The following is a 115,343-nucleotide window of genomic DNA, read 5'->3' as shown; positions in this document are numbered from 1 at the left end:
GGCTACGCGTACTGGGCCAACGGCTATTTGAAAAAACATATAGATAGAAATGTATACGCCAGTTTGTACTTGATATTGAAGCATCAGGGGAACAACACGCAGGCCGAAAAGCTACGGCGGCAAGCAATAGCCTTTTTCCCAGATGATCCGCGGTTTATGTAAACAGGAGCGTCATTTAAAAGGAGGGAAATAGAGATGTCAGTGAAAATATCTATCATAGATAATAATCTATTTTTTGCAGAGGGGTTGAAATATGCGTTATCAGAATACTTCACCCTGAGGGGAAAAACCGTTGAGTTTTTAGCAGAAGAAAACAGTAACGCCGCCGTCGATCTAATTTTTATTTCGCAGTCTGAATCAGGAAGTGTGACCTATTGCGACAGAGGTGCGCACGAGACGGCCGTTTCCCCGTTGTATATCGCTATACGTAAAATAAAACCTGCCAAAACGACGAAGGAGAATACATGCTCTCGTGAATTAGGGGTCTTAGATTGTCATGGCGGTCTTGAGGCTTTGTTTCATCTGTTGGATGACAAAATTTGGCGAATGAGCATAATTAGTGCTGCAGCAACGCCCTGTTTTTTTTGCTTAAGCAGAAGGCTCAGTGGTAGAGAGAAGGAGGTTGTCTCTTATCTCCGTTTAGGGGTTAATCAAACGCAAGCGGCAAAGTATATGCACTTGAGTGTGAAAACCGTGCATACATATAAACAGTCTGTGATGCGCAAGCTTAATTTCAGAAAGAGGAATGACCTGTTTAATTGGTTGTTGAGGGAGTGAAGTGATATGTTTATTTTGAAAGGGAATTCTGTTTTGTTGATTGCTGTTGTTTTTTTATTGGCCTTAAGTGTCTTTTCTTTTTACAAGCATCTGTCTTTGGCTAAAAAAAGAAGGGTTATTTTCCCGCGCAGAAAAACAAACTAACTTGATGTTTTTTTAATTATATAGCTATCATTTTTTGGGGTGATTATGCGTATGCATAATAGGGTGTTTATTTCTTGAAACCCCGATCACCCCCCATTTAATTTATCGCGTTACTTATCTTTTCGTTTGTACATGGTATCGGCCCCCTTATTGGCATTGCGCTATATCGATATTGGGCTGAAGATTGCCTGTGGCTCACTGGGTCGTTTTCCTGCCATTGTGAAGCTGGTGCATGCGGTACTGGCCGCCGCGTTTGCGGTTCCCGCTGTGGGTTCATACCCGAAGGGCTGCTATCCGAGCCGTGCAGGGCTTATTCCAGGCAATTAGAAGTGCCAGGAAGTCTGCAACCAAATGCGGGGGGTTTGTGTTGGTGTGGCGATACTGTTGCTCTGCGCAATAGGCCATGCCGCCACTATGTTGACTTCGATACCGGGGATATCGCTTAACGGCAATACATCTCTTTCGAGAACGGTGTCTGAAATCACTTGTCCGTTTTTCATCCCTGCGACCGATTTTTGCAACAGCTTCGAAATTACGCGGGTGTGGTTATTCAGACGCAGCTGGCCAAAGTTACCCTCGGCGATGGTTATACGCACCCAACCCCCTGTTACGTCTTGTTTAGGTAAATAGGCTTTGGCCAGGACGTAACCTTTCTCTTGGTAATAGTGAGTAATGATCTGAGCGGCGTTTTGCAGATCCTTTAGCGCAAGTTTTTTTTCGCTAAAACCCTTCAGTTTTTTTAGCAGGTCTGGCGTTTTTAATGCCCCGTTGTCCTCGATGATAAACCCATGCACTAAAATTCTGGGGGCGTCATTCTTCTACGTTATTATTGATTTTTTTGGTGTTTTTTATTTCAGTCGCTGAATCTGAGGGCGGCGGTAGTGTTTGGCGTTCCTGTTCGACGTCACGCATGACCTGGCCGGCATTAGGAATAGCCGCTAAAGGTTTTGAAAAAGTTAAGGTTATTGCCACGGCCAAATAAATTTTTCATAGGTGATTAGTGGTTGTTATGAGCGGGGGAGATTCGTTCTTGTTTTGATCTGCAAATAGGCAATAAAAACCGGCAGACAAACTGTCTGCCGGTTGATGCTTACTTAATTGAACCTGGGCGCATATTGATGCCTGCCAAAGGCAGCTTTTCAGACTCGCCCGAGACTTTATTGCCGGTTAGGTAGCCGAAATTAACGCCCGCCAGGCTGCCGACGTGTTGGCCCGCCGCTGGCGTTAACGGCTTAATGTTACCATTAAACATCGAGCTATTTATTTTGCCGCCGTTCTTGCCGGCGAGGCCGCCGAAGAAGGTACCGTTTCCGCCGCTGAGCTGCCCGGCAGCCGAAGAGTTTTCAATCAACGCTTCATTTTGTCCCGCTAATCCCCCCACGTTGCTGTCTCTGCCGGCGGTGACTTTCCCCGAAGCCTTGGCTTGCGAAATACGGTTGGATGTACCCACGGCATGGATACCGACCACCCCACCGACATAGCTTTCCGCCCCGCCGATAACATCGCCCGTTGCAGAGACCTGAGACAATGTACCGTTGTTATACCCCACTAAACCGCCGCTGTAGCTCTTATCTCCGCTAGTGACGCTAACAAGCGCTTGTGTATTGGTGAGGGTCCCGCGGTCGTTATTGCCCACCAACCCGCCAATACGGCTGTTACTGCCTGTACTCACGGTGCCTTGGGCGCTGGCGTTATCAATGTTACCGCCAATATTATTGCCCACCAGACCGCCGACGTTTTGGCCACCGGTGACAGAGCCGGATGCCTTGACGTTTCTCAGTGTCATCCCGTTGTTTTCGCCCACCAGACCACCGGCAGATGCGCTGTTATAACCTGTGACGTTACTGTTGGCTTGTGCCGCAGCAATCGTCCCCGCCGTATGCAAGCCAATCAAACCGCCAACCAGACTGTTTTTTCCTGCATAGACGTTCCCGTAGTAAGCCACGTTCGATAATTCGCCGTGATTGTGGCCGACTAAACCGCCGATATTGGCGTTGGCACCGCCAGTCACAGTGCTTCTGGCTTCGGATTGTTGCACTTTGCCAGAGTAGTTATTGCCGATCAGCCCCCCCACATTGGCCGAGGCAAGATCCGACACGTTACCGCTAGCCTTGGTGCCAGTGATTGTGCCGTGCAGATTCCAACCTACCAGCCCACCGATGGCGTCAGAACCCGAGCCATTGACCTGGCCGCTAGCGGCGGAGTTATTAATCGCGCCGTTGTTCAGGCCGATCAAGCCGCCAACATAACTGCCTTTTCCTGCGCTTACGCTGCCGGTAGCAACAGAATTGGCGATGTACCCTGGTGCAGTGCTAAAGCCTGCCAGTCCGCCAACGCTAAGATCAGAACCTTTAGCCGTGACATTTCCGTGGCTGGACGAATTATCGATTATTCCGTCAAAATTCACGCCAACCAGTCCGCCAGCGCCGCCTTCGAACTTACTGTTTTGCATGGTTCCAGATACTTCAACATTTGCCTGGCTGTTGCGTATGAACGCTTTGTTGCCAAAGTTCACGCCCACCAGGCCGCCGATCGATGTTGTTTCGCCATTGCCGATTACCTTGCCAGTAGCGGAAGAATTGACGATCGCACCCTCGTTCCTGCCGGCTAATCCGCCTAGCTCACTACCTTTGCTGACAGACACATTGACGGCTTTAACGTTGATAATCTCACCTTCATTGCGGCCCACTAATGCCCCAACTGAAGAGCCTGTGTCCTTGCCGGCCACGGTCAATGAATCCAGCGTCAGATTGCTGATTTTGCCGGTAGAAGCACTGAACAGCCCGCTGTGAGGCCCTTTGCTGTCAATCGTCAACCCTTTAACGGTATGGCCAAGGCCGTCGAAAACGCCGCTAAAGGCGGCTGAACTGCCGATGGCTTGTACCTTGCCGTCGTGGGTGATATTAGTGCCCAACACGTAACGGCCGCCCAGTCGGCTGTCGATATCCAACAGTTGCTTCAGACTTTGTACTACTTGATAATTTTCGCCATTGGCACTGAATGCCGCGCCGGAGCCGGACAGGGTGATTGCTGCGTCGTTATTCAGCGCATAACCCGTTTTGTGGTTCAGTTCCAATGCTGCACCGGCACCCGTGGCGTCGAGTGGGGCATTGAACTGGATGCCTGCACGTTCGGCGGTCAGCGACAATGTATTGCCGTTCGACCAGTTCACTGGCGCAGAGACGGAGACATTTCCCTCGGTACTGGTCAGGGCCACATTATTGTTTGCCAGGCTGGTTCCCAGGGTTGCGCCATTCAGCGTGCCGTTATCGGCGACGTTGACCTGGGCTGTGGTCACCTTCCAACTGCCGGTTTTTCCGTTGGCCGCTCGGGTGGTCACCTGTACGGCGGGTTGAATCATCACGTGTGCGCCCCGGGTTTCAATCATGCCGCCATTGCCTGCGGCCGCGCTGGCATCCAGACGACCTCCGACGCTCAGGGTGCCCGTATCGCCGCCATCCAGCATAATGCGACCGGTTTGATTGTTGAGGGTGGTTGCTTCGATAGTCCCTTGGTTGTTCACCACATTTTGCAGCATGCTGCTGGCCGTTTTAGCTGTCATCAGCACCTGGCCGCCCTCGGCCTTCAGCAAGCCGCCGTTTTGCACCAGTGCATTCACCGCCGTGCCGTCTACCTGCAGGTTCAACAGTTTGTCGCCGTCAAAGTTCAGCGTGATGTCATCACCCGCGCCCAGCGCGATGCTGCCCATCTGCGCCTGAATAACGCCCTGGTTGCTGACGCGGGCGCCCAATAGCGCCACGCTGCCTGACTGGGCGGCGGTCAGAGTACCCTCGTTACGCACTTCCGCCTGGGATTGGCCGACAAAGTGATTCTTTCCGGCCAGGAAATCGGCATTGCTGATGTCACGCGTCGAGGCCACCAGCCCACCCACGTTCACCTGGGCGTTCTTGCCGAACACCACGCCGTTCGGGTTCACCAGGAACACTTTGCCGTTGGCGTCGATTTTTCCCTGGATATCGCTGCCGTTGACACCCATCACGCGGTTCAGCGCCACCGAGTTGCTGCCCGGCTGGTTGAACTTCACGCCTTCATTGGCGCCGACGCTGAAACCGTCCCACTGCGTGATCAGCTTGTCGCTTTGCTGATTGATGGTCATCTGCTGGCCGTTAGTAGAGACAGCGCCCTGACCGGCAACGATATTCTGCCCGGTCGGCAAGGCGTAAGCCGGCTCCAGCGCCACCAGGCCCAGCAGCGACAGCGCCACCGCCAGCCGGCGCTTGCTGCTGCGCTTGCCGCGGCGGCTGTTGTTTTCGCTGACCACGTTCCAGCACTCTTGCGCGGGGTTCCATACCAATGCGTAGATTTTATTCATTATGATTTCCTTGTTTTATAAAGTGCTGCTTCCCGAGCAGTGCGGGTTTCATTCCAGACAATCAAAAATTCCAGGATGTCTGGAGCCAAACTCTGGGTGTATGTGTAGGGGGGGCGGCCGTGTTTTCTTGTGCTATTGGCCATGCCGTGGTGAGGTTGACTTGCTGTTGGCGGCCAAACCACGCGATGCCGGCCCCGACGGAGGTCAGGCGGGCGGTGTTATTCTCGGACGACCAGGGCTGTTTATTGATCCTGACGGCACCCTGATCGAAAAAGGTGCTCAATTGCCAGCCGGGCATTAAGGCGTAGCGAAGTTCTGTACTGAGCTGTATGCCTTCATCACCGTTACCGCTGCCGGCGTCATAGGCTCGGACGCCATAAGGGCCGCCCAGGCTGAATTTTTCCGAGGAGTCCAAATTGCCTGATGCCCATTGCGCATTGATTTGCGTCACCCACTGGAAACGATCTCCGAGGTTTTGCAGGCGAAGCGCATTAATATTGACTTTGCTAAAGCGCCCCAAAGTCTTGGCGCCGTATTCATCCCAGAGGCGATCCTGCTCATCGCCGATATTTAATCTTCCTAACCCATAGCTGATAGACAGTGCGCTTTGTCCACCGCCTAACCAGCGATCCTGATTATTGAGGTTCAGGGTTAATGTCGATAAACCGACATCTTTCTTACTGCGTTTTTCAAACAGATCGATATCGTCGCGGAGCGTCTTGTCTTCATACTGCAATTGCATCGACAGGTTAAACAGGCGCGCGCGAATGACCGGATAGGAGGCATATACACTGGTAATCCCTGCTCGCCCATGTGCGTCAAGCACGGCAAAATCTTCCCCCAGGCGATAGCTCATCTGCGAATAGGCGGCACCAACGCGAACCGGGCCGGCATTCACCGGAAGGTCGTAGGTTGCTCGGTAATATTGTTGATGCTTATTACTGCCTAACAGACGCAAGCTTGCCTGGTCACCGAGGCCAAGCGGGTTATTAAGATAGATATTGCCCCCGAGCCGATATTCCCCGGTATAACGATCGCCGAAGTTGTCGGCCGTAAGAGTGCCGTTGAATAAGGGGGCTGGGGTGGCCTCAACCAGCAAGTCAGCCGTTCCGGGTTGGCCGCCGGGGCGCAAGGTGTTGTTAACCTCAATGCCGGGAATGTCGCTTAACAGCAGTAACCCGCGCTCAAGTGCGGCATCCGAGATCACCTCACCGCTTTTTATTCCTGCGAAAGCGTTTTGCAGCAGGTTTGCGCTAACGCGCGTGCGGTTATTCAGGTGCAGTTTGCCAAAGTGCCCCTCGACAATATGGATACGGACCCACCCCTCAGTGACGTCTTGCTTGGGCAAGTAAGCCTTGGTCAAGACGTAGCCCTTTTCCTGGTAATAGCGCGTGATCACCTGAGCGGCATCCTGCAGATCCTGCAGCGAGAGTTTTTTGTCGTTAAAATTCTTCAGCTTATTAAGCAAGTCTGATGTTTTTAAAACGCTATTTCCCTCAATATAAAATCCATGAACGAGTATTTTAGGTGCATTATTTTCTTCATGATTTATGTTTCCCCCACGCGCACTCCTTAATTTTGGCGTTAACTCTGCCGGTGCAGGTAAGGTTGGGCGCTCATGTTCAATATCGCGCATAACCTGGCCGGCAGTAGGAATGGCCGATAAAGATTCGTGCGAGGTTAAAATTATCGCCAAGGCTAAATAAGCTTTTTTCATAGTGTAGGGACTTATTTTAATGGTGAATGCTAATAACGTAATCATTCCGATTAATTGCAATGATGGCCTATATAAAATATCAGTAATCTATTCATTTAAGAATGTCAGGTTAAAAAATTGGCAATAATGGGAGTTAAGGTCTGGAAATGGGGCGGCTGCAGACTTTTATACTGAAAAACGATTGGGGATGAGGTTTTTAGTTGATGGGATATATAAAGCGTGTATTTTAAATTTGATATGGATGATATATATATACAGTTGAAGTGAGGTTATTTAACGTTATTCAGTGATATTGCCATTTTCAGCCGCTATTTTTAATTTCCCCGAGGTCATAAGCACGCTGTTAAGCGAGAGAGGATGTCTCTGCGTCCGCACCTGAGTCACCATCGGGAGTACCCGAAAATCAATACAGAGGTGTTATCTCGATAATCGTCAAATATAAAAAGGTCAGGGCCCTGAGGCACCTGACCTTTTTGTTGCCGTTTACCCAGCGGCATAGGCCACCGGGCAGGCACATCAACGCATGGTAACGAACTCTTCCGCTGCGGTCGGGTGGATCGCCACGGTGTTGTCGAAGTCTTTCTTGGTGGCGCCCATCTTGATGGCGACGGCGAAGCCCTGCAGGATCTCGTCCATACCCAAGCCGATGCCGTGCAGGCCGACAATCTTCTCTTCTTTGCCCACGCAGACCAGCTTCATGCGGCACGGTTGGCGGTGCTGCGTCACTGCGCTGTACATGGCGGTGAAGGACGATTTATACACTTTCACGCTGTCGGCGCCGAATTTCTCGATAGCTTCCGGCTCGGTCAGCCCGATAGTGCCGATCGGCGGATGGCTGAACACTACGGTGGCGATGTTGCTGTAATCCAGGTGCTCTTCCGGCTTGTTGTTGAACAGGCGTTCGGACAGGCGACGGCCGGCGGCGACCGCGACCGGGGTCAGTTCGACCGCGCCGGTGTTGTCGCCCACCGCGTAAATGCCTTTTACGCTGGTGTTCTGGTATTTATCGACGTCGATATAGCCATGTTCGTTGGTTTTCACCCCGGTAACGTTCAGGTTCAGGTTATCGGTCGCCGGTTCGCGGCCAATCGCCCACACCAGGCTGTCGACGGTGAATTCCTTGCCGTTTTCCAGTTGCAGCGTCAGGCTGCCGTCGGCGTTCTTGACGATGGCTTTCGGCACCGATTCGGTGTGCAGGCTTGGCCCTTCGGTGTTCATCACTTCCACCAGGGTCTCGACAATCATCGGATCGAAGGTACGCAGCGGCGCGTGTTTACGCACGAACAGGTGGGTTTCGGCCCCCAGCGCGTTCATCACGCCGGCGATCTCCACCGCGATATAGCCCGCGCCGACCACGGCAACGCGTTTTGGCATCGCATCCAGCTCGAAGAAACCGTCTGAGTCGATGCCGTATTCGGCGCCTGGAATGTCAGGGTGGCTCGGGCGGCCGCCGGTGGCGATCAGGATATGGTCGGCGGTGATCTTCTCGCCGTTCACTTCCACCGTGTGGGCGTCGATAAAGCGCGCGAAACCTTTGATCACGTCGACTTTGTTTTTGCCCAGCACGTTGTCGTAGGAATTATGGATACGGTCGATATAAGCGGTGCGGTTGGCGACCAGCTTCTTCCAGTCAAAGGCGCTGACGGTGGTATCGAAGCCGTAATCCGGGCCGTACAGGTGGATGGCCTCGGCGATCTGCGCCGCGTGCCACATGACTTTTTTCGGTACACAACCCACGTTCACGCAGGTGCCGCCCAGTTCCTTGGCTTCAATCAGTGCGCATTTCTGGCCATACATGGCTGCCCGGTTGATCGATGCGATGCCGCCGCTGCCGCCGCCAATTGCTAGATAATCGTAATGTTTGGTCATCTGGGATTTCCATGAATTGTGTGAATCGAAGAGGGTAAGAGTTTAACGCCTGATACGGGTTTGTCGCAAAGATTGCGTCGATGGCTGCGATAGGTGGGGTGAAGGCGCGGCGTACCGCGCCCGGGGGGCTTATTCCGGCACCACCCAGTTCACCAAATGGTGGCCATTGCCCGACGGCACCAGCGTCTTGTGCAGCCACGGCAGCACGTTTTTCATCTGCTGTTCCAACTTCCACGGCGGGTTAATCACGATCATACCGGAGGCGGTCATGCCGCGTTGATCGCTGTCGGGTTTTACCGCCAGTTCGATCTGCAGAATATTGCGGATACCGGTGGCTTCCAGCTCTTTGAGCATGCGTTTGATCTGCTGGCGCATCACCACCGGATACCACAGCGCGTAAGTGCCGGTGGCAAAGCGTTTATAGCCTTCCTGCAAGCCTTTGATCACGTCCTGATAATCGGTTTTCATCTCGTACGGCGGGTCCATCAGGATCAACCCGCGGCGCGACAGTGGTGGCAACTGGGATTTCAGTTGCTGGTAGCCGTCGGCACGTTGCACCTTGGCGCGTTCGTCTTTCTGGAACTCGTTGCGCAGCAGCGGGAAATCGCTCGGGTGCAGCTCGGTCAGGTGGATTTTATCCTGCGGGCGCAGCAACTGACGGGCAATCAGTGGGGAGCCAGGGTAGTAACGCAGCCTGTCGGTGCGATTAAAGTTGCGAATCACGCTCATGTAAGCCGCCAGCTCTTCCGGCAGATCGTCACGTTGCCACAGCAGGCCGATGCCTTCCAGGTATTCCCCGGTACGTTCGGCGTGCTCACCGCTCAGCTGATAGCGTCCTGCGCCGGAGTGGGTATCCAGGTACAGGAAAGGTTTTTCTTTTTCTTTCAGCGATTCAATGATCAGGCTCTGAACGGTGTGCTTGAGCACGTCGGCGTGGTTGCCGGCGTGAAAACTGTGGCGGTAACTTAACATGGCTGGTGGTAATTCCTTGTGCTCCTGCGGAGCGTGCTGAAGAAAATGAAGGCTTATAATCTGCACAGTATAAACTGTCTGGCAGGGAAAAACTGAACTGCGTTGCCGCAGGTCATTAAAGGGAGCGATAAGACGATGAGTGAAAACGCGATTTTGGACCGTTACCCCGAGGCTGCGCGTTGGGCATTCGGCGATGGGCCCGAATTGGCCAATGAACTGCTGCAGCTGGTGCTGAGCGGGGATAAAACGGCGACCTGCGGTTCTTATGCCAGTTACCGGCAAGAGCAGTCGCCTCTGCTGGGCGATTATAGCGTCATCCTTGATGCGCGCGGGGAACCCGCCTGCGTGATCAGAACGCTCTCCCTGCGGCTGATCCGCTACTGTGACGTCAGCGCCGAGATGGCGGCCAAAGAGGGGGAGGGGGATAAAAGCCTGGCGTTCTGGCAGCAGGGGCACCGGGCTTTTTTCAGCCGTGAAGGCAGCTTTTCGCCGGATATGTGGCTGGTGTTCGAAGAGTTTGAGCTGGTAGAGGCGATTTGATCAGATAAGGAGCGACGATGAGCTGCCTATTTTGCGATATGGTGGCGGGCAAAGTGCCGTGCCATAAAATCTGGGAGGACGACGCACATATGGCGTTTCTCTCCATTTACCCGAATACCGAAGGTTTCAGCGTGGTGATCCCCAAGGCGCACTTTGACAGCTACGCCTTTGCGCTGCCGGACGAGGCGCTCAGCGAACTGATGCTGGCGACCAAGCGGGTGGCGCAATTGCTCGACCGGGCGTTTGACGACGTGGGCCGCTGCGGCATGGTGTTCGAAGGCTTTGGCGTCGATCACGTGCATGCCAAACTGATCCCGATGCACGGCACTGCCGGGCTGGAGCACTGGCAGCCGATAGAGTCCAAATCGACCAAGTTTTTCGAGCGTTACGAGGGGTATCTTTCCTCGCACGACGCTGCTCGCGCCGACGATGAGCATCTGGCCGCGCTGGCGGCGAAAATCCGCCAGAGCGCCGTTTAAGGCACTATCTATCAACGCCCGGCCATTGATTTTCCCGCTGCTTGGCTCCATGTTAGATATTCATTCGCATTTTAAGGCCTGCCCGCTGCGGCGGGCCCCAACGCTAATCAGGACTGCCCTATGACAAATCCGTTGCTGACACCGTTTTCCCTGCCACCGTTTTCCGCCATTCGCCCTGAAGATATCGTGCCTGCGGTGCAATCCGCCCTGGCCGATTGCCGTGCTGCAGTAGAGCGCGTGGTCGCGCAGCCGGGGCCGTTCACCTGGGATAACCTGTGTCAGCCGCTGGCGGAGTCGGACGATCGCCTGTCGCGCATCTGGTCGCCGGTCGGGCACCTGAATTCGGTCAAAAACAGCCCGGAGCTGCGCGCCGCCTACGAGCAGGCGCTGCCGCTGCTGTCTGAATACGGCACCTGGGTGGGCCAGCATGAGGGGTTGTACCAGGCGTATCGCAGCCTGAAAGAGGGCGAAGCGTTTAACCAACTGAGCGCGCCACAGCGCAAGTCGGTGGAAAACGCGCTGCGTGATTTCGAACTGTCGGGCATTGGCCTGTCGCCGGAAAAACAGGCGCGCTACGGCGAGATCGTCGCGCGCCTGTCCGAGCTGGGTTCCACCTACAGCAACAATGTGCTCGACGCCACCATGGGCTGGAGCAAACTGATTACCGACGAAGCCGAGCTGAGCGGCCTGCCGGAAAGCGCCTTGGCACAGGCCCAGGCGATGGCGCAGGCCAAAGAGCAGGACGGCTGGCTGCTGACGCTGGATATGCCGAGCTACCTGCCGGTGCTGACCTACGGCGACAACCGTGCGCTGCGTGAAGAAATGTACCGCGCCTTCGCTACCCGCGCTTCCGATCAGGGGCCGAACGCCGGCAAATGGGACAACAGCGAAGTGATGGCGGAAACGCTGGCGCTGCGCCACGAACTGGCCGAACTGCTGGGCTTCGCCAGCTACGCCGACAAATCGCTGGCGACCAAAATGGCGGAAAACCCGGAGCAAGTGCTCGGTTTCCTGAACGATCTGGCCAAGCGCGCCCGCCCGCAGGCCGAGAAAGAGCTGGCGCAGCTGCGCGCCTTCGCCAAACAGCATTACGGCGTGGATGAGCTGGAAGCCTGGGACATCACCTATTACGGCGAAAAACAAAAACAGCACCTGTTCTCCATCAGCGACGAACAGCTGCGCCCATACTTCCCTGAACAGCGCGTAGTAGAAGGGCTGTTCGAAGTGGTGAAGCGCATTTACGGCATCACCGCCAAAGAGCGCAAGGATGTGGATACCTGGCATCCTGAAGTGCGCTTCTTCGACCTGTTCGATATCAACGGCGAACTGCGCGGCAGCTTCTACCTTGACCTGTACGCGCGTGAAAACAAACGCGGCGGGGCGTGGATGGACGACTGCGTCGGCAGCCTGCGCAAGGCCGACGGCTCGCTGCAAAAACCGGTCGCCTACCTGACCTGCAACTTCAACCGCCCATTGGGCGACAAACCGGCGCTGTTCACCCATAACGAAGTGACTACGCTGTTCCACGAGTTCGGCCACGGTCTGCACCATATGCTGACCCAAATCGATACCGCCGGCGTCTCCGGCATCAGCGGCGTGCCATGGGATGCGGTCGAGCTGCCGAGCCAGTTTATGGAAAACTGGTGCTGGGAGCCGGAAGCGCTGGCCTTTATCTCCGGCCATTATCAGAGCGGCGAGCCGCTGCCGAAAGAGATGCTCGACAAGCTGCTGGCGGCCAAAAACTACCAGGCGGCGCTGTTTATCCTGCGCCAGCTGGAGTTCGGCCTGTTCGACTTCCGCATGCACGCCGAGTACAGCCCGGAAAAAGGCGCGCAAATCCTGCCGACGCTGGCGGAAGTGAAGAAAATGGTGGCGGTGGTGCCTTCACCGAGCTGGGGCCGCTTCCCGCATGCCTTCAGCCATATCTTTGCCGGCGGCTATGCGGCGGGTTATTACAGCTATCTGTGGGCAGAAGTGCTGTCTGCCGATGCCTACTCGCGCTTTGAAGAAGAGGGGATTTTCAACGCCGAAACCGGCAAATCCTTCCTCGACAACATCCTGTCGCGCGGCGGTTCGGAAGAGCCGATGGAACTGTTCAAACGCTTCCGTGGCCGTGAGCCGCAGCTGGATGCTATGCTGCGCCATTACGGTATTAAAGGATAACCCACCGGTGAGCGTGTGTTTATTGTGTGAAGAAGGCGCCGATCCCGGCGCCTTGTCTATTCTGGCGGAGCGCTGGCAGTTAACCTCGGACGACGACGCGTTGATGGCACTGGTGCTGACGCCGCAGCGGCTGGAGCTGCGCAAACGCGACGAACCCAAGCTGGGCGCGATTTACGTCGATTTCGTTTCCGGCACTCTGGCGCATCGGCGCCGCTTCGGCGGCGGGCGCGGCGAAGCGGTGGCCAAGGCGGTCGGCATCAAGGGCAGTTACCTGCCGGAGGTGGTGGACGCGACGGCCGGGCTGGGGCGTGATGCCTTTGTGCTGGCTTCGCTGGGCTGCAAGGTGCGGATGCTGGAACGCAATCCGGTGGTGGCGGCGCTGTTGGATGATGGGCTGCAACGCGGCTATCAGGATGCGGAAATCGGCCCGTGGCTGCGTGAGCGTTTGACGCTGCTGCACGCCTCCAGCCTGACCGCGCTGACCGGCCTAGATCCACGGCCCGAAGTGGTGTATCTCGATCCGATGTATCCGCACAAGCAAAAAAGCGCGCTGGTGAAGAAAGAGATGCGGGTATTTCAGTCGCTGGTGGGCAGCGATGACGACGCCGACGGCCTGCTGGAACCTGCGCGTCGGCTGGCGACCAAACGCGTGGTGGTGAAGCGGCCGGATTACGCCCCGCCGTTGGCCAACGTGCCTGCGCACGCGGCCAGCCTGACCAAGAGCCACCGCTTCGATATTTATATGCCGTTGTAAGCTATTTATTCCCAGGGGGCGAAAATCTTCGCCCCGTCGTTATTCCTGTTCGCGCAGACTTTTCCCGACGTCACCGCCCGGATGCACCGCCAGCAGGGTTTCTTTGCTGTAGCCGCTGCGTTCCATCAGGCAGGCGCAGGCGGCATCGAAAATCGCCAATACCAGCACGATAGAGGTAGTTGCCAGCATATTCAGCGGATCTATCTCGTTTTCCACCCCGGTGCGGATCACCAGCTGCGCCGCATGAGCGATCGCCGAATCCGGGTTCTCCGTCACGCCAATCAAGGGTACGCCTTTAGCCTGCAGCGTCGGCAGCAGGCGGGTCAGCTCATCGGAATTGCCGCCGCGCGAAATCAGTATCATCAGATCATCGCCGCGCAGAAAGCCCAAATCGCCGTGCGCCGCGTCGGTGGCGTTCAGGTAGATGGCCGGCCGTTCCACGCAGGCCAGCATATGGGCAATCTTGCGCGCCGCGATGCCGGAGGTGCCGACGCCGGTGACCACAATCTTGCCCTTGCACGCCGCCAGCAGCGTCAGCAGCCGTTGCCAGGTGGGTGCGTCGATACGTTGGCTGAGTTGCGCCAGTTCGCGGCTATAGACGGCCCAGGCCTCCGCCGCACGCTGCCATTCCTGCTGCATCAGGCTTCCTCCTGCATCAGCCGGCGGTATTTCATATGGTCGTTATACAGCTCATGGAACACGCGGTATTTGCGGTCGTAATAGCTTTTGATTTTGTTGGTCTGCGGCGTGACGGTTTTACCGATGCGGCTCATGGCGCTCATCGCTTCCGGCAGCGTGTCGAACACGCCCGCCGCCACTGTGCCCATCATCGCGCCGCCCAGCAGCATCGCTTCGCTCTCCTCCGGCAGCAGCATGGCGCAGCCGGTGGCGTTGGCGTGCTCCTGCACGAACAGCGGGTTCTTGGTGCCGCCGCCGCTGGCCATAATGGTGTCGATGCTGTAGCCGCTTTGGTTCATGGTTTCGATAATATGGCGAGTGCCGAGCGCGATCGCCTGGAGGGTCGCCAGATAATGCAGCGCCATGTCCTCCGGGGTGCGCGACAGCTTCAGCCCGGTCAGGGTGCCGGTCAGCGTCGGGTTGGCGCGCGGCGAACGGTTGCCGTGGAAATACGGCAGCATGTGAATATCCTGGGTCAGGAAGGCGATGTCTTCCGGTTCGCCGGCCATGCGGCGCAGCAGGGCGTTCAACACCTCATAGATGGTCTGCCCCTGGGTTTTCGCCTGCGCCAGCAGATCCTGATAGCACGGATGAGACTGGATCACATGGTCAATCAACGCGCCGGTAGCGGACTGGCCGCCTTCGTTCAGCCAGTATTCCGGCAGAATTGCCGAGTAATAGGGCCCCCAAACGCCGCCGATAAAGCGCGCGGTACGCGACATCGCCATATGGCCGGTAGAAGTACCGCCGATCAGCGCGATGCGGCGGTTAAAATCCGCCACTTCGCCGGAAACCCCGGTGGCGCCCAGCGTGCCGAGAGTGCCGGCATGAGCGTCGATGATCGACACGCTGACCGCCGTACCGGCAATCAGGCCCATCTCGCCGGCGGCGCGCTGCGTCAGGCCGTGGCCCAGCGGTTCGCCCATCATTTTTACGTCGCTGCCGATCTTGGCGGCGTCGTGTTCCAGCACGTCTTCCAGCCCAATCTGTTTGAAATAGCTCTTGTCCCAGCGCTGTTCATGGCCGAGGTAAGTCCATTTGCACACCGTCGAACACAGCGAACGGGTGGCGTCCTGGGTGGCGCGCCAGGTGAGAAAATCCGGCAGGTCAAACAGGTAGCCGGCATTGGCCCAGGTGGTCGGCATATGCTGCTTCAGCCACAGCATCTTGGGGGTTTGCATCTCCGGCGAGATGATCCCGCCGACGAAGTCCAGCACCCGGTGTTTGGTGGCGTTGATGCGCTCGGCCTGAACGATCGCCCGGTGATCCATCCACACGATGATGTTCTGCTCGGTGCGGCCGGATGGGCTGACGGTCAGCGGCTGGCCTTCTTTATCCAGCACCACCAGCGAACAGGTGGCGTCGAACCCCAGCCCTTTGACCTGAATCGGGTTGATGTCGGCCTGGTTGACCGCATCGCGTACCGCGCTGCACACCGCTTGCCAGATATTGTCCGAAGACTGTTCGACAAAGTCCGCCCTCGGGCGGTACAAATCGATGGGCCGACTGGCCTGCCCGACCATGCGGCCGTTGAGATCGAATACCCCTGCGCGTGCGCTTCCGGTGCCTACATCTACGCCAATAAAATAACTCGCCATTGTTCTTCTCCAGTCAGGCTTTTCGATTCTGTAATGCGATAAACAGGATCAGCACACCGCCCCACAGGGCCATGGTCAGATAACTGCTGACGCCCAGCAGGTTGAGGCCGCTTTCCAGCATTTGCAGCACAATCAGTGCCAGCACCAGGCCAAGTACCCGGCCAAAGCCGCCGTCCGGATTAATGCCGCCCAGCACCGAGGCCAGAATGGTCACCAGCAGGTAGGATTCGCCGTAACCCGCCTTGGCCGAGTTGAACTTGGCCATCATCAATAGGGCTGCGCCCCAGCCGAGCAAGGCTGACAGGATATACACCGCGATCTGCACCCGGGCGGTATTCACCCCGCTAAAACGGGTGGCCTGTTCGTTGGAGCCGATCAGGTACAAACTGCGGCCCAGCGTGGTGTGCTCCAGCAGCAGCCACAGGCCGACGGCCACCAGCAGAAACAGCAGCAGCGCCACCGGAATGCCGAGCAGGCTGCCGTTGCCGAAGTACTGAATCACCGCCGGGAAGCCGGAGATCACCGCGCCGTTGGACAGCAGGATATTCAGGCCGGTGATCAGCGTCATGGTGCCGAGCGAGGCCAGAATCGGCGAAACGCCGATCCAGGCGATCAGCACGCCGTTAAGCGCGCCGATGGCGACCGCGACCAGTAACCCGGCCAGCAGCGCCAGCGCTAAAAACAGCGGTTGATCCGGATGGCTGACGATAATTGCCGCCATCACCAGCGAGCAGGCGTTGGCACCGGCGATGATCGACAGATTAATGCCGCCGGTCAGCATGGTAATGCCCATTCCGAGCGCCAGCATGCCAAGGATCGGCAGTTGCGAGGCGATCGACTGGAAGTTGCCGACGCTGAAGAAACGCGATCCGAGCAGCCCGGCAAACAGCAGCGCCACGGCAATGATGATCGCGCTTTGCAGGCGGATGATCCGATCGTTCGGGATCAGGCGGGTTAACGAATTCATGTCATAGTTCCTTGGCCAGCTTGCGTTTTTCATTCCAGGCGGTGCTGCTGATGCTGATCAAAATGATCGCGCCGCTGAACACCTGGTGCCAATAAGCCGACACGCTGAGCAGCGTCAGGCCGTTTTGCAGGAAGGCCAGCAACACTACGCCAAGCAGCGTGCCGGTCAGCGATCCGCGGCCGCCGGTCATGCTGGTGCCGCCGAGCACCACCGCCGCCAGCACCGTCAGCTCAAAGCCGAGCAACGAGTTGGGGGCGACCGACTGGGTGATTTGCGCCTGAACCACCGCAGCGATACCGGCCAGAATGCCCATGTAGCCATAAACGTAGAAGTGCAGCCGCAGCAGGTTCAATCCCAGGCGCGACGCCGCATCGCGGTTGCCGCCCATGGCGAAGATCTGGCGGCCGAGGCGGGTGAAGTTCATCAGCACGCCGGTGACGATCACTACCCCCAGTAGGCACAGCAGCGGCAGCGTCAGGCCGTAGTCGTAGCCATCGGCGCCCTGGAACGAGAACCAGTTGATGCCGTCCATAAACCAGTCCGGGAAGCCGTACAGCCAGGTGCCGTTGGTGGCGTACACCAGCAGGCCGTAGAACAGATTCAGGGTGGCGATGGTGATGATGATGGCCGGCACCTTCAGCCAGTACACCAGAAAACCGTTCACCAGCCCGAGCAACAGGCCGACGCCCATCGCCAGCACGAATGCCAAAGGGAAGCCGCCGCCGTGCTGAATAACCCAGGTAGCCATCACGTACTGGGCGATGGCGGTGATAGCCGGGAACGAAATGTCGATGCCACCGGCAATCAGCACCACGAACAGGCCGCAGGCGAGAATGCCGAGAATGGCGTAGCTGGTGGCGACGTCGGTCAGGTTGCCGAGCGTCAGAAATTCGCTGGTGCCGACGCTCAGGCCAATGGCCAGCAGCAACACCAGCAGGCCCAGGTAAAACTCGTGCCGGCCGGCCAGGCGGGCCAGTAATGACTTATCCATTCACCACCTCGGCGATCTGTTGTTCGGTGCTGTGGTGCGGCGAAAACTCGGCGATCAGTTCGCCTTTGCGCATCACCATCACCCGATGGCTGTTGTAATAGGCTTCCGGGATCTCGTCGCAGATCATCAACACTGCCATGCCGAGCTCGGCCAGATCTTTGGCGATCTGGTAGATCCCCTCTTTGTTGGCGATATCCACCCCGACGGTGGGCGAGTCGAGGATCAGGATCTTCGGCTGGGTCGCTACCCACTTGGCGATGGCGATGCGCTGGGCGTTGCCGCCGGACAGGGTTTTGACCGGCAACGCGCTGTCGGACACCTTGATGTTCAGGTCACGGATCAGCCGGTTGACCAGCTCGGTCGCCTTGGCGTGATCCAGCAACCCAAGCGGGGTATGCAGTTGATCAAACACCGTGACGATGGTGTTGTCGTAGATCGACTGCTCCATGATCAACCCCTGGGTCAGACGATCTTCCGACACGTAGCCGATGCCGTGGCGCACCGCGTCGCGGTTGTTGTGCAGCCGCACCGGTTGGCCGTCGATTTTGATTTCACCGCTGTCCGGGCGCGTCATACCGAACAGGCTGAGGCACAGTTCGGTGCGGCCTGCGCCGAGCAGCCCGACGATCGAGACTATTTCGCCGCCGCGCAGCGAAAGATTGATGTCCCGGTATTTGCCGCGCCGGCTGAGGTTGCAGACTTCGAGCAGCGGGGCGGTATCGGCTGGCGGGCGTGCCGGCAGTTGGCTGTAGTGGAAGCGTTGGCCGGTCATCAGGAACGCCAGTTCGTGGCTGTCGAGCTGGCTTGCCGGGTAGGTGCCGACCAGCTTGCCGTCGCGCATTACGCTGATACGGTCGGCGACTTCCATCACCTCATCCAGGCGATGGCTGACGAATACCACGCAGATGCCCGCCGCTTTCAGCTCATTGACCACCCGCAGCAGGCCGTTGACCTCCTGGCGCGTCAGCGATGCGGTAGGCTCGTCCATAATCACCAGCCGCGCTTCGGCGGCTATGGCGCGGCAAATCGCCACCAGTTGGCGATCGGCAATCGACAGTTTTTCGACTTTTTTATCGGGATCGATATGCACCCCGATGCGGGCCATGGCGTCCAGCGCGGTCTGGCGCATCACCTGCTTGCGCACCCAGAAATGGCCGCCGGGCAGATAGCGATGAATGGCGATATTTTCCGCCACCGTCAGATTGGGGAATAACGACAGATCCTGATAAATCACCTGAATACCGTAATAGCCGGAGAGCTGCGGCGTCAGGGAATGAAAGAGTTTGCCTTCCAGCGAAATATTGGCGCCTTTTTCCGGCTGATAAACCCCGGAAATAATTTTAATAATGGTGCTTTTGCCGCAGCCATTTTGTCCGGCCAGGCAATGCACTTCGCCAATATTCAGCGTCAGGTTGATCTGGTCCAGTGCCAGCACGCCTGGGAATCTTTTACTGATATTCTCCAGGGTGATAAATGCGGTGGATGCTGCCATAGCGTTAACCCGTGCAGGTTTTTATACCCGTCATCTTTCAAGTTGCAGCGTTGTTATCTGCACTTGCGCACCCCAGTTACTTGACTTTAGTAAGTGCCTGGGGATGAGCAAGCTGGGCGCCTAGCTGCAAGTTAAAAGCTATAGGGTATATTATAATAGTGGCTGAAATTCGGTGCGCGGTGGGTTGCGCGCCGACGTTATTGAATAACTTTCCCGGTGTGGCGAATATTAATTAAGGTTAAAATCCTAGCGATTTGGCATTATCTTTGGTGACTTCAAGAATTTTATTAAACCGAATCACTTTTTTATCCATATCGACGTCGGCTTTACCCAGCCCTTCGATCGACAAATCTTTGGTTACTTCCTTGCCCTGCAACAATTGGTCGGCCACCGTCACCAGCGCATAGCCGGCGTCTTTCGGATCCCACAGCAGCACTTTCTTGATATCGCCGCGCATCAGGTAAGGGGCGGCCTGCGCCGGCATGGCGATGCCCACCACGGCGATTTTGTCCTTGGCGCGCTTCTTGGCGACCGCCTGGCCGGCACCGATCGGGCCGAGGGAACCAAAACCGATAATGCCTTTCATCTGCGGGTAGGTTTTCATCAAATCCAGCGTGGTGGCGTAGGATTTATCGATGCTTTCCGCCACCGGCAGGCGCGAAGTGACTTCGAACATGTCCGGGTATTTGGCTTTCTGGTATTTGATGGCGGAATCGGCCCAGGCGTTGTGTAGTGGCACGGTCAGCGAGCCGACGTAAATGGCGTAACCGCCTTTGCCGCCCATGTCTTTCGCCAGCTCATCAACGTTGGCCTGCGCATATTTCTCGCTGTCGATGGTTTCGATGTCCCACTGGCCGATCTGCTGATCCGGGGATTCATGGGTCAGTACCACGATGCCTTTCTCGCGCGCTTTTTTCAGCACCGGTTCCAGCACCTTGGCGTCGTTTGGCACCACGATGATGGCGTTAACGTTTTTGGCGATCAGGTCTTCAATCACTTTGACCTGTGCGGCCGGGTCTGGGGTGGAAGGCCCGGTTTGGTAAGCGTTGACGTCGAGCTTTTTGGCTGCGTCGTTTACGCCCACTTCCATACGGTTGAACCAGGGAATGCCGGTCACTTTGGCAACCACGGCGATCTCGTACTTTTCAGCCGCAAAAACAGGTGTTGTCGATAACATGCACGCAGAAACCACACATGCATTTAATAATGCGAGGTTAAATTTCATTCGCTGTACCTTTTTTATCTGTAGGGGTGGATGTTTTTCCACCAGTGCAGATTACAAAGGAATGGAAGAGGGGGCGTAACCGAAGTTGAGGAAATGTGATCTGCGCACATTGAGGTAAAATTATGGCAGTTTTAATGTTAATTAAATGTTTAATAATTTAGTGGTGGTAATTTTACTACGGAAAATCATCATTTATTTAACAAGATAAACCATTTTTGTTTACATTGTCGCAACTATCTAAGGGTGGGAATGGCGTTTTGGGGCGGTAAAAATGCCGGCAGGAGAGCCGGCATTGAAGCATTTAACGGATGTGTGATCAATGTCACCTTAAGTATGGGTTACAGCACGCCCTGTGCCAGCATGGCATCGGCAACCTTGACGAATCCGGCGATATTGGCGCCATGCACATAGTGAGTTTGCTTTCCTTCACCGCCGTATTCGACACAGGCTTGATGAATATCCGCCATGATATGTTGTAAACGTACATCCACTTTTTCTGCCCGCCAGCTGATGCGCGCGGCATTCTGCGCCATCTCCAGCCCGGAAGTGGCTACGCCGCCGGCGTTGGCGGCCTTGCCCGGTGCAAACAGCACGCCGGCGTCCAGGAACGCATCGGTAGCCTGAATGGTAGTGGGCATATTGGCGCCCTCGGCCACGGCTTTGACCCCGTTGCGGATCAGCAACTGTGCGGCTTCCAGATCCAGTTCGTTTTGGGTTGCGCACGGCAGAGCGATATCCACCGGCACGCTCCAGGGTTGCTGGCCGGCCAGGTAGACCAGGCCGCGCTCACGGGCGTAGTCTTCCACCCGGCCATAACGCTGATTCTTGATTTCCGCCAGATGGGCCAGCTTCTCGGTGGTGAAACCGGCCTCATCGACCACGGTGCCGCCCGAGTCAGACGCGGTGATCACCCGCGCGTCCAGTTCCAGCGCCTTCTCGATGGCGTACTGCGCCACATTGCCTGAGCCGGAAACGGCGACCCGCATCCCTTCAAAGCCCAGCCCGTGGCGTTGCAGCATGGCGTCGGTGAAATAGACCAGCCCATAACCTGTGGCCTCGGGCCGGATCAGGCTGCCGCCGAACGACAGCCCTTTGCCGGTAAATACGCAGGCGGTGTTGTTGGACAATTTTTTCATCATGCCGGTCATAAAGCCGACTTCACGGCCGCCAACGCCGATATCCCCGGCGGGCACATCGGTATCTGGGCCAAGATGGCGGTACAGCTCCGTCATCAGCGACTGGCAGAAACGCATGATCTCCGCCTGGCTTTTGCCTTTCGGATCGAAATCTGACCCGCCTTTACCGCCACCCATGGGCAAGGTGGTCAGCGCATTTTTGAAGGTCTGCTCGAAGCCGAGGAATTTCAGAATCGATAAATTCACCGACGGATGAAAACGCATACCGCCTTTATACGGCCCGATGGCGGAATTGAACTGCACGCGCCAGGCGCGGTTAACCTGCACCTGGCCGCGATCGTCCACCCAACTGACGCGGAACTGGATGGCACGCTCCGGTTCCACCAACCGCTCCAGCAACGCGTGCTCGCGATAGCGCGGATTGCGTTCGATAAACGGCCACAGCGAAGTAAACACTTCTCTTACCGCTTGCAAATATTCAGGCTGGTGGGGATTGTGGCGTTGTAGTGAGGACAAAAACGACTCTACCGATACGGTATTTTCCATGGATAACTCCTTTTGGCATTAATTTCCCCCACTATTTTTATAAATATAGGTATGGATAAAGTGTGGGGGATGATGTTGTGTCTTTAGCGACTATATCACTGGAGGGCGGTTGATTAACAAGCGATTAATGATCGCGGTATAACGAAAAACGCCCGCAAGAGGCGGGCGTTGGCAGGCTAAGTTTGCGAGTGCTTACTTAATCTTCGGCGCTGTCTTCTTCGTCACGCAGCGGCACAATCAGCATATCGATATGCACGGTGTTGATCAGTTGGCGCGCAGAGGACATCAGCTTGCTCCAGAAATCCTGGTGGTGACCGCACAGCACCAGGTCCATATCGTATTTCTTGATGGCATCGACCAGCACCTGTGCCAAATCGCCGCTGCCGCTCAGGGTTTCGGTAATCGGATAACCGGCATTTTGCGAAAGCTCGGTCAGCGCGTGGTGGGTTTCCTCGGAAATACGCTTTTGCATATCGCCGAGATTAACGTCGATCAGGCCGGTATACAGGTCGGAATAGTTAACATCTACGTGGATCAGGGAAACTTTGGCGTTGTACGGTCGCGCCATAGATACGGCTTTTTCCACCAGAATTTTGCTCTCCGGGGACAGGTCTACCGCAATCAGAATGTGTTTGTAAGCCATGAGAATACTCCTTCCATATAATGCCGATTAAAGGGTTAGCAGGCATTTCAGCGTACCAGCCTGGCGCTTTAGGTTTACCTGCATTTTATCATTCAGATAACACAATGATATGTTGGGGCGATCACAGTGTGTTGCATCAAAAAATCTCTTCATCTCTACTCCCGTCAGTTTTACACCCGCCGGGTTGAAAATCCTATCATTACTGGGGTTATTGGCGGTTTGACCGCTTGAAACATAAGCATTCTTAAACAGAGTATAGTCCCAAACGCCCATCTGGCCGTGGAAAATACCGGGAATGGCGGGCAGGGCGGTTATCACTTATAACCCATCGATGGATGACAAATGGGCAGGTTGCGGTAAATTTTATCGACTGCTCAGGCCAGTTTGCGTTTCATTCACCTACAATAATGAATATGGGCCTCACCCTTTCTCTTCTGAGTCAGTCCGCGCTACCGGTACCTTGCCTGGCGGCGGCTTGTTTCAGAGGCTGTGGGTTATGCGCGGCCCGAGCGGTAAAAAGGGGATCGGAGCGGTAGGCTCCCGCAGTAATGGGCATCGAGGTAGGGCAGTTGGACCCGGCGGAGCGCCGCGGATAACAACGCCTTGAGGGGGCAATCATGATCAGTACCGTCGCGCTGTTTTGGGCTTTGTGTGTGGTGTGTGTGGTAAACATGGTGCGGTATTACTCTTCTCTGCGTGCGCTGCTGGTGGTGTTGCGCGGCTGCGATCCGCTGTTGTACCAATACGTCGACGGCGGCGGTTTCTTTACTGCCCACGGTCAGCCGAGCAAGCAGTTGCGGCTGGTGCGCTACATCTTCTCGCAGCGTTACGTCGAGCATCACGACCCGGAGTTTATCCGCCGTTGTGAGCGGGTGCGCGGCCAGTTTATGCTGACTTCCGCCCTGTGCGGGCTGGTGGTGGTGAGCCTGCTGGCGCTGATGATTTGGTATTAAAACCGGGCGGTTTCCCTGGTTACGAGCAAAAAAAAGGCGGCCACATCGGGCCGCCTTTCTCATGGAACAAGCTGCTTAGATAACCTTAAGCGCCAGCCAGTACAGTGAACCGGAAAGCAGAATCGAAATCGGCAGGGTCAGTAACCAGGCCAACAGGATGTTCTTCACGGTTTTACTTTGTACACCGCCGCCGTCCACGATCATCGTCCCGGCTACCGCCGAAGAGAGCACGTGGGTGGTGGAAACCGGCATACCGGTGTAGCTGGCCACGCCGATCGACAAGGCTGCGGTCATCTGAGCCGACACGCCCTGAGCGTAGGTCATGCCCTTCTTACCGATTTTCTCGCCGATGGTGGTGGCAACGCGCTTCCAGCCAACCATGGTGCCGAGTGACAGCGCCAGAGCAACCGCAACGATGATCCACAGCGGTGCATACTCAACGGTTTGCAGCAGATCCTGACGCAGGTTCTTCAGGAAACGCTGGTCCGCGGCGGAGGTTTCCGGCAGTTTGGCGACCTTGTCTGCGGTATCCGTTACGCACATCAGCAGGCGGCGCAGATGGCTGCGCTGTTCTACCGTCAGTTGATCGTAACTTTGCAGATTGTTCAGCAAGCCCTGCGTCAGCTCAATCGCCGGCATGGCGCGGGAGCTGTCGCAGTGGAACTCGGTCGGCTTATTCGGCGAAACCTCATCTTCCGGGCTTGGCACCAGCGGCGTCAGGGACACCACGTGTGACAGGGCATCGCCGTGCTGCTGGTAATATTGCTGCAGGTGGGTCACGGCATCACGCGTACGGGTGATGTCATAGCCGGTTGCATTCATATTGACCACGAAGCCGGCCGGAGCAACGCCGATCAGCACCAGCATGATAAGGCCGATGCCTTTCTGGCCGTCGTTGGCGCCGTGCGAGAAGCTGACGCCGATAGCCGACAGGATCAGTGCGATACGGGTCCAGAACGGCGGCTTGCGTTTGCCGTCGACCTTTTCACGTTCCGCAGGGGTCATGTGGATACGCTGGCGTTTCTTGTTGCCGCTCCAATAGCGGCGCAAGGCAAACACCATCAGCCCGGCGACCATCATGCCGACCAGCGGCGAGATGAGCAATGACAGGAAAATACCGATCATTTTCGGGACGTTAAGCGCATCCACCACCGAAGTGTGAGTCATCAGTGCGTTGGTTAAACCAACACCGATAATTGCGCCAATCAGCGTGTGGGAGCTGGAGGCCGGCAGACCGAAATACCAGGTGCCGAGATTCCAGATAATCGCCGCCAGCAGCATGGAGAAGACCATGGCTAATCCGTGCGCTGAACTGACGTTCAACAACAGATCGGTAGGCAACAGGTGAACAATGGCGTAAGCAACACTCAAACCACCGAGCATAACGCCAAGAAAGTTGAACAAGCCCGCCATCACGACCGCAAGTTGCGAGCGCATGGCACGGGTATAGATTACTGTAGCGACCGCATTGGCCGTATCATGAAAGCCGTTGATGGCTTCATAAAACAACACGAACAACAATGCGAGAATTAACATCAGGCCGGTATGGAAATCCAGGCCTGCGAACAAATGCAGCATAAGCGTTACGCCAGTTTGTGGACATGAACGCCGCGCATTATCCGTGACAACCGGGGCCGGGGAAAAGGAAAATATGACGTTTTTTTGATTTGAACATGACGAAACGATGGCGCTGGCATGACAAAGATATGAAATATCATAACCTTATGATGATAAGCGTACTGTAATATTTTCTTACTATGGCGCTGGCGGCGGCATGGCTTTACAATCTGCCGCCGTAAAGTTGTCGGTTACCGGTAGCGAAACGGCGTAATATGGCGGCCTTTTGTCGCGATTGTGGTTTTTATTCAGAGAGGCGCAGGTGGAACAGTTTGATGTCGTGGTAATAGGTGCGGGCGCAGCGGGCATGTTTTGCGCGGCACAGGCGGGGCAACTCGGTTGCCGAGTGCTGCTGCTCGATAACGGCAAAAAACCGGGACGCAAAATCCTGATGTCCGGCGGCGGACGCTGTAACTTTACTAATATGTACACCGAACCGGCCGCCTACCTGTCGAACAACCCGCATTTCTGTAAATCGGCGCTGGCGCGATATACCCAGTGGGATTTTATCGATCTGATTAACCGCTACGGCATCGCCTACCACGAGAAAACGCTGGGGCAGCTGTTTTGCGATGACTCGGCGCAGCAGGTGGTCGAACTGCTGGTTAAAGAGTGCGAACTGGGCCAGGTGACGACGCGCCTGCGCAGTGAAGTGCTGGGCGTGGAAAAAACCGAAGCCGGTTTCGAACTGGCGTTGAATGGCGAGAAAGTGAGTGCTCGCTCACTTGTGGTGGCCAGCGGCGGGCTTTCCATGCCGGGGTTGGGCGCTTCACCGTTCGGCTACAAGCTGGCGGAGCAGTTTGGTCTTAAGGTGTTGCCGACCCGCGCCGCGCTGGTGCCTTTTACCCTGCATAAACCGTTGCTGGAACACCTGCAAACGCTGTCCGGTGTCTCGGTGCCGGCGGTGATCACCGCCGAAAACGGCGTCAGCTTCCGCGAAAGCCTGCTTTTCACCCACCGTGGTCTTTCCGGCCCGGCGGTATTGCAGCTTTCCAGCTACTGGCAGCCTGGTGAGTTTGTGAGCGTTAACTTACTTCCTGCACTCGATCTGGCGGGCTTCCTTAATGAGCAACGTCAGGCGCACCCCAACCAAAGCCTGAAAAACACCCTAGCGCTGCACCTGCCAAAACGCCTGGTGGAGTGCCTGCAAACGCTGGGGCAGTTGCCGGAGGCCACGCTGAAGCAACTGAACGCCACGCAACAGGCCGCGCTGGTCGAAACCTTACAGAATTGGCGCGTACAGCCGAACGGCACCGAAGGCTACCGCACCGCGGAAGTGACGCTCGGCGGCGTGGACACCAAAGAGCTGTCTTCCAAAACGATGGAAGCCGGCAAGGTGCCCGGCCTGTACTTTATCGGCGAAGTGGTGGATGTGACAGGGTGGCTGGGCGGTTATAACTTCCAGTGGGCCTGGAGCTCGGCCTGGGCTTGCGCTCAGGCGCTGGCGGCTGCGAATTGATAAAAAAGTTGTGTCGCTAATCGATTTTTTACAATTAAAGTGGCGTCACTAAATCTTGTTATTTGTTGTTGTTTTAAAGATATTTAATCTGCACTGGGCGTCCGGTTTCGGGGATTGCCATCATAAGATGGACAAATTACATCATGCTTTGCCCGTGGAGAGTACTTTGGAAAGAGGACATAGTAGCCACCTAAAGGAAAAATGGGCGGGATCTTCAGAGAAGAGGCTAAGCGCCAATGCTGTGCTTAAGCAAATGCAACTACAGATCGATAACCTTACGCGTCAAAAACTTTTGCTTACTAGCCTTCTTTCCGTCGGAAGAAATGGCAAGGTTTTTAGCGCTTCTTAAAAAACCATACCGGTCATCCTGGTTTATAACGGCAAGGCGCATTCAGTAGGTTTAAGCCATTGTAAAATTATCTGGATATTGGTTTAGTTGAACCTAGTGGAAAGATAACGAGGCTCTATGAAAGATAACGAACTTTTTATTTCAGTAGATGTTGAATCATCGGGGCCAATTCCTGGCGAGTACAGTCTTTTGTCGATCGGCGCCTGTCTGCTTTCCGATCCAGAGATATCGTTCTACACAGAGTTTAAGCCCGACAGTCAAAAGCATGACCCGGAGGCTGTAGCGGTTACAGGTTTGGATCTCACATCACTCGCCCTGAAGGGGTTGCCTCCCCTCGAGGCAATGGTGCAATTCAATGCCTGGATCGATTCAGTATCTAGGCCAGGGAAAAAGGTCGTTTTTGTCGGTCTTAATACGCCATTTGACTGGTCATTCATCAATTACTATTTCCATAAATACACTGGAGGCAACCCGTTTGGCTTTACTGCAATTGATATTAAAGCTTACTACATGGGGCTTAAGGGATGTTCTTGGGAAGAGACGAAATCATCAAGAATGGTTGAAACGCTGTGCCCCCGACTTCGGGCCAGCCACAACGCACTGGAAGATGCCAAATTTCAGGCAGAACTGTTCTCATTGATGCTTGCAGAATGACGAATGTTTTATTATGGACTTATAAACCGTGTGAAACGCTTACAATTCTACTGAAAAAGATAGATTTTAAGGGGAGGGAACACAGTCATGCAGATGTTATCGGACGCCAACAAGTCGCGAAGTTCTTAACAATTAAAAGGCGTGGGCCTCAACTACTGCTGAGGCCCACGTGCGAACAGGAAAGGGAATACTAATGACTACATTTCGTCGCTGCATGAAATAAAACCACTGTTTTCACGTCCGTGGGATAGCGCATAGATCCCCCATGGATATGGTGTTTTATTGGTTTGCTCATACTGATAAACGATGAGCTCTGACATATTTCTACTGTCATAACGTCGCCCTAAATTCAGTACTACACTGCTCTGTGCAGCCAGTATCAGGTGTATTGTCCTGAATCCTTCGTCGGACAATGATTTTATCTTCTCTGCAAACTGAAGTGAAAGACGGCGTTGCTTCATTAGCGACCAGTGGTTATCAAAAGCAATTGTTTCTAACTTGAGATGCTCAATTCCCAGTCCCTCAAAGCTATCCGTAACCAGTGGCATTTTTACCCTGTAAGAGCATGAGACTACGAGTACAATCTCATCCAAGTCTCCTATGCGAACCGTTTCGCTACTGAAGCTCTCCCCGTCATCACTGTTCTTCTCTGAAATATGCTCCCAGCGTTCATGCTCCCGATCCCAGTCAAAAACATTCACGTCGCTTTTGTCATCAAGCATGTTGCCGATAAAAAAGGTAAACGGAACGGGCAGAAATCCGCCATAGGCAACCTGTGTGGTATCAGAAGTTCCTTTAGCAAGGAGCTGGGCCAGGTTATCCTTTGCAGGCAATATTTTTCGCGTGAAAGTCAGCTTTGGCTCAAAAACATACCCGTCTCTCAATTGCTGAGTAATATCGATATCAAGCGGATAAACCGTTCCTTTCAGGATAGATTTTACTTTCCTACCCAACCCTGTTTCTGATGTGGTTCGGAGTCCATTTCCTGCCACAAGGATGATACGCTTACGTGAGTTTTGTTTGATTGACTGACACTCATTTACAGTTATCAGCACCATGCCCGTTGCTATAAGTGCAATCGCAATTGCGGGGACGAGGTAATCACTGATGAAATTCCCCTCTGCTGTACCTACGCTAAGAGAGCCCCAGCTAAATGTGCCTGTAATAGCAAAACTGATAGCTCTCTGGCCTGCCAGAATGGCAGCTCCTGTAGCAATCAATACGAAACCCGGTTTTTTTTGCCGGGTGAGGTAATCAATAACCTTGGAAAGTTGCTGTTTCCAGTAGTCGCTCATTTTTATTCCTGTTAGCCTGGTCCATTGTTAGCGAAGGGAAATACCGTTATTGTCCATGTGGAAAGCGGGATGCGGGCATAGGTGATTGCTGATATAAGAAAACGCTAGTCCTCATAATAGATACCTGCATCATCTTCATTCGGATGCGCTCCACCGCCTTCCCACTTTTCGGAAAATAACCACTGTTCAAAATAAAAAAGCCATAACGATGCCCAAGGAAGTACGGTATCGCTCAACTGAAGTTGCGGCCTCCACTCAGCATATTTCGCCGGATGCCTCTGCTTAGGTAGATAAAGGCAGAGTTGTGTTTTATCTGAATCAGATGAGGTTGCGTATGTGTGGGGGATCCTTTTGCCCTGAGCCAATTTTTTAAGCTTCGGAGATATCACATAACAGTCCGGCGTAGCAGGGGGATTGTACTCAATTCGAACGAGATACTCACGGCTGAAGGGTCCCGGTGAGAGGTGCCCTTCCCAGACAAGTTTCTTATTATTACCGGTTAAGTAGCAACGTGCACTAGGAAAGCGGGCACGAAGCCCGTGATACTGTTCGGCAAGCGTAAGGCGCCGGTTAGGTAAAAATACATTCATGGCTGGTTAGTCCCCAAAAAATGTATTTTTCTGCACTGTAGCTGCTGACAGTGAATTTCCGCCATAAAACGTGTTAGCTGGCACTGTCCGGGCTGCTGCAGAGGTACTTACCGCACCTGCAGATAGTGCCCCTGTGATAGCTGAAACCCGCAAGTCATTGCTACCTCGGGCAGCGTTTACGCCTCCGAGCATTGCGGCACGTACAGCCTTGACCGGTCTTTCACCAAAGTATTTGCTAAGATTGTCCAGCAACTGGTCTTCACCCACCGAGGATGCAATCTCAATTATGTTGTCAGTTACTGCCTGATGCCATAACTCAAAGTTTCTTTTGAGTTTCTCGCCTTTTCTTGCCTCTCCAACGTTCCATTTTTCAGCAAAATTCTCTGCAGGCATACTAGGGTTAGCCACGAAATACAGACCGAAACTGTGTCTGATGTAGTGAGGCATCAGCTCAAGCACATCCAGTAGCACATCAAAATCAGTGGAATAGCCTCTCTTTTCGTCACAAATGTGTTCATAGGCATGCCCAGCAAGCGTTGTGATGATTGCTGAGATTGGCTTCAGGTCAACACGTTCCTTTCCTCCTTCAGCTGCCCATACATCCCGATGGCGTTTAAAAATCTGCACAATTCGGTTCAGGAGTTTCTTCTGGGTATGGTCGGGCAACGGCCTGACTGCTGCCGATTTGACGAAACTTTCACATGAGACTTCTAGCATGAAGAATCGTGGTGTTTTTTCAGTGATCTTATCAAACCATGTCGCATAGCCCGCCGGGTTTGACTCCTTCCAGTCTCTGAGGCGTGAGTCAGGAACCAGAAGTGGATGATTTTCCTCTGAATAATTATTACTCAAGTCGATCCCCGGGGTGATGTCCAGATGGTATTCACCTGCGTACATAATGCGGTGCCCTCTTGGCAGGGGGCTAAGCATTTCGCTATAGGTACCGTGGCTGGCGAGTCGTACGCGAACGGCTTCAAGTACTTCAGCCCAACCTGAAGCGATATTCGCATTCGGCAGATAGCAAAGCAGATCAACGTCATACTGATCGCTTCCTTTAGGTTTAACAGTTGTATTTAGCCTTACACTGCCCTGCGAATAAATCTCTGCACCGACAAGGATAGGATCATCTCCTCCAGCAAGATAAGATCCTACAGACTCATAGGCCCTTTTGATTAGGCCATATTGTGTCTCCGACAAGTCCAGGGTTTCCACGATGCAATCCAAGAAATCCCCGACATACTGCTTTTTTTCTGTGCTCAGCGCTAAAACTGATACTGAATTGCTCATTGATCTATCCTTAATATGACAACAACATAATGTGTATACATGATGATCAGTATGCCACATCTTGTGTTTTACATTGTTATTGTGGATATCATAGTAGGGAAAATTTACAGATCAAGGGTTGATATTTACAACTATCTGAGATGACGATTTTACCTTTCGCACTTGGCCGTATCCGGTAAGCCCTGGAAGGTATGTCAATGCAAAAGAAATTTTTTTCAAGTTCCTAAATAAGATGATTATTGGAGAATAATATCAGTCTGTAAGTGGATTACTGTCAGGGTTTTACCTGTTGTGATGGCGAGTCTAGGGCTGTAAGTAATGCGATTAAATTTTAAACTGATGGGATACAGTCGCGATCAACCGCGGATGCTAGTCAAATTAAGGGTCTTTTTATGGTAAGGGGCAAGTAAGGCCATGAACCATCGCATTACAAAAAAATTTACTAGGCCTATGTCATTGCAAATGCTCTGCGAGCAAACTGGCGTTCCTGCACTTTGACGTCGATACGCGGCAGCCGTAGGCAAAACTCAGGCCCGGTGCAGCCGGATAGGCTAAGCTGATTTTTAGAGGGCTTATCCGGGGTATTCACCATGCATATCATTCTTGCACCTACCAATCTGGGGCTGAGCCCCTTGCGACCGGGCCATGTTCCCGGCACCTGGCGAGCGCCGCAGGCGCTGATGGCATATAGCTTGGCGCAAAGGTTGGGAGCGGGGGCCGTCACCGAGTTGCCGCAACCGACTTATTCGCCGGCAGCGCAGCCCGGCACCCGCATACGCAATGGTCATGCGATTCGCGCTTTCACTCTCGCGTTGGCCGCAGAAGTTGCTGCGGTGCAGGCGCGCGGCGACTTCCCGCTGGTGGTCGGCGGCGACTGTTCGATTCTGCTGGGGGCGTTGGCCGGTTCACGCAGTGCGGGGCCGCTTTCGCTGGTACACATCGACGGGCACAGCGATTTCCGTCATCCCGGCAACTATGATCCGCAGCAGATGTTGGGCGCGGTGGCGGGGATGGATTTGGCGTTGGCGACCGGGCGCGGGGAACCGCTGCTGGCCGAATGGCCTGGCGTAACGGGGCCGCTGGTGCCGGAACGGCAGGTTTTACAACTGGGCGAGCGTGAGTGTCGGGATGCGGATTTTGCCTGGCCGGATATCAATCAAACGGCAATTGCGCGCATTGACGTCTTCGCTGCCAACCGGATGGGCAAAGCGGAAATTGTGCGGCAAATCGAACAGATGCTGGCCACCGAGCCGGAATGGCGCTTTTGGCTGCATCTGGATGTGGACGTGCTCGACCAAACCATTATGCCGGCGGTGGATTCCCCCGGTAGCCCCGGTATCGATCGCCTCTGGCTGGAAAATATCGTGGCGCGGTTGCTGCAAAACCCCATGTGTTGCGGCATGACGCTGTCGGTATTCGACCCCGAGCTCGATCCCGACGGCCGGTACGCGGCGCTGATAGTGGAAATGCTGGAGGCGATGTTCCGCTCCCGCTGACGGCGTTATGCCTTGTGCGTCGACAGCTGGATGCTGGTTTCGGTGTTGGAAATGCCGGCGATGCGCCGGATGCGCCCCAGAATTTTATCGAAACTCTCCAGGCTGTCGGTGCGAATCTCCAGCAGAATGTCCCACTTGCCGTTGGTGGTGTGCAGGGTGAACACCGCCGGTTCGCCGCGCAGCTGTTGCAACACGCTTTGCGCCTTGGTGCCTTCCACCGCCACGCACATCCAGGCGCGAATGCGGTTATGTTCCACGCCCGGCTTCACGCGAACGGTGTAGCCGGTAATGATCCCCTGCGTTTCCAGCGCCTCAATTCTTTTTTGCACCGTAGCGCGCGAAACCCGGACCTTGTTGGCTATCTCGGTCACCGAGCTGCGGGCGTTTTCGCGCAGCAGCGCGAGGATGTGGCGATCGGTATCATTCATGGTGGCAAAGTGTCGGCTGGCGGTGGCGATTTGTAAAAATATAGAGCAATTTAGTCATTTTTCACACTGCCTGGTGCCAAATTGATTTTCCATAATAGGGTCGCGTTATTCCCCCGATCCCTGTGAGAAATATCATGCAAACCACCCAATCCGTTTTTATGATCCGGCCTTCCGGCTTTGCCGCGAATAAACAGACCCAGCACAGCAATTTTTTTCAGAAGGTCACGCAGCACCATGAACACCACGCGGCCAGGGCATTAATCGCCTTTAACGGTTACGTTGACGCCCTGCAACAGGCCGGTGTCGACGTGAGGGTGATGGATGATATCGACGGGCAGGAAACGCCGGACGCATTATTCCCGAATAACTGGATTGCGCTGCTGGGCGACGGCAGCCTGTTCACTTTCCCGATGGAAGCGGAAAACCGACGACGGGAACGCCGCCAGGATATTATCGCGCAGCTCGCCAATGATTTCGTGATTGAACGGCGTATCGATCTTTCCGCCCACGAACTGGCCGGGCGTTTTCTGGAAGGTACAGGTTCGCTGATCCTGGATCATCCGAACAAGTTGGCTTACTCCTGCCTGTCGTCACGCAGCTCTCCAGAAGTGGGGCGCGAATTTGAGCGCCATTCCGGCTATAAAATTATCTGGTTCGACGCCGTAGATCGCCATAATCAGCCGATTTATCACACCAACGTGATGATGAGCGTCGGCGCGCGCTACGCCATTCTCTGCCTGGAAAGCCTGCGCAACCCGGAGCAAAAGCGCACGGTGATCGCCAGGTTGCAAGGTAGCGGCAAAACCCTGATTGACGTCAGCTACGCTCAGATGGAGGCGTTCGCCTGCAACGTGCTGGAACTGCGCGCCAAAGACGGCAGCCCGGTTTACGCCATGTCGACCCGCGCCTGGGCCAGTTTTACGCCGCCGCAGCAGGCGCTGATTGGCGGCTACGCCCGGCTGGCGCTGGGGCCGATTGACATTATCGAAGACCTCGGCGGCGGGGGGGCGCGCTGCATGCTGGCGGAGATCTTTCTGCCAAAGAAAGGCGTGCTGGCCTGATCCCGCGCCTTTTCAGTTCAGTCCCATCTGATTGAGCAGCATTTTGTTCAGCTCGGTGCTTTTGCGCACGTCCAGTTTACGCATCGCCGAGCGCTTATGGGCGCTGATGGTCTTCTGGCTGCGGTGCAGCATTCCGGCGATGGTGCAGGCGGACATGCCGGTGCTCATCAGCTTCAGCACCTTTTTTTCGCAACTGCTCAGGGCGGCGATGCGGCACTGCCGGCATTTCCAGAGGGTGCTGGCGTGCAGCGCCACCCAGGGTTGCTGGCAAAAACGTTCCAGCGCCATGTGGAGCTTGTGGCGAACGGTAGTGGCATCGTCGCGCCGGTTAATGCTGAACAACGCCGGGTGGGCGTGCAGATAACGGGTGTCGCGATCGTCGAGGATCAGCACGATCATTTGCCGGTGGCGCGGCGTCTGGTACGGGCTTTGATAGCAACTGGCGCAGCCGCATGGGTCTTCCAGAGTGCGGAACACGATCTCGATCGGCTCCAGATTGCGCAGCTCGTGCAGATGCCCGCGGCGGCTCTGATTCAGGTCATGCAGATACTCTTCCAGCAGCCGCCGTAACCCCTGTTGATAAAAGTTATCGCTGCACAGCAGGGTGAACCGAATATTAAGCATAGTTACTCCTTAAAACGCGCATCGTGCGGGAACAGTCGGCGCGCCTGACGGTGCAGATCCTCCGCCCGCTGCGGCTGTTGCAGCAACCGGCTGGTCACCATCAGGTTGACGTAGATATTGGCGTCCGGCCGCACGCGGATTTCATTTTCCGCCCAACGCTGGTAGCTCAGCAGCGTAGCCGGATCGCGGGTGTGCGGGTATTGCAGCAGCCGTTGCAACTGGACGTCGTAGTCGTAACGCACCTGCCAGGGCGTCGGCGTCATCACCCGGCTCATGGCGGCAAATTGTTGCAGACCGGTTTTTTCCACGGCGGTCACGATCAGGGCGCTGTGCAGGCCGTTAAGCAGGTACGGCAGCGCCAGCGCGGCCAAACCGGCGGCGAGCAGCCGCAGGGTGAGTTGCGGGCGCGGTGACAGGCGCAGGCGGCAACGCACATCGCCGGCGCGCAGAATCGCCAGCAGCAGTACGCCGTGTGCCGCGGAGAGATAAAGCGGGTACTCCACCATCATGTGCAGCAGGATCGGCAGCGCTGCCAGCCAGGGGGCAGGCCGCAGCGGCAGGGCGCGGGTGCGTCGCAACAGGCGCCATAACCCCCAGCAAATGAAGGCAATACCGCTCAGACTCAGCAGGCCGCCTTCGATACCCCACAGCAAAATTTCGTTGTGCGGATGGCTGATGCTGACGCTTTCCATGCCGCTGCTGTGGGTAGTGTAGAAGTGATGCAGGAAATCGTGCTGAAAGTGGCCGTAACCCCAGCCGAGCCACGGGCGTTCGGCGATCATGCGCAGCGCTTCCTGCCAGTAGGCCAGCCGGTAGAAAATCGGCTCCGCCACGGTGAGCGCCCGCGTTGCGCCGTTGAGCATGACCAGCAGCAGACCGGCGGCTATCCCGGCAAGCAGCAGCAGCAGGGCGGCGGTAGCGCGGCGACGATTAAGGCGATACAACATAAACAGTTGCAGCGGCGAAAGCAGAGCGGCCGCCAGCAGGCCAACGCGTGAGGCGATCACGATCAACAACAGCGGTGCCAAAACCAGCATACCGCCCGTCAGCCATTGCACGCCCCGGTGCAGCGGGCGCCGGTTGCTCAGCAGATACAGCGCCAGTGCCAGCCCGGTAGCCATAAAGCTGGCCATCAGGTTCCACTGCTGGAAGATGCCGTAAGGGCGGTTTTTCAGGGTGTTGTAGCCCATGGCGTTACCCGGCGCCAACAGGCCGTACTGCACCAGGCCCAGCAGCGCCTCGATCACCGTCGCCGCCAGCAGTAGAATCAGCAGTCTGCGCCGCCGCAGCCGGTCGAGCGGTATCTGCAACAGCGCGAAATAGGCGGCGACGCCCAGCGTCAGCCCCAACAGGCGCGGCAGAGCTTCACCTAGCCAGGGGTTTTTCGTCCACAGCAGCGGCAATAATAAAATCAGAGCGCCCGGCGCCAGCCGGTTAAAAAAGCCGGATACGGCCAACGGCGGGCGGCTCAATAGCATCGCGCCGAGAATAAACAGGGCGATAAATAGGCCGCCGACCAGATTCCACGGCAAATAAAAACCGCTGCCGCCGCGATTGGGCCAGTAAATATGCATGGCGATCAGGCAATAGCATGCCGCCAGCCCGAATAACCCGGCCGTTTTGTTGTTGGATATCATCACTGCTTCCTGAAGCGTCCGGTCTTATTGATAAGCCAGCACAAAATTGGCTACCGAGCTGAATTCACCCTCGGTAATGGTTTTATTCTGTATCGCGCGGGGTTGGCCCTGCACATAGGCGGTGAAATTCAACACAGTGGCGCCGTCCTGCAATGCCACTGCGCTGGTGGCCTGATTCAACGCAATATCGGCGCCCTTGCTGTCAAACAGCGCGATGGCGGCGCCGTTGGTGCCGTTATTGATCGCCAGTTTACCCGGCAGCTCGCGGTCTTCGGTGCCGCTGAAGGTGACATTGACGGATTTGAACACCGCCGTTTTGCAGTCGGTCAGCTTGATGTTGAACGGCACCGGATTGCTGTGGCCATAGCGGTACAGGGTTTTGACGATCACGGTATCCATCTCCACCACCTGATCGGCCGATTGCGGTTCAATATTGCACGGCCGGCTCACCACGGTACCGTGGAACTGCAGTGGTGAACCGACCAGTTCGGTATCCGCCAGAGCCGGCAACGCCGTAAACAATAAGGGCGAGCAACTGAGCATCGCTAAAGCGCGTAAACGCATGGTCTGTTTCTCCCTGGGTTACTCGAAGGCCGCCACAATGGTGGCCGAGGCGTTAAATTCCCCTTCCGCGATGTCCTTGCCGCCGTTGGCCAACGGTGCAGCAACCAGGTTCCAGCTGCCGCCGTTACCGATATTTGGCACCGGATAAAACTCATTCGGGACAACCAACTGACCGTTATGTTTGATCTCGATACCGAGATCGGTTTTATCGGTTTTAAACGCGTTATTGGTGAAGGGCGCCGGGGTGCCGGAGACCGCCAGTTTGATATTCAGGGTGCCGTCCTCAAAGCTGCCGCCTTCGCACTGGAAGCGTACCGGAATGCTTTGCGGATAGCTTGCGCCGTTCAGGTTGCTGCCGCTGATTTCCCCAAATTCGACGTTGATCAGTTGGCCTTCATTCACCACGCATTTATCCGGCACGTACAGAATGGCGGATTGAATAAACACCTGCGCCATAGGGTTGGGGCCGAAACCTGCGTCGGTCGAACCCAGGCGGCCATACATCTCGATGATTTGCCGGTCGTTAATCTGCACGCCATTGATGATTTTTTTGCGCACCCGGAAGGTGACTTTGCCCCGGGAGCCGCTTTCGTAGTTGTTGATTTGCACGTAGGGCGGGTTGCATGAATGTTGGCTCAACTCGTTGGATACATTGTAAAAAGGCACGGTGACGTAGGCCCTTTTATTGCCGGCGATCCAAACCTCGGCTTTTAAATCCAGGTAATCATTCAGTTTTAAATAACCGTTGCCGAACTCGGAGGGGGGCAGCGCCGAATCCGACTTATAAAAGTGCGGGCTGGTCGGAATACGGGTATCGCAATAGGCCTTGCCGGTATATTGGCCGCCTAACGAATAGGTAAATTCTTTGGTGAAGCCCACCTGATTGGTGATGTTGGTTTCATTCAGGTCGATATAAAATTGTTTTGCCCCGCCGTCCGGCGTCACGTAGCCATTTGCCCAGACGGCAGGCGCCGCCAGCGCGAACGCCAGCGGCAGATAATAGTTAACGTATTGGTTTTTCATTGCGTTTGTGAACCTCACAGGTAAATCACCTGAATGTGCGCCACGCCGGAAAACCCGGCCGCCATCACCGCTCGCTGCGTGGATTCCACGCTGGCGCTGAACCACAGCGTGTTGCTGCCGGGCTGCAGAATGTAGGGCCGGCTTTGCTGATTGAGCGACAGAGCGCGGCCCTGTTGGTCCTGCAAACGCAGGCCGATGCCTTGCACGCCGCCGTTGAGTTTCAGCAAGTCCGGATTATTCACATCGCTGTCGCCGAGAAACACCAGCGTCGCGGCCTGCTCGCCCTGTAAATAGAGCTGCCCGGCATCGCCGTTACGTTGGCCGGCGGGATTATCCGCCAGCGCTTTGGCCCCCAACAGGCAGTTGCGAAAGGAGAGACGAAAGCGCACCGGCGCGCTCCGATCGCCGGCATTCTGGAAGTCACGCGCGTTAACCTCGCCCAAATCGATGGCCTGATCCTGGCTGTCCGGCGTCAGGCTGCAAGGGGAACTGAGCAGGCCGCCGAAAAAGCTGACGGTGCCGGTAGTGCCTTCAATCACGTCAAGCGGCGTTGCCGCCGCCGCGCTGCCGCTAAACAGCAATGCGCCGAACAGCAAGGGCCGCAGGCGGCCGCCGGTGAATTCAGCCATGCGGTATCTCCTTATTTTTTGGTATCGGGCACGACATGGCAGACGCTGCCGTTGCAGGCGAAGCGCAGCTCGGGGTGGCCGCCGTAGTCATTGATGTAGGTGACGACAAAGCTGTTCAGGCCGTTGTCGCGCAGCTTCACGCTTTCGCTGGATTTCGGTTTCAGCATCACCGGCTGGAAGTCACCGAGCGCGCCGCCGCCCTGTTTCTGCGGCTGGCGGGTCATGCCGGTCAGGGTGATATAAAACGGCGTGGGGTTTTCGATGGTGAACCCGCCGGCGCTTTTACGGAACACCAGCTTCTCCTGCCACACCTCGCCTTTTGGCGCGACTATGGCTTTCGGCCGGTAAAACAGCTTGATCTGGGTCTGCAGCGCCAGCTGCATCACGTTGGTTTTACTGCTTTTCGGCGGGATTTCACGCAAGTTGAAATAGAACACCGATTCGCGATCCTGCGGCAGGCGGTCGGCCTCCGGGGTCTTGGTGATGCGCACTACGCTGCGTTCGCCGGCCTCTACCCGCTGCAACGGCGGCAGTACCACCAGCGGCGAGGTGATTTTCTGATGCTGTTCGTTTTCCAGCCAGGATTGCGCCAGGAAAGGCAGCTCCTTATTTTCGTTGACGATATTCAGGCTGATGGATTTCGCGTCGCTGAGGTAGACGGCGCGGGTACGATCCAGCGAGATCGCTGCGTTGACGGCCGGAGCCGCGCTGGCCAATACCAGGCCCAGCGCGGCCATTTTTGCTAGCGGATAGTTGTTCATAGTCATCAATTCTCTGTGTTGCGGATTACAGTTTGGCGCACGGCAGCAGCAGCTGGTCCAGCGGCTTGGCGGCGCCCGGTATCACGATGCGGCACTGGCGTTGGCCTTCCCAGGCGACATCCAGTTGTTCTTGCGGCTGGACGCCGGTCAGGTAGACCGATCCTCCGTCGTTCACCACCGCCACTTCGCGGCCTCGCTCACTCAGCACCGTAGCGCCAAACGGCGGTTCGCTGCCGTCGGCCAGCTTGATGGTGGCCAGCAGCTTGCTGCCTTTCACCACCTCAAAGTGGCGGTAGCCGATGGCGCCTTCGGTCAGCGTGCCTTGCACTACCGCGCGGGTGGCTTCGACGTCGTCCGCAAGTTGGTTGACGTCAATTCGGGTATCGGTGTTGTAGTAGCTGGTGATATCGGAAATCACCGCCAGGCCGAAGTGGTTGCTGTAGGTGCGGCCGTTGTTGATCGGCACCCCGGCGATGCCGTCGGTGTCGAGCATCATCCGGCTGCCGCCGTTGCTGGAGTTCTGGTGCGCGGCCACGCCGTATCGGGTGGCGGTAATGCCGCTGCGGAAAGTGCCGCCGATAGAGGAGTAGCTGTCTTGTTGGTAAGAGGCGCTGGCGTTGAGCGAGCCGAACGACGCGTTGCGGGTGTAGTAACCGCGAGCCAGCGATTTGCCGGCTTGGTTAAAGCCGCCGCTGACCTGCCAGGTATTGTTCGGATCGGTGTAGTCGTTGTAGGACGCCATCTGCGTGACGTCGCTGTTGCTGCTTTGCAGCGAGTAACCGATACGGCGACGATCGCCAATCGGCACGCTGAAGTTCAGCATCACGCTGTCGTCCGTGCGGCCGTGATAGGTAGTGCGGTAGGCCGACAGCGAGGCGGTGATGTTGCTGACGTTACCGACGTTGAACAATTTGCTGGCGGACAGTCCGTAGCGATCCTGTGCCTTGGCGTCCCAATAGGTCTGGTGGGAATAGGTCAGGTAGGCGGTGATCGCTTTGGCGCTGTCTTCCGCCATAAAGGTTTTGCTGGCGGTGATGGTGTACAGCTCTTTTTGACGCCCGTTGTAGTGTTCGTCGTAGTCGTTGTAACGCTCTTGCAGATACTGGGACATGTTCATGAACTTGCGCTGCGAAAAGCGATAACCGGCGAAGGTGATCTGGCTGTTCAGTTCATCGAAGCGTTTGGCGTAGTTGACCTTGAACGACATGCCGCTGGCGGTCGGTTCATTGGGCAAGCGCGCGATGGACTGCGTGACGTCCAGCGACATGGCGCCAAACACGTTCAGATCGCGGCCCAGGCCGAGCGCCCAGGCGTTGTAATCGCCGCCGAGCAGCGCGCCGCCGTACAGCGACCAGGCGCTGGTCAGCCCCCAAGAGAAATCGCTGGCAGAGAACAGCGGCCCCTGCGTGCGGTGATCGTAAGCCGAGGGTTTGCCAAGTGCGACGTTGTAGCGCACATAGCCGGGGCGGGTCAGATAAGGGATGGTGGCGGTATCGACCTGGAAGGTGGAGACGCTGCCGTCCTGTTCTTCTACCTTCACGTCCAGCCGGCCACGCACCGAACTGTTGAGATCCTGAATGGCGAACGGCCCGGCGGGCACCGTGGTTTCGTACAGCGTGCGGCCTTCCTGGGAAACGGTGATTTTGGCGTTGCTCTTGGCGATGCCGCGCACTTCCGGCGCATAGCCCTGCAGGTTCGGCGGCAGCATGCGCTCGTCACTGGCCAGATTGAGGCCGGTGAAGCGGTACGAATCGAACACCCCCGAGTCGAGAAAGATTTCGCCGAGGGTGAGCTTGGCGGCCTGCATTGGCAGTGCGCGATAGGCGTAGATCTGGTTCCAGTCAAAACCGCTGTCACGCTGGCCGGCCTGCTGATTGTAATTGGCCTGATAATCGGCTCGCAGGCGCCAGGCGCCCATATTGGCACCCAGCGTGCCGTAGCTGCTGAGGTTTTCTGAGGTGTTGTTATTGTGGCTTTGTTTGCCGACCTGGCCGCTGAGGTTGTAGTCCAGCAGCAGCCCCGGAATACCCTCGTCCCATTGTTCAGGTGGGGTCCAGTCCGGATCGGAATATTTCATCCATGCCTGCGGAATGGTGATCGCCAACACGCCGCCGCCGATACGATCGGAAAGGGTCGCCCCTTTGATCCCGCTGATATCGGCGCACTGGTTGTCGTGCCACAGGGTGATTTTTTTGGCGGCTTCCTCTTTCAGGGCCATTTTTTCCACCAGATCCGGCGGCAGACAGGCGCGGGATCGGTCCTTTTTATCCGCTGACGGATAATACTGGATGCGGCGCTGCGGCAGGGTTTTCTGGTTGATCTTGATATCCAGCAGATAGGTGCCGGGCATGACGTAATCGGCGTCGGAAAAACGCGATAAATCCACTTTGCTGCGATCGCCGATATCCAATACGTCAGTATTGAATTCCGTGGCGGAAAAAGCCGAATGCGCCCAGAGGAAAGATAGAATGACGATAAGGGGTCTTTTTTTCCGTGTCAGTAATGACGTCATAGAATAATCACTCATGGCAAATCCGCGCCCAATAGCAGGTCATCCTGTACGACCTGAATACGTAATACGTGATGTCATTCGGTACCTGATGCCGGTACCCGCCTAACGCGGCGTTACAGATAAGACAGGGTGAATTTCGCCAACGAGCTGAATCCGCCGGCTCGGGCCTTATCGGGGTGAATGCGTAATCGGGCACCGAAGCGCAGCGTATTGTCGCCGGCGACGATCTGGTAATCCGCCGTGGTGGTGCCCAGCGGGATAGGGGTACCGGCTGCGGTCAGCAGTTCAATGGCCACGCCTTGCGCTTCGCCGTAAACGCCCAATAGCGCGGGATCCCGGCTGTCTGCGGTGCCGTCGAAGGTGACGGTAGCCGCGCGATAAATAAAGTCGGGCTTCACGACGCTTGCCAGTTCACAGTTCACCAGCTTGATCTCAAAATTGCGGCGGCTGCCGATCAACACCGGCTGTTCGCCCAATGCCGCGTCGGTCATGGAGATCAGCCCGAAATCAATGCTTTGGTCGAGGCTTTCGCCGGCAATCCCACAGGGGGTCTCGACGATCTCGCCGCCCAGGCTGACCGTGCCGTGGCCCTGATTTTTCGCTGTCGCCTCTACGCTGCAAACGCTGAGCGCGATAAGCAGTGCGCCCCAAATCCGGGTTGTCATGCTGGCGTCTCCCTGTAGCCGTCTGTCTCGTTACCTAATATCCGTGCAGGTAAAAGCGGGGACGCCGACACGGCGCCCCCAAGGGGATTACAGGTAAGCCAGAGTGAAGTTCGCTACGCTGGTGAATTCGCCTGGGACCACGGCGCCAGACGCGCTGCTGCCTTGCAGGTAAGCGGCGAATTTCAGGGAATTGTTGCCTTCGTTCAGGCCCTGACCGTCAGTCGCGGTGCCCAGCTCAACGTCTTTGGAGTGCAGGTTGTCGTAGATCATGATGCCGGCGCCGGTCGCGGTGCCGCTCAATGCCAACAGCTTGCTGTTATCAGGATCCGGGGTGCCGGTGAAGGTCACCTGGACGTTCTTCATGGTCGTCAGAGAGCAGTCTTTCAACTCAATGCTGAATGGCTGAGAGCTGGATTTCCCTTCTTTGGCCAGAATACGGCTGCTGATTTGGCCCATCGGTACCGTCTGGTCAACGGACTCAGGCGCTACGCTGCATGGCGCATCGATGATTTCACCGGTAAAAGTCACTTTACCGCTGCCCTGGTTAGATGCGGCGTGAGCAACAGATGCGGAAGCGAAAGCAATCATGGTTGCCAGCATTAATTTATTCAGTTTCATTTCTCAAGTTCCTGTAGAGAGTATTTAAATAAAAAGAAAAGCACATCTAAATCCCCCACGACGCTGGCAACATCATGTCGCCAGCCTCGAAGTTGGAGCCAGATCCTTTTGCTCTGGGCAATACGCCACCCTCCGTTATTTTCTCAGCAATAACGAAAGTTTTTGGAAGGCGTAAAAACGCATTCCATTAAAATGAAAATATGAATATCACCCTGGCGTCTTGGTGAGAATATTCTTGCAAATAATAGGTGTTGTTGGAAATAGCTTTTATTAAGTTAGGTCAAATACAGAATATAAAACCAAAAGGAAAAAGAAATATATATAATTGAAAATCAATAGATCGTATACAATTATTATCCAGAATAAATGACTATATAATTGGCAATGTGCGAGATTTTAGATCGCCAGATATGCCGTTGACACTACAATTCACAATATTGTTTTGATAATATCGCTATCAGACAGCAGATGATGAATTGCGGCTGTTAATCGGCGGTGAAAAGTTAACTCATTGTTTTAAAAGACAGGTAAAACGATATCGCCGGCGTGAAACGCGGCTTTCAACATAACGGCGGCGGTAATTTCTTTCGTGGCGTTAACAAAAAAATAACAATATCGACGCGTGCCGGATTATTATCGGCACAGGCTGATATTGCGCGTTTTTTGTTATTTAACTCGTTCGGATTAATCCAAAACGGTGAGTTCTCGCTGAGCTTCACGACATAATAATGACCTAAGTGATAATTAAGGGGTGATAAACGGAATGATTACCATAATTAATGATTCGACTCGCCGCTCGGCCGTCGCTTTGGCAGCGCTGATAATGACAGGTTTAATGTTGTCGGGCTGTGCGGGGAAGAATGGCGCGGGCGTTAACGCCGTGAAAAAAGTCTCACAGAATAATCCTAATGAAAAGACTGATGAGCAGCGCATCGTACTTTGTCAGCAGCGGGTGAATTCACTTAAGAATATTAATCCACAAAGTTACCAGAAACGGATTGCTTATTTTAACGGACTGCTTGCCAACGCCTCCGGATATGCCGGTATTCGCAGTCATGTCGATGAAAGTACCCGTAAGGCTATAGACGCGCTTTATAAATATAAAACTGAAAAGTTCTGTGCCGACGTCGAGCATGAGCTGATGTCCGATCTGTCCAGCCGGGTGGAGAGCCTGTAGCCATGAAAAAGTGCGCGGAAGGAGCCGCAGCTTTGCTGTTGTTGCTGGTGGCAGGCAGCGTGTTGGCGGCGGGCAAAACGCCGGCCGATGACGGCATTCCCGCGTTGCTGAAATTTGCCGAGCAGCAGCAGGTGGCGGCCCCTTCAGTGGCAGAAAAGGCGCCGTCGGTTTCCTCGCCGGTTACCGTCAAACCCAAGCCCAGCACTGCGCCGCGAGGGGATAGCGCCCGGCTGACGGCGCTGAATCAGACCCTGCGTCAACAGGCTGAGGTGATTCAGCAGCAGGCCGAGACTGTCCGTCGGCTGGAGCGGCAGTTGGCGATTCAAGCCGCCGAGCCGGCGGTCAGTGTGCCTGAGGTTGTCGATATCCGGCCGCTGGCGGCAGCGCTGAAGGGGATCCGACGGGCCATCGCGCCGCCGCCGGATCTGCTCGCCATGGCGGCATCGTTGGCGCGGCAACAACGGATAGCCGGAGAACAAAAACAACGGCTACAGCAGCTCGGCCGACAGTTGGCGCAGTTGCAACAGCCGCCGGCGCTGGTCAGCGATGCGGATAAACAGGCTTATGCCGCCGGAGTTTCGCTGGGGCGCGACATCCTGCACCTGCAGGAACAAAACCAACAACTGGGTATTGAAGCCGATCGGCCGCGTTTGCTGGCGGGCATCGCCGATACGCTGAACGGCCGACCACGGTTGGACAACGCCGCCATCGACGGCGCGTTGCAAGCCGCAGACCGCGCTTTGCAACAGGCTCATCGGCAACGGCAGCAGACCTTGCAGCAGGACGGTAAAGCCTATCTTGCCGATTTTGCCACACGGCCGGGGGTTCATAAGGACGCGCTCGGGTTCTATTACCGCGTGGATTACGCCGGCAGTGGGCGGATAGGTGCGGGCGACAACGTCAGCATCGTGGTGCGTGAAAGCTTGCCCGACGGCACGGTGATTAAGGATATGGAGCCGGCCGGCACGACTATCACGTTACCGCTGGCGCAATATCCGCCGCTGTTTCGCGCAGCTATCGGCAAACTCGACAAGCACGGGTCCATTACTCTGGTGGTGCCACCGGAGCTGGCGTATGGCGAGAAGGGCAGCCCACCCGCCATTCCGCCAGGGGCCACCATGATTTACACCCTGCGCGTGGCCGACGTGCTGCCGCCGGATAAGGACAGGTAAAAGTAACCCCAGGAGGACGTGATGGCGAAGGCGCCGATAACCTATGAAATCAGGAAATCGCATATGCTAAACGTGTTACGAAAACTGTGTATGGAACGTGCGGCGGGAACAGAGAGGCACCACCCGCCACCGCCGGAACAGTGGCCTAAAACAAGGGAGCTGGCAGACCAATGCGGCGAGAATATTTACACCACACGCACGCTGTTATTGGCGTTGGAAAAAGAGGGAAAAGTTCGTTGTACCCACCGCAGCATCAATAATTCGTTACGCTGGTATATTTGTACGTCGTCCCAAAAAGCGTAATGCCCTTTCTGTCTGAAATGTTGGACTTTCTTTCACAGCGCATCATGATAAGGCTGAGGGATTACAACTCCCTCAGCCCTGTTGTTTGTCGCCGGGCGCATTGCCCTGATTGGGGATGAGCGAGCTGGCCGCCTGCTGCAACTTGAAATCCATAGGGTATACTTGCCGGCTGATTGAAACGCGTTTTATGGCGATGCGGATATATTATGAAGGAAAGCAAAGAAATACTTTTATTGGATGATATTCATTATCAAATAGACGATCAGGTTATTTTGGATTCCGTCTCTTTCGGTCTAAAACAGGGCGAATTCAAACTGATTACCGGGCCGTCCGGCTGCGGAAAAAGCACCTTGCTTAAAATTGTGTCTTCGCTGATCGATCCGACCCGCGGAAAAATTATCTTCGACGGTAAGCCCATCACCGATATGTCGCCGGAAGCATACCGTCAACAGGTCTCTTACTGCTTCCAGACTCCGGCGCTGTTTGGCGATACGGTCTATGACAATATTGCGCTGCCTTACCTGATCCGTAAGCAAAAACCGGACGAGCAAAAAATGAAAGCCGATCTGACGCGTTTCGGGCTGGCGGAAAATAAGTTGAAAAAAAGCGTTAACGAATTATCGGGCGGGGAGAAGCAGCGTATTTCCTTGATCCGCAACCTGCAGTTTATGCCCAAGGTGCTGCTGTTGGACGAAATCACCAGTGCGCTGGATGAAGAAAATAAGCGTAACGTCAACGAGATTATTCATCAGCTGGTATCGCAACATGGCGTAGCGGCGTTGTGGGTCACGCACGATAAAGATGAAATCAAACATGCGGACGATGTGATTACCCTGAGCGCCCACGGTGCACGGGCACAGGAGAAAACCGATGAACCAGCATAATATCACCAATGAATCTTTAGGGTTGTCGATGATACTGGTGGTTATCGCTATTTTGATCAGCCATAAAGAAAAGCTGGCGCTGGAAAAAGACATTATCTGGAGTATTTGCCGCGCGGTAGTGCAGCTGATTATTGTCGGCTACGTGTTGAAATACATTTTTGACGTGAACAACGCCATTCTGACGGTGTTGATGGTGCTGTTTATTTGTTTTAACGCCGCTTATAACGCGCAAAAGCGCAGTAAATATATTGAGCATGCGTTTATTACCTCATTTATCGCCATTACCACGGGCGCGGTACTGACGCTGGTGGTGTTGGTGCTGACCGGTTCGATAGAGTTTACGCCGATGCAGGTGATCCCGATTTCCGGCATGATCGCCGGCAATGCCATGGTGGCGGTTGGGCTGTGTTACAACAATCTGGGGCAGCGTTTCAAAGGCGATCAGCAGAAGATTCAGGAGATGCTCAGTTTGGGCGCGTCGCCGAAGTTTGCCTCGACGGCGTTGATCCGCGACAGCATTCGCGCGTCGTTGATTCCGACGGTCGATTCCGCCAAAACCGTCGGGTTGGTCAGCCTGCCGGGCATGATGTCCGGTTTGATCTTCGCGGGCATTGATCCGGTCAAGGCGATCAAGTACCAGATCATGGTCACCTTTATGCTGCTTTCCACCGCCGCCCTGTCGACCATTATTGCCTGCTATCTGGCCTACCGTAAGTTCTATAACGCCCGCCATCAATTGGTGGTCAGTAAGCTGAAGTAGCGCTAAAAAAACGGCCTCCGAAGAGGCCGTTAGTTTGATGACAAAGTTGTCTTTGAACCCGAGATACCCGGGCCTAGCGCACCGAGGGGCCATTATGGGACACATCCGTGTGTCCCACCCTGCGGGCCGACATGAAGTCGTTCCAATTTGCTCCCGGCAAATGGGTCGGCGGGCAAGCCGCTACGACCCCTTCGGCACGCTCTCCCTAATAACGGGCTTTGTCAGCAGTCTGACGGCCTCCGGGGAGGCCGTTATGCGCTCTGTTACTCTTGCAGCAGGGCGATGCTCTGGCGGATTTCACGTTCTATATCCGCCTCTGACCAGTTATCCAGTTGCGAAGAGAACGGCTCGAAGGCGTAAATGCCGGTATAACCGAGGCGTTCCAGATTCTGCACCTGCTTTTTGCTCTCCAGCCGATCTTTGCCACTCAGCATGATGCGTTCTTCGTCGCTTAACGCGCTTTTGCTTCGCGGGTCTTCCACCCCGGAAAGGTGCACCAGGCCAATGCCGCCGATGTCAATCTGCGCATCAAACTCGGGTTGCGCCACCTCGCTTAAATAATGGTGGAAGGTATCCAGCACGATTTTGTAGGGCGCGCCTGAATCCCCGATCAGCGACTGCGTCAGCAGTGACGAGCGCAGTGAACTGATGCCAAAGCCCAGCGGCTCAACATAGCCCTGCACGCCGTATTGTTTAAACAGCGGGGCCAGCAGTTTCAGGGCTGCCAACGTATCCGTCTTTTTCTGCTCTTCGCTGCGGCGATCGTCCGCGCTGCAATGCGGGCACAGTACCAGCGCCTTGCTATGGATGGCCTGGGCTTGCGACAGCAGCGCCTCGGCGTTTTTCAGCAGCGCGCGCTCGTCGTCCGGCAGGTTAAACCTGCCAAGGGCGTTGATAGTGATGATCTCGATGCCGTATTTTGCCGCCAGCGCAGTGAGTTGCTCATTGCTCAGGCTGTCGGTCACCTTGCCGCTCGGCATATCGTTGCGCAGCTCAACTTTGCTGAGCCCGCACTTTTTCACCAGGCGGAAAAAGGATTCCAAATCGAGATTCGGCGCGATCTTGCGGTTGATGCAAAAACGCTCTGGCGCAATGGTCATGATGCATGACTCCTGAAGGGGTTGAGAAAGCTTAGGGCTTGCCGTCGTGCAACGGCACCGGTTGTGTTTCGGACAAGGGCAGGCGATAGCGTTTCGCCATCACCACGTCTTCCATTTTCTCGAGGGAAACGCCCCGGGTTTCCGGGATATAACGGCTGACAAACCAGTAGCTGAACAGGCAGCACGCCGCAAAAATCCACATCGGGAAGGCGCCGTGGAACTGGGTGAACAGATACGGATTGTCGTTGATCATCGGGAAGGTTTGCGAAACCACAAAGTTGGCCAGCCACATGCAGCCGACGGCGATGCTCATGCCCTGCGAACGCATGCGGTTGGGGAAAATCTCCGACACCAGCACCCAGGCGCCGACGCCCCAGGACAACGCGTAAAACACCATGAAGAACAGCATGCCGAACAGCGCGAAATAGCCGGTAGCCTCGGTATACAACGCATAAGAGGTGATCAGCAACCCGGCGATGACCCCCAGCGTGCCCCAGCGCATCAACGGGATACGGCCCATGCGATCCATCAGCATGGCGCCAATCACCGAGCCGACCAACTGCATCACGCCAATCCAGATGGTTTGGAACAGCGCTTCCTGCGCATTCTCGGTGACGGTTTTCAACACCACCGGCGCGTAATACATCATGACGTTAACGCCGGTGACCTGTTGCAGCATGGCGATCATGCAGCCGACAAACAGAATGAAACGCACGCGTTTATCGGCGTAGCTGAATTTTTGCTTGCTGGATTGTTGATCCTGCCGTATCGAGTCCTTGATTTCCCGCAGGACGTTTTTGGCATGCTCGGCGTTAGAGACGCGGGTCAGCATCGCCAGCGCCTGATCGTCACGGCCGACCATCACGCTCCAGCGAGGGGATTCCGGAATGATGAACACCAGAATGCAAAACAGGATGCAGGGAAGCACGCCGGAGGCGAACATCCAGCGCCAGCCCATCTCCACCAACCAGGCTTCGCTGGCGATGCTGGCAATCTTGAAGTTAACGTAAAAGATCACGATCTGGCCGAACACGATGGCGAACTGCTGCATGCTGAGTGCGCGGCCGCGCATGTCTTTCGGTGACACTTCAGACATGTACATCGGTGAGACGGTGGCGGCGATGCCCACTGCCAACCCGCCGATAATGCGGTAAATGACAAACCAGGTGAAGGTCGGTGCCAATGAGGAACCTATGGCCGAGACGGTGAACAACAACGCCGCCAGCATCAGGGCCTTCTTGCGGCCATAACGCCCCGCCAGCGGCCCGGCGGCAAAGGCGCCAACCACGCAGCCGATCACCACGTTGGATACCGCCCAGCCGGTTTCGGCCGGGCTGAGGTTGAAATAGGTTTTCAGGGATTCGATCGCGCCGGAGATCACGGCGGTATCGTAGCCGAACAGCAGGCCGCCCAGAGCGGCGACCCCGCAAATTTTCATGATGTAGCCGGTATTGCGCTTACGCTGATATGACATTTATTGCTCCGATTTTTATCCTGGCTTCTGCCCGCATGTTGCGTTGTAGGTAGAGAGGGGGGCAGAAGAGTGAACCGTGCCTGTCATCAAGGCGGTGATATTTGTGCAGTTCTTCCTTAAACAAGAACATTTATTTCATAATTAGTGAATAATGAAATATTGATTTTTAGATCCAGTTCAAAAAAAACCGCAAACGGACAGCCGACGTTACCGAAAGATTTACGTGCGCCCGACGCCGTTGCGTTGACCGGTTGCCGCTATTTTTCTGTATAAAAGTCAGGGGGCATTGCCGCCCACCGCCGGGCAAGCCGGTGGCGCGTTTTTTTACCGCGATGCAATGACCCTGTATGACGACAGGGTAAAATTGCGACCTTCCGCACTAAAAACAAAATTTCTAAAATAATTTATTTGAAACTTTTTTTTCAATGAAATAGAGTTTGCTTTATCCGGTCAGGATTTAGCCTGCTTGCGGGCATGAGCTGGCAGTGTGATTCAAACGCCACGGCGTGCGGCAGCCCCGCATGCGGCCAGGCGACAGCGGACTTAAAAGAGGGTGAGACATGAAAACCGTGGGTAACTTTATTGGCGGGCAGGTGTGCCTGAGCAGCAGCAATCAAACCGTCGACGTGCATAACCCGGCTACCGGGCAGGTTGAACGTCGCGTCACGCAGAGCACCGCCGCCGAGGTGAAACAGGCCATCGATGTCGCCCATCAGGCGTTTACCGATTGGTCGCGCACCACGCCGCTGCGCCGTGCGCGCATCATGTTCAATTTTAAGGCGCTGCTGGAACAGCATCGCGAAGAACTGGCGCAGCTTATCGTCAGTGAACACGGCAAAGTCTATTCCGATGCGCTGGGCGAACTGACCCGCGGCCTGGAAGTGGTCGAGTTTGCCTGCGGCATTCCGCATTTGATCAAAGGCGAATATTCGCCGGACGTCGGCAGCGGTGTCGACAGCTTCTCGCTGATGCAACCGCTGGGCGTGGTAGCGGGCATCACCCCGTTCAACTTCCCGGCGATGGTGCCGATGTGGATGTTCCCTATCGCGCTCGCCTGCGGCAATACCTTCGTCCTCAAGCCGCCGGCGCTGGTGCCTTCGGCCTCGGTGCGGCTGGCGGAGCTGCTGAAAGAAGCCGGCCTGCCGGACGGCGTATTCAACGTGGTTCATTGTTCTAATGAAAACGCCGCCCAGCTGTGCACCGATCCGCACATTCAGGCGGTGAGTTTTGTCGGCTCGTCGGCGGTAGCGGAACACATCTACACGACCGCCAGCGCCCACGGCAAGCGGGTACAAGCCTTTGGCGCAGCGAAAAATCAGGCCATCATCATGCCGGACGCCGATCTGGACGCGACCGTAAATGCCCTGATGGGCGGCGCGTTCGGTTCTGCCGGCGAGCGTTGCATGGCACTGCCGGTGGCGGTGGTGGTGGGTGACGACACGGCCGACAAGCTGATCGCCAAGCTGAAACCGCTGATTGCCCAGCTGCGTGTTGGCCCTGGGATTCAGCAGGGCGGCGAAGAAAACGAAATGGGGCCGCTGGTGTCTTCGGCGCACCAGAAGAAAGTGTTGGGTTATATCGATCTGGGTGTGGAAGAGGGCGCAACGCTGGTGGCCGACGGCCGCAACTATCAGGTAGCGGGCTACCCGGATGGCTATTACGTTGGCGGCACCCTGTTTGACCATGTGACCTCCGACATGCGCATCTATCGTGAAGAGATCTTCGGACCGGTGTTGGGCATTGTCCGCGTACCGGATTACCGGACTGCCATCGACACGGTGAACAGCCATGAGTTTGGCAATGGCAGCGCTATCTTCACCAGTAACGGCCACTATGCACGCCAGTTCGTGCAGGAAGTGCAGGCCGGCATGGTGGGGGTTAACGTGCCGGTGCCGGTTCCGATGGCGTTTCACAGCTTCGGCGGTTGGAAGCGCTCGGTGTTCGGCGCCCTGAACGTGCACGGCACCGACGGCGTGCGATTCTACACCCGCATGAAAACCGCCACAGCGCGCTGGCCGACCGGGCAGCAGACGGTGTCGGAATACAGTATGCCGACGCTGGGCTAATCCCCGTACCGACAGACCAGGGCCGTTACTTTATTGGAGTGACGGCCGCTGCATTTGTAACGCTATAGGTTAACAGGAGAATAATCATGTCTTCATTGCTCGCCAAATGTCAGCAGCCGAACGCCGAGGGGCGCATCCAGCACGTCACCCCAGAGAATGCCGACTGGCGCTTTGTCGGGTTCGATGTCTATCGCCTCGCGGCCGGCCAGACGCTGCAATTGGAAAGCGGCGATAAAGAGCTGTGCCTGGTGCTGGTCGCCGGCATTGCCTCCGTCGCCACCCTGCGGGCGGAATATCCGCATATCGGCAAACGCATGAGCCCGTTTGAGCGCACGCCGCCTTATGCGGTCTACGTGCCGCATCACGACAAGATTAACGTGCGGGCGGAAAGCGATTTGGAGCTGGCGGTGTGCAGCGCACCGGGCAAAGGGCATCTGCCGTCGCGCCTGATTACGCCGGCGGATGTGGGCGTCGAGCGGCGCGGCAAGGGGCGCAATCAGCGTTTGGTGCACAACATTCTGCCGGACAGCGAACCCGCCGACAGCCTGCTGGTGGTGGAAGTGTACACCGATGAAGGCAATACCAGTTCATACCCCAGCCACAAGCACGACCAGGAGGATTCACCGGATGAAACCTATCTGGAAGAAACCTACTATCACCGCATTCAGCCTGAACAGGGCTTTTGCCTGCAGCGAGTCTATACCGACGATCGCGAACTCGATGAGTGCATGCCGGTGTATAACCGTGACGTGGTCAAGGTGCCGCGCGGTTACCACCCGGTGGCGACGCTGGCCGGTTACGACAGCTACTATCTCAACGTGATGGCCGGGCCGGTGCGGCTGTGGAAATTCACCTGGGAAAAAGACCACGCCTGGATTAACAGCGACGGTTACCCGGCGGCGAAATAAGCTTTAACAGGCCCGGCATGCCGGGCCTGTTATTATTCAGCGTTACTCGTCTTTAGCATTATTCAGCGCCAAGGATACCGCCAGGGTTTGCGCCAGACACATTGAGGCGACCTGCGAGCGGAAACCGTCCACCTGCGCTTCGCGCACCACAAAGCACACGTCGCTGAAGGCGGCCAGCGGGCTGACCTGGCTGTCGGTGATGGCGATCTGTTGCGCGCCGCGTTTGGCACCCAGTTCCACCAGCTCCAGCGCTTCTTGCGCATACGGCGAGTAGCTGATGGCAATCACCACGTCTTTGGGTTTCACCATGCTCAATTGCTCGGTGAACATGCCGCCCAACCCGTCGATCAGGAACGCCCGACGTTCAAGGTGGCGCAACGCATAGGTAAGGTAGGAGGCGACGCTGAAAGAACGGCGCAGGCCAATCACGTAGATGTTCTCGGCGTTGTTCAACAGTTCAACGGCACGGTCCAGCTGCTCTGAGCTGGTTTGCATCGCCAGCTGTTGCAGCGCCTGAGCGTTGACCATGGTGAACACGTTGAGAATTTCCGCCGGTTTTTCCGGTGCGACGTTGCCGTCGGTCGAGGTCTGGCGAAACAGGCGGGCGCGTTCGGTGTAGTTGACCGTTTCTTCCATCAGGTGCTGGCGAAAAACCTGTTTCATTTCGTTGAAACCGCTAAAGCCAAACGCGTTGGCGAAGCGGATCAGCGTGGAAGGCGGGACGCTGGCCTGGGCTGCAATGGAGGCAACGGTATCGAAAGCAATGCTGTTACTGTTATCCAAAATGTAACGCGCCACCTGTTTCAAGCGCTTGCTTAGCGTTTCATAACGGTGGCGAATCTCGTCCTGTAACAGCGAAAGTTGAGTTGGGTTGTTCATCCATTCGGCTCGCAGTGGGGGCTAAGGCGTATCGGCCTGACGCCTGAGTTGTTGACAGCCCATTCTAACAGATGGAGCGGAAATTTCATTTCATCTAAAAGCGATTTATTCGATTGCAAGTTGCGTTACTTCACAGAAAACCGGCAAAAAAATCCCCTTAAAGCGGCGAAAATCGCTGTAAGGGGAGCCTTTGTCGATTAATTTGCGTCGTGGCCGGGGCGATATTGGCGCCAGAAACCGATCAGCGTCAGGTATTTTTGTTTCACCTGTTCGATTAAGCCGGCGTCATCCAGTTCGCCCTGCAACCAGCGGCGTGAGGGTTGGCCGAAAATGGTGCGGCCAACGGCAAAGCCTTTCACCCAAGGCGCATCGGCAGCGGCGGCGAAGCCGGCCTTCAGCGTTTCCTCCGGGGAATCCAGCCCCAGGATCAATACGCCACGGCAGAAGGGATCGTTAGCCTCGATCAACGCGCCGACCTGCCGCCAGTTCTCGGCACTCAGCGGCGGCAGTTTCCACCAGTCTGGCTTCACGCCCAACCGGTAGAAATGTTGCAGCATGTCCAGATAGTAGCGCTCGTCTTTGTCGGCGTTGCTTTCCGGCAAAATCACCTCGAGCAGCAGCTCGTGGCCCGATTTACAGCAGCCGCGATAGACGTCGCCGATCAGTTCATCCTGTTCGCGGCGCAATTCGGCGGCGTCATGCGGATGGTAAAACACCAGGCATTTCACTACGTGTTCCTGTGGCCAGTCGATCAGTTGCGAGCCGATATTGCCGTGCTCCAGCCGCAGCGGGCGCGAGCTGGGCAGCTCGACCGGCCGGCCAATCCACCAGCCCTGGCCGGTGATTTCGTTCAGCGCCGCCTGGCCGTAAGTGGTGTCGGCCAGAATGCCGCTGTTGCCCTGCAGCCCGGCATCTTCTGCGGCCCGTTGCGCCGCCGCCAGCAGCAGGGTTTTCAATCGGGGGATACGTTCTTCACTGACGTTGGCTTCGCGCGCCATATCCGCCAGCTGCTTGCGGTGATCGAAGGCGAATACGCACAGTTCCGGCCACTGTTTTTTGCGGGTTGTCACCCGGTGCAGGTGATTGAGCCGCGGGTCGCGGTCCGGGCGTTTCACTTCCCGTTCGCGTTGCAAATAGTCATCCAGCTCCAGTTTGGTGGGCATCGCCGGCGCGCAACCGTGGCGCGAAACCACCAGCGCACCGCAGGCGTTGGCATAGCGGCAGGCCTGATCCCAGCCTTCATCGTTCAGGTAACCGCGCAGCAGGCCGGACATAAAGGCATCGCCGGCGCCCAGCACGTTCAGTACCTCGACCCGTACGCCGGAATGCAGTTTTACCTGCTGCCAGTCGGCGGCGATCTCGCCTTCGAAGACCGAGCAGCCCTGCGCACCGCGTTTGCAGACCAGCGTGGCCGGGGTGGCTTTGCGTACATTGCTCAGCGCGGTCAGCGTGTCGGTGCTGCCGCCGGCAATGTGAAACTCTTCTTCGGTACCGACGATTAAATCAAAGTGGTGCAGCACTTCCTGCAGTTCGCGGGTCACCTTCTCGGATTCGACAAAGCGGGTTTCACCGTCGCCCAACGAGGTCAGGCCCCACAATACCGGGCGGTAGTCGATATCCAGCGCGGTGCGCAGGCCGTGGCGGCGGGCGTACTCCAGCGCCTTCAGCACTGCAGCTCGGGTGTTAGGGTGCGACAAATGGGTGCCGGTAATGGCCAGCGCGCGTGACGACGCAATATAGGATTCGTCGATATCGTCCGGCGTCAGCGCCATGTCGGCGCAATTTTCACGGTAGAAAATCAGCGGGAAGGTTTCCTGATCCTTGATGCCGAGGATCACCAGGCCGGTCAGGCGCTCTGGGTCGACGATCAGGCTCCGGGTGTCGGCGCCGACGCGTTGCAGCTCTTCGCGCAGGAAGCGGCCCATATGCTCATCGCCGACGCGGGCCAGCATGCCGGACTTCAACCCCTGAATGGCGGTGCCGTAGGCTACGTTGCCGGAAGAGCCGCCGAGATACTTGGAGAATGTGCTGGCATCTTCCAGGCGTGCGCCGATCTGTTGTGCATAGAAATCGACGGCGATACGCCCGAGACAAATGACATCAAGTTGTTTTTCTTGTGTAGCCATACCCGTTTCCTTCTGTATTAAGCCAAACCCCGACTGCGAAGCATATTTTGGAGTATGAGGAATAAAAATTTCAATTTCAAGATTGAATGAAATTTACACCCCAAAAATGTGATGCATTTAAAAGCGCGATGAAAGCGGGGATGCAGGGGGCAAAAACCGCGCCCTGCCTGAGAGGAAAACGTGCTGCAACGGGGGGTGATGCTTGCGCGTCACAGGCCGATGGCATCGGGTGCACAGGCGGGTTTGGCGCGGTTGGGATGGGGCCGCGCCGGCGGGAAAGGGCGGCTAAGTCGGTGAATTCTAAAGGCATGGATGAAATGAGGTTTTCATCATTATGCGATCTTTATCGCAAAATGAAATGTTTCTTCTGTAATGTGATTTTATGGAAAATATATTTGTTTATAATCGCTTCACGTTTCACGTTGTCGGTTTAGTGAGCGGCACCGCTGGAAAGCCATAGGCATAATGTAGAGGGTGGAGAAATGGGCAAGATCAGATTAACCATGGCACAGGCGCTCGTCAGGTTCCTCGACAACCAGTATCTGCTGGTCGACGGCGTGGAAACCAAATTCGTAAAGGGTATCTTTGCGATTTTCGGTCACGGCAATGTCCTCGGCCTGGGGCAGGCGCTGGAACAAGACAGCGGCGAACTGGTGGTGCACCAGGGGCGCAATGAGCAGGGCATGGCCCATGCGGCGACCGGCTTCGCCAAGCAGAAGCTGCGTCAGCAGATCTACGCCTGCACCTCTTCCGTCGGCCCCGGTGCCGCCAATATGATCACCGCCGCCGCGACCGCCACCGCCAACCGCATTCCTTTATTGCTGCTGCCGGGCGACGTCTATGCGTCGCGCCAGCCGGACCCGGTGTTGCAGCAGATCGAACAGTCCTACGATCTCAGCATCAGCACCAATGACGCTTTCCGCGCGGTCAGCAAATACTGGGATCGCATCGTGCGGCCGGAACAGCTGATGAGCGCCTGCATCAATGCGATGCGCGTGCTGACCGATCCGGCGGAAACCGGCGCGGTCACGCTGTGCCTGCCGCAGGATGTGCAGGGCGAAGCCTATGACTACCCGGACTACTTTTTCCAAAAGCGCGTACATCGGCTCGATCGCCGCCCGGCGACCGAAGGCATGCTGGCGGATGCGCTGGCGCTGTTGACCGCCAAACGCAAACCGCTGCTGGTGTGCGGCGGCGGGGTGAAATATTCGCAGGCCGGGCAGGCGCTGCGCGAGTTTGCAGAACGCTTCCACATTCCGTTTGTGGAAACTCAGGCCGGTAAAGGCACCGTGCCTTCCAGCCATCCGTTTAACCTGGGCGGTATCGGCGAAACCGGTTGTCTGGCGGCCAATACGCTGGCCAAACAGGCCGACCTGGTGATTGGCGTGGGCACCCGTTACACCGACTTCACCACGTCGTCAAAATGGCTGTTCCAGCATTCGGATGTCGATTTCCTCAATATTAACGTCAGCGGTTTTGACGCCGGTAAACTCGACGGCGTACAGGTGCTGGCCGATGCCCGTGCGGCGCTGGTCGCCTTGAGCGCCCTGCTGGCGCAATCCGATTACCGCGCCGGTTGGGGCGATGCCATTACCGAGGCGCGCAGCGCGCAGCAGCAGGAAACCGCCCGCGTTTATGCGGTGGAATACACCGACGAAGGCTTTGTGCCGGAAATTGACGACTCTCTCGATCGCGAACGTGTCTTCGCCGAATTTATCGAACAGACCGACTCGCTGCTGACCCAAAGTCGGGTGCTGGGCGTGTTGAATCAGCACCTGCCGCAGGACAGTGTGATCGTCGCCGCCGCCGGCAGCCTGCCGGGCGATTTGCAGCGCGTGTGGCACAACCACGGCGAGCACGGTTATCACGTGGAATACGGCTATTCGTGCATGGGCTACGAGGTTAACGCGGCGTTGGGGGTCAAGCTGGCCGAACCGCAGCGCGAGGTGTATGTGATGGTCGGCGACGGCGCCTTTATGATGCTGCATTCCGAACTGGTCACCTCGATCCAGGAAGGCTGCAAAATCAACGTGGTGCTGTTCGACAACATGACCAACGGCTGTATCAACAACCTGCAGATGGAACACGGTATGGACAGTTACACCACCGAATTCCGCTTCCGTAACCCGCAGGGCGGCAAGCTCGACGGCAACTTTGTGCCGGTCAATTTTGCCATGCTGGCGGCGGCCTACGGTTGTAAAACCTACAGCGTCACCACCGAACAGCAACTGATCGACGCGCTGGCCGATGCGCGCCTGCAGAAAGTCTCCACCCTGCTGGACATCAAAGTGCTGCCAAAAACCATGGTGCACAAATATCTCAGCTGGTGGCGCGTGGGCGGCGCCCAGGTTGCCGACAGCGAAAAAATTGTCGCCGTGGCCCGCAAGCTGCAGGAAAACATCGATAAGGCCCGTGATTACTGATTATCCAGACCTGGCGTCTGCCGCAACTATTTGAAGAGGATAACGAAGATGACATTGAACATTGGGGTTATTGGCACCGGCGCAATCGGTCGGGATCATATTCGCCGCTGCAGTAAAGTGTTGCAGGGCAGCCGCATCGTGGCGGTCAACGACATCAACCGCGACAACGCCGCCAAGGTTGTGAGCGATCTGAAGCTGGACGCGAAGGTGTATGACAACGGCCAGGATCTGATCAAGGCGGCGGATGTGCAGGCGGTGCTGGTCACCTCCTGGGGCCCGAGCCACGAAGAATTTGTGCTGGCGGCCATCGCAGCCGGCAAGCCGGTGTTCTGCGAGAAGCCGCTGGCGGTCACCGCACAGGGCTGTAAAAACATCGTCGAAGCCGAAGCGAAGCACGGCAAACGCCTGGTGCAGGTGGGCTTTATGCGCCCTTACGATCGCGGCTACCGCGCGTTAAAACAGGTGCTGACCAGCGGCCAGATCGGCGAGCCGCTGATGCTGCACTGCGCGCACCGCAACCCGACCGTCGGCGAGGCCTATACCACCGATATGGCGATTACCGACACCTTGATTCACGAGATCGACGTGCTGCGCTGGCTGCTGGATGACGACTACGTCTCGGTGCAGGTGGTATTCCCGCGTAAAAGCCCCAAGGCGTTCCCGCACCTGAAAGATCCGCAGATTGTGCTGTTTGAAACTGCCAAGGGCACGCGCATTGACGTCGAAATCTTCGTTAACTGCCAGTACGGCTATGACATCCAGTGTGAAGTGGTGGGGGAAACCGGCATCGCCAAACTGCCGGAGCCTTCGTCGGTGCAGATGCGCAGCGGTGCCAAACTCTCTACCGAGATCCTGACCGACTGGAAAGACCGCTTTATCGACGCTTATGACGTTGAGCTGCAAGGCTTTATCAACGACGTGCTGGCCGGAAAGCTAACCGGGCCTTCCGCCTGGGACGGCTATGCGGCCTCTGTGACTGCCGATGCCTGTGTGGCCGCGCAGCTCAGCGGCGAGATTGTGCCGGTGACCCTGCCGCCGCGCCCGGCATTCTACAACCACTAATGGGCTGACCGCGGTACCCACGTTTAAGAGGAATGACCATGAAGATCGCTTTTGATGTTGATGTCATCAGGGACCTGGGCATCACCAAAATGGTTCAGCAGGTAGCGGACTGGGGCTATCGGTATATCGAACAGTCGCCGCACCCGCAGATCAATCCGTTCTATAAGCATCCGAAAGCCGGCCGTGAGGTGATGGCGGAATACAAGAACGCGCTGAAAGCGACCGGTGTGGAGATTTCCTCGTTTATTGTGGTGTACCGCTGGTCCGGCCCGGGTGAGGATCGTCGCCAGGCGGCAGTCAAAAACTGGCGCCGGATGATAGAGATTGCGGTGGAAATGGGCGTGCAGGTGATCAACACCGAGCTGGCCGGCAACCCTAATGAGCCGGAAATTTGCGAGGAGCTTTGGTATCGCTCAATGGAGGAGCTGCTGCCGATCATTGAGCGCGAAGGTATCCGCATGGAAATCCAGTCTCATCCGTGGGATTTCTGCGAACTGAGCAACGAAACCGCCGACATGGTGAAATCGCTGCGCAGCGACCACGTCAAGTACCTCTACAGCGTGCCGCACAGCTTCTATTACGACAAAGGCCAGGGCGACGTGGCCGGCATGCTGAAATATGCCGGAGACGATCTTTCCCACGTGCTGATCGCCGATACCATGAACCACACCAAACACTGCCGCTATATCGTCAACCCACCGGGGGTCGACGCTGCCGTGCACCAGCACGTGGGTATTGGCGAAGGCGAGGTGGATTTCGACGCCCTGTTCCAGACCCTGCGCGATATGGAGTTCGCCAACCGCAACTTTAAGGTCGGTGGCGAAGCGATCATCTGCACTTCGCTGTTCGGCTACCCGGAAAAAATGAAAAGCCAGGCAGTGGCGACCAGAGAGCGCATCGAGAAAGAGCTGCTGGGCAAATAACCTTTTTGGCGCGTCGGCGTTAATTCCGTTGGCGTGCATCCGATTATTGAGGCTGAACATGAACAAAGACAACGTGAAACTGGCCATCGCGCCGATCGGCTGGACCAATGACGACATGCCCGAACTGGGCAAAGAGAACACTTTCCAGCAGTGCGTCAGTGAAATGGCGCTGGCCGGCTTCACCGGCAGCGAAGTCGGGAGCAAGTACCCGCGCGATCCGGCGGTATTGAAGCCGATGCTGGATATTCGCGGTATCCAGATCTGCAACGCCTGGTTCAGCACCTTTTTTGCCGACGGCCAGAAAGAAAAAACCATCGATGAATTTATCAACCATATGAATTTCCTGCATGCGATGGGCGCCAGGGTGATCGGCTGCTCCGAGCAGAGCAAGAGCATTCAGGGCACCACCAAAGGGGTGTTCGAAGAGAAGCCGTATTTCAGCGACGAAGAGTGGCAGCGGGTGGCCGATGGCTACAATGAGCTGGCGAAAATTGCCGCTGACAAGGGGATGCAGGTTTGCCTGCACCACCACATGGGCACCGGCATCCAGACCACCGCGGAGATTGACCGCTACATGAGCATGGTGAATGACGACGTCTATCTGCTGTTTGATACCGGCCACGCTTACTACTCGGAAGGCAGCCAGCAGGCGATGATGGCGATACTGGAAAAGTATCTGCCGCGCATTAACCATGTGCATTTGAAAGACGTGCGTGACGAGGTGGTAGCGGAAGTGAAGGCCAATAAGCTGAGCTTCCTCGACGGCGTGAAGAAGGGCACTTTCACCGTGCCGGGTGATGGCGTGATCGACTTCCGTCCGGTGTTTAAACTGCTGGATGAGCGGGGCTACAAGGGCTGGATGGTGGTGGAGGCCGAACAGGATCCGGCGCTGGCCAACCCGTTTGAATATGCGGTGAAGGCGCGCCGTTATATCAAGGAGACCGCCGGCATTTAATCGAGCCGGGCAAGATACCCGTCATACTTGAAGCTGCCTCTGTGTTGGCTGCGCGTACTTACCCGAATCACTTACTTGAGTAAGCTCATCGGGATAAGTACCCTTGCCGCCTGGATGCAACTCCAATTATTTTGGGTATAAAAAAAGGTGCCTGAGTGATCAAGGCACCTTTTTTATTTGCCGGGATCAGGCGAGGGTTTTCCAGGTGGTGACCTGGCTGCCCGGCCATGGGGTGGCAGCGTAAACGCCACGGGCGATCGCCCGCGCCAGCGTATCTGCTGCCAAGGCGCCAATTTGCAGCACCGCCAGCTCGCGGCTGCCCTGAACCTCGCGCTTGCCGGTGGACAAGGCAAACACCACGTCGCCGTCGAACGGGCTGTGCAATGGGCGAATGGCGCGCGCCATGCCGTCTTGCGCCATGATCGCCACGCGTTTCAACTCCACCCGGGTCAGCGCCAGATCGGTGGCGATGCAGGCCAGGGTGGTGTTTTTCCTGCCGCCTGTCGGCTCGGTGGGCATCCAGTCTTCGCCCTGGCCATGCAACTGCGCCAGCGCGGCCGCGCCGCCGTTGCCAAATTCGCCGTTGATTTCATAAGGCGTGGCCCAGAAGGCACGGCTACCGGGCGCGACCACCGAACCCAGGCTGTTGACCGCTACCAGCGCGCCGACGGTAGCGCCGTTAGCCGCCACGATGGAAGCCGAGCCGAGGCCGCCCTTCAGCTTGCCCATGCCGGTCATGGCGCCATAGCCTGCGCCCACGGTGCCGAGCGGGAAGTCGTGGCCCGCTTTGCCGGCCGCTTCTATCCCCAGTTGGCGGTAAGGCGGCTCAAGCTGCCAGTTTTTATCGCCCGCGTTGTTCAGATCATACAGGCAGGCGGTAGGTACTATGGGGGACACCGGCACGCCGGGAGCCGGCCGCAGGGCATAGCCGCGGCCTTGTTGCCCCAGCCAGGCCGCGACGCCGTCCGCCGCTGCCAGCCCGTATACCGAGCCGCCGCTCAGCACCAGCGCATCGACGGTTTGCACCAGGTTATCTTCCCCCAGCGCGTCGGTTTCACGGGTGGCCGGGCCACCGCCGCGCACGTCGACGGCGGCGATCGCCGGGCTATCCGGCAGGATAACCGTGGTGCCGGTGCGTACCTGGCTGCTCTGGGCTACGCCGACCTGCAGGCCGGGCACGTCGGTAATCAGGTTGCGGGCGCCGGTCCGCACGGCGGGAGAGGTTGGCATGGCTGCCCCTAAAAAGGTGGTGGGAGAAAGGATGCCGATGGCACCCGTTACGCAGGCCAGCGTCTGCACAAAAGCGCGGCGGCTGACGTTTAAGGGCCGGTTAACCGGCCCTGATTCACTTTCGCTATCATTCATGATGCGCTTTTACCCGCTGCTCGCTGCGAAAGCGAGCCATATGATGAGAATCCACCAGCTCGCCATCGCGCATGGCGTAAGCGCGGCTGGTACCTTCAATTTCAAAGCCGAACTTGCGGTAGAGCGCAATGGCGGCCTGATTGTCGGTAAACACCGTCAGTTCGATGCGTTCGATGGCTGCCCAATTGTCGCAGAGGTCGATCATCGCCTTCATCAGGCTGCTGCCGACGCCTTTGCCGTGGTAGCGCGTATCCACGCCAATGCCGAAGGTCGCCACATGGCGGCGGCGCACGCGCTGGTTCAGCATCACGCTCAACTGGCCGACGAGCTGCCCGTCGATACAGGCCACCAGGTTGTGGGTGCCCGGCTCGAGGTTGGCGAGGCGCTTATGCCAGAGTTCGACTGAAGGTAGTGGAAGATGTAGCGTGTCACGGTAAGCCTTTGGCTGAGAATAAAGTTGATGCAGGGCCTGTGCATCTGCCGTTTCCACATGACGAACTACGATCTCACTCATTACGCTGCTCCTTTGGCTTACCGATTGAATAACCTTTGAATTTATCCGTTTATCCTGACGAGTCAATATTATTTCGGATGGGGAAAAATAACGCTTTACAGGTGCGAATGATAATGATTATTATTGCGATGCGTTCCGGGGAGAGCATCGCCTTTTTGATACTCTTCCTGCGAAGGCACGACATTGCTCACATTGCTTCCAGTGTTACTTAGCCAGCTCGGGTGCTGGCTTTTTTTTTGCCTGTTTTTACCCCCTTCACGCCTTCAACAACTCCGCTGAAAACAGCTTCGCCACTCCATCTAATTTTTTGAACAGAGGGATGAGTTTTTTACGCTTTCTTATTCTGCTGCCGGGACTAGACTGTAAAAAAACATTGAGGAGAGTTGAATATGATTTATTTACGTAAAGCAGAAGATCGCGGTCATGCCAATCATGGTTGGCTGGATAGCTGGCATACCTTCTCATTTGCCAACTACTACGATGCCGATTTTATGGGGTTCTCGGCGCTGCGGGTGATCAACGAAGACGTGATCGACGCGGGGCAGGGTTTTGGCACTCATCCGCATAAAGACATGGAGATCCTGACCTACGTGCTGAGCGGCACGGTAGAGCATCAGGACAGCATGGGCAACAAAGAGCAGATTCAAGCCGGCGAGTTCCAGATCATGAGTGCGGGCACCGGGGTGCGCCACTCGGAATACAACGGCAATAAGGATCGTCCGCTGCACCTGTACCAGATTTGGATTATTCCTGATCAGGTCGGGCTGGAGCCGCGTTATGAACAACGTATGTTCGATGCGCCGCAGGGCCGCCAGTTAGTGCTGTCGCCGGATGCGCGCGAGGGTTCGCTGAAGGTGTTCCAGGATATGACTTTGTCACGCTGGGCGCTGAACAAAGACGAGCAGTCGGCGTATCAGATTGAGGCCCAGCGCCGCGTTTGGATCCAGGTAGTCCGCGGCAAAGTGGTGATCAACGGTCAACAGGCCGGCACCAGCGATGCTTTCGCGGTGTGGGATGAAGCCGAGCTGTCGATTCAGGCGGATGAAGACAGTGAAATCCTGCTGTTCGATCTGCCGCCGGTGTGATTAAGCGGTAAATTGTGATTAAGCGGTAAATATCAAGGGCTCACGTGGTGAGCCCTTTTTGCATTTGGCCATCCGGCAACCAACAATATCGGCCCCGGTTTTTTTTTGCTAAAATGAACGCCCTTTCACGGTTAGCCAGTTCATTGATAATGAAGAAAAAACGGCCGGTACTTCAGGATGTTGCAGACAAGGTTGGCGTGACCAAGATGACGGTGAGCCGTTATCTGCGTAATCCCGATCAGGTTTCTGTCGCCTTGCAGCAAAAAATTGCCGTCGCGCTTGATGAGCTGGGCTACATTCCCAACCGTGCGCCGGATATCCTTTCCAACTCGACCAGCCGCGCCATTGGCGTACTGCTGCCGTCGTTAACCAACCAGGTGTTTGCCGAAGTCTTGCGCGGTATCGAGAGCGTGACCGATGCGCACAATTACCAGACCATGCTGGCGCACTACGGCTATTTGCCGGAGCGTGAAGAGCAGCGCCTGACCTCGCTGCTGTCTTACAATATCGACGGCCTGATCCTGTCCGAACGCCATCATACTCCGCGTACCTTGAAGATGATCGAGGTGGCGGGCATCCCGGTGGTGGAGCTGATGGACTGCGTGTCGCCGTGCATCGATCTGGCGGTGGGCTTCAATAACTTCGAAGCCGCGCGCCAGATGACCCAGCAAATCATCGCTCGCGGCCACCGTCACGTGGTGTATTTCGGCGCACGTCAGGATGAGCGCACCATTATCAAACAGCAGGGCTATGAGCAGGCAATGCGCGAGTCCGGTCTGGAGCCGTACAGCGTCATGACCGCGCGTTCGTCGTCCTATTCCGCCGGCGGCGAACTGCTGCGTCAGGCGCAGCGCGACTATCCGCAAATTGACAGTATCTTCTGCACCAACGATGACCTAGCGATTGGCGCCACCTTCGAGTGCCAGCGTCAAGGGTTGTCGATCCCCGATCAGATGGCGATTGCCGGTTTCCACGGCCACGATATCGGTCAGGTGATGGTGCCGAAACTGGCGAGCGTGCTGACGCCGCGTGAAAGGATGGGGCAAATCGGCGCCGAGCGTCTGCTGGCGCGGTTGCGGGGTGAAACCGTCTGTCCGCGCATGGTAGACGTGGGTTTTACCGTGATCCCCGGTGGCAGTATTTGATCGTTTTCAACTAACCGCATTTTGAACCCGCGCCGTTCGGCGCGTTTCACCTCCCACCTGTGCGCTTGCCGCTCGTTACCGCCGTAAGTTTGATCTCTATCCCAGAACGCGAATTTTAGTCGTTTACCCGATTCCGTCATTCGTGTTGTTACCGGTATCATGATACCGGTAACAATGAGGTCAGTGACCGCCTAGGGGCGCAGCACGCTGCGGCCGCACGGAGCGGGGTGAGTAATCGCCCCCTACGAGCAGGGACAGAACCTTTGACTCAGTACCACCTACAGCTCGCCTTCTGACACCGGGGAAGAGCCTGAAAATACAACAAGCGCACGCTTTACGGTCTAGGGTAAAGAGAGTCGCGATAAAAGGGTTGGAGAAAAATTATGCCATTAGTGATTGTTGCAGGCGGCGTGGCGTTACTGCTGCTGCTGATGATTCGCTTTAAGCTGAACGGCTTTATCTCTCTGGTTTTAGTCGCACTGGCGGTGGGTATCGCACAGGGCATGCCGGTAGATAAAGTGATCGGCTCCATCAAGGCCGGCGTTGGCGGCACGCTGGGCAGCCTGGCGTTGATCATGGGCTTTGGCGCCATGCTCGGCAAGTTGCTGGCGGACTGTGGCGGCGCTCAGCGCATCGCCACTACGCTGATCGACAAGTTCGGCAAAAAACACATTCAATGGGCGGTGGTGCTGACCGGTTTTACCGTCGGTTTCGCGCTGTTCTATGAGGTCGGCTTCGTGCTGCTGCTGCCGCTGGTATTCAGCATCGCCGCCTCCGCCCGCGTTCCGCTGCTGTACGTTGGCGTACCGATGGCGGCTGCGCTGTCGGTGACCCACGGTTTCCTGCCGCCGCACCCTGGCCCAACGGCGATCGCGACCATCTTCCATGCCGACATGGGGAAAACCCTGCTGTATGGCACGCTGCTGGCCATCCCGACGGTGATCCTGGCCGGCCCGGTCTACGCCCGCTTCCTGAAAGGCATCGACAAGCCGGTGCCGGAAGGCCTGTATAACCCGAAAATCTTCACCGAAGAAGAAATGCCAAGTTTTGGCATCAGCGTTGCCACTTCTCTGGTGCCGGTGATCCTGATGGCACTGCGTGCAGTGGCCGAAATGGTGCTGCCGAAGGGCCATACATTGCTGCGCTTTGCCGAGTTCTTCGGCGATCCGGTGATGGCGACGCTGATTGCGGTGTTGATCGCTATCTTCACCTTTGGTCTTAACCGTGGCCGCACCATGGATGAAGTGATGGGCACCATCACCGACTCGATCAAAATTATCGCCATGATGCTGTTGATCATCGGCGGTGGCGGCGCGTTCAAGCAGGTGCTGGTCGACAGCGGCGTAGAGAAATACATCGCTGGTCTGATGGAAGGCAGCAACGTATCGCCTATTCTTATGGCGTGGTCCATTGCCGCCGCGCTGCGTCTGGCGCTGGGTTCCGCCACCGTGGCGGCGATCACCGCCGGCGGCATCGTCGCCCCGCTGATTGCCACCACTGGCGTCAGCCCGGAGCTGATGGTGATCGCGGTCGGTTCGGGCAGCGTGATTTTCTCTCACGTCAACGATCCGGGGTTCTGGCTGTTCAAGGAGTATTTCAACCTGAGCATTATGGAAACCCTCAAATCCTGGTCGGTGCTGGAAACCATCATCTCGGTTTGCGGCCTGGTAGGCTGCCTGCTGCTGGCGACGGTCGTATAATTTAGCGGTTATCTTTCAAGCTGCGGCCGTCTGGCGGCAGCTTGAAATTCATAGGATATCCTGAGGCTATCGGGTGCCCTGCGCGGCACCGGGCATCATTTTGAGTTTGGGGCGCATTGGGCGGTGCAATCCACCGCACAAACCTGCGTGAGTCCCCATAAGGGCATGAGATTATGAGCAATCCGCAACACCACGTATTTATTTTGATGGGCGTTTCAGGCAGCGGTAAATCCGCCGTCGCCAGCGACGTTGCCCACCAGGCCCATGCCGCGATGCTGGATGGCGACTACCTGCACCCGCGCGCCAATATCAACAAAATGGCGTCCGGGCACGCGCTGGACGACAACGATCGCGCCCCGTGGCTGACGGCACTGAACGACGCCATTTTCGCTATGCAGCGCACCAATGACGTGTCGCTGCTGGTGTGTTCGGCGCTGAAAAAAAGCTATCGCGACCGGCTGCGCGAGGGTAACAGCAACCTGCATTTTATCTATCTGAAAGGGGATAAGGCGGTGATTGAAGAGCGTTTGAAACAGCGCAAGGGGCATTTCTTCAAGCCGCAGATGCTGGTTTCTCAGTTCGTGACGCTTGAAGAACCGGGAGCGCAGGAGCAGGACGTGTGGGCGATTGACATCAACCAGCCGTTGGATGGCGTGGTCGCCGATACTTTGGCTTATATTCGCAGCGTCGCAGCCCAGCAATAACCGGCTGCGTCATGATACCGGCGCCGCCCGGCGCCAGTATGTTCACTACAGCTTCATGTAAGCCCGCACGCCGTCCAGGAACATTTGGGTCGACAACATCACCAGAATCAACCCCATCAGCCTTTCCAGCGCGCTGACCCCTTTGCTGCCCAGCAGGCGCAGGAACAGGTTCGACATCAGCAATATCGCGGCGGAAATACCCCAGGCAATCAGCAGCGCCACCACCAGATGCGAAATCTGGTTCGGATACTGGTGCGAGAGCAGCATCAGTGCCGCCAAAATCGAAGGCCCTGCCACCAACGGGATCGCCAGCGGCACCAGGAAAGGCTCTTCACCGGCGGAAAGCCCGCTGCTGTTGCCTTCCTGCGAGGGGAAAATCATCTTGATGGCGATCAGGAACAGGATAATCCCGCCGGAAATGGACACGGTCTCGGTACGCAGGTTGAGGAACGCCAGAATTTTCTCGCCGGCAAACAGGAAAATCAGCATCAACAGCAGGGCGATCAACAGCTCGCGAATCAACACCATCCGCCGGCGGCGCGGTTCCAGGTGCTTGAGCACCGACATGAAAATCGGCAGGTTGCCCAGCGGATCCATGATTAAAAACAGCAATACCGTGACTGAAATCATCTCTGTCATTATTACCTCAGAATTAAAAAAACACGCCGCCCATCCCGACGGTGCACAGGCCATCCCCGAGGGCTTTCAAGCGCGGATAACAAAGCTGCGGCTTGAAAGATTGCGGGTATATAAGAAGGATTGCTGAGAATCGCTCACCCATCGAATAAATTCACTTTGCGCCTGCGCTGACATTTTGTAAGGTGGAGAGATATTGCACACAACTCTAAGCAGTCATCCTCCAAGGTAGGACAGTTATTATGAAAAACGTTGGTTTCATCGGTTGGCGCGGAATGGTCGGCTCCGTACTCATGCAGCGCATGACGGAAGAGCGCGATTTCGACGCCATTCGCCCGGTCTTTTTCTCCACTTCGCAGCACGGTTCTGCGGCGCCGGCATTCGGCGGCCAGCAGGGCACGCTGCAAGATGCTTACGATGTTGACGCGCTGAGCGCGCTCGACATTATTATTACCTGCCAGGGCGGCGATTATACCAATGAAATCTACCCTAAGCTGCGTGAAATCGGCTGGCAAGGGTACTGGATTGACGCGGCATCTTCTCTGCGCATGGGGGATGACGCGATTATCATCCTGGATCCGGTCAACCATGCGGTGATTCAGCAGGGGCTGGACAAAGGCATCAAGACCTTTGTTGGCGGTAACTGCACCGTCAGCCTTATGCTGATGTCGCTTGGCGGCCTGTTCGCCAACGATCTGGTGGAGTGGGCTTCCGTCTCCACCTATCAAGCGGCCTCCGGCGGCGGCGCGCGCCACATGCGCGAACTGCTGACCCAAATGGGCATGCTGCATGCCGACGTGGCGAAAGAGCTGCAGGACCCGGCTTCGGCCATTTTGGATATCGAACGTAAAGTCACTGCGGCTACCCGCAGCGGCAAACTGCCGACCGATAACTTCGGTGTGCCGCTGGCCGGTAGCCTGATCCCGTGGATCGACAAACAGCTCGATAACGGCCAGAGCCGCGAAGAGTGGAAAGGCCAGGCGGAAACCAACAAGATTCTGAACACCTCCAGCGTGATCCCGGTTGACGGTTTGTGCGTGCGCGTTGGCGCGCTACGTTGCCATAGCCAGGCGTTCACCCTGAAGCTGAAAAAAGACGTTTCGCTGCCGGAAATCGAACAGATGCTGGCGACCCACAATGACTGGGTGCGGGTGATCCCGAACGACCGTGAGCTGACCATGCGTGAGTTGACGCCGGCTGCGGTTACCGGGACGCTGAACACGCCGGTCGGTCGCTTGCGCAAGCTGAATATGGGGCCGGAATACCTGTCCGCGTTCACCGTGGGTGACCAACTGCTGTGGGGCGCGGCAGAGCCGCTGCGCCGTATGCTGCGCATCCTGCTGTAAACCTGAACTGAACTTCCCGGGGGCTGGCTTCTTTCAGCCCCCCAAAGCCTTATTTTCCGCTTTTCACCCTGTCTTGGCACGCTATGGACGAAGTTGCTGCCAAGGGAGATGTTCGTACCGATAACCGGCCTTCCTCCCGGCAGGCAGTAGCGCAACGGCGCTGCGGGCTGGCAGTTTTCTTAATGAATGATTTTCCATGCTAATACGGCACTGTTTTTGACAGACATTGGCTATGCTTAAAGCGTTGGCGAATACATTTTCACCAACGCTGAAAAGATGACTAAAAATAAGCATAAAGAGCGGAAATTCAGGTCGGCAAGCTGAAAATTGATCAATAACCGACCGCAATCACGCTTTAGATACCGAATGAATTGCATGATAACCAAAACGGCTATGGATTAATCATTTACCCAATGGATTTCAACTCGCGGCCTGCAAGACGGCGATCTGGACGGTGATGGGTAGACGCAGCCTCTTATAAATCATGCTCTTAATCTAAGGAAGAAGTCTATGCCTGTACTTCCCGATCGTGACGTGATTGATCAGCTTTTCTCCGGCAATTTTGCCGATCCTTTCTCCCTGCTGGGTATGCATGCGGTCGATAATGGCCTGCAGGTCCGTGCGCTGCTGCCTGATGCCAGCGAAGTCTGGTTGCTGGAGCAGCAAACCGGCAAGCGGGTGGTGCAGTTGGCCTGCGACGATGCCCGTGGCTTTTTCAGCGCTACCGTCCCGCGCCGGAAAAACCCCTTCCGTTATCAACTGGAGGTCCGCTGGCAAAATCACCAGCAGATCGTCGACGATCCCTACCGTTTTGGCACCTTGTTGCAGGATATCGACGGCTGGCTGCTGGCGGAGGGCACCCATCTACGGCCGTATGAGCGGCTGGGAGCGCATCTCGCTACGCTTGACGAGGTAGAAGGCGTCAGCTTTGCCGTCTGGGCGCCCAATGCTCAGCGCGTTTCGGTGGTGGGAGAGTTCAACTTCTGGGACGGTCGCCGCCATCCCATGCGCCTGCGCCGTGAAAACGGTATCTGGGAGCTGTTCCTGCCCGGGGTGAAAGCCGGGCAGCTGTACAAATACGAAATCATCGACTGCTATGGCAATACCCAACTGAAAGCCGACCCTTACGCCTTTGAAGCGCAGATGCGACCGGATACGGCATCCCTGGTGACGCCGTTGCCGGAGGTGGTGGAAAATACCCCGGAACGCCAACGCGCCAACGATTTTGATCGGCCGATCTCCATCTACGAAGTGCATCTGGGGTCGTGGCGGCGCCACACCGACGACAATTTCTGGCTCAGCTACGGCGAACTGGCTGTGCAGTTGATCGATTACGTCAAAGACATGGGATTCACCCATATCGAGCTGTTGCCGATTAACGAACACCCCTTCGACGGCAGTTGGGGTTATCAGCCGCTGGGGCTCTACGCCCCGACCCGGCGTTTCGGCACGCCCGCCGATTTCAAAGCCTTTGTGGCGGCGGCGCACCAGGCCGGCATCAATGTGATCCTGGACTGGGTGCCGGGGCATTTCCCCAGCGACGCCTACGGTTTGGCGAATTTCGACGGCACCGCGCTGTATGAATACGCTGACCCGCGCGAAGGCTTCCATCAGGACTGGAACACGCTGATCTACAACTATGGTCGCAATGAGGTACGCAACTACCTGGCGGGCAATGCCCTTTACTGGATGGAACGTTACGGTATCGACGCTCTGCGCGTCGATGCCGTGGCCTCGATGATCTACCGCGATTACAGCCGCGCCGAAGGCGAGTGGGTGCCGAATTATTACGGCGGCAACGAAAATCTGGAGGCCATCGCCTTCCTGCGTTACACCAACCATACCGTCGGCAAGGAGCGGCCCGGCGCGGTGACGCTGGCGGAAGAATCCACCGATTACCCGGGGGTCACGCTACCGCCGGACGCCAATGGGTTGGGGTTCCACTACAAATGGAATCTGGGCTGGATGCACGACACGCTCGACTACATGCAGTGCGATCCGGTACACCGCAAATATCATCACAATCAGATGACCTTCGGCATGCTGTACGCCTATACCGAGAACTTCGTGCTGCCGATTTCCCATGACGAAGTGGTGCACGGCAAAAAATCGATTCTCGACCGCATGCCCGGCGACGCCTGGCAGAAGTTCGCCAACCTGCGCGCCTATTACGGTTTTATGTGGGCGCATCCGGGCAAAAAACTGCTGTTTATGGGCTGTGAGTTTGCCCAGGGGCGCGAATGGAATTTCGATACCAGCCTCGACTGGCATCTGCTGGAGGGTCTGGACGGCTGGCATCACGGCGTGCAGCGGCTGGTGCGCGATCTCAACCACTGCTATCAGCAGCAGGCACCGTTGTATGAGCGTGACTACCGCCCGGACGGCTTCGAATGGCTGGTGGTGGACGACCACGACAACTCGGTGTTTGCCTTTGCCCGTTACGACTCGCAGGGCAACGAGCTGATCGCCGTCAGCAACTTTACTCCGGTGCCGCGCCACCACTACCGCATCGGTATCTCCCGCCCCGGCGAGTATCGGGAAATCCTTAATACCGACTCGCACCATTATCACGGCAGCAATACCGGCAATCAGGGCCGCGTGGTGTCGGAACCGATCGGCAATCACGGTCGCGAGCATTCGATTAGCGTGACCGTACCGCCACTGGCGACGATCTACCTGCTGCGGGAGGCGCAATGACTGAGCTGACGCCCGGCATCGCCGCACCTCTCGGGGCGCATTATGACGGTAACGGCATCAACTTTACCCTGTTTTCCGCCCACGCCACCGGCGTGGAGCTGTGCCTGTTTGACGGGCAACAGCGCGAGGTGCGTCTGCCGATGCCGGCGCGCAGCGGCGATATCTGGCACGGCTATCTGCCGGGCGGCAAACCGGGCCAGCGCTACGGTTACCGGGTGCACGGCCCGTTTGATCCCGCGCAGGGGCTGCGGTTTAACCCTAACAAACTGCTGCTGGATCCCGCCGCTCGCGCGGTCGAGGGGCCGGTGGCGGACGATCTGGAACTGCATGGCGGCTACGACCGGCCGGACCCGCAGGACAGCGCAGAGGTGATGCCGAAGTGCGTGGTCATCGACGAAGCCTACGATTGGCAGGATGACCGCCCGCCGGCCACGCCGTGGGGCAAAACGGTGATTTACGAAGCGCACGTGCGCGGCATGACTCTGCTGCACCCGGATATCCCGCCGGTGCTGCGCGGCAGTTTCGCAGCTCTCGGTCATCCGGTGATGATCGCCCATTTCAAGCGCCTCGGCATCACGGCGCTGGAACTGCTGCCGGTACAGCAGCATAGCTCCGAGCCGCGTCTGCAGCGTCTCGGGCTGATTAACTACTGGGGATATAACGTGCTGGCGCCCTATGCGCCGGATAACCGTTATTGCAGCCTGCGCACCGACATGACGCCGTTGCGTGAATTTCGCGATGCGGTGAAGGCGCTGCACAAGGCCGGGATTGAGGTGATCCTCGACGTGGTGTTCAACCACAGCGCCGAGCTGGACATGGACGGGCCGACGCTGTCGCAGCGCGGCATCGATAACCCGGGTTATTACTGGCTGACTCCCGACGGGGGATACGTTAACGACACCGGCTGCGGCAACACGCTGCGGTTGGATAAACCGCAGGGCGTGGCCTGGGTGATGGAGTGCCTGCGTTTCTGGGTGAGCGAATGTCATGTCGACGGTTTTCGCTTCGATCTGGGCAGCGTGCTGGGCCGTACCCCGGCGTTCGATCGCGATGCGCCGTTGTTCCAGGCGATGCTGGCGGACGATCTGCTGTCGCGCTGCAAGCTGATCGCCGAGCCGTGGGACATTGGCCCCGGCGGTTATCAGGTGGGCGCTTTTCCGGGGCGCTTCGCCGAGTGGAATGACCATTACCGGGATGATATGCGCCGCTTTTGGCTGCAGGGCGATTTGCCGCTTGGCCAGTTTGCCCAACGCTTTGCCGGCTCCAGCGATTTGTTCAACCAACGCGGGCGTGCGCCGTACGCCAGCATCAACATGCTGACCGCTCATGACGGGTTTACCCTGCAGGATCTGGTCAGTTTTAACCGTAAGCACAACCAGCTTAACGGTGAAGGCAACCGTGACGGCAGCGACCATAATTTCAGCTATAACCACGGTGTTGAAGGCCCGATTGCCGACGACGCCATTGTGCAACGCCGCAGGGCCAGCCGGCAGGCACTGCTTGCCACGTTGTTGCTGTCCCAGGGGACGCCGATGCTGCTGGCCGGCGATGAGCATGGACACAGCCAGCAGGGGAACAACAATGCCTACTGTCAGGACAACGCCATCACCTGGCTCGACTGGGCCAAGGCGGATGATTCGCTCACCGCTTATACCGCAGCGCTGATTCACCTGCGCCGGCAGATCCCCGCCCTGCAGCAAGACCGCTGGTGGCAGGAGGGCGACGGCAGCGTGCAGTGGCTGAACGCGCAAGGGCTGCCGCTTGCGGCGCAAGAATGGGAGCAGGGAAACTTGCAACTGCAGATCCGCCTGTCGCAGCGCTGGCTGGTGGTGGTTAACGCCACGCCGCAGCCGGTGGAGATGAGGTTGCCTGCGGGTGATTGGCAGGTTGTCGCCCCCTTTACTCAGGAAGGACCGCAGGCGGTTTTACCCGCCTGGAACCAGGCTGCGCACTCGATTTGCGTGCTGGTACAGAAATAATAAAAGGAGTCAGCTATGGTTAGGTTTGAAAATAAAGACCCCCTGATGTTGGCGCGCCAACTGCCGATTAAGTCCGTTGCTCTGATTCTGGCCGGCGGCCGCGGTTCGCGCTTGAAAGATTTAACCTCAACCCGTGCCAAGCCTGCCGTCCACTTTGGCGGTAAGTTCCGCATCATTGATTTTGCCCTGTCGAACTGCCTGAATTCGGGTATCCGCCGTATCGGCGTGATCACCCAGTATCAGTCCCATACCCTGGTGCAGCACATTCAGCGCGGCTGGTCGTTTCTCAATGAAGAGATGAACGAATTTGTCGATCTGCTGCCGGCCCAGCAACGCCTCAGTACCGAGCACTGGTACAAGGGCACGGCGGATGCGGTGTACCAGAACCTGGACATCATTCGCCGCTACGATGCCGAGTATGTGGTGATCCTGGCGGGCGATCACATCTACAAGATGGATTACTCGCGCATGTTGATCGACCACGTCGAAAAGGGCGCGCAATGCACGGTGGCCTGCTTGCCGGTACCGCGCGATGAGGCCAGCGAATTCGGCGTGATGGAAGTCGATGAGAACGATCTGATCCTCGAGTTCCTGGAAAAACCGAGCAATCCGCCGCCAATGCCGGGTAACCCGGAGATGTCGCTGGCCAGCATGGGGATCTACATCTTTAACGCCGACTATCTGTTCCAACTGCTGGAAGAAGATATGTCGACCCCCGGCTCCACCCACGATTTCGGCAAGGATCTGATCCCGAAAATCACCGCTCAGAAAGCGGCGTGGGCGCACCCGTTCACGTTGTCTTGCGTCACCTCCAACCCCGATCTGCCGCCGTACTGGCGCGATGTGGGCACGCTGGAAGCCTACTGGCGCGCCAACCTCGATCTGGCCTCGGTGACGCCGGAACTGGACATGTATGACCGCGCCTGGCCGATCCGCACCCATATGGAGCCGCTGCCGCCGGCCAAGTTCGTGCAGGACCGTTCCGGCAGCCACGGCATGACCATGAATTCGCTGGTGTCCGGCGGCTGCATCGTCTCAGGTTCGGTGGTGGTGCATTCGGTGCTGTTCCCGCGGGTACGGGTGAACTCGTTCTGCACCATCGACTCTACCGTATTGCTGCCGGACGTAAACGTCGGCCGTTCCTGCCGCCTGCGGCGCTGCATCATTGACCGCGCCTGCCATATTCCAGAGGGCATGGTGATTGGCGAAAACGCCGATGAAGACAGCAAACGCTTTTATCGCTCGGAAGGCGGCATTGTGCTGGTGACGCGCGAAATGCTGTCAAAGTTGTGAGTTAAGGTTGTCGGCGGAACGATGATACCGCCGCCTTGTGAATGGACTGATGGCTTGCAAAACGCGGAATTTACAACAGCGGCAAGCCTGCTTCTTTGCCGACTTCAGGAGTGATAATGCAGGTTTTACACGTATGTTCTGAAATGTTCCCTCTGTTGAAAACCGGGGGGCTCGCAGACGTGGTTGGCGCATTACCGGCGGCTCAAATTGCCGAGGGCGGCGACGTTCGGGTGCTATTGCCCGCTTTTCCTGACGTGCGTAATGGTATACCGGACTCCGTGCTGGTGGCGGAAATCGATTCGTTCGCCGGCCGGGTCGGCCTGCGCTACGGTACCTATCATGGCGTGGGCATCTACCTGATTGACGCCCCCTGGCTGTATGACCGGCCGGGCAGCCCCTATCATGACCAGTCGATGAATGCCTATTCCGACAACCATCGGCGGTTTGCCCTGTTGGGCTGGATCGCCTGCGAGTTGGCCAAAGGCTTGGACCGCTACTGGCGGCCGCAGGTAGTGCACGCCCATGACTGGCACGCCGGCCTGGCCTGTGCCTATCTGGCGGCCAACGGCCACCCGGCGCGTTCGATTTTCACCGTGCACAACCTGGCTTATCAGGGGCTGTTCTCCGCCCATCACGTGGCTGAACTGTGGCTGCCGCCTTCGTTTTACAACGTTTACGGCCTGGAGTTTTACGGCCAGATGTCGTTCCTGAAAGCCGGGCTGTATTACGCCGACCATATCACTGCCGTCAGCCCGACCTACGCGCGGGAAATCACCCGGCCGGAGTTCGGTTGCGGCATGGAAGGGTTGTTGCAGGAACGCCAGCGGCAGGGGCGGTTGAGCGGCATTCTTAATGGCGTGGACGACAATATTTGGGATCCGTCCCACGATCCGCGCTTGACCGCCCGCTACGATGCCGAAGATTTGAAGAACAAGACCAAGAACAAGCTGCACTTGCAAAAAGCGATGGGCCTGAAGGTGGACGAGTCGCTGCCGGTGTTTGCGGTGGTGAGTCGCCTGACTAACCAGAAAGGTCTGGATCTGGTATTGGAAGCGCTGCCGGCATTGCTTGAGCAGGGGGGCCAACTGGCGCTGTTAGGGGCCGGCGATGCGGTGTTGCAGCAGGCGTTTCTGGCCGCCGCCGCCGACTATCCGGAACAGGTCGGGGTACAGATTGGTTATCACGAGGCGTTCTCGCACCGGATTATCGGCGGAGCCGATGTGATCATGGTGCCGAGCCGCTTTGAACCCTGCGGACTGACTCAACTCTACGGCTTGAAATACGGCACGCTGCCCTTGGTGCGCCGCACCGGCGGGTTGGCGGACACGGTGGTGGACTGCGCGCTGGAGAATCTGGCCGACGGCACCGCCAGCGGATTTGTGTTTGATGATTGTGATGCCGCCGCACTGGGCAACGCCATCCGGCGCGCCATGGTGCTGTGGAGCAGGCCAAAGCATTGGCGTCACGTACAGCGCCACGCCATGAGCGTGGATTTTGGCTGGCAGATTGCGGCAAAGGATTATCTGTCGCTTTATCAACGGTTGTTATAGTCGTAATACGGGTGTCTGGTTAGCGTGCATGCAGCAAGCATCCGTAATTGTAGGTTGTAGGGGCGCAGCATGCTGTGCCCATATTCAGCGGGGCGTTGATATTCCGAAGAATAGGGCGCCCCCTTCAGGGGATAGAAAAGCTATGACTTCACCGATTAGTTACACCTCACCCACGGTCAGTGTTGAAGCGCTGAAACATTCCATCGCCTATAAGCTGATGTTTATTGTCGGCAAGGATCCGGCTATCGCCAACCAGCATGACTGGCTGAACGCCGTGCTGTTTGCGGTGCGCGATCGCATGGTGGAACGCTGGCTGCGTTCCAACCGCGCCCAGCTTTCCCAGGACGTGCGACAGGTCTATTACCTGTCGATGGAGTTCCTGCTCGGGCGCACGCTTTCCAACGCGCTGTTGTCGATGGGGATTTACCAGGATATCGATGACGCGTTGAATGAAATGGGGCTGAGCCTCGGTGAATTGCTGGAGGAAGAGAACGATCCGGGGCTGGGCAACGGGGGGCTGGGGCGGTTGGCGGCCTGTTTCCTCGATTCGCTGGCGACGCTGGCGCTGCCGGGGCGCGGCTACGGCATCCGCTACGAATACGGCATGTTCAAGCAGAACATCGTTAACGGCCAGCAGATGGAGTCACCGGACTACTGGCTGGAATACGGTAACCCGTGGGAGTTCCCGCGCCACAACACCCGATACAAGGTGCGCTTCGGCGGGCGAATTCAGCAGGAAGGCGCCAAGGCGCGCTGGCTGGAAACCGAAGAGGTGTTAGCCATCGCTTACGATCAGGTGATCCCCGGTTTTGATACCGACGCCACCAACACGCTGCGGTTGTGGAGCGCCCAGGCCAGTAACGAAATCAACCTCGGTAAATTCAATCAGGGGGATTATTTCGCGGCGGTTGAGGATAAAAACCACTCGGAGAACGTATCGCGCGTATTGTACCCGGACGACTCCACTTATTCCGGGCGCGAACTTCGGCTGCGGCAGGAGTATTTCCTGGTGTCGGCCACGGTGCAGGATATCCTCAACCGCCACTGGACGATGCATAAAACCTTCGACAATCTGGCGGACAAGATTGCCATTCACCTGAATGACACTCACCCGGTGTTGTCTATCCCCGAACTGATGCATCGGCTGATCGACGATCACAAGTTCAGTTGGCTCGACGCTTGGGCCGTCGTGGAACGGGTATTCTCCTACACCAACCACACGCTGATGAGCGAAGCGCTGGAGACCTGGCCGCTGGACATGATCGGCCGGATCCTGCCGCGTCACTTGCAGTTGATCTTCGAGATCAACGATCACTTCCTCAAGCACGTGCAGGAAGTGGTGCCGGGCGACAACGAGCTGTTGGCGCGGGTGTCGATCATTGACGAGACCAACGGTCGCAGGGTACGCATGGCGTGGCTGGCGGTGGTGGCCAGCCACAAAGTGAACGGGGTTTCCGCACTGCATTCCGAGCTGATGGTGCAATCGCTGTTTGCCGACTTTGCGCGCATTTTCCCCGATCGTTTCTGCAACAAAACCAACGGCGTCACGCCGCGCCGCTGGCTGGGGCTGGCCAACCGGCCGCTTTCCGCCGTGCTTGACGACAGCATTGGCCAGACCTGGCGCACCGATCTCAGCCAACTGAGCGAGCTCAAAGCCAACATCGATTTCCCCAGTTTCCTGCAGGCGGTTCAGGCTGCCAAACGGCAAAACAAAGAGCGGTTGGCGAAGTACATCGCCAAAACCCTGAATGTGGTGGTCAACCCGGATGCGTTGTTCGATGTGCAGATCAAACGCATTCATGAGTACAAACGGCAACTGCTCAATGTACTGCACGTGATCACGCTGTATAACCGCCTGTTGCAGGATCCGGAGACCGAGCGCGTGCCGAGGGTGGTGATCTTCGCCGGCAAAGCGGCCTCGGCCTATTATGCGGCGAAGCAGATCATTCGCCTGATCAACGATGTGGCGAAGGTGATCAATAACGATCCGCGCGTGCACACCCAGTTGAAAGTCGTATTTATTCCGAACTACAGCGTCAGTCTGGCGCAGTTGATCATTCCGGCGGCGGATCTTTCCGAGCAGATCTCGCTGGCGGGCACCGAGGCGTCGGGCACCAGCAACATGAAGTTCGCCCTTAACGGCGCGCTGACCATCGGCACGCTGGACGGTGCCAACGTAGAGATGCTGGAGCATGTGGGTGAAGAGAACATCTTTATCTTCGGCAATACCGCCGAGCAGGTGGAAGAGTTGCGCCGCAACGGCTACAACCCGCATCTGTACTATGAGCAAGATCCCGAACTGCATCAGGCGCTGACCCAGATCGCCACCGGCGTATTCAGCCCGGAGGAGCCAAAGCGCTACAGCAATCTGTTTGATTCGCTGGTGAATTTGGGCGATCACTACCAGTTGCTGGCCGATTACCGCAGCTATGTGGATACGCAGGATAAGGTGGATGAGGTGTACCGCAATCAGGATGACTGGACGCGGCGGGCCATCTTGAATATCGCCAACATGGGGTATTTTTCTTCCGACCGCACCATTCAGGAGTATGCGGACGAAATCTGGCACATCAAACCGATCAAGCTGTAATGCAAAAGGGCCGGATATCCGGCCCTTTGAGAATGTAGGCAAAGTTCTTTGCAGCTAAAGGGTCTACTTTGATGGCTAATGAAGCAAAGGATGAGATCTTCTGCTTTACCCCAAAGGTTCGAAAACCACGTTTTTCGGACCTTTGTCGCTAATCTGAAGGGCCGGATATCCGGCCCTTTTCACCTTCAATGGCTCAGGAAGCCAGAGAGAGCGTTTTCGTTTTCGTGTGTTGCGCCAGCCAGGCTTTCACCCGCGCCTGCTGCGTATCATCCAGCCACATGCCCAGCTTGGTACGGCGCCAGATGGCGTCTTCCAGCTCGACCACCCACTCTTTCTCTACCAGATAGCGCAGTTCGGCTTCATACAGGCCGTGGCCAAACTCTTCGCCCAGATCGCCAAGGCCATTGGCATTCGCCAGGATCAGCTCGCTGTGGCTGCCATAGGTGCGGGCGTAGCGGCGCGCCAGGGATTCCGGCAACCAGCCGTGTTCGCGGCGCAGTTTGGCGGCATAGCTGTCGCGATCGCCACCGATATCGCCGCCGGGCAGAGAGCCGTTTTTGGTCCATGCCGGGCCGCAGCCAGGATAATAATGCGCCAGTTTTTCCATCGCATGTTCAGCCAGCTTGCGATAGGTGGTCAGTTTACCGCCGAACACCGACAGCAGCGGCGCTTTGCCCTGCTCGTCATGCACGTCCAGCGTGTAGTCGCGGGTCACCGCCTGCGGCGAATCAGATTCGTCATCGCACAGCGGGCGCACACCGGAGTAGGTCCAGACGATGTCGTCACGGCCCAACTGCTTCTTGAAGTGGTCGTTGTACACTTTCAGCAGGTAGTCGATCTCGTTATCGTCGATCTTCACGTCTTTCGGATCGCCGTGGTATTCCACGTCGGTGGTGCCGATGATCGAGAATTCGTCATTCCACGGGATCACGAACACGATGCGGTGGTCTTCGTTTTGCAGAATATAGGACTGCGGCTGGTTGTGAGCGCGCGGCACCACAATGTGGCTGCCTTTGATCAGGCGGATGCCGTACGGGGATTTCAGCTTCAGGCCGTCGTCAAAGAAGTGTTTCACCCAAGGGCCGGTGGCGTTGACCAGGCCCTTGGCGCGCCAGGTAAAGGTTTTACCGCTGTCGACGTCAACCGCTTCCACCATCCACAGGCCGTTTTCACGCCATGCGCGGGTCACTTTGGTGCGGGTGCGCACTTCGCCGCCGCGTTTTTCCACTTCCTGCGCGTTCAGCACCACCAGGCGAGCGTCGTCGACCCAGCAGTCGGAATATTCGAAACCGCGCTTCAGTTCAGGCTTCAGTACCGATTCTGGTCCAAAGCGCAAACTCTTGCTGCCCGGCAGGCTGGTGCGTTTGCCCAGGTGATCGTACAGGAACAGGCCGATGCGGATCATCCAGGCCGGGCGCAGATGCGGCTGGTGCGGAAGGCGGAAACGCATGGGGAACGCGATGTGCGGCGCCAGCTTCAGCAACACTTCACGCTCGGCCAGCGCTTCGCTCACCAGGCGGAATTCGTAGTGTTCCAGGTAGCGCAGGCCGCCGTGGATCAGTTTGGAACTGGCGGAAGACGTAGCGCAGGCCAAGTCTTGCGCTTCCAGTAGCAGTACGGACAGCCCGCGCCCGGCAGCATCTGCTGCGATGCCGGCACCGTTGATGCCGCCACCGATAACGATCAAGTCTTTGGTTTCCACGTCAACTTCCTCCAGATGTTCGAAATAGCTCTTTCATGTTCGTTTTCGCTCATGATTGTAATCAAAAACCAACAAACAAGCCAAGACTTAACCAAACAAAAACATTTAGGCGTGATAGAGGTAACAGTTTGGTGATAGTAGTTATACAAAGAAAAGGGATATTCCGGCAGGCAATGCCGGGCTCAGCAGGCTGAGCCCGGGTAAAAACGGCGGGGTAACGGCGCGGCAGGCTGCGCCCATTGGGTTAGACGAGAAGGGCGGAGATCAGCACAGCTCCAGCTGCACGTCGTACTGTTCGATGATTTTCATCACGCTTGGCGGCGGTAACTGGTCGGTAAACAGGTAGTCGATCAGGTTCATATTGCCGAGGTTGACCATCGCATTGCGGCCGAATTTGGAATGGTCGGTCACCAGCATCACGCAGCGCGAGTTTTCGATAATTGCGCGTTTGGTGCGCACTTCATGGTAGTCGAATTCGAGCAGCGAGCCGTCCATGTCGATGCCGCTGATGCCGAGAATGCCGTAATCGAGCCGGAACTGGGAGATAAAGTCCAGCGTGGCCTCGCCCATGATGCCGCCGTCGCGGGTGCGCACTTCACCACCGGCCAGGATCAGACGGAAATCTTCCTTGGCGGTCAGCAGGGTGGCGACGTTCAGGTTATTGGTCACCACGCGCAGGTTTTTGTGGTTCATCAGCGCGTGAGCGACCGCTTCCGGCGTGGTGCCGATGTCGATAAACAGCGTGGCGCCGTCGGGGATCTGGCTGGCGACGCGCTGGGCGATACGCGCTTTCTCTTCCGACCACATCACTTTGCGATCGTTATAAGCGGCATTGACCGAGCTGGAAGGCAACGCAGCGCCGCCGTGATGGCGCTGAATTTTGTTCTGATCGGCAAGGTCATTCAAATCGCGGCGAATCGTTTGCGGACTGACGTCAAAATGTTCGACCAGTTCTTCCGTACTGACATAACCTTGCAGGCGCACCAGCTCGATAATTGCGTCATGACGCTGTGTTTGCTTCACGATAATCCCCTAAAACGCCTGGCTTGTACCTGGCTGTTATTGTTCGTTGTGCGCGCGATGACGCGTGTCCCAAAATGCCATCAATAACCCTAACACTAAACCGGCCACGTGTGCCGCGTTAGCGATCGACATTCCTAAAATATCGAAATACCCGGCCACCAGCCAGAGCACTGAAAATACCATCAGGCCGCGCGGCAGCATCAGGCCGCGTTCCGGTGCCCGTTCGCCGCTGAGCCAGCTGTAGCCCATCAGCGCATAGACCACGCCGGACAGGCCGCCGAACAACGCGCCGCTGAACAGTGACTGCGCCCAACCGCTGAAGAAGGCCGATACCACCGCCAGCACGAACAGCTTGCCGGTGCCGAGGCGTTTTTCCAGCGGGCCGCCGAGATACCACCACCACAGCAGGTTAAAGGTGATGTGCAGCAGCGAAAAATGCAAAAACGCGTGGCTGACCCAGCGCCACAGCTGCGGGTATTGGCTGCTGTCCTGCGGCCAGGAGAGCCAGTACATCACGGTGTCATCGCCCATCGCCTGCATCAGGATATACACCGCAATGCACAGCACCATCACGCCCAGCGTCAGCGGCCCGGCCTTGCTGCGCAGGGTGTGCAGATAGGAGTAGCCTGGGTAGTGCAGATCGGCGCCGGTGTTGCCGGCTTCCCAACTGGCGGCCTGATAGCGGCGGTTGAGCGGATCGACCAGGAACTGCTGCAACTCGTGCTGCACCTGATCCAGATGGCTGTCGTCAGCCAACCAGATTTCCGCCGCCTCGCCGGTATTGTGCACGCTAAGCTCGATGCCCTGTGTCGCCATGTAGTCGACAAAGGCCTGAGCCAGGCGGGGGTTGGATACGGCGATTACTCGAACCATAGATATTCCGTTTCATATACCCGTCGCCTTTCAAGCCTCTTGCCGCCTGGCCGCAGCTTGAAATTCATAGGGTAAAGATAAGTTGGACCGTCGGTTTGCCGCCGACGGCGTTGACGGCTGATTATACCGTTGAAATCTTGAACGCAGGCAAGGGATCTGCAAAAAACCAGTAAAAACACTCACTAACGGCCCTGTGACGGCTCATCAATCCCGCGGTTTTCCCGCCATGGGCCGGCGAATATTGCAGCGATTTTTGTTTACTTCCGTTTAGCCCTGCAACATATGATCACAGTCACTTTTTAACCACCGGGGGTCCCTTACTCTCAAAAACAGGTGCTGAGGTGACTATGTTTCTCGAAGAACGACGCAATAACATTCTGGATTATCTGGATAAATATGAACGCGTTAGCGTGGCGTACCTGGCCACGTCTTTTGCGGTGACCAAAGAAACCATCCGCAGCGATTTAAACGTGCTGGCGCAACTGGGGTTAGTGCAGCGCTGCCACGGCGGCGCGATCGTCATCCGCCGCAGCCTGCAGGCCAAATTAATTACCGAAACCGACGGCACGTTCGAAGTGCTGTTAAGGCGCCTGGAAAGCCAGAAAAGAAAGGTGCAGGAGCCGGAGAGAGGAAAAAACATGCGAGGCAAGGTCTGTATTCTGGGGTCATTCAATGTCGATATCGTCGCCAGAGTGGCGCGCTTTCCCAAAGGCGGCGAATCGCTGCTGGCGCTGGGCAGTACGCTCGGCCCCGGCGGCAAGGGGGCCAATCAGGCGATGGCCGCCAGCCGGGCCGGTGCTCAGGTGCATTTCGTGTCCAAAGTGGGCAAAGATCAGTTCAGCCAGTTCGCTTTCGACCATCTCTCTGCGTCGGAAATCCACTCGTTCACTTTATACCAATCGGAAACCGAGCCGACCGGCAACGCCATCATTTATGTTTCGCAGCAGGACGGCGAGAACATGATCGCCATTTATTCCGGCGCCAATAAAACCATCACCGACGAAGAAGTGGCGGCAATCGCCCCGGAGCTGGCCGGCGCAGAGGTTCTGCTGGTGCAGCTGGAGAATAACTTTAACGCCACGCTGAACGCGATGAAGCTGGCCAATGCGTTGGGGATCCGGGTGATCCTCAATCCTGCGCCTTACTCCGCCGACGCGCTGCAATGCCTGGAATATGTCGATGTGATTATCCCGAATGAAACCGAGGCCTCGCTGCTGTCCGGCGTAGAGGTCACGGATTTGAACAGCGCCAAAGAGGCGGCGCAGCGTATCGCCGCGCTGGGCGCCCGACGGGTCATCATCACCATGGGAGCGCGCGGAGCGATGATCCTCGAAGGTTCGCAGTTCCAGCATATTCCCGCATTCCCGGCGTTGAGCGTTGATACCACCGGTGCGGGAGATGCGTTCAACGGCGCCTTCGCCGCAGCTATCGCCACCGGGCAAACGATTGCCCAGGCGGCAACCTATGCCGCCGCCTTCGCGTCACTGGCGGTGGAAAGAGAAGGGGCGTCCAACATGCCGCAACATCAACAGGTGGTGGCTCGTCTGAGCCAGCGCTGATCCCTAATCAAACAACACCATTGTCTGCCGCGTCAGCGCGGTGTGAGGAGCAAAAATGAAGAACATCGAGGGCATTGTGCCGGTAATGCTAACGCCGTTTACCGCTCGCAACGAGATCGACTATCCGGGCCTGGCGCGCCTGATCGACTGGTATTTGCAGCGTGGCGTCGATGCGTTGTTCGCCGTTTGTCAGTCCAGCGAGATGCAGTTCCTCAGCCTGGCGGAACGGGTTGAGCTGGCGCGTTTTGTGGTGCAGCGGGTAGACGGCCGGGTGCCGGTTATCGCTTCCGGCCATATCAGCGACGCGCTGGAGCAGCAAATTGAAGAACTGCAGGCGATGGCGCAAACCGGCATCGACGCGCTGGTGCTGGTGACCAACCATCTTGACCCGCAACGCCAGGGCAGCGCGGCATTTTTCGCCACGCTGGACAGCCTGCTGGCGGCGTTGCCGGCTAGCATGCCGCTGGGCCTGTACGAATGCCCGGCACCTTACCGCCGTTTGCTGAGCGATGAAGAGCTGAGCTATTGCGCCAACAGCGGCCGTTTTGTCGTGCTGAAGGACGTCAGTTGCGATCTGCCGACCGTGACGCGTCGGGTGGCGTTAACCGCAGGGACGCCGCTGAATATCATCAATGCCAACGCCGCTATCGCCTGGCCGGCGATGCAGGCCGGATCCAAAGGGTTCAGCGGGGTGTTCACCAATTTCCACCCGGAGCTGTACCACTGGCTGTATCACCACGGCGCGCAGCGGCCTGAGCTGGCGCAGGAACTGGCGACTTTCCTGTCGCTGGCGGCGGTCACGGAGACGCTGGGTTACCCGAAAAACGCCAAGATCTATCACCAGCGTTTGGGCACTTTCGACAGCGAGCTGTGCCGGGTAAATCAGGACGACGTGCTGGAGAAATTCTGGGGGCTGGGCGTGCTGCTGGATCAAATCCGCAGCGGCACCGGGTTCTACCAGCAAAAAATTGCCGGTTAAGGCTGTGCGGGAAGATGGCGACATCCTCCCGCGGTTCAACAACACCGCTGTACCTACTACACCCGCTAAAACTATCACTACACGGGGAACACCATCATGATGCTTTGCGATCTGCAGGACTGGGCGCGGGAAAAACACGCGTTTCATCCGATTATTCACCAGGCCATCGCGTTTATCGAACGCACTGATTTTGCCACGCTGCAACCCGGTAAAATCGACATTATTCCCGGCAAGATGTTTTGTCTGTTGCAGGAAATGAGCACCGTGCCGGCGCAGCAAATGCGCCCTGAGTCGCACTTTGACCACGTTGACGTGCAGTACCTGTTGCAGGGGGAAGAAACCATCGGCGTGGCGCGCCGCCGGGGTGATGAACCCGTGGCGGAAGAGCGGCGCCACCACGACATCGTGTTTTACCAACAGGTGCAAAATGAAATGGCGGTCCCGCTGCTGCCAGGCACCTTTGCGGTATTTTTCCCGCACGATCTGCATCGCCCTTGCTGCCAAACCCACGGTGAGTGTTTTATCCGCAAAGCCGTGATCAAAATTCACCTCAGCCTGTTTACGGAGCCGCAATCATGAAAGAGGCGACTTCTGCGCTGCATGCATCGGCCGCCGCACCGGCGGCGCCGATCTCCCGTTTGCGCTGGGGCATTATCCTGATCCTGTTGATTGCCGCGGTGGTGAACTATCTCGATCGCGCCAACCTGAGCATCGCCAATACCACTATCGCCCGGGAGTTTGGCTTTTCCTCGACCGAAATGGGCCTGCTGCTGTCGGCGTTTTTGTGGCCTTACGCGCTCGCCAACCTGCCCGCCGGCTGGCTGGTGGACAAACTGGGGCCGAAAAAAATGTTTTCCTGGGCGCTGGGGTTGTGGTCGGCATTTACCGTGATGGCGGCGTTCGTCAACAGCTACTCGATGTTCTATGGCCTGCGGATGCTGCTGGGCGTATCGGAATCCCCGTTTTTCACGTCGGGGATCAAGATCACCCATCGCTGGTTCTCGGAGAAAGAGCGTGGCCTGCCTACGTCGATCATCAACACCGGTTCGCAGATTGCCAACGCCATCGCTCCGCCGATCCTCACCGTGCTGCTGCTGACCCTGGGCTGGCGCGGCATGTTTATCGCCATTGGCCTGGCGGGCATTCCGCTGATGCTGGCCTGGCTGAAGTTTTACCGTGATCCGACGGCGCGGGAAGAGGCGATGATCCACGCCGAAAAACGTGCGGCGGCAAAAGCCGTCAGCCAGGCGCAGGGGGGGAGCTGGGGTTCGCTGTTCCGCCATAGAACGACCTGGTTCATGATTTTGGGCAACTTTTCCATCATGTTCACCATCTGGGTTTACCTGACCTGGCTGCCGAGCTACCTGGAGAATTCGCTGGGCTTTAGCCTGAAGCAGACCGGTTGGATCGCCTCGATCCCGTTCTTTGCCGGCATTCTGGGGGTATTGTGCGGCGGGGCGATTTCCGATCGTTTGATTCGCCGCGGGGTGAAAGCGATCACCGCACGCAAGATCCCGATCGTTTGCGGTGCCGCGCTGGCGGCCTGCTGCGTGGCGCCGATCGCCTTTGTCGACAGTACGCCGCTGTGCATTTTATTGCTGTCGCTGGGGTATTTCTTCTCGCAGCTGCCTTCCGGCGTGATCTGGACGCTGGCGACGGATATCGCACCGAAACAGCAGGTGGCTTCGTTGGGGGCGATTCAGAACTTTGGCGGTTTCCTCGGTGCGGCGATGGCGCCGATTGTCACCGGGGTGATCCTCGATCTGACCGGGCAGTTCACCAACGTGTTCTTGCTGGGGGCGAGTTTGCTGATGCTGGGGGCGTTCAGCTACGGCCTGTTTGTCAAACGGCCGATGGCGGCGGCGGAGTAACAAGGGAAGAGGGCGCAGGATGCGCCCTGATTTTTACGCTGAGGTTTCAACGTCCTGCGGGTACTGGCGTGCCCAGGCTTCAAAGCCGCCATCAATGCTGTACACCGCATCAAACCCCTGATTCAGCAGGTATTGCGCCGCGCTGCGGCTGCTGTTGCCGTGGTAGCACATCACCATCACCGGCCGGTCAAAGTCGTTGTGCTGCATGAACGTTTGCAGGCTGGCGTTGGTAAGGTGAAAGGCGCCCGGCGTGTGCCCGGCTTCAAAACTCTGCGGATCGCGGATGTCGACCAGAGCGGCGCTGTCTTCTTTCCAACGCGCGTAGGCTTGTTCAACGTTGATCGCTTCAAACTGTTCCATGACTTCTGACTGCCTTGTAATGAGAATATGCCGCCATTGTAACCAACTCTGCGGCAATTAAGACCAGAGCAATACTGTGGTTTTTAGGCGCCGTAACCCATCATCTTCAGCAGTTGCTGCGCCTGCTGTACCGCTTCCTGACGGTGGGCCACGCCCAGCTTCTGATACAGATTGCGGATATGGGTTTTGATGGTGGTGGCCGCCACGTCCAGCTCGCCGGCGATCTGGTCGTTGCTGTAACCGGAATAAATCAGCCCCAGCACCTGCCATTCGCGCTGCGTCAGCGGGCTGGTACGGATCAGTTCCGGCACCTGCGGGTGCGTTAGCAGCTTATCGACGAAGTTCTCGTCAAAATGCGCGAATTTATGCCGATGATGCTGGTTGATGTCGCGCAGAATGCGCTGAGCGCGATGGTGCTCCAGCTCCGGCAGCGTATTGAGCTGAATCAGCTGACGCAGCTGCTGCGCCATCACTTCGCCCTCGATGACAAAGTGGCTGATAAATCCGGTGCGGCTGGCCAGGGACAGCGCCTCCATCAGGACCTTCTGCGCATCGCCTTTACGTTCCATTTGCCAGTAAAGCTGGTTGCTAAGCAGCAGGTTGCGGTTCAGATCGCTCACCAGCCGCAGGCGGCGGGCGTTTTCGTTCAGTTCATCCAGCACCACTTCGGCTTCTTCGTACTGGCCGAGCATGATTTGCACCCGGGCGATATTACGCCACTGGCCCTGCATAAAGTGGTTATCCGCCATGCCGGGTTTTTCGGTCTGGCGCAGCCATTGGGCGGCGGCGGCGGTATCGCCGGTCATCTGCCAGTGGATCACTCGCGGTTTGTCGGCGTTGGTCAGCCAGTCGCGATGGTACTGAGAGCCGTGCAACAGCGCTTCGCAACGCTGCAGATGCGCATGGGCGTTATCCAGATCGCCGCGTGCCAGCGAGCATTTGGCCAGCATGGCGATGCACTGCAGCTGCTGCTGAGGTTGGAAGTTGGCCAGAATTTTCAGGCCCTGACGCGCCGCGTCTTCCGCTTCGTCCAGCCGCGACCAGGACCACAGGATCTGCGAACGGATACGCAGCAGGAACTCATGCATCGGCAACTGTTCCAGATGCTGTTCGCGCACCAGCTCAAACGCCTTGTCCTGCGTCTCATAGGCGGCCTGCAGGAAACCCTGGGCAATCAGGATTTCGCTCTGTTGCAACAGCGCCCACAGCGCATAGTGATAAGCCTGATGGCGTCGCGCCATCTGCTCGGTTTGTTGCATCATCGGCAACGCGCGGGCCAGCTCGCCCTTGCAGTGATGGACTTCGCCGGTTACCGAGGTGGCGACGATGCGGCTGTAATAACTGGAAAGCGGCAGAAATTTCAGCGCCTCGGTGGCCAGGCGTTCGGCCTCTTCCGGCTTGCCGGCGTTGATCGCCACCTGTGCGCGCAGGGCGTCGAATTCGGCATGCAGGGTCCGATCGACGTCGATTTTTTGATCGCGCATCGCCTGTTCGGCGCGTTCCAACAGGGTATTCACTTCGATGTAGCGGTGTTGGCTCTGCGCCAGCCAGGCCTGCAACAGCGCCAGCTTGGGATTTTGGATCAAGCGTTCATACGGCAGCGCATTCAGGCACTCTTCCAGCAGGGCCAGCTCGCTGTGATGGAACAGCGACCAGGCGTGTTGCAGCAGGATATCGCGCAGCATGCTGACGTCGCTGGCCGCCAGCGCGTGGTGAATCGCCTCCGCCGGGTAACCCAATGCCAGCCAGCCTTCGGCGGCGGCGCGGTGCAGCCCCGGCAGCTCCAGCGCCAGCTCCCATTGGCAACGTTGGCGCAGGAAAGTGGCGAACAGCGGATGGAAGCAGAACCATTCGCCGGTGTCGTCCATGCGGTGGATAAACAGCCCCTGGCGCTCCAGCTCTTCCAGCCGTTGCTGGCCGTTATCTTCGCCGGTCAGGCGCACGATCAGCGCATCGTTCATTGAACGCAGCACCGAGCAGCGCAACAGGAAGGCGCGCGCCCCGGCATCGACGTGATCCAGCACTTCGTCCACCAGATAATCGGACAGATGGCTGGCGTTCAGACCGGCCAGACGTTTGGCGGATTGCTGTGCAGACGAGGTGGACTGCCGGGCAGACAGCGCAATCAGCTGCAACGCGGTGGCCCAACCTTCGACTTCATCGCACAGGCGGCTGCTGTCATGCTGTTCCATCGGCGCGGTCAGACGGCAGTCGAAGAATTGTTTGGCTTCCTGATGGGTAAACGCCAGTTGTTGCGTGCCCATCTCCAGCAGTTGATCGCGCACGCGCAGGTTGGCGATGCCCAGCGGCGGCAGGGTACGGGACAGCAGGATCAGCGTCAGGTTTTCCGGCTGGTGACGCAGGAAGAAGCGCATGGCTTCATGGATGACGTCATTGGTGATCAGGTGGTAATCGTCAATCACCAGGTACAGCGGCTGATGCCAGTCGGACAGCTCAATGAACAGCTGGGCGAACAGCGCCGACAGGCTGGCGTACTGATGTTTTTGGCTCAACGCTTCGCTCTTCACGCAGTGGCCGCCGCTGGCATGTTGCAAAGCGGCGATCAGGTAGCTGGCAAAGCGCTCGGGTTGGTTGTCGCTTTCATCCAGCGAGTACCAGCCCAAATCTGATTTGCCGGCTGCCCATTGTGCGACCAGCGTCGTTTTTCCGTATCCCGCCGGGCAATTAACCAATGTCAGGCGATAGTTTGCCGTGCCGGCTAATTTGGCCAGCAGGCGATCGCGGATCACGGTATTTTGCAGCCGTACCGGACGGCTCAGTTTTGATGGGATCAGCATAGTATTCCAGAGTGAAAATCGCGGCTCCCGTAGCCGTTGGCCTGCCCGAAGGGGTTCATTTCATCGCGACTCCTGCCGGGATCGGAGTAAAACTAATTATTTTATGGCTCGTAATTAATCACCCTCCTAACTTCTGACAACGTTAAACGTATTGCAACAAGGTTCATCTTCGGCTTGGAGTTAAATTGCTATTGATCACACTTTTTTACGTTTGCAGGCAAATCATTGCGCAATTGCGGCGTTGTGGGACGGTTGGGTAAGGCAGTTGAGGGAAAGCATTTCGATGCATGTACAAAACTTCATCAGCTGCATTAACTATGCTAATTTCATAGCGGGGATTTTCTGCTTATTCTCAGTGCTCGCGGCGTTCGTCTGCGGGCTTTTTTGCATCATGCAAGGGAGTCAAAAAGTGCCTGAGATCACAATTTTAGCTACGCCCCAATCCTCCTCCCCAGCTAATCCCCGGGCGGGATGATGCCTTCAACCTTTCTCCCCGGCACGATAACGGTAATTTGACCCACTTACTGGATAGAGAGTTTCCCTTATGTCACAGCCTATGCTTAAAAAGGATGCTTTTCTGGCGGCACTGACCCGTCAGTGGCAACGGTTTGGCCTCAGTTCTGCACAACAGATGACCCAGCACCAATGGTGGGAGGCGGTAAGCCGCGCGCTGGCCGAGCAATTGGCCGCACAACCGGCACCGCGCAAAAGCGCCAAGCCGTTGCGCCATGTGAACTATATTTCGATGGAGTTTCTGATTGGCCGCCTGACGGCGAATAACCTGATTAACCTGGGCTGGTACGACACCGTCGAACAGGCGCTGGCGGAGCAGGATATCAAGCTGGCGGATCTGCTCGAGCAGGAAACCGATCCGGCACTGGGCAACGGCGGGCTGGGGCGCCTGGCGGCCTGTTTCCTGGATTCGATGGCGACGGTGGAGCAACCGGCCACCGGTTATGGCCTCAATTACCAATACGGGCTGTTCCGCCAGTCGTTCAGCGAAGGTCAGCAGCAAGAAGCGCCGGATAACTGGCAGCGCGAAAGCTACCCGTGGTTCCAGCACAATGCCGCGCTGTCGGTGGATGTGGGTATCGGCGGGAAACTGGAAAAACTGGCCGATGGCCGCGAACTGTGGCGTCCGGCGTTTACCCTGCGTGGCGAAGCCTGGGATCTGCCGGTGCTGGGCTTCCGTAATGGCGTGACCCAACCTCTGCGCCTGTGGCAGGCGACCCATCAGCACCCGTTCGATCTGGGGGATTTCAACGACGGCAAATTCCTGCAGGCGGAGAAGCAGGGCGTAGAAGCCGCCAAGCTGACCAAGGTACTGTACCCGAACGACAACCATCAGGCGGGCAAGCGTCTGCGCCTGATGCAGCAATATTTCCAGTGCGCCTGTTCGGTGGCGGATATCCTGCGCAAACACCATCAGGCCGGCCGCAAGATCGAAGACCTGCCTAAGTATGAAGTGATTCAACTCAACGACACTCATCCCACCATCGCCATCCCGGAAATGCTGCGCATTCTGCTGGATGAGCATCAGTTGGAATGGGATGCGGCCTGGGCGATCACCAGCAACACCTTTGCCTACACCAACCACACCCTGATGCCTGAGGCGCTGGAGTGTTGGGATGAGAAGCTGGTACGCAGCCTGCTGCCGCGTCATTTCTCCATCATCAAGCAGATCAACGCCAACTTCAAAAAGCTGGTGGATAAACACTGGCCGGGCGACAAGGCGGTGTGGGCCAAGCTGGCGGTACACCATGACAAACAGGTGCGCATGGCTAACCTGTGCGTGGTCAGCGGCTTTGCGGTCAACGGCGTAGCGCAGCTGCACTCCGACCTGGTGGTGAAAGACCTGTTCCCGGAATATCACCAGCTGTGGCCGAACAAATTCCACAACGTCACCAACGGCATCACGCCGCGCCGCTGGCTGAAACAGTGTAACCCGGCGCTGTCGGGGCTGATTGACGAGACGCTGAAGGTCGAGTGGGCCAACGATCTCGACGCGCTGAAAGGGCTGGAAAAATATGCCGACGACGCAGTGTTCCGCCAGCGTTATCAGCAAATCAAACGCGATAACAAAGTCGCCTTGGCAAACTACGTGCACGGTGTAATGGGCCTGACGCTGAACCCGGACGCCATTTTTGATGTGCAGATCAAGCGCCTGCACGAATACAAACGCCAGCATTTGAACCTGTTGCACATTCTGTCGCTGTATCGCCAACTGCGTGACAACCCGAATCTGGACATCGTGCCTCGGGTATTCCTGTTCGGGGCCAAAGCGGCGCCGGGCTACTATCTGGCGAAGAACATCATTTATGCGATCAATCAGGCGGCTTCGGTGATCAACAACGATCCGCTGGTGAAGGATCGGCTGAAAGTGGCGTTTATTCCCGATTACCGCGTTTCCGTCGCTGAACTGATGATCCCGGCCGCGGATATCTCCGAACAGATCTCTACCGCCGGCAAAGAGGCGTCCGGCACCGGCAACATGAAGCTGGCGCTGAACGGCGCGCTGACCGTCGGTACGCTGGACGGAGCCAATGTGGAGATCGCCGAGCAGGTGGGCGAAGACAATATCTTTATCTTCGGCAATACCGTCGATCAGGTGAAGGCGCTGCTGGCCAAAGGCTACGACCCGCTCAGCTACCGCAAGAAGGACAAACACCTGAAGGCGATCCTCGACGAGTTGGCGAGCGGCGCCTTCAGCCATGGCGACAAGCATGCCTTCGACATGATGCTGCACAGCTTGCTGGAAGGCGGTGACCCTTATCTGGTGCTGGCCGACTTCGCTTCGTACTGCCAGGCTCAACGGCAGGTAGACGAGCTGTATCGTGACCAGGACGAATGGACACGCCGCACTATTCTTAACACCGCGCGGGTCGGTATGTTCAGTTCGGATCGTTCGATCCGCGACTACCAACAGCGTATCTGGCAAGCCAAGCGTTAAGGAGAGCGAATGGATCGCAAGCGCATCGATCAGGCGGCCGCTCAGGCGGGTATTGCCGCTGATTATATTAACGCTCATGGGAAACAGCAGGCGATCGCGCAGGACACCAAGCGCAAACTGCTGGATGCCATGGGGCGGACTGCCGCGCCGCTGGAGGCTGTGGTGACGCCGCTGCCGGCGGTCAAGGTGTTCTATCAGGGCGCGCCGGTGGCGTTGCCGCTTGCGGGCAGCGGCGAGTATCTCTGGACTCTGCTGCGTGAAGACGGTGGCCGGCAACAGGGGCGCGCCGGCGCGCGTAAAACCCTTACCCTGCCGGGCGAGTTGCCGGCGGGTTATCACCAACTGACGCTGACCCAGGACGAACGGCAGTGGCAGTGCCGGTTGATTGTTGCGCCGAAACGCTGCTTTGAGCCGGACGCGCTGCTGACCGGACAAAAGCTGTGGGGCGCTTGCGTCCAGCTTTACACCCTGCGCTCCGATCGTAACTGGGGTATCGGCGATTTTGGCGATCTGCGGCAAATGGTGGAGCAGGTTGGGGAACGGGGCGGCGCTTTTGTCGGGCTGAACCCGATCCACGCGCTGTATCCGGCGAACCCGGAAAGCGCCAGCCCGTACAGCCCGTCGTCGCGACGCTGGCTGAACGTGGTGTATATCGATGTGAACGCGGTGGAAGAGTTCCAGCGCAGCGATGCGGCGCAAAAATGGTGGCTGAAGCCGGCCACGCAAAAACAGCTGACCAAAGCACGCAGCAGCGAACTGGTGGATTACAGCACGGTGACGCAGCTCAAGCTGGCGGCGCTGAAGCTGGCGTTCCCGTTGTTCCAGGGGCGTAAAGCCGGTGACGAACAGCGTCAGGCGTTCGAGCAGTTTGTTGCCGACGGTGGCGACAGCCTGTATCAGCAGGCGGCGTTTGACGCATTGCATGCTCATCTTGCCGCCGCTGACGGCAGCCTGTGGGGTTGGCCGGCCTGGCCTGAGCAATATCGGCAGGGCGACAGCGCCGCAGTGAAGCAGTTTTGCCGGCAACAGCAGGATTCGGTGACTTTCTATCTGTGGTTGCAGTGGTTGGCCGCCAGCCAGTTCGCCGACTGTTTCCGCCGGAGCCAGCAACAGCAAATGCCGATTGGCCTGTACCGCGATTTAGCGGTAGGCGTGGCGGAGGGCGGTTCGGAAACCTGGTGCGAGCCGGATCTTTATTGCCTGAAAGCGTCGGTTGGCGCGCCGCCGGACATTCTGGGCCCGCTGGGGCAAAACTGGGGGCTGCCGCCGATGGATCCGCACGTGATGGCGGCGCGAGGTTACCAGCCGTTTATCGATCTGTTGCGCGCCAATATGACCAGCTGCGGTGCGCTGCGCATTGACCACGTAATGGCGCTGCTGCGCCTGTGGTGGATCCCCTACGGCGAAACCGCCGATCATGGCGCTTACGTGAAATACCCGGTGGATGACCTGTTGGCGGTGTTGGCGCTGGAGAGCCAGCGTCACCGCTGTATGGTGATTGGCGAAGACCTCGGGACCGTGCCGGTCGAGATTGTCGCCAAGCTGCGCGACAGCGGCGTCTATTCTTATAAGGTGCTGTATTTCGAGCGTGACGGCGAGAACCACTTCCGTGCGCCGCAGGCCTACCCGGTGCAGGCGATGGCGACCATCACCACGCATGACCTGCCGACGCTGCGCGGTTATTGGCAGAGCGGCGATCTGCAACTGGGCAACCAGCTGGGGCTGTATCCGGATGCGGAGATCCTGAAAGAATTGTTTGCCGATCGTGAGCGCGCCAAGCAGGGGTTGCTGGACGGATTGCATCATTATGGCTGCGTGCCGCAGAAGGTGGGCAAGAAGGCGGCGTTGCTGAACATGAGCCCGCTGCTCAACCGTGGTTTGCAGCGCTATGTTGCCGACAGCGCCAGCGCACTGCTGGGCCTGCAGCCGGAAGACTGGCTGGACATGGCCGAACCGGTCAATATTCCCGGCACCAGCGATCAGTACCCAAACTGGCGGCGTAAACTGAACAAAACCCTCGAGGAGATGTTTGCCGATCAGCAAGTTAACCGGTTGCTGAAGGATCTGGACAAGCGGCGGCGAACGGTGTCGGTGGGGTAATTGTCATAAAAATGCCGGAGTTGGCGAAGCCAATCCGGCATTTTTCTTTCCGTTTCCAGGCTATTGCCTGGAGAGCGGTATCAGTAGTAAGAGTGCTCGCCGCGCTGATGCTCGGTCAGATCGCGCACGCCTTTCAGCTCAGGGAACTTCTGCAGCAGCTCTTTCTCGATCCCTTCTTTCAGCGTTACGTCGACCATTGAACAGCCGTTACAGCCGCCGCCGAACTGCAGGATCGCCAAACTGTCGTCGGTGATTTCCATCAGCGTTACGCGGCCGCCGTGGCCTGCCAGCTGTGGGTTGATCTGCGATTGCAGCACGTATTCGACGCGCTCCATCAGCGGGGCGTTGTCGTCGACCTTGCGCATTTTGGCGTTTGGCGCTTTCAGCGTCAGCTGCGAACCCAACTGGTCGGTGACGAAGTCGATTTCGGCGTCTTCCAGATAAGGTTTGCTCAGCTCGTCAATATAGGCGGACAGCTTTTCGAATTTCAGCTCGGTGTCTGTCGCTTCCACGGCATCCGGCGGGCAATAAGAGACACCGCATTCGGCCGTAGGCGTACCCGGGTTGATCACGAATACGCGGATTTGGGTGCCTTCTTCTTGATTTGCCAGCAGTTTGGCAAAGTGTTCCTGTGCGGTATCTGTTATACGAATCATAGCATTAGCTCAGTAGTTGACTTCTATTGTCGGTTATAATACGCCCATTGCGGTGGCACTACAATGTGCGGCAAACGCACCAGATTTGTATCGATGCCGCCCCTTGCCGCAGCAAGAGCCTGGTGATTTCCGCCACCGTGCTGCCGGTCGTCACCACATCATCCAACAGGGCAACGTGTCGGCCTGCCAGCGGCTCATGGCAACGAAAGGCGCCACGCAGGTTGCGCCTGCGCATACGGGCAGGCAGCCGCTGCTGTGGAGCGGTTTTTCGTACCCGCCTCAGGGCGGCAGGGCGATAATCGCAACCCAGCCAGTGCGCCAGCGGCCGCGCCAGCAGATCGCTCTGGTTATAGCCGCGTCGCCAGCAGCGTTTAGCCTGCAAGGGTACCGCTAAAATCATATCGGGTCTGTTCAGATACTGCTCTCTGTGCGCCCGTTGCCAGTTTAGCAATATCAGCCGTGCCAGCAGCGGCGCCAGCTCCGGTGCGTGCTGAAACTTGAATTTTTTGATCAGTTGACGCAGCGGCGCGACGTAGTCGCCGACGAACACCAACGCCTGCCAGGGCGGTGGCCGTTGCAGGCAGCGGCCGCAGGGGTGTGCGGCGTCGCCGGCGGGCAGACCGCAGCAGGGGCAGCACAGCGGTTTGGCCGGCAGATGGCGCAGGCAGTAACTACAGATGCCGTGGCGGCTGAGGCATAATGGCTGCCGGCATAGCCAACAGCGGCTGTGGATTGATAGCATGGCCGTCCTCCCTGACGGATGAGAATGAAAGGACAATAACTGATGACAGCGCTGTACTGGCAAACAATAGGTGAAGGCGAACGCGATCTTGTGCTGCTGCACGGATGGGGACTGAATGCGGAGGTATGGGGTTGCACGCTTGAGCGGCTGACGCCGCATTTTCGCCTGCATCTGGTCGATCTGCCGGGCTATGGCCGCAGTCAGGGATTTGGCGGCATGTCGCTCGCGCAGATGGCGGAGATCGTGTTGGCCGCCGCACCGCCACAGGCATGGTGGTTGGGCTGGTCGCTCGGCGGGCTGGTGGCCGGCCAGATTGCGCTGACGCAGCCTCAGCGGGTACGCGGATTGATCACCGTGGCTTCCTCGCCGTGCTTTGCCGCGCAGGACGACTGGCCGGGGATTCGCCCAGAGGTGCTGAGCGGTTTTCAGCATCAGTTGAGTCAGGACTTCCAGCGCACCGTAGAACGCTTTCTGGCATTACAAACCCTGGGTACGGCAAGCGCACGGCAGGACGCACGCCTGCTGAAATCGGTGGTGTTGAATCAGCCGATGCCGAGCGTCGAGGTGCTGAACGGCGGCCTGGAGATGCTGCGCACCACGGATTTACGCCTGCCGATGGCGGAACTGACCCTGCCGCTGTTGCGTATATACGGTTATCTGGACGGGGTGGTGCCGCGCAAGGTCGCCGGGCTGCTGGATATCAGTTGGCCGCATTCATCGTCGGTGGTCATGGCGAAAGCCGCTCATGCGCCCTTCATTTCTCACCCTGATGAATTTGCCGAGATTATCCATACCTTTGTGACTGAAGGTGGCATTCCGCGCTAAAACGCACAATAAAGCGCTAAAGAAATGGCCGCTCAGTGGATAAAAAAGAAACCTGTTCGATACTTAGTGGGGTAGATGCGTTGGCTGAAAACTGAAAAACCGCTCGCGGATTTTTTCGCTTTGACGTTTCGTCTCTGGGAAAAGGATTCTCGTCAGGGAAAGCAACGAGGTCTGAAGATGTCACGGCAGCCGGTGTTATTACGCATGTACCCCTGGACGGCTTTCATAACAAATAAATGTTCCCTTGAGAGGTATGGTAATGAAATCTTTGAAAATGATTATTGCAGCGTTGGTCGTCGGTTCCGTGTCTTTCAGCTCCCTGGCGGCAACCTTGCTGACCAAAGAAGATCTGGACAAGAATCCGGGTAAATACGAGAAGATCGGTACGGTCACCACCACCGCGCAAACCACTTCACCGATGGATGCGAAAGAAGAACTGTCGAAGAAGGCCGATGAAAAAGGTGGTCAGTATTATGTGATTATCTCCGGTCGCGAACACGGTAAGTTCAGCGCGACAGCCGAAGTGTATAAAGACAAGTAATCATTCTTGATTAACAAGGGGCGCATAATGTGCGCCCCTGCTCCGATTATTTCAACCGATACACCACCGTATCGCACCCCTTGCCCTCTGGGCAGCTTTTGCAACTGCCGCTCAGGCAGGCGCTGTTATCCTGCTCAACCCGCTCCACTTTTCCCATCGCCGTTAAACGTTCCAGCATCGCCAGTACCAGCGGTAGTGGGGTCGCCAACTGTCGGCTGAGTTGTTGCGCCTGAGCGCTGCCATGCAGCGCCAACGCATCGCGGATCTGCAGCAGGCCGGCCATCAGTGGCAGTTACCCTGAGCACCCTGGCAACAGGCGGCAGGCGTCGCCTTGCCCAGACGTACCGTTACCCGGCTGCGCGCCCGGCGCAGGCAGAACAGGATCAGCAGATTAAACAGCGCCACGATGGCGATGGCCGTCAGGCTGTACCGCGGATGCTGGCTGAAGGTGGCGATCTGGTAAAACAGCGTGGCCAACGAGTAGGCCACGTTCAGCCCCCAGAGAATGGAGAAAGTCATCCAGCCGCGGCTGGATTCACGGGCGATTGCGCCCATCACCGAGACGCAGGGCACGTACAGCAGCACAAAGATCAGGTAACTGTAGGCGGAGATGCCGGAGCCGAATTTGCTGCTCATCATGCCCATGGAACTGACGCCCATTTCCCCGTCGCCCTTGCTGGCCTCGATGGGGTTGGACAGCACGCTCAGGCTGAAGGTGTCTTTCAGTCCTTGCCAGGTGGTCTCCACAGCACCGCTCAGTTCGCCCAAAAGGTTAAAGTTGGCGGCATCAAACTCGGTGTTATTGATGTGTTCAGCGGTGTACAGGGTGTTCAGCGTGCCGACCACCACTTCTTTCGCCATGGCCCCGGTCACCAGCCCGACGGTGGCTTGCCAGTTGTCGCTGTGCACGCCCATCGGTTGCAGCAGCGGCGTCAGCATTTTGGACACCGACGCCAGCGCGGAATCATTGATGTTATCGACCGGCTTGCCGCTGAACGTAAAACTGTTCAGGCCGCCGATGAAGATGCTGGCGATCACTATCACTTTCCCGGCGCGCAGCACAAAGCCTTTCAGCCGCTGCCAGGTTTGCAGCAGCAGGCTTTTCAGGTGCGGCACGTGATAAACCGGCAACTCCATGACGAACGGCGAGGCTTCGCCGCGCATGATGGTGTACTTCAGCACCAGCCCGGTGAGGATCGCCACCACGATGCCGAGCATATACAGCGAGAACACCACGCCCGCGCCGTCCTGGCCGAAAAAGGCGGCGGCAAAGACGGCGAAGATCGCCAACCGGGCACCGCAGGACATGAACGGCGCCATCATGATGGTAATCAAGCGTTCACGCGGGGCATCCAGCGTGCGGGCGCCCATGATGGAGGGTACGTTGCAGCCGAAGCCGACAATCAACGGCACGAAGGATTTACCGGGCAGTCCGAGCGCCTGCATCAGGCGGTCCATGACAAATGCCGCACGCGCCATGTAGCCGGAGTCTTCGAGAAAGGACAAAAACAGGTACATCATGCCGATTTGCGGCACCAGCGGCAGTACTGTGTTGATGCCGCCGCCGACGCCCTGCGCCAGGAAAATCGTCAGCCATTCAGGGAAGTGCAGGCTGTAGCCCAGCCATTGAATGCCCTGGATGAAGATCGCCGCCGAACCTATATCAAATATCGGTTGCAGCGCGCCACCGAGGTTGATCGCCAGCAAGAACATCAGGTACATCACCAGCAAAAAGATGGGCACCCCCAGCCAGCGGTTGAGGATCACCTTGTCCAGCGCTTCGGTCAGGCGGTTTGGCATCGCTTGCTGCGAGTTGCTGACCGCATCACACAGGGTGGCTATCGACTGATAGCGCGCATCGGCAATCACCAACGCAGGATCTTCTTGTTGCTGCTGTTGCAGCGCCAGCCTGGCGGCAGGCAGCAGGGCGGTAGCGTTGCCGGCCAATTGATGGCCGTAAATATCGCCTTCCAGCATTTGCAGCGCCAGCCAGCGGCGTTGTTCCGTCGGCAGCGCCTCCGGCATGGCATCGCTCAGGGTAGCCATTTCCTTCAACAGTAACGGTGGATAGTCCACCAGCGCTTTCAGATCGTTAAACCGGTGATGGTCGATTATTTGCTTCAACGCCCCGATACCGTCGGCCTTGGTGGAGACCAGAGGCACCACCGGGCAGCCGAGGCGTGCCGACAGCGCAGCGATATCAATGTCGATTTGCTGGCTTCTGGCGATATCCAGCATGTTCAGCGCGATGATGCAGGGGATACCCAGTTCCAGCAGTTGCAGCGTCAGGTACAGGTTGCGCTCAAGGTTGGAGGCGTCGACGACGTTGATCAGCAGATCGGCATCGCCGCTCAGGATGTAGTGGCAGGCGATTTGCTCGTCGAGCGAGGTTTGCTCCGAGATGGTGGTCAGCGAATAGGTGCCGGGCAGATCGACCAGTTTGACCTGGGATTGCGGCGTGGTGAACTGGCCTTCTTTACGCTCTACCGTCACGCCTGCCCAGTTGCCGACCCGCTGGCGAGCCCCGGTCAACTGATTGAACAGCGTGGTTTTACCGGAATTGGGGTTGCCTATTAAGCCAATAGTGAGTTTTTTCATCATTTCGCGTGATATCAGTCAATGGACATTGAGCCGGGCGGTGGGGCCGCGGCCGGGGCAAAAGGGCGCAGAGTCAGGATTGGCCGTCGAGCAGGATCAGGGCCAAATCTTTCCTGCGCAGCACCAGGCTGACGCGGCGGGTTTTTATTTCTATCGGGTCCCCCAGCGGCGCGACGCGCACCACTTCGAACGATGAGCCGGGCAGCATGCCGAGCGATAACAGTTTCTGGCGATAGGCCGGGCCGATGTCATTGGAGAAACCGGCAATTTTATAAGAGCGTTTAGGTTGAAGATGCATATAACCTTCTCAGAGCCCCTGGTTTTGGGCCGATGACGATAAAGAACGTTCCAGACGAAGCGCCGCGATGAGGATCGCAGGCTGCCGACGTTTTCAATCCATGAGGTAATGCAGTGAACACGCAACGCAATAATAGTGAGAATAGTTATCGTATTCAATACAAAAAGTAGGGGTATTGGTAACCAAAGGTTATGGCACCGACACTTAACGATCGGATTGCCTGATGCCTTATTTCTATCACCGGGTCTGCAGGGGTGCAAATGCGAATGGCGAGTTAAATCAGTTACGTAATTGCAGCGATTTTTTCCGATTTGCAAAACCTGGCGACAGATTGAGTGGTTTTTGGACGGTGTGGCGGCGAGCCGGCGTTTATTCGGTAACATCTTGTCTGCGGAATACGAGCGCTAACCATTTGTGTTTCGCCGGGAAATGCCAAAATGAAAACGCCATGTTAATAACGGTGTTAATGAACCGGGATTCGACGTTATTTTCAGGCTTAAAAACCGGGTGTTTATCGCTCAGGAAAAATAAGCGGGTTTATTGAGGCGGGTCAAAAAATAGCGACGCTATTTTTTGAGAAAGGGCGGAGCCGGCTCCGCCCTGTGTACCTTTGGCCTTTCAGTATGCAGCACTGCGCCAGTGGCCGGGGTGAATGTATTCGCCCCGGCCATGCCGCGCACCTGCTATTTCTTACCGAATGCCGCAGCCAGCGCATCACCCATGGCGCTGTTGCCGGCCGGTGAACTGTTGCGCGGTTTGGCCTTATTGGCCGGCGCGCGGGAGGGGGCATCCTTCGCCGGTGCATTGCCGCCGCCGCGACGTGGCGAACCTTCACCCGGTTGCTCGTCCAGACGCATGCTCAGTGCGATGCGCTTGCGCTGCAGATCCACTTCCATCACCTTCACTTTGACGATGTCGCCGGCTTTCACCACGGTGTGCGGATCTTCGACGAATTTGTCCGCCAGCGAGGAGATATGCACCAGGCCGTCCTGATGCACGCCGATATCCACAAAGGCGCCGAAGTTGGTGACGTTAGTGACCGAACCTTCCAAAATCATGCCCGGCTGCAGATCGTTGAGGGTTTCCACACCCTCGGCAAAGGTGGCGGTTTTGAATTCCGGACGTGGATCGCGGCCCGGTTTCTCCAGCTCTTTCAGGATGTCGGTAACCGTCGGTACACCGAATTTGTCGTCGGTGAAGTCGCTAGCCTTCAGGCTGCGCACCGCCGCCGGGTTGCCCATCAAATCCTGCAGCGCCTGCCGGGTGGCGGCCAGAATGCGTTCGACCACCGGGTAGGTTTCCGGGTGAACGGTTGAGGCATCCAGCGGGTTGTCGCCGTGGTTGATGCGCAGGAAGCCGGCGCACTGTTCAAAGGCTTTCGGCCCCAGGCGGCTGACTTTCAGCAGTTGTTCGCGGTTGCTGAAGCGCCCGTTTTCATCACGCCAGGTAACGATGTTCTGCGCCATCATGCGCGTCAGGCCGGCTACGCGGGTCAGCAACGGCACTGAGGCGGTGTTCAGATCGACGCCGACGGCGTTTACGCAGTCTTCCACCACCGAGTCCAGCTTCTTCGCCAGTTGGCTTTGGCTGACGTCGTGCTGGTACTGGCCGACGCCGATGGATTTCGGATCGATTTTGACCAGCTCGGCCAGCGGATCCTGCAAGCGGCGGGCGATGGAAACGGCCCCGCGCAGCGAAACGTCGAGGTTAGGGAATTCCAGCGCCGCCAGTTCGGAGGCGGAATACACCGAGGCGCCCGCTTCGCTGACGATCACCTTCTGTGCTTTGACGTCGCTGAACTGCTGCTGCAATTCAAGGTAAAAACGCTCCGTCTCACGCGACGCTGTGCCGTTGCCGATAGCGACCAGCTCCACTTTGTGTTTGATGCACAGCGCGGCGACGATGGCGGCGGCTTTCGCGGCCTGGCCGGTGTGCGGGTAGACGGTATCGGTGGCAACCAGCTTGCCGGTTGCATCCACCACCGCCACCTTTACCCCGGTGCGCAGACCGGGGTCCAGGCCCATGGTGGCGCGCATGCCGGCCGGTGCGGCCATCAGCAGATCCTGCATGTTACGGGCGAAAACGTTGATGGCTTCGTCTTCCGCGCGTTCGCGCACCGTGCCCATCAATTCGGTTTCCAGATGCAACAGCACCTTGATACGCCAGGTCCAGTTGACCACCGCTTTGCGCCAGGCGTCGGCCGGGGCGTTATTCAGGCGCAGGTCGAGGTGGCTGATGATGATTTGCTCCGCCTGGCTTTCGCGCGGGGCTTCTTCAAACTGCGGATCGGCGTTCAGCGCCAGCTGCAGCACGCCTTCGTTGCGGCCACGGAACATCGCCAACGCACGGTGTGAAGGCACCTGGGCAATAGGCTCATGGTGATCAAAGTAATCGCGGAACTTGGCGCCGGCTTCTTCTTTGCCTTCCACCACTTTGGACACCAGGTGGGCATGCTTCCACAGGTAGTTACGTACCTTGGCCAGCAGCGCGGCGTCTTCGGCGAAACGCTCCATCAGGATGTAACGCGCACCGTCGAGGGCGGCTTTGACATCTGCCACGCCCTTGTCGGCGTCAACGTAGCCTTCGGCCAGCTGTTCCGGCTGTTGCTGCGGATCCTGCCACAGGGTGTCGGCCAATGGTTCCAGACCGGCTTCGATAGCGATTTGGCCACGGGTACGACGTTTGGGTTTGTACGGCAGGTAGAGGTCTTCGAGCTCGGTTTTGCTTTGCGTGGCGTTGATCGCCCCCGCCAGCTGTTCGGTCAGTTTGCCCTGCTCGTCGATCGATTTGAGGATGGTCTGACGGCGGTCTTCCAGTTCACGCAGATAACCCAGGCGGGTTTCCAGCTGGCGCAGTTGGGTGTCGTCCAGGCCCCCGGTGACTTCCTTACGATAGCGTGCGATAAAAGGCACGGTATTACCTTCATCCAGCAGACGGATGGCGGAGTCAACTTGCTCCGGCCGGGCCTGCAGTTCTGTTGCAATAATGCGGCTCAGTGGGTCATTCATAGGTCTGGTATCTGTTGAGAACGGTTAGGAAACAGGGGGACAGTTATACGGATTGATCGGCAAAAATGCCAGTGGCGCTGCCCGTCTTTGCCCGATGCGCCGAGGTTACGCAGGTGGTTGTTGCCGCAAGCTCCGCGGGACAGCGGCCACCTGCGCGGACGCTCGGAAAAAACCGAATCTTACTTCACGTACTCGATCTCATTCACATACCACAGCGCATCGCCCACCGGGGTGTTGACGGTGGCGGCATCCCCCACCTCTTTTTTAAGCAGGGCGCGGGCCATCGGCGAATCGATGGAGATGTAGTCCCGGCGGCCAAAAATTTCGTCGTAGCCCACGATGCGGAAGCGCTTGCTCTCGCCATTCTCATTTTCCACTTCCACCCAGGCGCCGAAGAACACCTTGCCTTCCTGCTGCGGCGAATAGTCGACAATCTTCAACTGCTCGAGGCATTTGGTCAGGTAGCGGACGCGGCGATCGATTTCCCGCAATCGTTTTTTGTTGTACTGGTAATCGGCATTTTCACTTCTGTCGCCGAGACTGGCGGCCCAGGTCACTTTCTTGGTGACTTCCGGTCGTTCTTCACGCCAGAGAAAGTCCAGCTCTTGCTTGAGATTGTCGTAACCCTCGCGGGTTATCAGCTGCGTTCTCATTGTTTTCTGCCTTTATGGGGATATCAAAGGTTGCATGACGGTGCTTTGGCTTGGCGTTGCTGGATGCAATAAGCACTCAATAAAGCATTGGCTCGCAAAATTGCCGACCGCTGACGTTTTTTATCGCCTCGCCTGAGTTACACTGCCGAACCAGCCGCCCGGCCGCAACTTGAAATTCATGGGGCATCGCCCTTGGTCGATTAGCGGCGTTATCCCAAATTTAGTCTAAAAATATCGGGATTTTGACGAACCGTCGCCGGCATTTTGATGAAAATTGTTGATAAATGGGCAAAAGAATAAGCTTTGTAACAATTTCGTCTAGAATATATACCATTAAACGCTGTCCGAAATGACAGGGTTTTTTAACAATATTCACGTCAGGCAATAAAGCCTTTGGGAGTAATACAATGCAAGAGAATCATAAGATTCTGGTCGTCGATGATGACATGCGCCTGCGTGCGCTTTTAGAGCGTTATTTAACCGAACAGGGTTTTCAGGTTCGCAGCGTCGCCAACGCTGAGCAAATGGATCGCTTGCTGACTCGTGAATCTTTCCACCTGATGGTGTTGGACCTGATGTTGCCGGGTGAAGATGGGCTGTCCATCTGCCGCCGTCTGCGTAGCCAGAGCAACCCGATGCCGATCATCATGGTGACCGCCAAAGGCGAAGAAGTCGACCGTATCGTTGGGCTGGAAATCGGCGCCGACGACTACATCCCAAAACCTTTCAACCCGCGTGAACTGCTGGCCCGCATCCGTGCGGTATTGCGCCGCCAGGCCAACGAACTACCAGGCGCGCCTTCGCAGGAAGAAGCGGTGATTGCCTTCGGCAAATTCAAACTGAATCTGGGCACCCGTGAAATGTTCCGCGAAGATGAGCCTATGCCATTGACCAGCGGTGAGTTTGCGGTGCTGAAGGCGTTGGTGAGCCACCCGCGTGAACCGCTTTCGCGCGACAAGCTGATGAACCTGGCACGCGGCCGTGAATACAGCGCGATGGAACGCTCCATCGACGTGCAAATTTCCCGTCTTCGCCGCATGGTTGAAGAAGATCCGGCACATCCACGCTATATCCAGACCGTTTGGGGTCTTGGCTACGTCTTCGTCCCGGACGGCAGCAAGGCATGAGACGATTGCGCTTTTCACCGCGTAGCTCGTTTGCCCGAACCCTGCTGTTGATCGTCACCTTGCTGTTCGTCAGCCTGGTGACGACCTATCTGGTGGTGCTGAACTTCGCCATCCTGCCCAGTTTGCAGCAGTTCAACAAGGTATTGGCCTACGAAGTCCGTATGCTGATGACCGATCGGTTGCAGCTGGAAGATGGCACGTTGTTGGAAGTGCCGCCGGCGTTTCGCCGTGAAATTTACCGCGAGTTGGGGATTTCTCTGTACACCAACTCGGCGGCGGAGGAGAGCGGCCTGCGCTGGGCGCAGCACTACCAATTCCTCAGCCAACAGATGGCGCAGCAGCTCGGCGGGCCGACCGACGTTCGGGTGGAAGTGAACAAGAACTCACCGGTGGTGTGGCTGAAAACCTGGCTGCAACCTGATATCTGGGTGCGGGTTCCGCTAACTGAAATTCACCAGGGCGATTTCTCGCCGTTGTTCCGCTATACCCTGGCGATTATGCTGTTGGCTATCGGCGGCGCCTGGCTGTTTATCCGCATCCAGAACCGGCCGCTAGTGGAGCTGGAGCACGCGGCCTTGCAGGTCGGTAAAGGCATTATCCCGCCGCCGCTGCGTGAATACGGCGCTTCGGAAGTGCGTTCGGTGACGCGGGCCTTTAATCAGATGGCATCGGGCGTCAAGCAACTGGCCGACGACCGCACGCTGCTGATGGCCGGCGTTAGCCACGATCTTCGCACGCCGCTGACGCGTATCCGCTTGGCGACCGAGATGATGAGCGCCGAAGATGGCTATCTGGCGGAGTCGATCAATAAAGATATCGAAGAGTGCAACGCCATCATCGAGCAGTTTATCGACTATCTGCGCACCGGCCAGGAGATGCAAACCGAGCTCAGCGATCTGAACTCGATTCTGGGCGAAGTCGTGGCGGCCGAGAGCGGCTATGAGCGGGTGATCGAAACCGCCATTGCGCCGGGTGAACTGATGATGAATGTGCATCCGCTGTCGATTAAGCGTGCGGCGGTGAACATGGTAGTGAATGCGGCGCGTTACGGTAACGGCTGGATTAAGGTCAGTAGCGGGCGTGAACTGCAACGCGGCTGGTTCCAGGTGGAGGACGACGGCCCGGGCATCAAACCTGAAGAACTGAAACATCTGCTGCAGCCGTTTGTCCGCGGCGACAGCGCGCGCAGCACCAGCGGAACCGGGCTTGGCCTGGCTATCGTACAGCGCATTATCGACGGCCATCACGGCGCGTTGGATATCGGGACCAGCGAACGCGGCGGGCTGTTGATCAGGGCTTATATTCCGTTGCCGATGGAGAAAAAAGAGTCGGCCAATGGGCATCAGGCGGCGAAAGAGAACGCATGATATCTGCTGACAGAGGGCCGCCTCGCTGCGGCCTCGTCAGGGTTTTCTGCTCATCACGTAGTATTCTGCCGCTTCTTCATGCAGGCGTCGGGTATGCCCCATTAACCAGGGATCGGTGAGGGTGACACCGCTGTGTATAAAGTCCTTGGTGTTACGCGTGGCCAGGGTAGCGCCGTAATGCAGGCATGTTGCGGCTATCTGATTATCAAGAATGCTGACGGTCGTGCCCCGACGGCGATTGGCACCCATTAATTCCGCATGCCATATGGCGCACTCGGCGTCAAAAGGCAAAATCCTTTCTACGAACTCTTCTTGCAGCATTGTGCTGAGATTTTTTTGCAATTCAGTCTGCTTTTTACCCTCGGGCATACAGGCAACGCCGGTATAGAGTTCTGCAACCACGATCGCGCTGAGATAAAATTCGTAGGTATCCTGCTCATCCAGCCATTTTAAAACATTGTAATGAGGGGCTGGACGCAGTAGTTCAGAAACCACGTTAGTATCGAGAATGATCATACCTGGTCATCATCATCGTCAAAGGTGACAATGCGCGGCGGGGTTTTATCGCGCGGTGGGATCTCCAGCTCAACGCCACCCAACTCGGCAAAATGTTGATGGATACGCGTTCCCAGCCCATAGCGCGGCGGTTTTTTCACCAGAGCCTGTTTTAAAATCATGCGTGCTTCCTCCTCCATGGAGTGGCCGTTTTTCGCTGCCGAAATGCGCAGCAATTCCTTTATGTCATCGTCCAGATTTCTGACGGTTATGGTAGCCATTGAAATCTCCTTTGCTGTCAATGCTTGCACTGCATTATCATCTCGATTATCTGGCTAAAAAACAACCTTTAGAAATAAAAAAAGGCGTGGAATCCACGCCTTAGCTGAAGCTGTAAAAAGAGAAGGTTACAGTTTTGGACCGGCGCTGACCAGCGCTGCGCCCGCAGGCGTATCGGTATATTTGTCGAAGTTGGTGATAAAACGCTCGGCCAGATCCTGCGCTTTTTCCTGCCACTGCTCAGGGTTGGCGTAGGTAGCGCGTGGATCCAGAATAGCCGGGTTGACGCCCGGCAGTGAGGTCGGCATCGCCAGATCGAAGATTGGCAGAGTAATGGTTTCTGCTTTATCGATTTCACCGTTGAGGATGGCGTCAATAATGCCGCGGGTATCCTTGATGGAGATGCGTTTGCCGGTGCCGTTCCAGCCGGTGTTCACCAGGTAGGCTTGCGCGCCGGCGGCCAGCATGCGTTTTACCAGCACTTCAGCATACTGCGTTGGGTGCAGCGTCAGGAAAGCTGCGCCGAAGCAGGAGGAGAAGGTTGGGGTTGGCTCGGTCACGCCGCGCTCGGTACCGGCCAGCTTGGCGGTGAAACCGGACAGGAAGTGGTACTGAGTCTGGTTCGCGGTCAGGCGAGAGACCGGCGGCAACACGCCGAAGGCGTCCGCAGTCAGGAAGATCACCTTGGTGGCATGACCCGCTTTGGAAACCGGCTTGACGATGTTGTGGATGTGGTAGATCGGGTAGGAAACGCGGGTGTTCTCGGTTTTTGAACCGTCGTTGAAGTCTATGGTGCCGTCTGCCAGCACGGCAACGTTTTCCAGCAACGCATCGCGCTTGATGGCGTGATAGATTTCCGGCTCGGCTTCTTCAGACAGCTTGATGGTTTTGGCGTAGCAGCCACCTTCGAAGTTAAATACGCCGTCGTCATCCCAGCCGTGTTCGTCATCGCCAATCAACTGGCGTTTTGGATCGGTGGACAGGGTGGTTTTGCCGGTGCCGGACAGGCCGAAGAACACGGCCACGTCGCCTTTCTCGCCCACGTTGGCCGAGCAGTGCATGGAAGCGATGCCTTTCAACGGCAGCAGGTAGTTCATTATCGAGAACATACCCTTTTTCATTTCGCCGCCGTACCAGGTGCCGCCAATCAGCTGCATGCGTTCGGTCAGGTTGAACGCGACGAAGTTTTCCGAGTTCAGACCCTGCTGCTGCCAGTTCGGGTTGGTGCACTTGGCGCCGTTCATCACCACGAAGTCTGGCTCGAAATCCTGCAACTCTTCGTCAGACGGGCGGATGAACATGTTTTTCACGAAGTGTGCCTGCCAGGCTACTTCAGTGATAAAGCGTACTTTCAGGCGGGAGTCGGCGTTGGCGCCGCAGAAAGTATCTACAACAAACAGACGTTTGCCGGAGAGCTGCGTGGTGACCAGCTGTTTCAGGTCTGCCCAGATTTCAGGGCTGAGGGGTTTGTTGTCGTTTTTGCCTTTACCTTGATCGGCCCACCAGACGGTGTCGCGGGTGATGTCGTCACGGACGATGTATTTATCTTTCGGGGAACGGCCGGTAAAAATACCGGTGTCAACGGATACGGCGCCCAACTTGGTCACGACCCCACGTTCAAAACCTTCCAGAGACGGGTCTGTTTCTTCCTTGAACAGCAGTTCATAACTCGGGTTGTAAACGATTTCGCCGACGTTATGAATGCCATAAGCGGCCAGCTCCTGAGGGGTTATACCTTTAACACGCATGTCACTACTCCTTGGTCACAGAATTTCTGGCGCCAATTGTAGGGATTCAGCAGTGCGTAACCGCGATAGGTATCAAATAATTAACGTTTTAGGCGGTTTTTCGTTACGATCTGAGAGATAGTCCACGGAAAAAAGCAAGCGTGCAAACGGGCAAAACCGGCAGGTGCAGGGTGCACCCGCCGATACGAGGTGTTACTTAGTGCAACTGTTCGCTTTCGCCGGTGTTACCGGTGTACAGCGCTGCAACATCCACGGCGTCAAAGACATAGTGATTGCCGCAGTAGTCACAGTGCATATCGATATTGCCGTCCTGCTCCAGCATTTGAGCCACTTCTTCGGCCGGCAGCGTAATCAGGGCGTCAGCGCAGCGCTGGCGTGAACAGGTGCAACGGAAGATCACGTCCTGCGGTTCGTAGAGGGTGACTTCTTCCTGATGGTACAGGCGATACAGCACCTCATTGGCCGGCAGGCCGAACAGTTCTTCGCTTTTCACCGTGTTGGTCAGTTGCACCAGATGATCGAAATCATCGGCATTGCCGTCTTGCGCCGGCAGTACCTGCAACAGCATACCGCCCGCAGCCGGTTTGTCTTCTGACTCGCCGGTACGAATGAACAGGCGGGTTGGCAACTGTTCGGACTGGCGGAAGTAGGCTTCAAGGCATTCGGCCAGAGTTTCGCCTTCCAGCGCGACCACGCCCTGATAGCGTTCGCCTTCGGTAGGCGCGATGGTGATCACCATGACGCCGTTGCCAATCATCTGATGCAGCGTGCTGTCGTCGGCAATGTCGCTTTGCACGCGCGCCACGCCCCGCATTTCCTGGTGATTGTTGCCGTTAATCACCGCCAGCTTCAGTGGACCGTCGCCCTGCACTTGCACGGTGATGTCGCCGTCGAACTTCAGGGTTGCCGTCAGCAGGCTGGTGGCGACCAGCAGTTCACCCAACAGCTTTTGTACCGGTGCCGGGTAGTCGTGATTGTTCAGAACCTGCTGATAGGTTTCGCTGACGGTAACCAGCTCACCGCGCACCGCGTAGTTTTCAAACAGGTAACGGTGCAATTGGTCATGGTTGGACATAGTTTTCTCTCATTGCGGCGAGGGGTTATTCCTGCTCACCAAATTTAAATTTAATCAGGTCGCGCCGCTCCTTCTTGTCCGGACGGCGGTCCGGGTGCGGCATGGTCAACGCATTCATCTTGCGCGCGATCGCCATTTTCTCTCGGTTGGCGATACTGGCCTCGGTTTCCTGATACATTTGCTGCGCCTCGTCGGCGCCGCGCCGTTGGCCGGTGAGGGCCAGCACGATCACCGTGCGTTCTTCATTGCCCTGGCGCAGTCTGATCTCTGCATCGATCTCGACAATTTTGCTCGGCTTGCCGCGCTGTCCGTTGTAATGCACCTTGCCGCCGTCGATCATGTCCCGCGCCAGCGCGCGAGTCTTATAGAAACGAGCCGCCCAGAGCCATTTGTCCAGCCGGACCGCGTCGTCCCGCGTTGCTTTTTCTTTCATCGTTTGCCCTTTTCCAGCGCCGGTATCAACAGGCGGTAGTCGCGCATCGACGGATAGTGCCGGAAGGTTTTCTCCGCCATGCTGGAGTCCGGGTTCTGTACGCCCAGGCAGTAGCGAATGCCAAAACTGCGGGCGGCGTCCAAAATAGGCTCGCCGTCATCGATAAACAGCGTGCGCTGCGGATCAAAACCGGTGTGCTGCTGAACGGCCTGCCACAAACGCTGATCTTCTTTCGGATAACCAAATGTGTGGGTGGAAAGCAATAAATCAAGGTGCTTATCCAAACCGGTATGCTCGATTTTTACCGCCAGGCTGTGCGGATGGGCATTGGTCAGCAAAATAGTCTGATGGCCGGCCGCACGTAAGGCTTGTAAAAAGGGTTCGGTATCCTCGCGCAGACGAGCGCGGTTGCCCACTTCGCTGGTCATGCGATAAATGTCCAGATCGAGCCGTTCGCTCCAGTAATCGAAACAATACCAATTCATGGTGTGCTGCACCGCCACATATTCCTGATGAATAATCTGGCTTGCTTCGTCGAGCGGGATAGCGCGTTGTTCGCTTAATGCCTGTGGCACGAGACGCAACCAAAAATGGCTGTCGAACTCCAGATCGAGCAGGGTGCCGTCCATATCCAGCAGGACGGTGTCGATCTCATGCCAGTCAAACTCGGGAACCATGAAAACTCCATAGGCGAACCGTCGGCGGTCCGCAGGATAAGGATAATAGCGTTAGCGTAGCATAAGCTGATGACAGGGCCGAAATCGGCGAGTGACTCAGGCCATCGGCCGCAATGACATTGGGGTAAGCTGCGGGTTAAAGCAACTTTCGTAGTAGCGCTGGATATCGGCGATACGGTGCTGGTTGAGACGATAGCGCTGCGCAAACCGCCAGGCGTTGTAACCCAGAATGGCCGTGACCGCCAGCAACAGCAGGCTGGTGCCCAGATAGCGCCACAGGGTGATCATATCCGGTTCGCTATGCAGCGCGATGTGGCGGGTGCCGTTGGCGTCGACGCTGATGTTGGTGATGACGCCCTGGGCTTCGAATGGCGTATGCAACAACATGCCGGCAAGGCGTTGCAGTTCATTCCACTGCTCAAGCGCATTGTATTCGTTTAACGGCACTGCCGGCTGCGGGTGGTTCACCAACTGTTTGCCTTCATCGCTGCTGATCAGGAAACCGCCCGGTGGCGGGCTGTTAAGCGCCGCTGCGGCCTGCCGGGTTTCGTTGTACACGAACGAGGAGGCGGCAACTTTGGTCAGGCTTTCCAGCGATTCGGCGCTCACCGGCCGCAGCAGGACGTTAACCCCTTGCAGCGAGCCTGATTTGGCGCGCTTCACCAGGGTATTCCAGTTTTTGACGTTGCCCAGGTTCACCAGCGCATTCTTGAGCCGGACACAGTCATTTTCCGCTTGGCACAGATCCTGCGTTTTCAGCACGATACCGGAAAAATCATCCAGCAGTATCATGCCTGACTTTTCAATTGCGCTGGCCAGTTGCGGGTTGAGCTTCTGTTCGGCAACTTCAGGATGCAACTGGGTATTCACCGTCGCCAGCAACGCCGAGGCCTTGTCGATGACTTCCGACTCGGGTTGCGGCAGCGGTGCGGCGGTGTTCCAGTAAATTCCCGAGCAGTCGAAAGGCATGAAGTTGGAGGCGTTCGTGCCGTTGGCCTGCGGTGGAACATAGCACATACCGTTACCCTGGGCTTTCAACTGGTCCCCGATGCGCAAGGTTGTGCCTTCCAACGCTTGCACATTGGTCACCTCAATTTTTTGCGCGCCTTGCAGCCAGGCCGTACTCAGCTTCAGCGGCAGGCTCAGCGGGATGTAGGTCAGCAGTAACACCAGTATCAGCAATGAACTGGCCATCAGAACCGCGTTTTTCCCCCATTGCTGCAGCGGGAAGTTTTTCACTTCATCGTGCAACGAAAGGAACCGCCCCTGACGCACCACCTGACGGTTAAGATAGATATCTACGTCGGTGGTTTTCCCCAGATCCTGGGTGATGTAAGGCTGCCAGTGCGGCGGGTAAATCAAATCGATGATACCGAGCGAGATGTTGCTTATCTGCCCCTGATTGGATTCGCCAAACAGTCCCCAGCGTTTTGGGGTGCCGCGCAGGCAGTGCACTTCTTTCAGTTCACGCGCGGCCGGCTGGCGGAACAGGTTCCAGCAACCCCAGGCGATGGTCAGCACGGCGACGAAAATCATCCAGGGGATGACCAACACCGGGCTTATCAGGCTGAAAAACAGCAACAGCAGGGCGGCGGAGATGATGCCGGCTTCCTTGATGCCGTTCGGGCGATTCAGCGTGTGTTCTTCGGGGGTTTCCTTGCGGATGTTCACCAACTCGACGTGTTCGCTTTCTTCCTTGCGGATCGAGGCGTTTTTGGTTGGCGTTGCCGTCACTACCGGCGGTTGCGGCCGATCGTGGATATGATCTTTCAGCGAATGCCCATTGAGTGAAATGACCAGTGGCAGAGTCTGGGTTTTTATCACTTCCACGTGGTTATCGGCGCTGATGTATTGTTCCCAGAACGGCGGCAGATGCACTTCTTCGGCATCGAGATAATAGCGCCACTTATTGGGTTCATCGCTGGCCAGCCCATAGCGGGTAATGGCGTGGGTAACGGGATAAACGTTATCGCTCTGCGGGGTCAGCGCCAGTTTGGCGGACGGCAGCGACGGGCTGCTGCCGGGCAACAGCTTGTTGCTGAGCATATTCTGCAGGCTGAGGTAGTGCTCAACAGCCATGCGTTCTTCGCCGGACAGTTTGCGGTGCGTGGGTTTGATAAAGGGCAGGGCACGTGTCAGCATCGGCTGATTGCGGGCTTTAAACCAAAGATACAGGCCGGCGGCAATCAGGCAGGCAAGCACTAAGGCCAATATCAACACTATTGTGCTCATGCTATCCCCATCTTGCACCCGTGAACCTCACCAACCTGATGAAACGTTGAATATTATACGGAGTAAACGGCCGGCAGGCACTTAGAACAATGAGGGAGGAACAGATTTTCTGTCGCGATCTCATTTATCGATGCAATATATCTGCTCAGTTGCCGTGTCTCCTCTACGCGATGATAGCAACCGGGGGTAGCGGTCGATATCGGCATTATCCTATTTTAATGCTCTCTTTTTGCTGAATGGGTACAGAAAATCGGCGGGTAGCTGGCTAGGCTTGTTAAAAAAAAGTAAATTACAGCTTGTGCTCGTTGCGAC

At 57.0% G+C, this 115,343-nt stretch carries 96 protein-coding genes (1 of these 96 running past the window's edge); 42 read left to right on the top strand and 54 right to left on the bottom strand.

Annotation, left to right across the window (positions count from 1 at the left end):
• Both ACUTSW_RS22315 and ACUTSW_RS22310 read left to right on the top strand, forming a co-directional pair.
• A protein-coding gene (locus tag ACUTSW_RS22315) for a Wzy polymerase domain-containing protein (RefSeq protein WP_445585386.1) crosses the window boundary here: on the top strand, positions 1-162 show its 3' portion. It extends 1,536 nt beyond the left edge of the window; the window shows 162 of its 1,698 coding nt (coding positions 1,537-1,698); its start codon lies off the left edge, out of view; the stop codon is at positions 160-162.
• A 33-nt stretch (positions 163-195) separates the two neighbouring features.
• Complete coding sequence (locus tag ACUTSW_RS22310; RefSeq protein ID WP_445585385.1) at positions 196-777, top strand: response regulator transcription factor; 582 nt, start codon at positions 196-198, stop codon at positions 775-777.
• Positions 778-1,244: 467 nt separating this feature from the next.
• Here the strand turns inward: ACUTSW_RS22310 and ACUTSW_RS22305 are convergent, their stop codons facing one another.
• The 5 genes from ACUTSW_RS22305 to ACUTSW_RS22285 form a co-directional block, all read right to left on the bottom strand.
• Positions 1,245-1,715, bottom strand: coding sequence for a POTRA domain-containing protein (locus ACUTSW_RS22305; protein WP_445585384.1), 471 nt, complete (start codon positions 1,713-1,715; stop codon positions 1,245-1,247).
• A 296-nt stretch (positions 1,716-2,011) separates the two neighbouring features.
• The gene (locus ACUTSW_RS22300) at positions 2,012-5,254 is read right to left on the bottom strand and encodes a two-partner secretion domain-containing protein (RefSeq protein ID WP_445585383.1); all 3,243 of its coding nucleotides are present in this window, start codon (positions 5,252-5,254) and stop codon (positions 2,012-2,014) included.
• Positions 5,255-5,315: 61 nt separating this feature from the next.
• Positions 5,316-6,971, bottom strand: a complete 1,656-nt coding sequence (locus ACUTSW_RS22295; protein ID WP_445585382.1) for a ShlB/FhaC/HecB family hemolysin secretion/activation protein — start codon at positions 6,969-6,971, stop codon at positions 5,316-5,318.
• A gap of 516 nt (positions 6,972-7,487) precedes the next feature.
• Positions 7,488-8,840 (bottom strand): glutathione-disulfide reductase, encoded by a 1,353-nt coding sequence (gorA, locus tag ACUTSW_RS22290; protein ID WP_445585381.1) that lies wholly within the window; start codon positions 8,838-8,840, stop codon positions 7,488-7,490.
• Between the two features lie 129 nt (positions 8,841-8,969).
• Complete coding sequence (locus ACUTSW_RS22285) at positions 8,970-9,812, bottom strand: 23S rRNA (adenine(2030)-N(6))-methyltransferase RlmJ (RefSeq protein WP_004951595.1); 843 nt, start codon at positions 9,810-9,812, stop codon at positions 8,970-8,972.
• Between the two features lie 135 nt (positions 9,813-9,947).
• Here ACUTSW_RS22285 and ACUTSW_RS22280 point away from each other — a divergent pair, with 135 nt between their 5' ends.
• The 4 genes from ACUTSW_RS22280 (at position 9,948) to rsmJ (ending at position 13,748) form a co-directional block, all read left to right on the top strand.
• A complete protein-coding gene (locus ACUTSW_RS22280; protein WP_445585380.1) occupies positions 9,948-10,352 on the top strand; it encodes an ASCH domain-containing protein in 405 nt (134 codons plus the stop codon).
• Positions 10,353-10,369: 17 nt separating this feature from the next.
• Positions 10,370-10,831, top strand: a complete 462-nt coding sequence (locus tag ACUTSW_RS22275; RefSeq protein WP_445585379.1) for an HIT family protein — start codon at positions 10,370-10,372, stop codon at positions 10,829-10,831.
• A gap of 120 nt (positions 10,832-10,951) precedes the next feature.
• Entirely contained in the window at positions 10,952-12,994 is a 2,043-nt protein-coding gene (gene prlC / locus ACUTSW_RS22270; RefSeq protein WP_445585378.1) for an oligopeptidase A, read from the top strand.
• 7 nt (positions 12,995-13,001) lie between these two features.
• Positions 13,002-13,748: a 16S rRNA (guanine(1516)-N(2))-methyltransferase RsmJ gene (gene rsmJ / locus ACUTSW_RS22265; protein ID WP_062868993.1), complete on the top strand. Its 747-nt coding sequence runs from the start codon at positions 13,002-13,004 to the stop codon at positions 13,746-13,748.
• Positions 13,749-13,787: 39 nt separating this feature from the next.
• Here rsmJ and ACUTSW_RS22260 read toward each other — a convergent pair whose 3' ends face one another.
• From ACUTSW_RS22260 to ACUTSW_RS22220, 9 genes are all read right to left on the bottom strand, one after another.
• Positions 13,788-14,387, bottom strand: a complete 600-nt coding sequence (locus tag ACUTSW_RS22260; protein ID WP_311995106.1) for a KpsF/GutQ family sugar-phosphate isomerase — start codon at positions 14,385-14,387, stop codon at positions 13,788-13,790.
• A complete protein-coding gene (locus ACUTSW_RS22255) occupies positions 14,387-16,024 on the bottom strand; it encodes an FGGY-family carbohydrate kinase (protein WP_445585377.1) in 1,638 nt (545 codons plus the stop codon). The genes ACUTSW_RS22260 and ACUTSW_RS22255 overlap by 1 nt, the downstream gene beginning before the upstream one ends.
• Positions 16,025-16,037: 13 nt before the next feature.
• On the bottom strand, positions 16,038-16,991 hold the full coding sequence (locus ACUTSW_RS22250) for an ABC transporter permease (protein ID WP_434461819.1): 954 nt from the start codon (positions 16,989-16,991) through the stop codon (positions 16,038-16,040).
• Between the two features lies 1 nt (position 16,992).
• A complete protein-coding gene (locus tag ACUTSW_RS22245) occupies positions 16,993-17,982 on the bottom strand; it encodes an ABC transporter permease (RefSeq protein WP_445585376.1) in 990 nt (329 codons plus the stop codon).
• On the bottom strand, positions 17,975-19,474 hold the full coding sequence (locus tag ACUTSW_RS22240; RefSeq protein WP_445585375.1) for a sugar ABC transporter ATP-binding protein: 1,500 nt from the start codon (positions 19,472-19,474) through the stop codon (positions 17,975-17,977). Before ACUTSW_RS22240 ends, ACUTSW_RS22245 begins: the two co-directional genes overlap by 8 nt.
• Before the next feature lie 238 nt (positions 19,475-19,712).
• Positions 19,713-20,699 (bottom strand): autoinducer 2 ABC transporter substrate-binding protein, encoded by a 987-nt coding sequence (locus tag ACUTSW_RS22235; protein WP_062789808.1) that lies wholly within the window; start codon positions 20,697-20,699, stop codon positions 19,713-19,715.
• Positions 20,700-21,037: 338 nt separating this feature from the next.
• A complete protein-coding gene (gene gdhA / locus ACUTSW_RS22230; RefSeq protein WP_445585374.1) occupies positions 21,038-22,381 on the bottom strand; it encodes an NADP-specific glutamate dehydrogenase in 1,344 nt (447 codons plus the stop codon).
• A gap of 196 nt (positions 22,382-22,577) precedes the next feature.
• The gene (gene uspA, locus ACUTSW_RS22225; RefSeq protein ID WP_004951550.1) at positions 22,578-23,024 is read right to left on the bottom strand and encodes a universal stress protein UspA; all 447 of its coding nucleotides are present in this window, start codon (positions 23,022-23,024) and stop codon (positions 22,578-22,580) included.
• Positions 23,025-23,051: 27 nt separating this feature from the next.
• A complete protein-coding gene (locus ACUTSW_RS22220) occupies positions 23,052-23,342 on the bottom strand; it encodes a hypothetical protein (RefSeq protein ID WP_445585373.1) in 291 nt (96 codons plus the stop codon).
• A 299-nt stretch (positions 23,343-23,641) separates the two neighbouring features.
• On the opposite strand from ACUTSW_RS22220, the gene uspB reads away from it, so the two are divergent.
• Complete coding sequence (gene uspB, locus ACUTSW_RS22215) at positions 23,642-23,977, top strand: universal stress protein UspB (protein ID WP_004951547.1); 336 nt, start codon at positions 23,642-23,644, stop codon at positions 23,975-23,977.
• A gap of 75 nt (positions 23,978-24,052) precedes the next feature.
• Here uspB and pitA read toward each other — a convergent pair whose 3' ends face one another.
• Positions 24,053-25,555 carry an inorganic phosphate transporter PitA gene (pitA, locus tag ACUTSW_RS22210; protein ID WP_004951543.1) on the bottom strand — a complete coding sequence of 501 codons (1,503 nt, stop codon included), beginning with the start codon at positions 25,553-25,555 and terminating at the stop codon, positions 24,053-24,055.
• A gap of 301 nt (positions 25,556-25,856) precedes the next feature.
• On the opposite strand from pitA, the gene ACUTSW_RS22205 reads away from it, so the two are divergent.
• Positions 25,857-27,053, top strand: a complete 1,197-nt coding sequence (locus ACUTSW_RS22205; protein WP_445585372.1) for an NAD(P)/FAD-dependent oxidoreductase — start codon at positions 25,857-25,859, stop codon at positions 27,051-27,053.
• A 466-nt stretch (positions 27,054-27,519) separates the two neighbouring features.
• A complete protein-coding gene (locus tag ACUTSW_RS22200) occupies positions 27,520-28,056 on the top strand; it encodes a 3'-5' exonuclease (RefSeq protein ID WP_445585371.1) in 537 nt (178 codons plus the stop codon).
• Between the two features lie 197 nt (positions 28,057-28,253).
• On the opposite strand, the gene ACUTSW_RS22195 is transcribed toward ACUTSW_RS22200, so the two are convergent.
• From ACUTSW_RS22195 to ACUTSW_RS22185, 3 genes are all read right to left on the bottom strand, one after another.
• A complete protein-coding gene (locus ACUTSW_RS22195; protein WP_445585370.1) occupies positions 28,254-29,351 on the bottom strand; it encodes an SAVED domain-containing protein in 1,098 nt (365 codons plus the stop codon).
• Between the two features lie 104 nt (positions 29,352-29,455).
• Positions 29,456-29,941: a hypothetical protein gene (locus ACUTSW_RS22190; protein ID WP_445585369.1), complete on the bottom strand. Its 486-nt coding sequence runs from the start codon at positions 29,939-29,941 to the stop codon at positions 29,456-29,458.
• A 6-nt stretch (positions 29,942-29,947) separates the two neighbouring features.
• Positions 29,948-31,228: a nucleotidyltransferase domain-containing protein gene (locus ACUTSW_RS22185; RefSeq protein ID WP_445585368.1), complete on the bottom strand. Its 1,281-nt coding sequence runs from the start codon at positions 31,226-31,228 to the stop codon at positions 29,948-29,950.
• 590 nt (positions 31,229-31,818) lie between these two features.
• Here ACUTSW_RS22185 and ACUTSW_RS22180 point away from each other — a divergent pair.
• Positions 31,819-32,724, top strand: a complete 906-nt coding sequence (locus ACUTSW_RS22180; protein WP_445585367.1) for an arginase family protein — start codon at positions 31,819-31,821, stop codon at positions 32,722-32,724.
• A gap of 5 nt (positions 32,725-32,729) precedes the next feature.
• Here the strand turns inward: ACUTSW_RS22180 and ACUTSW_RS22175 are convergent, their stop codons facing one another.
• Complete coding sequence (locus tag ACUTSW_RS22175) at positions 32,730-33,152, bottom strand: Lrp/AsnC family transcriptional regulator (protein WP_063200717.1); 423 nt, start codon at positions 33,150-33,152, stop codon at positions 32,730-32,732.
• Between the two features lie 134 nt (positions 33,153-33,286).
• Here ACUTSW_RS22175 and ctlX point away from each other — a divergent pair, with 134 nt between their 5' ends.
• The gene (ctlX, locus tag ACUTSW_RS22170) at positions 33,287-34,213 is read left to right on the top strand and encodes a citrulline utilization hydrolase CtlX (protein WP_445585366.1); all 927 of its coding nucleotides are present in this window, start codon (positions 33,287-33,289) and stop codon (positions 34,211-34,213) included.
• A 12-nt stretch (positions 34,214-34,225) separates the two neighbouring features.
• Here ctlX and ACUTSW_RS22165 read toward each other — a convergent pair whose 3' ends face one another.
• The 9 genes from ACUTSW_RS22165 to ACUTSW_RS22125 all read right to left on the bottom strand — a co-directional run bounded on the left by ACUTSW_RS22165 (position 34,226) and on the right by ACUTSW_RS22125 (position 43,246).
• Positions 34,226-34,837, bottom strand: coding sequence for a helix-turn-helix transcriptional regulator (locus tag ACUTSW_RS22165; RefSeq protein ID WP_062868974.1), 612 nt, complete (start codon positions 34,835-34,837; stop codon positions 34,226-34,228).
• Between the two features lie 2 nt (positions 34,838-34,839).
• Positions 34,840-36,474: a Wzy polymerase domain-containing protein gene (locus tag ACUTSW_RS22160; protein WP_445585365.1), complete on the bottom strand. Its 1,635-nt coding sequence runs from the start codon at positions 36,472-36,474 to the stop codon at positions 34,840-34,842.
• Positions 36,475-36,498: 24 nt separating this feature from the next.
• Positions 36,499-37,038 (bottom strand): fimbrial protein, encoded by a 540-nt coding sequence (locus ACUTSW_RS22155; protein WP_445585364.1) that lies wholly within the window; start codon positions 37,036-37,038, stop codon positions 36,499-36,501.
• 18 nt (positions 37,039-37,056) lie between these two features.
• Positions 37,057-38,061, bottom strand: coding sequence for a fimbrial protein (locus tag ACUTSW_RS22150; protein ID WP_445585363.1), 1,005 nt, complete (start codon positions 38,059-38,061; stop codon positions 37,057-37,059).
• Between the two features lie 14 nt (positions 38,062-38,075).
• Positions 38,076-38,690, bottom strand: coding sequence for a fimbrial protein (locus tag ACUTSW_RS22145; protein ID WP_062868970.1), 615 nt, complete (start codon positions 38,688-38,690; stop codon positions 38,076-38,078).
• An 11-nt stretch (positions 38,691-38,701) separates the two neighbouring features.
• Entirely contained in the window at positions 38,702-39,451 is a 750-nt protein-coding gene (locus ACUTSW_RS22140) for a fimbrial biogenesis chaperone (protein ID WP_445585426.1), read from the bottom strand.
• 25 nt (positions 39,452-39,476) lie between these two features.
• Positions 39,477-41,978, bottom strand: coding sequence for a fimbria/pilus outer membrane usher protein (locus tag ACUTSW_RS22135; protein ID WP_062868968.1), 2,502 nt, complete (start codon positions 41,976-41,978; stop codon positions 39,477-39,479).
• A gap of 98 nt (positions 41,979-42,076) precedes the next feature.
• Entirely contained in the window at positions 42,077-42,628 is a 552-nt protein-coding gene (locus ACUTSW_RS22130; protein ID WP_445585362.1) for a fimbrial protein, read from the bottom strand.
• Between the two features lie 87 nt (positions 42,629-42,715).
• Complete coding sequence (locus tag ACUTSW_RS22125) at positions 42,716-43,246, bottom strand: fimbrial protein (RefSeq protein ID WP_013814891.1); 531 nt, start codon at positions 43,244-43,246, stop codon at positions 42,716-42,718.
• A gap of 763 nt (positions 43,247-44,009) precedes the next feature.
• Here ACUTSW_RS22125 and ACUTSW_RS22120 point away from each other — a divergent pair.
• The 5 genes from ACUTSW_RS22120 to fetB all read left to right on the top strand — a co-directional run bounded on the left by ACUTSW_RS22120 (position 44,010) and on the right by fetB (position 47,542).
• Positions 44,010-44,423 (top strand): hypothetical protein, encoded by a 414-nt coding sequence (locus ACUTSW_RS22120; RefSeq protein WP_445585361.1) that lies wholly within the window; start codon positions 44,010-44,012, stop codon positions 44,421-44,423.
• Between the two features lie 2 nt (positions 44,424-44,425).
• On the top strand, positions 44,426-45,595 hold the full coding sequence (locus ACUTSW_RS22115) for an FKBP-type peptidyl-prolyl cis-trans isomerase N-terminal domain-containing protein (protein WP_445585360.1): 1,170 nt from the start codon (positions 44,426-44,428) through the stop codon (positions 45,593-45,595).
• 21 nt (positions 45,596-45,616) lie between these two features.
• On the top strand, positions 45,617-45,898 hold the full coding sequence (locus ACUTSW_RS22110; RefSeq protein ID WP_020439943.1) for a FaeA/PapI family transcriptional regulator: 282 nt from the start codon (positions 45,617-45,619) through the stop codon (positions 45,896-45,898).
• A 206-nt stretch (positions 45,899-46,104) separates the two neighbouring features.
• On the top strand, positions 46,105-46,782 hold the full coding sequence (gene fetA, locus ACUTSW_RS22105; RefSeq protein WP_445585359.1) for an iron efflux ABC transporter ATP-binding subunit FetA: 678 nt from the start codon (positions 46,105-46,107) through the stop codon (positions 46,780-46,782).
• Complete coding sequence (gene fetB / locus ACUTSW_RS22100) at positions 46,769-47,542, top strand: iron efflux ABC transporter permease subunit FetB (protein WP_445585358.1); 774 nt, start codon at positions 46,769-46,771, stop codon at positions 47,540-47,542. The genes fetA and fetB overlap by 14 nt, the downstream gene beginning before the upstream one ends.
• Positions 47,543-47,805: 263 nt before the next feature.
• On the opposite strand, the gene ACUTSW_RS22095 is transcribed toward fetB, so the two are convergent.
• Both ACUTSW_RS22095 and ACUTSW_RS22090 read right to left on the bottom strand, forming a co-directional pair.
• Positions 47,806-48,642: a TIM barrel protein gene (locus tag ACUTSW_RS22095; protein WP_445585357.1), complete on the bottom strand. Its 837-nt coding sequence runs from the start codon at positions 48,640-48,642 to the stop codon at positions 47,806-47,808.
• 31 nt (positions 48,643-48,673) lie between these two features.
• Positions 48,674-50,116, bottom strand: coding sequence for a sugar porter family MFS transporter (locus tag ACUTSW_RS22090; protein ID WP_445585356.1), 1,443 nt, complete (start codon positions 50,114-50,116; stop codon positions 48,674-48,676).
• Positions 50,117-50,676: 560 nt separating this feature from the next.
• On the opposite strand from ACUTSW_RS22090, the gene ACUTSW_RS22085 reads away from it, so the two are divergent.
• A complete protein-coding gene (locus ACUTSW_RS22085) occupies positions 50,677-52,182 on the top strand; it encodes a CoA-acylating methylmalonate-semialdehyde dehydrogenase (protein ID WP_062868960.1) in 1,506 nt (501 codons plus the stop codon).
• An 86-nt stretch (positions 52,183-52,268) separates the two neighbouring features.
• Positions 52,269-53,090: a 5-deoxy-glucuronate isomerase gene (gene iolB, locus ACUTSW_RS22080; protein ID WP_006328613.1), complete on the top strand. Its 822-nt coding sequence runs from the start codon at positions 52,269-52,271 to the stop codon at positions 53,088-53,090.
• Positions 53,091-53,132: 42 nt separating this feature from the next.
• Here iolB and ACUTSW_RS22075 read toward each other — a convergent pair whose 3' ends face one another.
• Positions 53,133-53,969, bottom strand: coding sequence for a MurR/RpiR family transcriptional regulator (locus tag ACUTSW_RS22075; protein ID WP_004951463.1), 837 nt, complete (start codon positions 53,967-53,969; stop codon positions 53,133-53,135).
• 197 nt (positions 53,970-54,166) lie between these two features.
• Positions 54,167-56,095: a bifunctional 5-dehydro-2-deoxygluconokinase/5-dehydro-2-deoxyphosphogluconate aldolase gene (locus tag ACUTSW_RS22070; protein WP_445585355.1), complete on the bottom strand. Its 1,929-nt coding sequence runs from the start codon at positions 56,093-56,095 to the stop codon at positions 54,167-54,169.
• 482 nt (positions 56,096-56,577) lie between these two features.
• Between ACUTSW_RS22070 and iolD the strand changes: the two genes are divergently transcribed.
• From iolD to iolE, 4 genes are read left to right on the top strand one after another with little or no spacing between them, the layout of a single operon-like run.
• Positions 56,578-58,518, top strand: coding sequence for a 3D-(3,5/4)-trihydroxycyclohexane-1,2-dione acylhydrolase (decyclizing) (iolD, locus tag ACUTSW_RS22065; RefSeq protein WP_445585354.1), 1,941 nt, complete (start codon positions 56,578-56,580; stop codon positions 58,516-58,518).
• Positions 58,519-58,566: 48 nt separating this feature from the next.
• Complete coding sequence (locus ACUTSW_RS22060; protein ID WP_062868953.1) at positions 58,567-59,580, top strand: Gfo/Idh/MocA family protein; 1,014 nt, start codon at positions 58,567-58,569, stop codon at positions 59,578-59,580.
• A gap of 38 nt (positions 59,581-59,618) precedes the next feature.
• Entirely contained in the window at positions 59,619-60,503 is an 885-nt protein-coding gene (locus tag ACUTSW_RS22055) for a sugar phosphate isomerase/epimerase family protein (RefSeq protein WP_062868952.1), read from the top strand.
• A 58-nt stretch (positions 60,504-60,561) separates the two neighbouring features.
• Positions 60,562-61,458 carry a myo-inosose-2 dehydratase gene (gene iolE / locus ACUTSW_RS22050; RefSeq protein WP_006328609.1) on the top strand — a complete coding sequence of 299 codons (897 nt, stop codon included), beginning with the start codon at positions 60,562-60,564 and terminating at the stop codon, positions 61,456-61,458.
• A gap of 186 nt (positions 61,459-61,644) precedes the next feature.
• Here the strand turns inward: iolE and ACUTSW_RS22045 are convergent, their stop codons facing one another.
• Complete coding sequence (locus ACUTSW_RS22045) at positions 61,645-62,823, bottom strand: P1 family peptidase (RefSeq protein ID WP_445585353.1); 1,179 nt, start codon at positions 62,821-62,823, stop codon at positions 61,645-61,647.
• The gene (locus ACUTSW_RS22040) at positions 62,816-63,337 is read right to left on the bottom strand and encodes a GNAT family N-acetyltransferase (protein WP_445585352.1); all 522 of its coding nucleotides are present in this window, start codon (positions 63,335-63,337) and stop codon (positions 62,816-62,818) included. Before ACUTSW_RS22040 ends, ACUTSW_RS22045 begins: the two co-directional genes overlap by 8 nt.
• A 389-nt stretch (positions 63,338-63,726) precedes the next feature.
• Between ACUTSW_RS22040 and ACUTSW_RS22035 the strand changes: the two genes are divergently transcribed.
• From ACUTSW_RS22035 to gntK, 4 genes are all read left to right on the top strand, one after another.
• On the top strand, positions 63,727-64,422 hold the full coding sequence (locus ACUTSW_RS22035) for a pirin family protein (RefSeq protein ID WP_006328605.1): 696 nt from the start codon (positions 63,727-63,729) through the stop codon (positions 64,420-64,422).
• A gap of 149 nt (positions 64,423-64,571) precedes the next feature.
• Positions 64,572-65,567, top strand: coding sequence for a gluconate operon transcriptional repressor GntR (gntR, locus tag ACUTSW_RS22030; protein ID WP_006328604.1), 996 nt, complete (start codon positions 64,572-64,574; stop codon positions 65,565-65,567).
• A 383-nt stretch (positions 65,568-65,950) separates the two neighbouring features.
• A complete protein-coding gene (gene gntT, locus ACUTSW_RS22025; RefSeq protein ID WP_004951440.1) occupies positions 65,951-67,267 on the top strand; it encodes a gluconate transporter in 1,317 nt (438 codons plus the stop codon).
• Between the two features lie 173 nt (positions 67,268-67,440).
• On the top strand, positions 67,441-67,971 hold the full coding sequence (gene gntK / locus ACUTSW_RS22020) for a gluconokinase (RefSeq protein WP_445585351.1): 531 nt from the start codon (positions 67,441-67,443) through the stop codon (positions 67,969-67,971).
• Between the two features lie 45 nt (positions 67,972-68,016).
• Here gntK and ACUTSW_RS22015 read toward each other — a convergent pair whose 3' ends face one another.
• Positions 68,017-68,610, bottom strand: coding sequence for a YhgN family NAAT transporter (locus ACUTSW_RS22015; protein WP_004951434.1), 594 nt, complete (start codon positions 68,608-68,610; stop codon positions 68,017-68,019).
• Between the two features lie 239 nt (positions 68,611-68,849).
• Here ACUTSW_RS22015 and asd point away from each other — a divergent pair, with 239 nt between their 5' ends.
• The 6 genes from asd to glgP all read left to right on the top strand — a co-directional run bounded on the left by asd (position 68,850) and on the right by glgP (position 80,062).
• Positions 68,850-69,953, top strand: a complete 1,104-nt coding sequence (gene asd / locus ACUTSW_RS22010) for an aspartate-semialdehyde dehydrogenase (protein ID WP_004951431.1) — start codon at positions 68,850-68,852, stop codon at positions 69,951-69,953.
• A 510-nt stretch (positions 69,954-70,463) separates the two neighbouring features.
• Positions 70,464-72,650: a 1,4-alpha-glucan branching enzyme gene (gene glgB / locus ACUTSW_RS22005; RefSeq protein ID WP_445585350.1), complete on the top strand. Its 2,187-nt coding sequence runs from the start codon at positions 70,464-70,466 to the stop codon at positions 72,648-72,650.
• Positions 72,647-74,629, top strand: a complete 1,983-nt coding sequence (gene glgX / locus ACUTSW_RS22000; protein ID WP_445585349.1) for a glycogen debranching protein GlgX — start codon at positions 72,647-72,649, stop codon at positions 74,627-74,629. Before glgB ends, glgX begins: the two co-directional genes overlap by 4 nt.
• A gap of 15 nt (positions 74,630-74,644) precedes the next feature.
• Positions 74,645-75,922, top strand: coding sequence for a glucose-1-phosphate adenylyltransferase (gene glgC / locus ACUTSW_RS21995; RefSeq protein ID WP_004951423.1), 1,278 nt, complete (start codon positions 74,645-74,647; stop codon positions 75,920-75,922).
• Between the two features lie 116 nt (positions 75,923-76,038).
• Entirely contained in the window at positions 76,039-77,472 is a 1,434-nt protein-coding gene (gene glgA / locus ACUTSW_RS21990; RefSeq protein ID WP_006328588.1) for a glycogen synthase GlgA, read from the top strand.
• Positions 77,473-77,614: 142 nt separating this feature from the next.
• Positions 77,615-80,062 (top strand): glycogen phosphorylase, encoded by a 2,448-nt coding sequence (gene glgP, locus ACUTSW_RS21985; RefSeq protein WP_020439938.1) that lies wholly within the window; start codon positions 77,615-77,617, stop codon positions 80,060-80,062.
• Between the two features lie 193 nt (positions 80,063-80,255).
• Here glgP and glpD read toward each other — a convergent pair whose 3' ends face one another.
• From glpD to glpG, 3 genes are all read right to left on the bottom strand, one after another.
• A complete protein-coding gene (gene glpD, locus ACUTSW_RS21980) occupies positions 80,256-81,764 on the bottom strand; it encodes a glycerol-3-phosphate dehydrogenase (protein WP_445585348.1) in 1,509 nt (502 codons plus the stop codon).
• 264 nt (positions 81,765-82,028) lie between these two features.
• Positions 82,029-82,787 (bottom strand): DeoR/GlpR family transcriptional regulator, encoded by a 759-nt coding sequence (locus ACUTSW_RS21975; protein ID WP_004930797.1) that lies wholly within the window; start codon positions 82,785-82,787, stop codon positions 82,029-82,031.
• A 36-nt stretch (positions 82,788-82,823) separates the two neighbouring features.
• A complete protein-coding gene (glpG, locus tag ACUTSW_RS21970) occupies positions 82,824-83,660 on the bottom strand; it encodes a rhomboid family intramembrane serine protease GlpG (protein ID WP_445585347.1) in 837 nt (278 codons plus the stop codon).
• A 347-nt stretch (positions 83,661-84,007) separates the two neighbouring features.
• Between glpG and rbsK the strand changes: the two genes are divergently transcribed.
• The 4 genes from rbsK (at position 84,008) to ACUTSW_RS21950 (ending at position 88,069) form a co-directional block, all read left to right on the top strand.
• The gene (rbsK, locus tag ACUTSW_RS21965; RefSeq protein WP_445585425.1) at positions 84,008-85,219 is read left to right on the top strand and encodes a ribokinase; all 1,212 of its coding nucleotides are present in this window, start codon (positions 84,008-84,010) and stop codon (positions 85,217-85,219) included.
• 55 nt (positions 85,220-85,274) lie between these two features.
• Positions 85,275-86,198 carry a dihydrodipicolinate synthase family protein gene (locus tag ACUTSW_RS21960; RefSeq protein WP_006328578.1) on the top strand — a complete coding sequence of 308 codons (924 nt, stop codon included), beginning with the start codon at positions 85,275-85,277 and terminating at the stop codon, positions 86,196-86,198.
• A 96-nt stretch (positions 86,199-86,294) separates the two neighbouring features.
• Positions 86,295-86,777 carry a YhcH/YjgK/YiaL family protein gene (locus ACUTSW_RS21955; protein ID WP_062868940.1) on the top strand — a complete coding sequence of 161 codons (483 nt, stop codon included), beginning with the start codon at positions 86,295-86,297 and terminating at the stop codon, positions 86,775-86,777.
• Positions 86,774-88,069: an MFS transporter gene (locus tag ACUTSW_RS21950; protein WP_434461761.1), complete on the top strand. Its 1,296-nt coding sequence runs from the start codon at positions 86,774-86,776 to the stop codon at positions 88,067-88,069. The genes ACUTSW_RS21955 and ACUTSW_RS21950 overlap by 4 nt, the downstream gene beginning before the upstream one ends.
• A gap of 33 nt (positions 88,070-88,102) precedes the next feature.
• Here ACUTSW_RS21950 and glpE read toward each other — a convergent pair whose 3' ends face one another.
• Together glpE and malT are read right to left on the bottom strand one after the other, a co-directional pair.
• A complete protein-coding gene (glpE, locus tag ACUTSW_RS21945; protein ID WP_004951393.1) occupies positions 88,103-88,429 on the bottom strand; it encodes a thiosulfate sulfurtransferase GlpE in 327 nt (108 codons plus the stop codon).
• Between the two features lie 83 nt (positions 88,430-88,512).
• Positions 88,513-91,227, bottom strand: a complete 2,715-nt coding sequence (gene malT / locus ACUTSW_RS21940; RefSeq protein WP_004951391.1) for an HTH-type transcriptional regulator MalT — start codon at positions 91,225-91,227, stop codon at positions 88,513-88,515.
• A 544-nt stretch (positions 91,228-91,771) separates the two neighbouring features.
• Here malT and malP point away from each other — a divergent pair.
• On the top strand, positions 91,772-94,177 hold the full coding sequence (gene malP, locus ACUTSW_RS21935; protein WP_434461758.1) for a maltodextrin phosphorylase: 2,406 nt from the start codon (positions 91,772-91,774) through the stop codon (positions 94,175-94,177).
• Positions 94,178-94,186: 9 nt separating this feature from the next.
• Positions 94,187-96,277 carry a 4-alpha-glucanotransferase gene (gene malQ, locus ACUTSW_RS21930; protein WP_445585346.1) on the top strand — a complete coding sequence of 697 codons (2,091 nt, stop codon included), beginning with the start codon at positions 94,187-94,189 and terminating at the stop codon, positions 96,275-96,277.
• Positions 96,278-96,357: 80 nt separating this feature from the next.
• Here the strand turns inward: malQ and nfuA are convergent, their stop codons facing one another.
• Both nfuA and gntX read right to left on the bottom strand, forming a co-directional pair.
• Positions 96,358-96,933, bottom strand: coding sequence for a Fe-S biogenesis protein NfuA (gene nfuA, locus ACUTSW_RS21925; protein WP_006328556.1), 576 nt, complete (start codon positions 96,931-96,933; stop codon positions 96,358-96,360).
• A gap of 58 nt (positions 96,934-96,991) precedes the next feature.
• Positions 96,992-97,675, bottom strand: coding sequence for a DNA utilization protein GntX (gntX, locus tag ACUTSW_RS21920; protein WP_004951379.1), 684 nt, complete (start codon positions 97,673-97,675; stop codon positions 96,992-96,994).
• 42 nt (positions 97,676-97,717) lie between these two features.
• Between gntX and bioH the strand changes: the two genes are divergently transcribed.
• Positions 97,718-98,500 (top strand): pimeloyl-ACP methyl ester esterase BioH, encoded by a 783-nt coding sequence (gene bioH, locus ACUTSW_RS21915; protein WP_445585345.1) that lies wholly within the window; start codon positions 97,718-97,720, stop codon positions 98,498-98,500.
• Between the two features lie 259 nt (positions 98,501-98,759).
• A complete protein-coding gene (locus ACUTSW_RS21910; protein WP_004951376.1) occupies positions 98,760-99,041 on the top strand; it encodes a YdgH/BhsA/McbA-like domain containing protein in 282 nt (93 codons plus the stop codon).
• Positions 99,042-99,087: 46 nt separating this feature from the next.
• Here ACUTSW_RS21910 and ACUTSW_RS21905 read toward each other — a convergent pair whose 3' ends face one another.
• From ACUTSW_RS21905 to greB, 5 genes are all read right to left on the bottom strand, one after another.
• Positions 99,088-99,324, bottom strand: coding sequence for a FeoC-like transcriptional regulator (locus tag ACUTSW_RS21905; RefSeq protein ID WP_062868935.1), 237 nt, complete (start codon positions 99,322-99,324; stop codon positions 99,088-99,090).
• Positions 99,324-101,639 carry a Fe(2+) transporter permease subunit FeoB gene (feoB, locus tag ACUTSW_RS21900; protein ID WP_445585424.1) on the bottom strand — a complete coding sequence of 772 codons (2,316 nt, stop codon included), beginning with the start codon at positions 101,637-101,639 and terminating at the stop codon, positions 99,324-99,326. The genes ACUTSW_RS21905 and feoB overlap by 1 nt, the downstream gene beginning before the upstream one ends.
• Positions 101,640-101,712: 73 nt before the next feature.
• The gene (gene feoA, locus ACUTSW_RS21895) at positions 101,713-101,937 is read right to left on the bottom strand and encodes a ferrous iron transporter A (RefSeq protein ID WP_004951370.1); all 225 of its coding nucleotides are present in this window, start codon (positions 101,935-101,937) and stop codon (positions 101,713-101,715) included.
• A gap of 683 nt (positions 101,938-102,620) precedes the next feature.
• Positions 102,621-104,945 (bottom strand): Tex family protein, encoded by a 2,325-nt coding sequence (locus ACUTSW_RS21890; protein ID WP_062868934.1) that lies wholly within the window; start codon positions 104,943-104,945, stop codon positions 102,621-102,623.
• 179 nt (positions 104,946-105,124) lie between these two features.
• Positions 105,125-105,598, bottom strand: coding sequence for a transcription elongation factor GreB (gene greB / locus ACUTSW_RS21885; RefSeq protein ID WP_062868933.1), 474 nt, complete (start codon positions 105,596-105,598; stop codon positions 105,125-105,127).
• A 407-nt stretch (positions 105,599-106,005) separates the two neighbouring features.
• On the opposite strand from greB, the gene ompR reads away from it, so the two are divergent.
• Entirely contained in the window at positions 106,006-106,725 is a 720-nt protein-coding gene (ompR, locus tag ACUTSW_RS21880; RefSeq protein WP_004709363.1) for an osmolarity response regulator transcription factor OmpR, read from the top strand.
• The gene (gene envZ, locus ACUTSW_RS21875) at positions 106,722-108,092 is read left to right on the top strand and encodes a two-component system sensor histidine kinase EnvZ (RefSeq protein WP_004951358.1); all 1,371 of its coding nucleotides are present in this window, start codon (positions 106,722-106,724) and stop codon (positions 108,090-108,092) included. The genes ompR and envZ overlap by 4 nt, the downstream gene beginning before the upstream one ends.
• 36 nt (positions 108,093-108,128) lie before the next feature.
• Here the strand turns inward: envZ and ACUTSW_RS21870 are convergent, their stop codons facing one another.
• From ACUTSW_RS21870 to ACUTSW_RS21840, 7 genes are all read right to left on the bottom strand, one after another.
• Positions 108,129-108,608: a type II toxin-antitoxin system VapC family toxin gene (locus tag ACUTSW_RS21870; RefSeq protein WP_434461748.1), complete on the bottom strand. Its 480-nt coding sequence runs from the start codon at positions 108,606-108,608 to the stop codon at positions 108,129-108,131.
• The gene (locus ACUTSW_RS21865; protein ID WP_434461746.1) at positions 108,605-108,868 is read right to left on the bottom strand and encodes a FitA-like ribbon-helix-helix domain-containing protein; all 264 of its coding nucleotides are present in this window, start codon (positions 108,866-108,868) and stop codon (positions 108,605-108,607) included. Before ACUTSW_RS21865 ends, ACUTSW_RS21870 begins: the two co-directional genes overlap by 4 nt.
• A 126-nt stretch (positions 108,869-108,994) precedes the next feature.
• Positions 108,995-110,614 carry a phosphoenolpyruvate carboxykinase (ATP) gene (gene pckA, locus ACUTSW_RS21860; protein WP_006328546.1) on the bottom strand — a complete coding sequence of 540 codons (1,620 nt, stop codon included), beginning with the start codon at positions 110,612-110,614 and terminating at the stop codon, positions 108,995-108,997.
• Between the two features lie 196 nt (positions 110,615-110,810).
• Entirely contained in the window at positions 110,811-111,689 is an 879-nt protein-coding gene (gene hslO / locus ACUTSW_RS21855) for an Hsp33 family molecular chaperone HslO (RefSeq protein WP_445585344.1), read from the bottom strand.
• 25 nt (positions 111,690-111,714) lie between these two features.
• Positions 111,715-112,122 carry a ribosome-associated heat shock protein Hsp15 gene (gene hslR, locus ACUTSW_RS21850; RefSeq protein WP_004951342.1) on the bottom strand — a complete coding sequence of 136 codons (408 nt, stop codon included), beginning with the start codon at positions 112,120-112,122 and terminating at the stop codon, positions 111,715-111,717.
• Positions 112,119-112,799, bottom strand: a complete 681-nt coding sequence (gene yrfG, locus ACUTSW_RS21845) for a GMP/IMP nucleotidase (RefSeq protein WP_004951339.1) — start codon at positions 112,797-112,799, stop codon at positions 112,119-112,121. The genes hslR and yrfG overlap by 4 nt, the downstream gene beginning before the upstream one ends.
• Positions 112,800-112,895: 96 nt before the next feature.
• Positions 112,896-115,031, bottom strand: coding sequence for an intracellular growth attenuator family protein (locus ACUTSW_RS21840; RefSeq protein ID WP_445585343.1), 2,136 nt, complete (start codon positions 115,029-115,031; stop codon positions 112,896-112,898).
• Positions 115,032-115,343 lie beyond the last annotated feature (312 nt).

It is taken from the genome of Serratia sp. TSA_198.1, assembly GCF_052686505.1.
Note: the sequence above shows the minus strand (reverse complement) of the source record. Positions and strands in the feature narration are given on the sequence as shown.

Bases quoted from the DNA above. Each gene is read 5' to 3' on its own strand.
- ACUTSW_RS22310 (WP_445585385.1), top strand. From the start codon at position 196: ATGTCAGTGAAAATATCTATCATAGATAATAATCTATTTTTTGCAGAG.
- ACUTSW_RS22300 (WP_445585383.1), bottom strand. From the start codon at position 5,254: ATGAATAAAATCTACGCATTGGTATGGAACCCCGCGCAAGAGTGCTGG.
- ACUTSW_RS22295 (WP_445585382.1), bottom strand. From the start codon at position 6,971: ATGAAAAAAGCTTATTTAGCCTTGGCGATAATTTTAACCTCGCACGAA.
- gorA (WP_445585381.1), bottom strand. From the start codon at position 8,840: ATGACCAAACATTACGATTATCTAGCAATTGGCGGCGGCAGCGGCGGC.
- ACUTSW_RS22285 (WP_004951595.1), bottom strand. From the start codon at position 9,812: ATGTTAAGTTACCGCCACAGTTTTCACGCCGGCAACCACGCCGACGTG.
- ACUTSW_RS22280 (WP_445585380.1), top strand. From the start codon at position 9,948: ATGAGTGAAAACGCGATTTTGGACCGTTACCCCGAGGCTGCGCGTTGG.
- ACUTSW_RS22275 (WP_445585379.1), top strand. From the start codon at position 10,370: ATGAGCTGCCTATTTTGCGATATGGTGGCGGGCAAAGTGCCGTGCCAT.
- prlC (WP_445585378.1), top strand. From the start codon at position 10,952: ATGACAAATCCGTTGCTGACACCGTTTTCCCTGCCACCGTTTTCCGCC.
- ACUTSW_RS22260 (WP_311995106.1), bottom strand. From the start codon at position 14,387: ATGCAGCAGGAATGGCAGCGTGCGGCGGAGGCCTGGGCCGTCTATAGC.
- ACUTSW_RS22255 (WP_445585377.1), bottom strand. From the start codon at position 16,024: ATGGCGAGTTATTTTATTGGCGTAGATGTAGGCACCGGAAGCGCACGC.
- ACUTSW_RS22250 (WP_434461819.1), bottom strand. From the start codon at position 16,991: ATGAATTCGTTAACCCGCCTGATCCCGAACGATCGGATCATCCGCCTG.
- ACUTSW_RS22245 (WP_445585376.1), bottom strand. From the start codon at position 17,982: ATGGATAAGTCATTACTGGCCCGCCTGGCCGGCCGGCACGAGTTTTAC.
- ACUTSW_RS22240 (WP_445585375.1), bottom strand. From the start codon at position 19,474: ATGGCAGCATCCACCGCATTTATCACCCTGGAGAATATCAGTAAAAGA.
- ACUTSW_RS22235 (WP_062789808.1), bottom strand. From the start codon at position 20,699: ATGAAATTTAACCTCGCATTATTAAATGCATGTGTGGTTTCTGCGTGC.
- gdhA (WP_445585374.1), bottom strand. From the start codon at position 22,381: ATGGAAAATACCGTATCGGTAGAGTCGTTTTTGTCCTCACTACAACGC.
- uspA (WP_004951550.1), bottom strand. From the start codon at position 23,024: ATGGCTTACAAACACATTCTGATTGCGGTAGACCTGTCCCCGGAGAGC.
- uspB (WP_004951547.1), top strand. From the start codon at position 23,642: ATGATCAGTACCGTCGCGCTGTTTTGGGCTTTGTGTGTGGTGTGTGTG.
- pitA (WP_004951543.1), bottom strand. From the start codon at position 25,555: ATGCTGCATTTGTTCGCAGGCCTGGATTTCCATACCGGCCTGATGTTA.
- ACUTSW_RS22200 (WP_445585371.1), top strand. From the start codon at position 27,520: ATGAAAGATAACGAACTTTTTATTTCAGTAGATGTTGAATCATCGGGG.
- ACUTSW_RS22195 (WP_445585370.1), bottom strand. From the start codon at position 29,351: ATGAGCGACTACTGGAAACAGCAACTTTCCAAGGTTATTGATTACCTC.
- ACUTSW_RS22190 (WP_445585369.1), bottom strand. From the start codon at position 29,941: ATGAATGTATTTTTACCTAACCGGCGCCTTACGCTTGCCGAACAGTAT.
- ACUTSW_RS22185 (WP_445585368.1), bottom strand. From the start codon at position 31,228: ATGAGCAATTCAGTATCAGTTTTAGCGCTGAGCACAGAAAAAAAGCAG.
- ACUTSW_RS22180 (WP_445585367.1), top strand. From the start codon at position 31,819: ATGCATATCATTCTTGCACCTACCAATCTGGGGCTGAGCCCCTTGCGA.
- ACUTSW_RS22175 (WP_063200717.1), bottom strand. From the start codon at position 33,152: ATGAATGATACCGATCGCCACATCCTCGCGCTGCTGCGCGAAAACGCC.
- ctlX (WP_445585366.1), top strand. From the start codon at position 33,287: ATGCAAACCACCCAATCCGTTTTTATGATCCGGCCTTCCGGCTTTGCC.
- ACUTSW_RS22165 (WP_062868974.1), bottom strand. From the start codon at position 34,837: ATGCTTAATATTCGGTTCACCCTGCTGTGCAGCGATAACTTTTATCAA.
- ACUTSW_RS22160 (WP_445585365.1), bottom strand. From the start codon at position 36,474: ATGATATCCAACAACAAAACGGCCGGGTTATTCGGGCTGGCGGCATGC.
- ACUTSW_RS22155 (WP_445585364.1), bottom strand. From the start codon at position 37,038: ATGCGTTTACGCGCTTTAGCGATGCTCAGTTGCTCGCCCTTATTGTTT.
- ACUTSW_RS22150 (WP_445585363.1), bottom strand. From the start codon at position 38,061: ATGAAAAACCAATACGTTAACTATTATCTGCCGCTGGCGTTCGCGCTG.
- ACUTSW_RS22145 (WP_062868970.1), bottom strand. From the start codon at position 38,690: ATGGCTGAATTCACCGGCGGCCGCCTGCGGCCCTTGCTGTTCGGCGCA.
- ACUTSW_RS22140 (WP_445585426.1), bottom strand. From the start codon at position 39,451: ATGAACAACTATCCGCTAGCAAAAATGGCCGCGCTGGGCCTGGTATTG.
- ACUTSW_RS22135 (WP_062868968.1), bottom strand. From the start codon at position 41,978: ATGAGTGATTATTCTATGACGTCATTACTGACACGGAAAAAAAGACCC.
- ACUTSW_RS22130 (WP_445585362.1), bottom strand. From the start codon at position 42,628: ATGACAACCCGGATTTGGGGCGCACTGCTTATCGCGCTCAGCGTTTGC.
- ACUTSW_RS22125 (WP_013814891.1), bottom strand. From the start codon at position 43,246: ATGAAACTGAATAAATTAATGCTGGCAACCATGATTGCTTTCGCTTCC.
- ACUTSW_RS22120 (WP_445585361.1), top strand. From the start codon at position 44,010: ATGATTACCATAATTAATGATTCGACTCGCCGCTCGGCCGTCGCTTTG.
- ACUTSW_RS22115 (WP_445585360.1), top strand. From the start codon at position 44,426: ATGAAAAAGTGCGCGGAAGGAGCCGCAGCTTTGCTGTTGTTGCTGGTG.
- ACUTSW_RS22110 (WP_020439943.1), top strand. From the start codon at position 45,617: ATGGCGAAGGCGCCGATAACCTATGAAATCAGGAAATCGCATATGCTA.
- fetA (WP_445585359.1), top strand. From the start codon at position 46,105: ATGAAGGAAAGCAAAGAAATACTTTTATTGGATGATATTCATTATCAA.
- fetB (WP_445585358.1), top strand. From the start codon at position 46,769: ATGAACCAGCATAATATCACCAATGAATCTTTAGGGTTGTCGATGATA.
- ACUTSW_RS22095 (WP_445585357.1), bottom strand. From the start codon at position 48,642: ATGACCATTGCGCCAGAGCGTTTTTGCATCAACCGCAAGATCGCGCCG.
- ACUTSW_RS22090 (WP_445585356.1), bottom strand. From the start codon at position 50,116: ATGTCATATCAGCGTAAGCGCAATACCGGCTACATCATGAAAATTTGC.
- ACUTSW_RS22085 (WP_062868960.1), top strand. From the start codon at position 50,677: ATGAAAACCGTGGGTAACTTTATTGGCGGGCAGGTGTGCCTGAGCAGC.
- iolB (WP_006328613.1), top strand. From the start codon at position 52,269: ATGTCTTCATTGCTCGCCAAATGTCAGCAGCCGAACGCCGAGGGGCGC.
- ACUTSW_RS22075 (WP_004951463.1), bottom strand. From the start codon at position 53,969: ATGAACAACCCAACTCAACTTTCGCTGTTACAGGACGAGATTCGCCAC.
- ACUTSW_RS22070 (WP_445585355.1), bottom strand. From the start codon at position 56,095: ATGGCTACACAAGAAAAACAACTTGATGTCATTTGTCTCGGGCGTATC.
- iolD (WP_445585354.1), top strand. From the start codon at position 56,578: ATGGGCAAGATCAGATTAACCATGGCACAGGCGCTCGTCAGGTTCCTC.
- ACUTSW_RS22060 (WP_062868953.1), top strand. From the start codon at position 58,567: ATGACATTGAACATTGGGGTTATTGGCACCGGCGCAATCGGTCGGGAT.
- ACUTSW_RS22055 (WP_062868952.1), top strand. From the start codon at position 59,619: ATGAAGATCGCTTTTGATGTTGATGTCATCAGGGACCTGGGCATCACC.
- iolE (WP_006328609.1), top strand. From the start codon at position 60,562: ATGAACAAAGACAACGTGAAACTGGCCATCGCGCCGATCGGCTGGACC.
- ACUTSW_RS22045 (WP_445585353.1), bottom strand. From the start codon at position 62,823: ATGAATGATAGCGAAAGTGAATCAGGGCCGGTTAACCGGCCCTTAAAC.
- ACUTSW_RS22040 (WP_445585352.1), bottom strand. From the start codon at position 63,337: ATGAGTGAGATCGTAGTTCGTCATGTGGAAACGGCAGATGCACAGGCC.
- ACUTSW_RS22035 (WP_006328605.1), top strand. From the start codon at position 63,727: ATGATTTATTTACGTAAAGCAGAAGATCGCGGTCATGCCAATCATGGT.
- gntR (WP_006328604.1), top strand. From the start codon at position 64,572: ATGAAGAAAAAACGGCCGGTACTTCAGGATGTTGCAGACAAGGTTGGC.
- gntT (WP_004951440.1), top strand. From the start codon at position 65,951: ATGCCATTAGTGATTGTTGCAGGCGGCGTGGCGTTACTGCTGCTGCTG.
- gntK (WP_445585351.1), top strand. From the start codon at position 67,441: ATGAGCAATCCGCAACACCACGTATTTATTTTGATGGGCGTTTCAGGC.
- ACUTSW_RS22015 (WP_004951434.1), bottom strand. From the start codon at position 68,610: ATGACAGAGATGATTTCAGTCACGGTATTGCTGTTTTTAATCATGGAT.
- asd (WP_004951431.1), top strand. From the start codon at position 68,850: ATGAAAAACGTTGGTTTCATCGGTTGGCGCGGAATGGTCGGCTCCGTA.
- glgB (WP_445585350.1), top strand. From the start codon at position 70,464: ATGCCTGTACTTCCCGATCGTGACGTGATTGATCAGCTTTTCTCCGGC.
- glgX (WP_445585349.1), top strand. From the start codon at position 72,647: ATGACTGAGCTGACGCCCGGCATCGCCGCACCTCTCGGGGCGCATTAT.
- glgC (WP_004951423.1), top strand. From the start codon at position 74,645: ATGGTTAGGTTTGAAAATAAAGACCCCCTGATGTTGGCGCGCCAACTG.
- glgA (WP_006328588.1), top strand. From the start codon at position 76,039: ATGCAGGTTTTACACGTATGTTCTGAAATGTTCCCTCTGTTGAAAACC.
- glgP (WP_020439938.1), top strand. From the start codon at position 77,615: ATGACTTCACCGATTAGTTACACCTCACCCACGGTCAGTGTTGAAGCG.
- glpG (WP_445585347.1), bottom strand. From the start codon at position 83,660: ATGGTTCGAGTAATCGCCGTATCCAACCCCCGCCTGGCTCAGGCCTTT.
- rbsK (WP_445585425.1), top strand. From the start codon at position 84,008: ATGTTTCTCGAAGAACGACGCAATAACATTCTGGATTATCTGGATAAA.
- ACUTSW_RS21960 (WP_006328578.1), top strand. From the start codon at position 85,275: ATGAAGAACATCGAGGGCATTGTGCCGGTAATGCTAACGCCGTTTACC.
- ACUTSW_RS21955 (WP_062868940.1), top strand. From the start codon at position 86,295: ATGATGCTTTGCGATCTGCAGGACTGGGCGCGGGAAAAACACGCGTTT.
- ACUTSW_RS21950 (WP_434461761.1), top strand. From the start codon at position 86,774: ATGAAAGAGGCGACTTCTGCGCTGCATGCATCGGCCGCCGCACCGGCG.
- glpE (WP_004951393.1), bottom strand. From the start codon at position 88,429: ATGGAACAGTTTGAAGCGATCAACGTTGAACAAGCCTACGCGCGTTGG.
- malT (WP_004951391.1), bottom strand. From the start codon at position 91,227: ATGCTGATCCCATCAAAACTGAGCCGTCCGGTACGGCTGCAAAATACC.
- malP (WP_434461758.1), top strand. From the start codon at position 91,772: ATGTCACAGCCTATGCTTAAAAAGGATGCTTTTCTGGCGGCACTGACC.
- malQ (WP_445585346.1), top strand. From the start codon at position 94,187: ATGGATCGCAAGCGCATCGATCAGGCGGCCGCTCAGGCGGGTATTGCC.
- nfuA (WP_006328556.1), bottom strand. From the start codon at position 96,933: ATGATTCGTATAACAGATACCGCACAGGAACACTTTGCCAAACTGCTG.
- gntX (WP_004951379.1), bottom strand. From the start codon at position 97,675: ATGCTATCAATCCACAGCCGCTGTTGGCTATGCCGGCAGCCATTATGC.
- bioH (WP_445585345.1), top strand. From the start codon at position 97,718: ATGACAGCGCTGTACTGGCAAACAATAGGTGAAGGCGAACGCGATCTT.
- ACUTSW_RS21910 (WP_004951376.1), top strand. From the start codon at position 98,760: ATGAAATCTTTGAAAATGATTATTGCAGCGTTGGTCGTCGGTTCCGTG.
- ACUTSW_RS21905 (WP_062868935.1), bottom strand. From the start codon at position 99,324: ATGGCCGGCCTGCTGCAGATCCGCGATGCGTTGGCGCTGCATGGCAGC.
- feoB (WP_445585424.1), bottom strand. From the start codon at position 101,639: ATGAAAAAACTCACTATTGGCTTAATAGGCAACCCCAATTCCGGTAAA.
- feoA (WP_004951370.1), bottom strand. From the start codon at position 101,937: ATGCATCTTCAACCTAAACGCTCTTATAAAATTGCCGGTTTCTCCAAT.
- ACUTSW_RS21890 (WP_062868934.1), bottom strand. From the start codon at position 104,945: ATGAATGACCCACTGAGCCGCATTATTGCAACAGAACTGCAGGCCCGG.
- greB (WP_062868933.1), bottom strand. From the start codon at position 105,598: ATGAGAACGCAGCTGATAACCCGCGAGGGTTACGACAATCTCAAGCAA.
- ompR (WP_004709363.1), top strand. From the start codon at position 106,006: ATGCAAGAGAATCATAAGATTCTGGTCGTCGATGATGACATGCGCCTG.
- envZ (WP_004951358.1), top strand. From the start codon at position 106,722: ATGAGACGATTGCGCTTTTCACCGCGTAGCTCGTTTGCCCGAACCCTG.
- ACUTSW_RS21870 (WP_434461748.1), bottom strand. From the start codon at position 108,608: ATGATCATTCTCGATACTAACGTGGTTTCTGAACTACTGCGTCCAGCC.
- ACUTSW_RS21865 (WP_434461746.1), bottom strand. From the start codon at position 108,868: ATGGCTACCATAACCGTCAGAAATCTGGACGATGACATAAAGGAATTG.
- pckA (WP_006328546.1), bottom strand. From the start codon at position 110,614: ATGCGTGTTAAAGGTATAACCCCTCAGGAGCTGGCCGCTTATGGCATT.
- hslO (WP_445585344.1), bottom strand. From the start codon at position 111,689: ATGTCCAACCATGACCAATTGCACCGTTACCTGTTTGAAAACTACGCG.
- hslR (WP_004951342.1), bottom strand. From the start codon at position 112,122: ATGAAAGAAAAAGCAACGCGGGACGACGCGGTCCGGCTGGACAAATGG.
- yrfG (WP_004951339.1), bottom strand. From the start codon at position 112,799: ATGGTTCCCGAGTTTGACTGGCATGAGATCGACACCGTCCTGCTGGAT.
- ACUTSW_RS21840 (WP_445585343.1), bottom strand. From the start codon at position 115,031: ATGAGCACAATAGTGTTGATATTGGCCTTAGTGCTTGCCTGCCTGATT.